At 36.0% G+C, this 83,491-nt stretch carries 60 protein-coding genes and 5 tRNA genes; 25 read left to right on the top strand and 40 right to left on the bottom strand.

What is annotated here, in order from left to right; translation table 11 throughout:
* Positions 1–14: 14 nt before the first annotated feature.
* From B3P23_RS09810 to bshA, 4 genes are all read right to left on the bottom strand, one after another.
* Complete coding sequence (locus tag B3P23_RS09810) at positions 15–995, bottom strand: sugar phosphate isomerase/epimerase family protein (RefSeq protein WP_045753623.1); 981 nt, start codon at positions 993–995, stop codon at positions 15–17.
* Between the two features lie 132 nt (positions 996–1,127).
* Complete coding sequence (gene frr / locus B3P23_RS09805; protein ID WP_045753624.1) at positions 1,128–1,691, bottom strand: ribosome recycling factor; 564 nt, start codon at positions 1,689–1,691, stop codon at positions 1,128–1,130.
* A 30-nt stretch (positions 1,692–1,721) separates the two neighbouring features.
* Complete coding sequence (gene pyrH, locus B3P23_RS09800; RefSeq protein ID WP_021189335.1) at positions 1,722–2,426, bottom strand: UMP kinase; 705 nt, start codon at positions 2,424–2,426, stop codon at positions 1,722–1,724.
* 77 nt (positions 2,427–2,503) lie between these two features.
* Positions 2,504–3,640 carry an N-acetyl-alpha-D-glucosaminyl L-malate synthase BshA gene (gene bshA / locus B3P23_RS09795; protein ID WP_045755097.1) on the bottom strand — a complete coding sequence of 379 codons (1,137 nt, stop codon included), beginning with the start codon at positions 3,638–3,640 and terminating at the stop codon, positions 2,504–2,506.
* Between the two features lie 157 nt (positions 3,641–3,797).
* Here bshA and B3P23_RS09790 point away from each other — a divergent pair, with 157 nt between their 5' ends.
* From B3P23_RS09790 to B3P23_RS09770, 5 genes are all read left to right on the top strand, one after another.
* Complete coding sequence (locus B3P23_RS09790; RefSeq protein WP_045755098.1) at positions 3,798–4,514, top strand: DUF1003 domain-containing protein; 717 nt, start codon at positions 3,798–3,800, stop codon at positions 4,512–4,514.
* Positions 4,504–4,908 (top strand): alternative ribosome rescue aminoacyl-tRNA hydrolase ArfB, encoded by a 405-nt coding sequence (gene arfB, locus B3P23_RS09785; RefSeq protein WP_052627713.1) that lies wholly within the window; start codon positions 4,504–4,506, stop codon positions 4,906–4,908. The genes B3P23_RS09790 and arfB overlap by 11 nt, the downstream gene beginning before the upstream one ends.
* 302 nt (positions 4,909–5,210) lie before the next feature.
* Positions 5,211–5,585, top strand: a complete 375-nt coding sequence (locus B3P23_RS09780; protein WP_153195015.1) for a BlaI/MecI/CopY family transcriptional regulator — start codon at positions 5,211–5,213, stop codon at positions 5,583–5,585.
* 27 nt (positions 5,586–5,612) lie between these two features.
* Positions 5,613–7,268, top strand: a complete 1,656-nt coding sequence (locus tag B3P23_RS09775; RefSeq protein ID WP_293925547.1) for a TonB family protein — start codon at positions 5,613–5,615, stop codon at positions 7,266–7,268.
* Positions 7,269–7,309: 41 nt separating this feature from the next.
* Entirely contained in the window at positions 7,310–8,200 is an 891-nt protein-coding gene (locus B3P23_RS09770; protein WP_293925545.1) for a hypothetical protein, read from the top strand.
* A 23-nt stretch (positions 8,201–8,223) separates the two neighbouring features.
* On the opposite strand, the gene B3P23_RS09765 is transcribed toward B3P23_RS09770, so the two are convergent.
* From B3P23_RS09765 to B3P23_RS09700, 14 genes are all read right to left on the bottom strand, one after another.
* On the bottom strand, positions 8,224–8,514 hold the full coding sequence (locus B3P23_RS09765; protein WP_293925543.1) for a chaperone modulator CbpM: 291 nt from the start codon (positions 8,512–8,514) through the stop codon (positions 8,224–8,226).
* A gap of 4 nt (positions 8,515–8,518) precedes the next feature.
* A complete protein-coding gene (locus tag B3P23_RS09760) occupies positions 8,519–9,415 on the bottom strand; it encodes a DnaJ C-terminal domain-containing protein (RefSeq protein WP_045755103.1) in 897 nt (298 codons plus the stop codon).
* Between the two features lie 46 nt (positions 9,416–9,461).
* A complete protein-coding gene (locus B3P23_RS09755; protein ID WP_293925541.1) occupies positions 9,462–11,015 on the bottom strand; it encodes a hypothetical protein in 1,554 nt (517 codons plus the stop codon).
* A 120-nt stretch (positions 11,016–11,135) separates the two neighbouring features.
* Positions 11,136–12,149, bottom strand: a complete 1,014-nt coding sequence (locus tag B3P23_RS09750) for a carboxypeptidase-like regulatory domain-containing protein (RefSeq protein ID WP_293925540.1) — start codon at positions 12,147–12,149, stop codon at positions 11,136–11,138.
* Between the two features lie 325 nt (positions 12,150–12,474).
* Complete coding sequence (locus tag B3P23_RS09745) at positions 12,475–14,049, bottom strand: M28 family peptidase (RefSeq protein ID WP_293925539.1); 1,575 nt, start codon at positions 14,047–14,049, stop codon at positions 12,475–12,477.
* 84 nt (positions 14,050–14,133) lie between these two features.
* Positions 14,134–14,580 (bottom strand): ribose 5-phosphate isomerase B, encoded by a 447-nt coding sequence (gene rpiB, locus B3P23_RS09740; RefSeq protein ID WP_293925538.1) that lies wholly within the window; start codon positions 14,578–14,580, stop codon positions 14,134–14,136.
* Complete coding sequence (tatC, locus tag B3P23_RS09735; RefSeq protein ID WP_045755107.1) at positions 14,580–15,449, bottom strand: twin-arginine translocase subunit TatC; 870 nt, start codon at positions 15,447–15,449, stop codon at positions 14,580–14,582. The genes rpiB and tatC overlap by 1 nt, the downstream gene beginning before the upstream one ends.
* Before the next feature lie 75 nt (positions 15,450–15,524).
* Entirely contained in the window at positions 15,525–16,874 is a 1,350-nt protein-coding gene (accC, locus tag B3P23_RS09730; RefSeq protein WP_045755108.1) for an acetyl-CoA carboxylase biotin carboxylase subunit, read from the bottom strand.
* Between the two features lie 82 nt (positions 16,875–16,956).
* Positions 16,957–17,409, bottom strand: coding sequence for an acetyl-CoA carboxylase biotin carboxyl carrier protein (gene accB, locus B3P23_RS09725; protein WP_293925537.1), 453 nt, complete (start codon positions 17,407–17,409; stop codon positions 16,957–16,959).
* An 80-nt stretch (positions 17,410–17,489) separates the two neighbouring features.
* Positions 17,490–18,479, bottom strand: a complete 990-nt coding sequence (locus tag B3P23_RS09720; RefSeq protein WP_045755110.1) for a beta-ketoacyl-ACP synthase III — start codon at positions 18,477–18,479, stop codon at positions 17,490–17,492.
* Between the two features lie 5 nt (positions 18,480–18,484).
* The gene (gene plsX, locus B3P23_RS09715) at positions 18,485–19,423 is read right to left on the bottom strand and encodes a phosphate acyltransferase PlsX (RefSeq protein WP_094772118.1); all 939 of its coding nucleotides are present in this window, start codon (positions 19,421–19,423) and stop codon (positions 18,485–18,487) included.
* A 106-nt stretch (positions 19,424–19,529) separates the two neighbouring features.
* Positions 19,530–19,721, bottom strand: coding sequence for a 50S ribosomal protein L32 (gene rpmF / locus B3P23_RS09710; protein ID WP_021192035.1), 192 nt, complete (start codon positions 19,719–19,721; stop codon positions 19,530–19,532).
* Between the two features lie 14 nt (positions 19,722–19,735).
* Entirely contained in the window at positions 19,736–20,272 is a 537-nt protein-coding gene (locus tag B3P23_RS09705; RefSeq protein WP_045755112.1) for a YceD family protein, read from the bottom strand.
* A gap of 107 nt (positions 20,273–20,379) precedes the next feature.
* On the bottom strand, positions 20,380–21,030 hold the full coding sequence (locus B3P23_RS09700) for an epoxyqueuosine reductase QueH (RefSeq protein WP_045755113.1): 651 nt from the start codon (positions 21,028–21,030) through the stop codon (positions 20,380–20,382).
* Between the two features lie 155 nt (positions 21,031–21,185).
* Here B3P23_RS09700 and B3P23_RS09695 point away from each other — a divergent pair, with 155 nt between their 5' ends.
* Positions 21,186–22,316: a hypothetical protein gene (locus tag B3P23_RS09695; RefSeq protein WP_094772117.1), complete on the top strand. Its 1,131-nt coding sequence runs from the start codon at positions 21,186–21,188 to the stop codon at positions 22,314–22,316.
* Between the two features lie 4 nt (positions 22,317–22,320).
* Here the strand turns inward: B3P23_RS09695 and B3P23_RS09690 are convergent, their stop codons facing one another.
* The 6 genes from B3P23_RS09690 to B3P23_RS09665 form a co-directional block, all read right to left on the bottom strand.
* A complete protein-coding gene (locus B3P23_RS09690) occupies positions 22,321–23,169 on the bottom strand; it encodes a transglutaminase-like domain-containing protein (protein ID WP_094772116.1) in 849 nt (282 codons plus the stop codon).
* Positions 23,170–23,248: 79 nt separating this feature from the next.
* Positions 23,249–23,908: an ABC transporter ATP-binding protein gene (locus B3P23_RS09685; protein WP_293925536.1), complete on the bottom strand. Its 660-nt coding sequence runs from the start codon at positions 23,906–23,908 to the stop codon at positions 23,249–23,251.
* A gap of 133 nt (positions 23,909–24,041) precedes the next feature.
* A complete protein-coding gene (locus B3P23_RS09680) occupies positions 24,042–26,438 on the bottom strand; it encodes an FtsX-like permease family protein (RefSeq protein WP_293925535.1) in 2,397 nt (798 codons plus the stop codon).
* Positions 26,439–26,668: 230 nt separating this feature from the next.
* Positions 26,669–29,113: an ABC transporter permease gene (locus B3P23_RS09675; RefSeq protein ID WP_293925534.1), complete on the bottom strand. Its 2,445-nt coding sequence runs from the start codon at positions 29,111–29,113 to the stop codon at positions 26,669–26,671.
* Between the two features lie 467 nt (positions 29,114–29,580).
* A complete protein-coding gene (locus tag B3P23_RS09670; RefSeq protein ID WP_293925533.1) occupies positions 29,581–32,022 on the bottom strand; it encodes an ABC transporter permease in 2,442 nt (813 codons plus the stop codon).
* Between the two features lie 255 nt (positions 32,023–32,277).
* Positions 32,278–32,499, bottom strand: coding sequence for a helix-turn-helix domain-containing protein (locus B3P23_RS09665; RefSeq protein ID WP_248754764.1), 222 nt, complete (start codon positions 32,497–32,499; stop codon positions 32,278–32,280).
* Positions 32,500–32,628: 129 nt separating this feature from the next.
* On the opposite strand from B3P23_RS09665, the gene B3P23_RS09660 reads away from it, so the two are divergent.
* Positions 32,629–33,297: a hypothetical protein gene (locus B3P23_RS09660; protein WP_293925532.1), complete on the top strand. Its 669-nt coding sequence runs from the start codon at positions 32,629–32,631 to the stop codon at positions 33,295–33,297.
* A 144-nt stretch (positions 33,298–33,441) separates the two neighbouring features.
* Here the strand turns inward: B3P23_RS09660 and B3P23_RS09655 are convergent, their stop codons facing one another.
* The 15 genes from B3P23_RS09655 to B3P23_RS09585 all read right to left on the bottom strand — a co-directional run bounded on the left by B3P23_RS09655 (position 33,442) and on the right by B3P23_RS09585 (position 62,819).
* Complete coding sequence (locus tag B3P23_RS09655) at positions 33,442–35,844, bottom strand: ABC transporter permease (RefSeq protein WP_293925531.1); 2,403 nt, start codon at positions 35,842–35,844, stop codon at positions 33,442–33,444.
* Between the two features lie 120 nt (positions 35,845–35,964).
* A complete protein-coding gene (locus B3P23_RS09650) occupies positions 35,965–38,343 on the bottom strand; it encodes an ABC transporter permease (RefSeq protein ID WP_094772109.1) in 2,379 nt (792 codons plus the stop codon).
* Between the two features lie 39 nt (positions 38,344–38,382).
* Complete coding sequence (locus B3P23_RS09645; RefSeq protein ID WP_293925530.1) at positions 38,383–40,773, bottom strand: ABC transporter permease; 2,391 nt, start codon at positions 40,771–40,773, stop codon at positions 38,383–38,385.
* 72 nt (positions 40,774–40,845) lie between these two features.
* A complete protein-coding gene (locus B3P23_RS09640) occupies positions 40,846–43,206 on the bottom strand; it encodes an ABC transporter permease (protein WP_293925529.1) in 2,361 nt (786 codons plus the stop codon).
* 164 nt (positions 43,207–43,370) lie between these two features.
* Entirely contained in the window at positions 43,371–44,474 is a 1,104-nt protein-coding gene (locus B3P23_RS09635) for an ABC transporter permease (RefSeq protein ID WP_293925528.1), read from the bottom strand.
* Between the two features lie 159 nt (positions 44,475–44,633).
* On the bottom strand, positions 44,634–45,734 hold the full coding sequence (locus tag B3P23_RS09630; RefSeq protein WP_293925527.1) for an ABC transporter permease: 1,101 nt from the start codon (positions 45,732–45,734) through the stop codon (positions 44,634–44,636).
* Positions 45,735–45,783: 49 nt separating this feature from the next.
* Entirely contained in the window at positions 45,784–48,168 is a 2,385-nt protein-coding gene (locus B3P23_RS09625; protein WP_293925526.1) for an ABC transporter permease, read from the bottom strand.
* A 31-nt stretch (positions 48,169–48,199) separates the two neighbouring features.
* On the bottom strand, positions 48,200–50,602 hold the full coding sequence (locus B3P23_RS09620) for an ABC transporter permease (RefSeq protein ID WP_293925525.1): 2,403 nt from the start codon (positions 50,600–50,602) through the stop codon (positions 48,200–48,202).
* A 122-nt stretch (positions 50,603–50,724) separates the two neighbouring features.
* The gene (locus tag B3P23_RS09615) at positions 50,725–53,097 is read right to left on the bottom strand and encodes an ABC transporter permease (RefSeq protein ID WP_293925524.1); all 2,373 of its coding nucleotides are present in this window, start codon (positions 53,095–53,097) and stop codon (positions 50,725–50,727) included.
* A gap of 177 nt (positions 53,098–53,274) precedes the next feature.
* Positions 53,275–55,680 (bottom strand): ABC transporter permease, encoded by a 2,406-nt coding sequence (locus tag B3P23_RS09610; RefSeq protein WP_293925523.1) that lies wholly within the window; start codon positions 55,678–55,680, stop codon positions 53,275–53,277.
* 54 nt (positions 55,681–55,734) lie between these two features.
* Positions 55,735–58,143: an ABC transporter permease gene (locus tag B3P23_RS09605; protein WP_293925522.1), complete on the bottom strand. Its 2,409-nt coding sequence runs from the start codon at positions 58,141–58,143 to the stop codon at positions 55,735–55,737.
* A gap of 47 nt (positions 58,144–58,190) precedes the next feature.
* The gene (locus tag B3P23_RS09600; RefSeq protein ID WP_293925521.1) at positions 58,191–59,900 is read right to left on the bottom strand and encodes an ABC transporter permease; all 1,710 of its coding nucleotides are present in this window, start codon (positions 59,898–59,900) and stop codon (positions 58,191–58,193) included.
* A gap of 93 nt (positions 59,901–59,993) precedes the next feature.
* On the bottom strand, positions 59,994–60,596 hold the full coding sequence (locus B3P23_RS09595; RefSeq protein ID WP_293925520.1) for an ABC transporter permease: 603 nt from the start codon (positions 60,594–60,596) through the stop codon (positions 59,994–59,996).
* A 194-nt stretch (positions 60,597–60,790) separates the two neighbouring features.
* On the bottom strand, positions 60,791–61,480 hold the full coding sequence (locus tag B3P23_RS09590; protein WP_045755530.1) for an ABC transporter ATP-binding protein: 690 nt from the start codon (positions 61,478–61,480) through the stop codon (positions 60,791–60,793).
* 85 nt (positions 61,481–61,565) lie between these two features.
* Entirely contained in the window at positions 61,566–62,819 is a 1,254-nt protein-coding gene (locus B3P23_RS09585) for an efflux RND transporter periplasmic adaptor subunit (protein ID WP_153195042.1), read from the bottom strand.
* 322 nt (positions 62,820–63,141) lie between these two features.
* Between B3P23_RS09585 and B3P23_RS09580 the strand changes: the two genes are divergently transcribed.
* From B3P23_RS09580 to B3P23_RS09565, 4 genes are all read left to right on the top strand, one after another.
* A complete protein-coding gene (locus B3P23_RS09580; RefSeq protein WP_293925519.1) occupies positions 63,142–64,449 on the top strand; it encodes a TolC family protein in 1,308 nt (435 codons plus the stop codon).
* A gap of 103 nt (positions 64,450–64,552) precedes the next feature.
* The gene (locus B3P23_RS09575; protein WP_293925518.1) at positions 64,553–65,914 is read left to right on the top strand and encodes a sigma-54-dependent transcriptional regulator; all 1,362 of its coding nucleotides are present in this window, start codon (positions 64,553–64,555) and stop codon (positions 65,912–65,914) included.
* Between the two features lie 3 nt (positions 65,915–65,917).
* The gene (locus B3P23_RS09570; protein ID WP_293925517.1) at positions 65,918–67,237 is read left to right on the top strand and encodes a sensor histidine kinase; all 1,320 of its coding nucleotides are present in this window, start codon (positions 65,918–65,920) and stop codon (positions 67,235–67,237) included.
* A 377-nt stretch (positions 67,238–67,614) separates the two neighbouring features.
* Positions 67,615–68,142, top strand: coding sequence for a hypothetical protein (locus tag B3P23_RS09565; protein ID WP_293925516.1), 528 nt, complete (start codon positions 67,615–67,617; stop codon positions 68,140–68,142).
* A 77-nt stretch (positions 68,143–68,219) separates the two neighbouring features.
* Here B3P23_RS09565 and B3P23_RS09560 read toward each other — a convergent pair whose 3' ends face one another.
* A complete protein-coding gene (locus B3P23_RS09560; protein ID WP_293925515.1) occupies positions 68,220–69,383 on the bottom strand; it encodes a BamA/TamA family outer membrane protein in 1,164 nt (387 codons plus the stop codon).
* Between the two features lie 452 nt (positions 69,384–69,835).
* Here B3P23_RS09560 and B3P23_RS09555 point away from each other — a divergent pair.
* The 14 genes from B3P23_RS09555 to rpoC all read left to right on the top strand — a co-directional run bounded on the left by B3P23_RS09555 (position 69,836) and on the right by rpoC (position 83,221).
* Positions 69,836–69,908 (top strand) — tRNA-Thr (locus B3P23_RS09555).
* 21 nt (positions 69,909–69,929) lie between these two features.
* A tRNA-Tyr gene (locus tag B3P23_RS09550) sits at positions 69,930–70,010 on the top strand.
* A 58-nt stretch (positions 70,011–70,068) separates the two neighbouring features.
* A tRNA-Gly gene (locus B3P23_RS09545) sits at positions 70,069–70,141 on the top strand.
* Positions 70,142–70,235: 94 nt separating this feature from the next.
* Positions 70,236–70,307 (top strand) — tRNA-Thr (locus B3P23_RS09540).
* Positions 70,308–70,363: 56 nt separating this feature from the next.
* Positions 70,364–71,548: an elongation factor Tu gene (tuf, locus tag B3P23_RS09535; protein WP_045752394.1), complete on the top strand. Its 1,185-nt coding sequence runs from the start codon at positions 70,364–70,366 to the stop codon at positions 71,546–71,548.
* 164 nt (positions 71,549–71,712) lie between these two features.
* Positions 71,713–71,783 (top strand) — tRNA-Trp (locus B3P23_RS09530).
* A 19-nt stretch (positions 71,784–71,802) separates the two neighbouring features.
* Positions 71,803–71,997, top strand: a complete 195-nt coding sequence (gene secE / locus B3P23_RS09525; protein ID WP_045752393.1) for a preprotein translocase subunit SecE — start codon at positions 71,803–71,805, stop codon at positions 71,995–71,997.
* 18 nt (positions 71,998–72,015) lie between these two features.
* Positions 72,016–72,561: a transcription termination/antitermination protein NusG gene (gene nusG / locus B3P23_RS09520; protein ID WP_045752392.1), complete on the top strand. Its 546-nt coding sequence runs from the start codon at positions 72,016–72,018 to the stop codon at positions 72,559–72,561.
* Positions 72,562–72,748: 187 nt separating this feature from the next.
* On the top strand, positions 72,749–73,192 hold the full coding sequence (rplK, locus tag B3P23_RS09515) for a 50S ribosomal protein L11 (RefSeq protein WP_045752391.1): 444 nt from the start codon (positions 72,749–72,751) through the stop codon (positions 73,190–73,192).
* 22 nt (positions 73,193–73,214) lie between these two features.
* The gene (rplA, locus tag B3P23_RS09510) at positions 73,215–73,913 is read left to right on the top strand and encodes a 50S ribosomal protein L1 (RefSeq protein ID WP_045752390.1); all 699 of its coding nucleotides are present in this window, start codon (positions 73,215–73,217) and stop codon (positions 73,911–73,913) included.
* Between the two features lie 2 nt (positions 73,914–73,915).
* On the top strand, positions 73,916–74,434 hold the full coding sequence (rplJ, locus tag B3P23_RS09505) for a 50S ribosomal protein L10 (protein WP_045752389.1): 519 nt from the start codon (positions 73,916–73,918) through the stop codon (positions 74,432–74,434).
* A gap of 80 nt (positions 74,435–74,514) precedes the next feature.
* Positions 74,515–74,889: a 50S ribosomal protein L7/L12 gene (gene rplL / locus B3P23_RS09500; RefSeq protein WP_045752388.1), complete on the top strand. Its 375-nt coding sequence runs from the start codon at positions 74,515–74,517 to the stop codon at positions 74,887–74,889.
* Positions 74,890–75,058: 169 nt separating this feature from the next.
* Entirely contained in the window at positions 75,059–78,868 is a 3,810-nt protein-coding gene (gene rpoB / locus B3P23_RS09495) for a DNA-directed RNA polymerase subunit beta (protein ID WP_045752387.1), read from the top strand.
* A 75-nt stretch (positions 78,869–78,943) separates the two neighbouring features.
* Positions 78,944–83,221 carry a DNA-directed RNA polymerase subunit beta' gene (gene rpoC, locus B3P23_RS09490; protein ID WP_045752386.1) on the top strand — a complete coding sequence of 1,426 codons (4,278 nt, stop codon included), beginning with the start codon at positions 78,944–78,946 and terminating at the stop codon, positions 83,219–83,221.
* Positions 83,222–83,491: the final 270 nt, after the last annotated feature.

Here is an 83,491-nt window from a genome sequence, read left to right as displayed (position 1 = left end):
CTTTTATTTTGTTATTATATTTTCCCTAAATGCTCCTGTACGTAGTCGTAGCTCTTTTTTAAACTCTCAAACTTGTTAGGTATATAAATGTCATCTTGTTCTACAAAAGCATATTTTAAACCTGCTTTTGCTTTCGCTTGAGCGATAGCGATGAAATCAATATGACCAGTACCCACCTCTGTATATTTCACTTCTTTCGAGATCGCACCGAAATCTAATTTATCAAATTCAGGACCGACAATTGTTTTAGTAAACCCTTTATCCATGTCTTTGATATGCCATAATTTGAATCGATTAGGGAATTTCTCAAACAAACTGACTGGATTCATTCCCGCTTTTTCAGCCCAATATAAATCAAGCTCAAAATCAACCAGATCAGGTTCAGTAAATGCTAATAGAACTTCCTCACCTCTAGTACCATTACCTAAATCCCTAAATTCCCAAAAATGATTATGGAAAGCAACTTTCAATCCATGCTTTTTAGCCTCTTCACCAGCCTTATTCAATTGTTCTGCTATGTATAGATAATCATCTTTCTTCAAAGCCGAAATGTCAAACATGGGAGATACTGGGGCTATGACATACTCTTGACCAAGTTCTTTTGCGGCATCAAAGTAGATATTCAGATCCTCTTTATCCTGATGATTACGACTAAAGTATTTTGACATGTCGTAATGACCACTGTGCGACTTTAATCCATTATCATCCAATACTTTTTTTAAGGCTTTGTAATCTAGACCCCAAAAAGATTTTGTAGCGGGATCTATTCCATATGTCTCTACGTGTTTATAGCCAATCTTTGCAACCTGCTGTAAGGAATCTGTTGGATTTGTTGCCATCAGATCACGAATAGAATAAAGCTGCACCCCTAGGTTGGTAAAGGGAGAATCAATACCCATTTTTTTATTTTCACAAGAGAGCAACTGTGGTAGGAAATATGCGGCAGAAAGTCCAAGACCAGCTTTTTTGATAAATTGACGGCGTGAATTATTCATACTGTTTAATTTGTTTGTAGTTTAGTAAGGATTAAGTTACAACTAATTTTAAAGAAAACTATTATTATAAACAAAAAATGGGAATGTATTACCTACATCCCCATTTTTTGTTTTCTTTTTTATTGAAGAAAATTATACCGTCATGATATCTTTTTCTTTTAATTCAGCTAATTTATCGACTTTTGCAATAAATAAATCAGTCAATTTTTGAACCTCAGCTTCACCAACTTTAATTTCGTCTTCAGAAGCTCCGTCATTTTTCAACTTTTTCAAAGACTCATTAGTTTCTTTACGGATATTACGAACGACAACACGGCCTTTTTCAGTTTCTTCTTTTGCCTTTCTAACAAGGTCGCGTCTTCTTTCTTCTGTCAAAGCAGGAATTACCAAACGGATGACAATACCATCGTTTTGTGGATTTACACCAAGATTAGCATCAGTAATAGCCTTTTCAATCGCATTGATCAATTGTTTTTCCCATGGTTGGATAACAATTGTACGTGCATCAGTTGTATTAATATTACTAACTTGAGACAATGGAGTTGGAGATCCATAGTAATCTACGGAAATACCATCTAACATAGCGGGCGAAGCCTTTCCGGCACGAATTTTTGTTAATTCTGATTCTGTAAAAGAAACAGCTTTGGACATACTCTCCTTACAATCGTCCAATTCAAGTGAAATCAATTCATTCATATCTTAATATCGTTTTTTTCTTTTTTATGATTAGCGTACGATAGTACCTACTGGTTCTCCATTTGCTAATTTTGACAAGTTACCAGGTTTGTTCATATCGAACACAATAATCGGTAAGTTGTTCTCTTGACACAATGTAAAAGCTGTCATGTCCATGACATTTAGACCCCTTTGATAAACTTCTGTAAACGAAATTTCATCAAAACGAGTAGCAGAAGGGTCTTTCTCAGGATCTGCCGTATAAATACCATCCACACGAGTACCTTTTAAAACGGCATCAGCGTTAATTTCAATAGCACGAAGCGAAGCTGCAGTATCTGTTGTAAAATAAGGGTTACCAGTTCCCGCTCCGAATATCACAATACGTCCCTTTTCCAAGTGACGAACAGCTCTTCTACGAATAAAAGGCTCGCAGATCTGTTCCATCTTGATTGCTGTCAACAAACGAGTTTTTAAACCTACTTTTTCAAGACCATCTTGCAGCGCCATACTATTAATGACAGTTGCTAACATGCCCATATAATCCGCTTGTACACGGTCCATACCAGACTGCTCTGCACTTAAACCTCTATAGATATTACCTCCACCAATAACAATAGCAATTTCTAAACCTTGAGTATGTAACTCTTTGATATCTTTTGCATATTGTGCAACTCTCTTGATGTCAATGCCATAGCTTTGGTCTCCCATTAAGGATTCGCCGCTAAGTTTTAATAGGATACGTTTGTATTTCATAATTGTTTTTTTGGAAATTCTCCAAAGGCCAAAGATAAAATTTTTTTTTCATCCGATAAGGACGAAAGTTATATTTATTAGGAATTTTTAACTTTTTCTATCACTTCTCTATAATATTCTTCATACTGGGGCATGATATTACTGAGCTGAAATGTTTTCGCGCGTGCTAATGCAGCATCTTTAAATTTTTCTAGACGATCATTATCCTCTAATATATAGATCGCATTTTTTGCCATCTCATCCACATCACCGATGTCACTTAAAAAACCCGTCTCACCATTTACATTCAGTTCCGGTAATCCCCCTGTATTGGTAGAAATAACGGGAACTTTACAAGCCATTGCCTCCAAAGCTGCAAGACCAAAACTTTCGGAACTTGATGGCATTAGAAAGAGATCCGATACCGATAAAATTTCTTCTACAGCATCCTGCTTTCCTAAAAATCGAACATCTTGACATACACCCAGATCACGACACAATTCTTCCGCGTTGGTTCGTTCAGGACCGTCACCGACCATCAATAGCTTACTCGGAATATGTTCATTTACTTTTTGGAAAATACGAATAACATCACCTGTATTTTTTACTTTTCTGAAGTTTGAAGTATGGATCAAAATACGCTCATTGCCGGGAGCAATTGCTCTTTTGAAATGAGAGCGATCTTTGATACTGAATCTTTCCAAGTCAATAAAGTTTGGAATAACTTGAATATCTCTTTTAATATCGAAAAATGTAAGCGTTTGATCTTTTAAACTTTGTGATACCGTCGTTACACCATCGGACTGATTGATGGAAAACGTCACAACAGGGCTAAAACTTTTATCCTTACCAACTAAAGTGATATCTGTACCGTGTAGTGTTGTTACAACAGGAATATTAATGCCATATGTTAACAAAATTTGTTTAGCCATAAAGGCCGCTGAAGCATGTGGGATGGCATAATGAACATGAATAACGTCCAATTTTTCAAAACGGACAACATCCACCAGTTTACTCGCCAATGCCGATTCGTAAGGTAAAAAATCAAAAAGTGGGTATTGTGAAACAGCGACTTCATGATAAAATAGATTTTCCGAAAAAAAGTCTAAGCGCGCAGGTTGCCGGTAAGTGATGAAATGAACCTGATGTCCATGCGTAGCCAAAGCCTTTCCAAGTTCTGTCGCTACGACGCCACTACCGCCGAATGTTGGATAACATACAATCCCAATTTTCATAATGCTTTTTTATTTACTGCAAATTAAAGATTATTTTGTAAAACAGCCTATCACACGAATGCAATAATTTTTTTAAGCATAACTCAGAGTCATGAGATGTTGTTGACACTTTATTGATTGAAAAAAATTATCTTGTACCGTATTAAGAAAACATATTATGAAGACTTTTGTAAGTAGCATATCAGGAAAAACTTTTCCGATCAGTAGTAAAGTCCTGGGATCAACATTAAGAAGCTCCATTTTTGATCTTGTTAAAGAAGACTTTCCACAATTTTCCAAAGAATCGTTGATTTCATCTAATGAATTGGACGGATATAAAGAAAAATATATTTCCACGATTTTAAAAAATGAATTGGGAGAGTTGAAACAGCTTGATAAGTTAGTGGTTGAAAGTTTAAGTAACAATCAAGTACTCAGTGCTTCAATCGACCAAGAAGAAATCAAAGAATCTTTTGGTGAGCGCATAGCAGACAAAGTCGCTAATTTTGGAGGAAGTTGGACCTTTATCTTATCTTTTCTGGCATTTTTGATGTGTTGGATCTTTTTTAACATGTATTGGTTAAATGATAAGGGATTCGATCCATATCCATTTATTTTGCTCAATTTGTTATTATCATGTATAGCAGCACTACAAGCTCCCGTCATTATGATGAGTCAAAATAGACAAGAAGATAAGGATCGAAAACGTGCTCAAAATGACTATATGATCAATCTAAAGGCCGAATTGGAGATTCGTACTTTACATGAAAAAGTTGATCATTTATTGATTCATAAAGAGCAAGAGTTAATCGAAATGCAACAGTTTCAGCTCGATATCATTAAGGATCTAATTGAAAAAATAGATAAATTAGAGAGAAATACTCATGATAAATAAGGAATTATTAATAAAAGAATTAACATTCAAATTTACGCGTTCAGGTGGCGCAGGTGGACAACATGTTAATAAAGTGTCTTCCAAAGTGCTATTACAATGGCCCGTTTTGGAAAGTATGTGCCTAAATGAAGATCAGAAAACATTGATTACGGATGTTCTAAGTAATAGAATTAATAAAGAAGCGATATTTCAGTTGGAATGTGATACTGATCGTTCCCAATTAAAAAATAAAGAAATAGCTATAGAACGTTTTTTGCATATCGTCAATACCGCTTTGACGCCTATGAAATCTCGTAAGAAGACAAAAATACCATATCGTAAAGTTTTAGATCGATTAGATCGAAAGGCTAAACAGGCCGAAAAGAAAAATAATCGTCGATGGAGTGGAGATTAAAAAAGTATCTGTGCTTCCAATCATTAATTTTAAATAGCTACTCCACAGCATTTAAAATTATTCATGATCGTTAACCCCCTTATTATTTTAACGCTTTAAATCAAAACACGGGATTTAGAGAAACTTCTTTATAAAATATATGGAAATCTTTAATACAATTATAGACCCTAATTTATTTTATATTCCTCATTATTAGTATTTTAAATACAATAACTAATCTTTTAGTTGGATAACTAAATTTTTAGTTTTATACTTGTTATATAATCGATTATCGGCAGACGTGCCTTTTTATTAAAAGAGTTATGAACGAAATTAAAGAACTTACAAAAGCTGAAGAGCAAATTATGCATGAGCTATGGGAAATGAATGGAGCCTTTGTTAAAGAAGTGATCGATCGTTTACCAGAACCAAAACCAGCATATAATACAGTTTCTACAATAGTGCGCATTTTGGAAACCAAGGGTTTTCTGGAGCACGAATCTTATGGGAAAAGCCATCGTTATATCCCAAAGATTTCAAAAGAAGAATATAAAAAACTAATAACAGGAAAACTATTGCATAATTATTTTGATAACTCAGCTACGAGTATGCTATCTTATTTTTTAGAAGAAAATAAGTTGGACCTTGGTGAAGTCAATGAGTTATTAGAGATGATTGCAAAACAAAAGAAAATGTAGTGTTTTTCAACAATTAAATCCCATATTATGATCGCTTATCTCATTTTAGCCAATTTAAGTTTAATTGCATTCTATATCATTTACCATGTGTTTTTGCGCAAACTAACTTTTTTTCAGGGAAATAGAGTTTATTTATTGAGTGCAGTAGTATTGTCTTTTACTCTACCAGCGATACGGTTTATAGATTTATCCAATCTAGCTTATAAAGCGAAGTTAATGCCTGCTATCTCTCTCGAATTGGCCGAATTGAGTATTCCTGAAATCAAAATCGTTCATCAGCATCATTTTTCGCAATTAAACTGGAATTTTGAGCTCATATATTGGCTTTCGATATCCATTGCAGTTCTGTATTTTTTGATTCGATTAATCAGACTTTATCAGCGATTTAATCAATCAGAGGGAAACACATCATTTTCTTTTCTAAGTTTTATTTATATCGGTCAGGAAGCTAAGCACAATACCATCATTTATCGTCATGAATTGGTTCATGTTCAGCAAGGTCATTCTTATGATATTTTATTAATAGAGATCGTCCGAATTTTTAACTGGTTCAATCCTGTACTTTTTTTTTATATCAAAGAATTGAAATTTCAGCATGAATGTATTGCTGATCAACTTTGTGCTGCAACAGATAAAACATCTTATGCAGAATTATTAATCGCAAATGCACTTCGCGTGCCCACTCATATCTTATCACATGAGTTTGCCAGTGAGTCCATTTTAAAAAAGAGAATTATGATGTTATTTCAAAATAGATCAAAAAAATCCAATCAATGGAAATATACTTTGATGATTCCAATTGCTGGTATCATTGGTTTTGCAGGACTTGTTTTAAATAATACAGTCGATGCTAAGACCGAACTGATTAAAGTCATAGATGTAAAATTACCAGTAGTGTCACATGCCGTAAGTTCACTGATTGAAATGCAAGAGGATAAAATTTATGCTAGACCTGAAGTCTTACCTCAGCCAGTTGGAGGTATGCAGGCTTATATGAAATACATTGGTCAGAATTTCAAGTATACAAAAGAAATGACTGACAACCATATAACAGGTACAATTTCAGTAGGATTTACTGTTGAAAAAGATGGTCGCGTAACCCATGTGAAAGCAAAAAATGATTTAGGATTTGGATCTGCTCCAGCAGCTGAAGCCGTTGTTAAAAATGGGAAAAAATGGAAAGCAGGAATTCACAAAGGAAAGCCCGTACGTGTTGCATTTACACTTCCAATTAAAATCGATCATGTCAAATTTCCTCCTCCTATAGTCACTAAAGATCAGGTATCTCATGATAGCAATCAAAAATACATTTTGCAGAGCTCATCAACAGTTCAAGAAGATAGTAATCCAGGACCAAATACCATATTTAGTGCTGTCGAAGTAAAACCTAATCCCCCTCAGGGCATGGGAGAATTCATGAAATATATTGGTGCTCATTATAGCTATCCTTCCGAAGCATTGAAAAACGGAATAAACGGTGTAGTAGAAGTTAGTTTTATTGTTGAAAAGGATGGAAGCCTTTCCAATGTAGAAATTAAAAAGGATTTAAAGTATGGAACCGGTCAGGCGGCAGTTGATGTCATTAAAAATTATCCTGAAAAATGGAGGCCTGGCATTCAAAACGGACATACTGTGCGCGTTGCTTACACATTGCCCATCCGATTAAACACAATCATTCAATAAACTTAAAGGCTCCTTCCAGGGAGCTTTATTTTTGACATATCATGAAAATTCTTGTTATATTATTTACAGTGATCGTCTTGATTTCATGCCGATCATCCTATCAGTTTACGCCCAAAGGGTTTATAGTCGAGGGGGATGAATATTTTGTTAATGTTGACCGCAATATGTCGGTATATGTGGGGAATCATTTCTTAAATTATGATAAAAAGACAAAAATTGGATTGCAGACCGGTCATCTGTCAAAAAGTGATAAGCAGCTCATCCAGAAACTCGGTTATTCCACTTCTGGCTATACTGTTTTATTTAGTGGGCAGAGTACTGGTGATAGCACATTCAGATTGATTAGTTTAATCAATAATAAAACTAGCGAACGTTTTAAAAATACAAAAAATTTAATCTCCAAAGATGGATTTTCAATTAAAAGAACTGAAGAAGGAAAATATTATTATCAAATAACTACATTTAAAAGACGTAAGATCTATCATGCTATAATTCCCTTTAAGCAGGAATTAGGAAAAGAAGAGTATGTAAGCTTGATCTATATTATTCCGGACAGATATAATGATCATTTTGATCAAATAGAAGATCTTGCCATTTCAAATGCCGCCATGTATAGTCAGCATTATATTTTTACACCTAGCCGCACGGAGATTCTTTGTCCTGATGATAGTAGTAGAGGTCATTTTGATTATAAAATCCCAACTGATTTCATTCAACGAGAAAATTACACATTGATGAAAGGTTTTTTGCAAAATGGCGATGGCGCAACGAAACTAATCATCTATAGACTTCTACAGCCAGGCCAATCATATGGATCTTTTGTTGTTTGTAAAGGAATATATCAGTTAGAATTAACAGATCTGCAGCATCGTGTTATTTGGCGAAAGGAAGTAGTTGTTAACGATGATCATTTAGACCATGATAAGCATTGACCAATACAGCTTAAATCTTGGAATTATGAGTCCCAAGATTTAAGCTGTTTTTTTAATCGGTACAATTCATGTTGAAGTGCCTCTACTTTTTGAATAAGATGATGGGCAACCTCTATACCAGCGGGATTGACATCCAAATCATAATACCAATCCGAAAATCTTTCCAAATCTTTAAGTTGATCTTCTTCGATATATTTTTCCTCTTGTTCAATGATAATGTGCAGAAGACCATATTCATTTAGCGTGTCAATAAACGTGATTTCAGCTTTCCCTGAAAGGCAGTAATCCGATAATTTTATAAGAGTCCGTTCCATGAGATTATTTTTTTAGATCAGCTAATTGTTGGAATAGTTCCTTTTCTTTATCCGTTAGATTAGTCGGGATAACAATATTTATAGTGACATATAAATCACCGTATTCACCTTCTTTTTTATAGATAGGGAAACCTTTTCCTTTTAATCTTACTTTGGCATTGTTTTGTGTTTCCGGATGAATTTTAAGTTTTACTTTACCACCATATGTCTCAAGAATACCCTCACCTCCCAAAATAGCGGTGTATAAATCAATATCTAAAGACGTATACAGATCATTTCCCTGTCTCTTGAACTTCGGGTCGGGAACAATGTGAAAAGTGATGTAAAGGTCGCCTTTGGGCCCTCCATTGAGTCCCTCACTACCAAGACCCTTTAGTTTTATTTTTTGACCATCTTCCATACCAGCTTGGATGGTGATGCGGATATTTTTTCCATTAATGGTAAAGGTCTGTGCATGCGTGGTGTACGCTTGTTGTTGTGTCAACTCTAAGTCGGCATTCAGATCCTGACCACGGAAATTATTTCTTCTTCCACCACCGGCTCTGCTACCAAACATTTGTTCAAAAAAATCAGAAAATTGTCCATCGTCAAAATTACCTGAGTAGCTTTGAGATCCACCATAGGTATTGCCTCCCGATTGACGATACTGCTGCTGTGCTTTCTCATATTCCTCACCACGTTGCCAGTTTTCTCCATATTGATCGTACTTTTTACGCTTTTCACTATCTGAAAGCACTTCGTTTGCCTCATTGATTTCCTGAAATTTTTGTTTCGCAGCCTCATCGTTAGGATTAAGATCAGGATGATATTTTCGCGCTAATTTGCGATACGCCTTTTTCACATCATCAGTAGATGCGGTTTTTTCAATACCTAGTACTTTATAGTAATCTACAAATGCCATATTTAATATATTTGCTATAGTTTCAACAAATCAAAACCATGTTTGTTTAATTTTTCAATTTCGTTACTTTAAATTTATAAATATATCCCAATAAAAAGTATTGTCTCAAAGTAATAGTATTTTGGAAATAAGTTGTATTTCCGCTGTTGCCCCAATAGTTTTGTCTATTTTGATTTAATATATCAAAACCTGTTAACTTAATTTGAGAATTATTTTTCAGGGTATAATAAAAAGATGAATTTAAGATATGATAATTTTCTCTTTCATTTAAACCACTTGCTCTATTTTCCAAAGAATAAGAAGTTTCCAAAGAAAATCCTTTTAAAGGATTTATATTTAGTCCCGCTCCGATTTTGTGAGTTTCATAAGCATTCTCTAGAAAGTCAGGATTGTTTTTAACAGAGTTCATGGATTTATTCCAGCTATACGTGTATTTCGGTGTAAAACCAATTAGATTTTTCCAAGTAATAGAAAATTCTTGCGTCAGATTTATACCTAGGTTTGTTAATTTATTATCCACATTATTGATAGACGCATATTGCTGATAAGTGTATAAACTAGTATTTTGAGAAATATAAAAAGTCCAATCTTTTCCTGATTTAAAATTGTATCTTCCATAGAGATAAAAGCTTTGGTTACTTGTAGATCTAGCTTGAAATGATTGGACCGTATAGTGACCATTAGATACATCTCTCCAACTTTTGTAGCCTTCACTTTTATCTTTATAATTTATATTGATATGAATACCGACCTGGTATTTTTGTTTGTATTTATTAAAGGAGAATCTAGCATTTTGCCGAAGAATATTTTCGTAAAAAAAAGATGGTAATCGGGTTATCAGCGGATTCAAAGTATCTGTCACAACCTGAGTTCTATATGTCGCTGGTGACTCCAGATCTTTTGACCAAGAGACATCAAAATCATGAAATCGGATATTAATATTAGGAAGCCAATATCCATTGGATGTCGATTTTCGCTCATTAATCTTCAATAAATTAAAGTGATTATCTTTAATTGCATAGGCAGTGCCAAAATTTACGAATAATTTTTTGACGGGTTTCCAAAAGAATTTAATTCCAGATATATATTCTTCCGATTTAAACCGATAGCTATTCTCAAATTGTTCACCATGTACGATGCCTGTACTATCCCGATCATAGTATATACTTTCTTGTGGGCCTTGCTCAATTGTGTTAAAAGAAATGTAAAAGTCAAAATTTAATTTTTCAATACTTTTATTATTATATCCTAGAAAAGTATTGGTACTATTTGATTTTTCGTTTTTCCTTTTGTTTTCAAATAAACTAGAACTTGGAACTGGGTTTTGAAAAATTTGAGTCCATTGATTTCCGTTTTCTTCTTCTTTATCATTTCTAATATTGATGTTATTTCTTAATGAGATAATATGGTTTTTATGTAATAGTTTTTCAATATAAAACCCATGATCATAGTTGAAATTAGACCTCTCGGTCTTGTTGTTATTGATACTATAGTTTAACGAGTTCTCTTTTGTATACGTCCTCATCCAACTATCACTATGTCCATCATTATTGGTGATCGAAATCTTAGGGATAAACTCAAAATAGGCGGTAGTATCCATCCTATATCTAAAAAGAGAATTGACATTATGTGATAATGAATTGTTGTACGTATTATATTCATTTTCATTAAATTGTTCGACATTGTCAAAAAGAGCAGTTTGATTTCCGGTATTTTGTCCTTATTCTTTCTTGTATTTTAACATATACATGATATTTAGCTTACTTTTTTTCCCCCAGTCATTATTGAGGTTAAATCCTGCTGCTATATCATTTGCTTTTCCATTATAATTTCGTCCGCCAAAATCGTTAAACCCATAATTTTCGGATCTTCCCAGTCCACCATGTTGATTAAGTTCATTATAGTCGAAACTTTCCCGATTGATATTATTACCAAAACCGATAAAACTCACTTGTAGTGTATCTCGAAAAGTATTGAATAGTCCCCCAGCTTCATAGCGATCTCTAGTACCCGCACTCCCATATAATTTGCCAAAACTAGCTTTGAGAAAATCTTTTTTGAATTTTAGATTGATGGTGATTGGCAATTTTTCTTCATCTTCCACTATCTTTTTGGATTCACCTTTATCACGATATACTTGTACCGTTTTAATAAGAGAAGCATCTAGGTTTCGAGTTGCTATGCGTAGGTCGGTTGCAAAAAAATCTTTTCCATTTACTTTTACTTGCGACACCTCTTTACCTTGATAATAAATAGTACCATCCATATTGATTTGTAGTCCAGGTAGCTGCTTTAAAAGTTCTTCGGCGTTAGCATTTGGTCTTGTTTTAAAAAAATCAGTATTGTATTCAAGAGTATCTTTATTCATCCGAACAGGGGGAGCTACTGATATGACTACTTCATCTAAAAGCTTACCTCCAAGTTTGATTGTATCTAATTGTTTTTTTTCTTCAACAGCCAATACAATATCTTGATGATGGTTATTGCTGTTGATATGAGAAATGTATAAGATCAATTTTTTATTCGCAGGAAGCTTAACAAAGTTGAATTCCCCCTTCCCATTGCTTAAAGAATAAGAGAGTACAGCTGAATCTTGTTGCATCAGAATAGAAACGGTAGCCTTTTCAAGAGGTTTATTGTCTTGATCAACGACAGTACCACTCAAACTTCCAGAATTTTGGGAAAAGGCATAATTAAAAAATAAGCATAGCAATACGATTAGATATAGCTTCATAATTGATCTTAGGGTAAAGGTTGGTTTATTGCTCTCTAAGATAATTGATTTTTTATGTAAAGGTTATTAATTAACTTATTTTTAACAACTCGTCGGTATTTTGCTCGTGGTTGACCAAACAGCTATGCATAAGAGGTACTATTAAAGAGGTGATTTACAGATGATATCTTCAATATACAATTAAATGATTAGTTCAGGAGGCTGTCAACTGGTAGTCAAGATCGATACGTGCACGCTAAAGCCATAGTACATCAAATAAATAATATTAGCCATAAAAAAAGTGGCCTCCTTCGGAGCCACTTTCAAATGTTATCGTATTTTAAGACTATTCTTTTTGACTATCTACCGCAGGTTTTTTATCACGATTTGCAACATCCCATGCAGTTTGAAAAATAAACTTCTCTCTTTTAACCATAATAGGGAAATTAATTTTATCCACAGTATCATCCGGTGTGTGATAATGAGGGTGTAAGCCAGAGAAGTAAAAAATAGAAGGTATACCTTTCTTTGCAAAATTATAATGGTCCGAACGATAATATAATCGCATAGGATCTTGAGGATCATCATACATAAAATCCAGTTCCAACTGGCTAGACTTAGCATTCGCTTCTTTATTGATGGTAGCCAATTCTGAGCTTAATTTATCTGCTCCAATAGCATGTATATAGTTATGATTACCATTTAAATGTTTATTATCAATACGGCCGATCATATCAATATTAATACAGGTAACCGTATTGCTCAGTGGAAAAATTGGATTTTCAGTATAATACTTAGAACCTAATAATCCTTTTTCTTCGGCAGCATAAGTGATGAATAATATACTTCTTCGAGGACCATTACCTTCAGCTTTCGCTTGGCTAAAAGCTCTCGCCAGTTCCAACACTGCAGTAGTACCAGACGCATTGTCATCGGCTCCTGGGAAGATTGTACCATTGGCACTCTTACCATCGTGATCATAATGTCCACCAATCACAATGATTTCATCTTTTAGATCAGATCCTTCAAGCAGACCCAATACATTTGGATCTGTGAATTGTTCTGTTACTATACCCAATTGCGTATTAATAACTGTCTTGATCGCAAAAGATTGTGGTTTTTGATTGCGATTTATTTTAGCCGTGATATTTGCAAGACTAGTTTTTCCTTGATTCAGAATATAATTTGCTAAATGGTCTGTAATATTGACTACGATTGGCATTGGATTGGTTTCAGGAGCGGCTTGATCCTGAGCTAAATTGAAGCGACCTTCAGTAGCACGATCACCAGCATTTTCTAACCATGTGCCAAGATCCTCTGTATACGCTAATACTAATTTAGGCTTATGTTTCAAAATCTCTCTGATTTTCTTATTGCGGACGGTGGACCATTCTGATAGTTTAGATGTTCCAGTAATGACAGATTTCCCCTTTTCATCAACAGGTTCTTTGTCATTAAGTAGCAGTACGACCTTATCTTTCAGATCAAGGCCTTTAATATCCGAATATTTAGGGTCATCGATGCCATAACCAATGAAAATAATTTCATTATCATTGATGGATTTTAGTTCATTATTACCCAATGCCAGTAGATCTTGTCCATTAACAAAAGGGCGTCCATCAATTTTGAAATTTTTAACTTGATAACTATTTTTCAATAAACTCACAGGTTGAAAATATTTACCATCAACCGGTGCACTTAATCCCAATTTTTTAAATTCATTTGCAATGTATTCAGTAGCCAGCCTGCCACCTTTTTGACCCGTGCCACGTCCCTCAAAATCTACCGATGCTAGAATGGTAAGATGTTTTTTTGACGATTCTTCAGTAATCAAGTTAGCATACTTGGCCGCTGGGTTTTGGGCTACGGCACAGCTATAGATAGAAGAAATAAGACAAATTAAACTAAATAATTTTTTCATTGTTTTTTCATTTAGAACAAATAGAACAAAAAAAACGGAGAAAAAGTATATGTACCTCTTCCCCGCTTATTAAATTATGTTAAATTAACAACCACAGGCCATTTTATTAACTCGAGTTGCATGTCTGCCACCTTCAAAATCAGTTGTCACAAATGTTTTTACGATTGATTTAGCAAGATCTAGGTCGATAAATCGAGCGGGTATACATATTACATTTGCATCGTTATGTTGACGTGCTAAAGCTGCAATTTCTTCCAACCAAGCGATTGCAGCACGTATCCCCTGATGTTTGTTTGCTGTAATAGCTACGCCATTGGCGCTGCCACAAATCAATACACCTAATTCTGCTTTTTTATCCTCAACTTCACTTGCGACAGGATGAGCGTAATCTGGATAATCAACCGAGTCGCTGTTGTATGGTCCAAAATCATTTACTTCGTAACCTAATTCTTTTAATAAAGCTACGATAGCTGTTTTGTATTCAAAACCTGCATGATCACTTCCTATTGCAATTGTTTTTAACGTACTCATTATATATTGTTTTTTTCTTGTGCTAATTTTTGTTTTTTCACCTTAGCCGATACTAAGATACTAATTTCGTATAGAAGGAACATCGGAGTAGCCACGGTCAACATCGTGATGACATCAGCAGTAGGAGTGATAATCGCTGCAACAACCAAAATAATTACAGTTGCATATCTTCTACTAGCGCGCATAAACTCTGGAGTCATAATACCTAATTTTGAAAGAATAAAGATCAATATTGGTAGTAAGAATACAATACCACAACCTAATGATAAAGTCGCTATTGTTGATAGATAAGAGTCTATAGTAATCTGATTGGTGATTTCAATACTTAAAGAAATATTAGCTAAGAAATTGACCGATAAAGGCACCACGACGTAATATCCAAATAAAACTCCTAATACAAACAATAAGGTTGCATAAAAGACAAATCCGCGAGCCGATCTTCGTTCGATATCTGTTAGTGCAGGTTTAATAAAAAGCCAAATTTCAAATAAAATATAAGGAAATCCCATTAATAAAGACATGAGCAAACAAGAGTTGATTTGCAACATAAACTGTCCCGCTAATTCGGTATTGATAATATTGAACGGAATATGTTCCACACAGAACCCATCAATATTAAACTTGTTCCCAACGATACACATCATTCTGTATGTCCAGAAATTCAAATTTTTGGGTCCCATGATGATCTCGTTGAAAACGAAATCATAGAAAGTAAATGATAAACCTGCAAAAATACAAATCGCAATCACCGAACGCACCAAATGCCATCTCAGTACTTCGAGATGATCAAAGAATGACATTTCTGCTTCTAAATTTTTTCCTTTATCTTTTATAGATTCGACTAGGCTTTTCCGTTCTGTAGTACTCATAAAAATTGTTTGTAAACAAAAATACCATTCTTATTGAAAAGAATGGTATTTTTTATCTATGTAAAGATAATTTTATTATATATGATCTTCTGAAAGGTCAAAACTTTCCATAAACTTAGTTGTAAAGTTACCTGCTCTGAAGTTTGGATCACGCATTAATCGCAAATGAAGAGGGATTGTAGTTTTAATACCTTCGATAACGAATTCGCTTAAAGCTCTTTCCATTGTCGAGATAGCTTCTTCACGTGTTTGCGCCACACAGATTACCTTAGCAATCATCGAGTCATAATATGGAGGAATCGTGTAACCAGCATATACGTGCGTATCGATACGTACCCCATGCCCCCCAGGTGAATGAAAATTAGTTATCTTTCCTGGTGACGGGCGGAAGTTGTTAAATGGATCTTCAGCATTGATACGACATTCGATCGCATGCATCGTAGGTTCGTAGTTTTTACCAGAAATAGGAATGCCGGCAGCGACTTTGATCTGTTCTTTGATCAGATCAAAATTAATGACTTCTTCCGTTACCGGGTGCTCCACCTGAATACGTGTATTCATTTCCATGAAGTAGAAGTTACGATTTTTATCAACTAAAAACTCCACCGTACCTGCACCTTCATAGTTAACAGCCTTAGCGCCTTTGATTGCAGCTTCGCCCATTTTCTGACGTAGCTCAGGTGTTATGAAAGGAGAAGGAGCCTCTTCCAATAATTTTTGGTGACGACGTTGAATAGAACAATCTCTTTCCGATAAATGGCACACAGTACCATATTGATCACCTACTACTTGAATTTCAATATGTCTTGGCTCTTCTACATATTTCTCTAAATACATACCGTCGTTACCGAAAGCAGCAGCCGATTCCTGACGAGCAGAATCCCAAGCATGTTCAAATTCTTCTTCTTTCCATATAATACGCATACCCTTACCGCCACCACCAGCCGTAGCTTTAATGATAATAGGGTAACCGATTTCTTTAGCAAGTTTAATACCTTCTTGCAATGAGCTTAAAAGACCATCTGAACCAGGCACCGTAGGTACACCAGCTTCCTTCATGGTTGCTTTTGCTTGTGATTTATCGCCCATTTTCTCAATTTGTTCCGAAGTTGGACCAATAAATTTGATACCATACTGTGCACATATCGCTGAAAAACGCGCATTTTCTGCTAAGAAACCATATCCAGGGTGTATCGCATCTGCATTTGTTAATTCTGCAGCCGAGATAATATTGGGGATGTTTAAGTAAGAATCTTTACTGGCAGGAGGACCGATACAAACAGCTTCATCCGCAAAACGAACGTGTAAACTATCTTTATCAGCTGTTGAATAAACAGCTACACTTTTAATACCCATTTCGCGGCAAGTGCGAATAATGCGTAAAGCGATTTCTCCTCTATTAGCTATTAATATTTTTTTAAACATTGTATTTTCTGTAAGTTTTGAGGTATGAGTGCACAGTTAATGTGTGCTCATGTGGATCGACAATAAAAATATTGACGACTGTTTATCTAGGATCTACCAAGAATAATGGTTGATCGAACTCAACTGGTTGAGCATCTTCTACCAATATTTTAACAATTTTACCTGAAACTTCAGATTCAATTTCATTGAATAATTTCATTGCTTCAATAATACACAATACATTACCAGTATTGATTTCATCACCAGCATTTACAAATGATGGCTTACCTGGTCCCGCCGAACGGTAAAAAGTTCCGATCATTGGAGATTTGATAGTGATAAAATTAGATTCCTCAGAAACTGCGACAGGAACAACGGCTGCAGGTTGAGGAGCCACTGGTGCTGCTGCAACTGGAACCGAAGCTGTTACATATGTAGGCTCCTGATTCGTTTTTATCGTAATTTTGAAATCTTTTTCTTCGATTGCTACTTCATTCACACCTGATTTTGAAACGAATTTAATCAAGTCTTGAATTTGTTTAATGTCCATACCCATAGTTATGCAGGTTAAATATTTTAGTGTTAATTTTTAAAATTCTTAAAACAGCCTTCAAAGCTACAAAATAATATTTGTAGTTAGTAAGCCCATTTTAAGTATATTGATCCCCAAGTAAATCCACCACCGAAAGCCGCTAAAATCAGGTTATCACCTTTTTTCAATTTACTTTCCCATTCCCATAAGCATAAAGGAATTGTAGCACTTGTTGTATTACCGTATTTCTGGATGTTAATCATGACCTTTTCTTCGGGTAGACCAGCACGTTCAGCAGTCGCATCGATAATACGCTTGTTTGCTTGATGGGGTACTAAATAAGCAATATCTGAAGCCTTAAGATTATTTTTTTCCATAACCTCAGCAGCCACATTCGCCATATTCGTAACAGCAAATTTAAATACTGTTTTTCCCTCTTGATAAGCGTAGTGCAAACCAGCGTCTACAGTAGCATGCGATGCAGGGTTTAATGAACCACCACCTTTGATATTTAAATATTGGCCACCAGAGCCATCAGTTTTCAAGATACTATCCTGAATACCCATTCCTTCTGTATTAGGTTCCAATAATACCACACCGCAACCATCGCCAAATAAAATACAAGTATTACGATCTTCGTAATTTACCACCGAAGACATTTTATCAGCACCGACTACCAATACTTTTTTGTGTTTTCCAGATTCAATAAATTGAACACCTGTTGTCAATCCAAAAAGAAATCCAGAGCAAGCAGCCTGTAGGTCATATCCCCAAGCATTTTTAGCCCCAATTTTATCTGCTAAGATATTGGCTGTAGCTGGAAAAAGCATATCAGGAGTACTCGTACAGAAGATGATTAAATCAATATCTGTGGCAGCTATTCCTCTTTTTTCCAATAATTGTTGTACCGCAGGTACAGCAAGGTCTGAAGTCGCTTTACCTTCTCCTTTTAAGATTCTACGTTCTTTGATACCTGTACGAGATACAATCCACTCGTCATTGGTTTCAACCATAGTTTCCAGCTCTTTATTTGTGAGGATATAATCAGGTACATATCCCCCCACTGCTGTAATTGCAGCATGAATTTTTGACATAAAATTTAATTAAAAGCAGATCTGATTTTGTCAATAAAATCTGACTGGATCATATCTCTAGATTGTAAAACCATATTTTTAATAGCCTGAGGAGTCGAAATTCCATGGCCTATTATAACAGGAGCATTTACTCCCAAAACAGGACTGCCTCCATATTGCTCGTAGTTGAATCGATCGAAGAATTCGTCCTTGAATCCTTTTTTCAAAGTTACTACGTAAAATGATTCTGCTAGCTTTAACACAACATTCCCTGTGAAACCATCACAAACATATACGTCAGCAATATCTGAAAACAGATCTCGACCTTCAGCATTTCCGATGAAGTTAATGCGATCATTACTTTTTAAAAGGGGATAGGTGGTTGTGGTTAGGATATTTCCTTTTTCTTCTTCTTCACCGATGTTTAATAAACCCACTTTTGGCGAAGGGATGCCAAACATGTGCTGCGAATACAAACTTCCCAAAATGGCAAATTGATTAAGCATTTCGGGTTTACAATCTGCATTAGCACCGACATCAAGCAGTAATCCAAAACCAGATTTTAATTTGGGTACAATTGTCGTGATAGCAGGTCTTAGTACGCCGGGTACTGTTTTTACACTAAAAATTGATCCGACAAGCATCGCACCAGTATTGCCGGCAGATGCAAAAGAGTCAATTTCCCCATTTTTTAGCAATTCAAAGCCTTTGGCTATACTAGAATTGGGTTTTTGTGTAATCGCTTTAGTAGGGTGTTCACCCATACTGATATTCTCGGGTGCATGTATATATTCAAAGTCTGAAGGATTACCCCCCGCTTTCTCAATAAGTATCTTCGTCTCTTCCTCATCACCAAAAAGAACAAGTTTTTGATCCTCTGATAAGAGTTGTTGAGCTTCTATAGCACCTAATATTGTTGCTTTAGGGGCATAATCGCCACCTAAAATATCTAAACCAATCTTCATTCGTGATTATTTTTCAAGTCAATAATACGCAAAAAACATCCCAAATTAAAGTATAATTTGAAAATTATACTCATTTTGGGATGTTTTATGTTCTGAAAGATCTAAGTTAGACAACAGCTGTATTTTCAATGATTAATTTACCGTTGTAGTACAAATTACCATCTACAGTGTATGCACGATGTGGTAAATGAACTGCACCAGTTTCTTTACAAATGCTTAAGCTAGGTCTGTCTGCTTTATAATGTGTTCTTCTTTTGTCTCTTCTTGATTTAGAAGTCTTACGCTTTGGATGTGCCATCTCGTATTTCTGTTTTAGTTATTTTTAATATTTCTTAATGCGGCCCAACGTGGGTCAATGTTTTCTTCTTCTGCTTGATCTTCCTTTGGTTGCTCAATAGATATATGTGCTAACATTTCAGGATCACAAGTAATATTTCTTCCTTGATCACTACATTTCGTAAACAAAGGGACAGCTAAATTGATATATTCATATAACAATTCAGTCAGGTCTAGCTCATGATCGCTTTTAGATAATACCAATACTTCTTCTGTATTATCAGTCCAGTCTTCAGCTGTGAATTTGACTAATATCCGTTCTTTTACTGTTATTGGCGATGGAAACTCGCTTAAACAAATATCGCATGTCAATTGGATATCGCCAACAATTGTGAAATTCAGAATAAGCAGATTCTCTTGCTTCTGTAATTCGACATTTGCTGTTAGATGACCATCTTTAACAATGGAATGCTCAAAACAATCAAAGAACTTTTTATTTATTTCAAACTCAAAATTGTGCTTCCCTGCATTTAGCCCCGAAAACGGTATTCTGTATTGTTTTAGATGTTTCACAATCTTGCATTTGAGCCTGCAAAGGTATATATAAATAAGTTAGAATTGAAACTTTTTTTAAAAATATATTTCAATTTGGATTCATTTATATGCTTTTCAGCAAGCAGTTATTCATAATAATTTTTACCTAGTTCTATTTTTTCTCTACCAGTCTCCATTCTCCATCGATTGGTATCTCGTAACGAGTAGGCACAGCCACAGTATTCTTGCATATAGAAACGTTCTTTTTTAGAAATTTCTAACATTCGAATGGCACCACCTTTCTTTCTCCAGTTGAATGTCCAATAATCCATACCCTCGTAACGGGATGCAGCACGAACACCACAATCGTTGATTTGATCCATGTTTTTCCAACGGGAGATTCCAAGTGAACTTGAAATCACATCAAATCCATTTGCAGCAGCATATTCTGCTGTTTTCTCAAAGCGCATATCAAAACACATCGTACAACGAATACCCTTCTCAGGTTCGTTTTCCATTCCTTTTGCCAAATCAAACCAGTGATCAACATCGTAGTCGGCATCGATAAAAGGAATATGATGTTTTTCTGCAAAACGAATATTTTCCTCTTTCCGCAAATCATATTCTTTACGAGGATGAATATTGGGATTGTAGAAATAGATCGTGAATTTGATATCCGAGCTGATTAAAGCCTCCATTACTTCACCAGCACAGGGTGCACAGCATGAGTGTAAAAGCAAATTCTTGCCCTCATTAGGTAATGTTAACTTTTCTCTGATGAACTCCTTCTCTTCCATTGCTATTTTACTGATAAAAGTTTGGCAATTTTACTCAAAAAGTACTGAACTAACAAATATTTGAGAAATAGAATTTATTGCCACACACTGAATCTCTCTTTTTTTATCTTTATATTCGAGCATATTTGTAGATTTGTACCTATATCAGATTAAAAATGAAATCACTATCAGTATATATAACGCTTCTTTTTTTTGCGATTGTAACATGTTTAACTTCTTGTGTTCGAGAAGATGATGAACCAGCATTGGCAAAGATTTCCGTTTCCAGACTTTATATCTCTTTTTCCGAATTTCAATTGGACGAATCTCGGCCTCCCTACAATAATATTGATATCATCGATCGTGCCGATACTTTAACTTTTGAACCCGCTTTATCCTATAATTCAGGAATAAAAGGCGGAGCTGCAATATCCTTTAGTCCAATTGCAAAGTTTATTTTTCAAAGCAGTGCTAATGGTGCTGGCTCGGTAAATGATACAAGTATTCAAGTCATGTCTGTAAATGCAAAGACCGGAGCTCCTGCTTATAAAGGCTTAATTTCAAATGGTTTATTGAGAAATGTGACGGGCTTAGCCTATCATTATAATAAGGGTTCTGAAAATCTGTACGTGTCTAATCTTGGTGCTGGATCCAATCCTTCACATATTTACTTATTTCAAAAGCCTGGAAATTTCAGAGGAAAAGCTAAAAGATCTCAGGAAATAGCCTTAGGAACACTTACTCCTTGGACGATGGCTTTTAAGAACACCGAAGATAATGCCGATTTATTAATGTCAGTCACAGGGGAGAAGAGAGGAATAGCCATATTTCGAGATATATTGAGAAAAAATCTTCCTGCAGATTCAGTTTTAACAGCAACTCAATTTCCACCAAAAGCGGTTTTAACGATCGCAAATCAGGGTGAAGTGAGAGGATTTAGTTATTCGGCACGCCAAGATTTATTGGCGGTAGCCTGTTATACAGCAGGAACTGAAGGAAACGCAAAAGTTGGTCGGATCTTATTGTTTGAAAAAGCTTCTTCGTTATTATCGGCCACAGGTGATCGTGCAATTGAACCCACACGTATTATTACAGGTAGCGCAACTGGTTTAGTAAAACCATTGGATGTTGCGATAGACAATCGCGATGGAGCAAAATACCTTTATGTAGCCGATGGAGATACAAAAATTGTTTCCCGTTTCTTAATTAATGATACAGGTAATGTAGCTCCAAATAAGATCAAACAATATACATTGACACCCGTTGCCTTATCATTGGATGCAAGAGGACCTGAAGAAGATTTCTAATTTCCTATTCCGCTAAGAGTTTAAAGAGTATTTCGACTTCTTGTTTCTTGCTGACACTTTCATTGTGTTCGTAAGCAGTGATCAGATTTCGTAATACTCTTTTTAGTATCATTACATTATCACAAGGCATCATAAATTCTTTTGATAGTGGAAGATTAAGCTGTTTCAGAAATGAAATCACATCGGCTTTTTGCATCACTTGCCCCTTATTAAAGGCATTGATATAAAACAATAAATGATCCTCAGTTTGGTTCTCAGCTAAATAAGATAAAATAAAATGTTTAGGCAGATTAATGCCGAAAATCGGGATATCTAATTTTTGAGCAATGATGCTATAAATACAAGAAAGTGTCAAAGGATTCCCCTTTTTGGATTCCAGCACCCTTCCAATAAACGAATTTTGAGGATTATGATAGTCATTTGTATTTCCTGAAAGACCAAATTTTTCAAATAAAATATAATTTATCAAGGATACCTTTTCGTAAGGAGTCATTTCATAGCGCAGTTCCATCCATATCTCTCGTTTTAACTCCTCTATGGTAATGCGTATGAGATTATTATTATAAGATGGGTACTGGTAGCTGTTGATAATCAATAAGCCCTCTAGAAGGTTAAATGAGTTGCTCATTTTCCAAACTAAAAGTTCACTCTTTGTTTGATCAAATTGTATCGCGTGGATAATTTTTTCTAAACGCTCCTGGATATAAGGATCAAATGCAGATTCCCAATATTCTTCAAGAGATGGAATGATATCAGGACCTAAACTTAAAAGCTTATTTTCGATTTCCTCAGCAATAAGTTGATCCGGATCATCCAATAGGTGTACCAAAGCCTGTAATTCTTTTTCATCCATATACAAATTTAATAAAAATCCCTGCGATATGCCAAATGATGCATATGCAGGGATATATTTAGGTATATGGTTAAAAAAATTACTTTAATTGACCATCCAGCATGTGGATGGTTCTCTTACCATAAGTGGCATTTTTTTCAGAGTGTGTCACCTGAATGATGGTGACTCCTTCGGCATTGAGCTGCTGAAACAACTCCATGATTTCTTCCCCCTGTTTAGAGTTTAGATTACCAGTGGGTTCATCAGCCAATAGGAGAGAAGGAGAACCTGCCAAAGCTCTAGCAATACCTACAATTTGTTGCTGTCCACCAGATAATTGTGAAGGAAATAAATCTTTTTTTCCTACGATGTTAAAACGATCTAATAAATCGCTGACGATAGATTTACGTTCAGACGAAGATTTGTTTTTATAGATCAATGGTGTTTCAATATTTTCATATACGGTCATCTCATCGAGTAAATGATAAGATTGAAAGACATATCCCATGTGCGATTGAAAAAGTTGTGTTCTTTTCTTTTGTTTTAGATCCAAAACATTTTCACCCTGAAAGAAGTACTCACCTTCATCTGGAGCATCCAGCATACCGATGATGTTCAACAACGTTGATTTTCCAGAACCTGATGGTCCCATGATCGAAATAAATTCTCCCTCTTCAATAGTTAGACTCACATCTTTAAGTACAAATGAGCGAGTACTTCCAACATTATACCATTTAAATAAGTGCTTTAGCTGTATCATTTTATCTATCTTTTTGTTGGTTATTTTTAATTGTTAACAATGCCAAAAACATTTTTTATATACTTACTAATGAGTTCTTGTTTTATCGCGATTTCAGTCGGTACTTAGGTCAATACCTGACATCATGTATACCCTATTCATTTCTTAGACTATCTATCGGGTTTGCTTTTGCTGCTCTTAGAGTTTGGTAGCCGATGGAAATACAAATGATGATGAAAATAATTGCCAGGGCAATCGTGAAGTACCACCATTGCAGTTCAATTCGGTAAGCGAAATTTTCCAACCATTTATTAAGGATCAAATAAGTCAGTGGAATAGAGACTAATCCACCAATAACAAAAAGTTGAAAAAAGGGCTTATTCAGCTGTATGAAAATCGTCTTGACAGAAGCACCTAAAACTTTGCGTACACTCATTTCCTTTTTACGTACGGTTACTTGATAAGCAGCCATACTAAAAAGACCAAGAGCGGCAATGATAACCGCCAAAAAAGTAAAGCTATTAAAAGCAGTCTGCATTTCTTCTTGCTTTTTGTGCAACAAAGCATATTGTTGATCCATAAAAGCATATTCAAGAGGCAGTGACTTTGTCGATGGATTTTGTTGCCATTCTTTTTTTACGATCTCAATAGCCTGATCAACTTTTCCTTTGACCGCTTTTACCATTAATGTGCCCTGAGGTCTGACTGTTCCACATTCATTTTTATAAGAGTAGACAGTCGGTTTAACATTATTCTCAAAGCCGTAGGCTTTTGTATCTTTTACTACCGCGACGATTTGAAAATTCACATCACAGCCTGCTATCTGAGCCCCGATAGGTTGATCTACATTTAAAAATGCTGCTGCAGATTCATTGATCACAGCATAGTGTGACGATGAGTCCTGAAGAAGTTGTTTGATTGAAATAGGTATATCTCCTTTTAGTATAGCTATATTCAACGTATTAAAATAATTTTTATCAATTCCGATATGTTCCAGATCAAGTTGCTTGTGATTATGTTTAAATTGTACTGTTAGTGGAAGCTCTGCCTCTCCAGGTATATTTGTAGCCGAAGCTACTGATAAGATACTGGGATCTTGCTCCAGCCTTTCCTTTAAGTTTTGGTAAGTACCATCCAATTTATTATCATAATACATCCCCAAGCCCTTAAAATTGATGACTTGCTCAGGTTCGAATCCTTTATCCGTGGTTTGCATATAGTTGATTTGACTATGTATGACAATCATCCCGCTGATAAAAAGTAATGCTACACTGATTTGAAAGACCAACAAACTGCTTTGGAGCATACTTTTGCCCTGAGTGTGATTAAGTTTACCTTTTAGCAAATGAACAGATTTGAATCCCGAAAGAACAAAGGCAGGATAAATACCGGATAAACAGGTTGTACCCACGATTCCGATGGACAGATATAATAGCGTATCCTGATTTAATATATATTGTTTCAAGTCGTCATTAAACCATTTTTGTAATATATTTCCTGTTATATTCAGGATCATAAAGCTACAGGCAGCCGCGATAAAGGTGAGTATAAACACCTCTAAAAGTAATTGACGAATGATAGCCCAACGAGAACTCCCTAAAATCTTTTTTAATGCCAGTTCTTTGATTCTTCGATCAGCCTGTGCAATGATCATATTGGCAAAATTAGCTGAAGCTAAAATCAGGATGATAATGGATATACTTCCGATTATCCAGAGCATCAGATAAGGGGTATTGCTACCCGTTTTAGGTCTTAAATGCAAATGAGATAAAGGATCTAAGTAAATTTCACCTTTCATCAAAGTCGGAGGTTGTACTTTTGAAGCGATTTTGTCTTGGTAGAGGGCATCGATTTTTTTAACCAATTCAGGAATATTTGTTCCATCTTTTACCTGAATATATGTTTGGTATGAAAAAGGGTTTTCGCCAGCAAACACATCCTCAGGTTCCTTTATAACAAGTAGATCATGATCAATCAAAGAAAGACCATTATCTTTACTTATTCCATAAATAAATTCATGTTGATCCAGCTGTAAACTTAAAACAGGAATGGATTTGGGAGTATCAAAATTTAGATCACCTTTTTTGAATATTTTTTGTGCAACAGTCTCCTTTACTAAGGTAGCTTCATTTTGTATTTTACTTCTGTATAAGCTGCCCGTCTTATTTTCTACTTGAAAAATATGTGCAGCTGCCGAATCTATCACTGCAGCATTTTTAACCAATACCGTATTTTCACCAAATAGCGGATAAGTCCCAAAATTATAATTGATTTTTCGACCAGCGGTTACGATTTCTGGTAGACTTTCTTTTAGTAAAGGAGCAAGCACGACGTTTGTTTCATCCGAAAAAACACCTTTATCCGCTAGTCCAACCAAATAGATTTGATCATAATTCGGATTCCATTTATCATAATTTGTTTCTCTATTAATATATTGATAGGATAAGAGAAAACCAGTAAAGCCTAACATCAATCCAAATATATTTAACAAGGAAAAAGCCTTGTTCTTATAAAGGCTCCGCCATGCAATTTTGATTTCATTTAAGATCATATGTCGCTTATTTTTTTATAATTAAAAATGAAATTTGTGTCTTTATTCTATAAATAAAAGAATACAATTGCTTTGCCATTTTAATTACAATCTAATTATCAGTATGTTATTGTTTCTATACCTGTTATTACTGTTCAATATTGAACAGTAAACGTTCAGTTATGGACAACATGTTTTTACGAATTGAAAACATCTCTCCGTCCAACAGAAGATCCATTAGTTGCGCTTAACTATTCATTTCTTAAGCTATCCACTGGGTTAGTACGGATCACTTTTATTGTTTGGAAACTAATGGTCAATAAGGCGATCAAAATGGCAGATCCTCCAGCAACAATAAAATATACCCAATTGATATTAATTCTGTAATTAAAATCAGCAAGCCATTGGTTCATTGCCCACCAAGCGATTGGTATGGCAATGACAATGGCGACAAACACCAGTTTTATGAAATCCTCTGACAGTAATTTTAACAAGCTCATATGGCTCGCTCCAAGCACTTTTCTAATACCTATTTCTTTAGTCCGCTGTTGAGTAATATAGGTTACCAAACCAAATAAACCCAGTGAAGCGATAAAAATAGCAACTACAGCAAAGCAGGTGAACATATTTTTTGTCCGTTTTACATCTTGATATAAAGCTTCAAAACCTTCATCCATAAAACTGTAATTGATCTTTTGGTTTGGACTAAACTGATTCCAAACCTTGGTGATCGAAGCCAATGTTTCGTCCATGTGTTGAGGCTGTACTTTAATGGACAACAGAGAAGGGCTATCGCGCAATACCAAACCGATAGGAGCAATGCCCTCACCTTTTAAAGATTCAAAAATAAAATCATCGACCACACCTAAAATCGTCCAGGTCTCCCCATTTGTGATTTTTGAGCCAATCGGATTTTTTATGCCCAGTTCTGCTATCATTTGTTTATTGACAATGATGCCCATACTATCCGAAGCCATTTCCGGATTAAAATTACGCCCTTCAATCAATTTAATTCCATAAGTGTCAAGATACTCTTCATCTATTCTCCAGAATTGCCCCTGTGTTGCCAAGTCTTGTTCTCGCTTCCCATCCAACCAAAAGGCATTACCATTTCTCTTCGCTCCATCGATCGGAACAGGCAAATAGTCGCCAATAGAAACATGGCTGACAGTAGGAAGGGCGTAAAGTTCACGTTTAAGTGGGCTTAATTTATCGTCGACAGCATTCAATCCACGAAGGACGATCACCTGATCTTTGCTAAACCCCAGATCTTTTTGAAGGATATATTGTATTTGTTGATTACTGATGAGTGCTCCAATAATTAAAATAATGGAGGTCGCAAATTGAAAAATGACCAAACCATTTCTCAGCGAGGGTTTGCGTACGTTACCGACTAATTTATTTTTTAATGCCGCGATAGGTCTAAAACCAGAAAGGTAGAGCGCAGGATAAATACCGGCTACAACACCGATGATAACAGTAGCAAGTACCAATGAAAGAATGAAATACCAGTTGAACCATGGCATCTGAATTGATTTATTAGCGATGTTATTGAAAAGTGGCAATAGCAGATTTGCTAAAAGAACACCTAAGAGTAAAGATAGAAAGCTATAGCTTAATGCTTCGATCATAAATTGACTGATCAAACTATTCCTGCTCGAACCAATAGTCTTACGAATACCTATTTCCTTTGCTCTATTTGTTGCATTAGCAGTTGATAAGTTGACAAAATTAATACCTGCAATCAACAAAATAAAAAAAGCTACCGCAGCAAAAGTCCATACCATACGAATATCACCACGATTCAATGTTGATACGCGATCATCTTCGATGTCTGCTGAATATAGGTGGATATCCAGCGCATTTTGAAGCTTGATTTTAATTTGATTCACGATAGGACCAACTTTTCTTCCAGCTTTGATCAGTTCAGGAATATAATGTCCGGAGATGTAAGTTTTGAAAATTTCTTGCTCTGCGAGGCTGACATTTGTTTCAGGCTTCAATTTGATATAGATCGTATAATTATTGCTCGTCCATTTCTGCTGTTCACCTGGATAAAATGGTTCACCAGCCAGTGACATGAAAAAACCATAACCAGATAATGTAGAATGGCTAGGGATATCATCGATAACCCCTGTGATGGTGTAACTCTTGGATTTGTCATTGTTTAAATAGATCTGTTGTCCAATAGGATTTCCTTTAAAATATTTAATTGCCTTACTTTTTGTCAGAACCACGGTATTCGGTTTATCTAACGCATGTTGCAATTGACCGTATTGCATAGGAGAGGGAAACATGTCCAATATGGATTGATCGATATAAACAAATCCATCATCATAATGACTTTCAGGCAAACTATTAATAGTCAATTGATTGCTACCTGCACCGAATTGAGGATTAGGAAGCATACGTCCCGAACTTTCTATAGCAGGAATTTCATCTTTTAATGTGGCCGCACCAGGAGCAGAAAGAGATACCCATCGATTGATTTTATTACCTTCTGGTGCCTGAACAACAAGACGATAAACCCTCTCCATAGCAGGGTACAACTTATTGTAACTAGTTTCATGTTTAATATAGAGAACAATCAATAAACAGATAGCAATACCAAAAGCAAATCCACCAATTTTGATACTGGAGTACAGTTTATTCTTTGTGATATTCCGCCAAGCGATTTTAAGATTATTTGCGAGCATAACAATAACATTTATTTATTAAGAGCATCATATCAAGATAATAATGCCTCATGCCTATGAAGACAATCGTATTGCCAAAGTGTTATATGGTTGTTTGTTAAACAGTTATGTGTTTTATTAGCAATTGGTATTGTACGATTGCGAACAGTTTTCGTTCAGTATCGTACAACTGTTTAAAGTCAGCATATGGTCTACCATAGACTAAATGAATAGAGCTTTCCTACTCCTTAAAGTTCACGTCAATCCATTTAATAGTATATCACTTTGCTTATTATCCATCCAATATGGTCATGAATATGATAGAAGCCAATCGTAATTGGTCTCAATTTTACATTCTAATACCGATCACTGTCTTATAAAAAATGCCGACTATTCATGATCGAATAGCCGGCATAACATAAACATATTAGTCTCTTTTTACAAGAGATTTGAAACAAACATTAAACTCTTTTTTATTTTAGACACCCTTATTCATCACGCAGGCTATCTACAGGATTGGTACGAATAACCTTTAAAGTCTGGAAGCTGATGGTACCGATAGCAATAAGAATAGCTGACAAACCCGCTAATATAAAATATAACCAATTGATCTCTATTCGATAGTTAAAGTCTTGTAACCAAGTATTCATAGACCACCAAGAAATAGGAACTGCAATTACGATAGCAATAAATACTAATTTTATGAAGTTGCTGGAAAGCAGTTTCAAAAGACTCATACTACTTGCTCCAAGCACTTTGCGGATTCCGATCTCTTTTGTACGCTGTTGAGTGATATAAGTAGCGAGTCCAAATAACCCGAGTGATGCTATGAAAATAGCAATAAAGGCAAAGCTGGTGAAAATATTTTTTGTCCGTTCAACATCCTGATATAAACTTTCAAAACCTTCATCTAAAAAACTATAATTGATTTTTTGATTGGGAGAAAATTTATCCCATACTTTGGTGATCTGAGCAAGAGATTGATCCATGTGGCCAGCTTTAACTTTTATGGATAACAAAGAAGGGCTATTTCCAAGAGCTAAAGCGACTGGTCCAGATTCCTCCTTTAATGATTCAAATATAAAGTCGTCCACTACACCTATGATCGTCAAAACCTGACCATTATTGATTTTTGTTCCAATAGGATGAGCAATTCCCAATTGTTTCACAAGTGTTTTGTTCACAATAGTCGCAGAACTATCAGAAGCTAATGTGGGATTGAAATTGCGTCCTTCAGACAACCGCAATTCAAATGTGGATAAATAACTATCGTCAACAAGCCAGAATTGTGCACCTCTAGGAAGTTGTACATCTTTTTTATCATCAAGTGAAAAGGAGTTCCCATTTCGTTTCACACCATCGATAGGTACAGGCGAGTAATCTCCTATAGAAACATCAGCAACGGAAGGAAGAGATTTTAGTTCATTTTTTAAACTTCCCAAATCCTGGGATAACGTGCTGATTCCTCGTAATACGATGACCTGATCTTTGCTGAATCCTAGATCTTTATTCAAAATAAAATTGACCTGTTGATTGGCAACAAGTGCACTCACGATAAGAATAATAGAGGTCGCAAACTGAAAAGTGACAAGACCATTGCGTAACATAGAACTTCTTGGACTCGATTGCTGTTTGTTTTTTAATGCTGAAATGGGTTTGAAGCCAGATAGATAAAGAGCAGGATAAATACCCGCCAAGCTTCCAATAAATATGAAAGCAATGATCAGTGTTGGTATAAAATACCAGCTTAATAGTGGAATATCCAAACTTTTGTTCGCAAGGTTGTTAAATAAAGGTAATAATATCCAAGCTAATAAAAGTCCTATGATCAAGGAGATCAAGCTATAGCATAGTGCTTCTACCATAAACTGGCGAATGAGGGATTTTCGGTCAGAACCTATGGTTTTACGAATTCCAATTTCTTTCGCCCTAGTCGCCGCATTTGCAGTGGAAAGGTTGACAAAATTGATGCAAGCGATCAGTAAGATAAAACCAGCAATAGATGCAAATGCCCATATCATTTTAATGTCTCCTCGATTGAGAGTAGACACTTTATCGTCACGAATACCTGAAGAATACAGATGGATATCAGATGCATGCTGTAAAGTCATTTTTAACTGATAAATGAAAGGTTTAATTGTACCACCTGCTTTCAATGTTTCTGGTATGAGATGGCCTTCTATGTACACCTTTTGAATGATATCTTGCGTATGTACTGGATCGCTATTTTTTTTCAGTTTCACATACACCGTATAGTTTGTGGCCATCCAATTATTTTGTTCGCCAGGATAAAAAGGCTCACCGGCTAAAGACATAAAAAATGTATAGCCATACAGCGTTGAATTCCTTGGAATATCATCTATGATAGCCGTTATCGTGTCGGGTTTCGATTTATCATTGTTGAGGTATATTTGTTGACCAACTGGATTATCCTTGAAATATTTGGCCGCTTTACTTTTTGTAATGACAATGGTATTGGGATTATCCAAGGCATGCGCCAGTTGTCCATAGATAATTGGTGAAGGAAACATCTCTAAAATGGACTGGTCAATATAAACAAATCCATCGTCATAATAATTGTCAGGTTTAGAACCTAGGGTCAATTGATTCCCGCCCGCGCCAAAAAGTGGATTAGGCAATATACGACCAGTTTGTTCTACTGCTGGAACTTCATCTTTTATGGCTTGAGCAGAAGGAGCTGTCAAAGATAATCCTCTCATCACATCGTCCCCATTTGGAATTTGTGATACAATGCGATAGATCCGATCTACATTTGGATAAAATTTGTTATAGCTCGTTTCATGTTTAATATATAAAACAATGAGAATACAGATCGATACGCTAAACGCAAATCCACCAATTTTGATGATGGAATAGAGTTTATTCTTTGTAATATTCCGCCAAGCGATTTTAAGATTATTTCTGAACATAACAATTGTATTTTTCTAGGTAGCCCATTATATCATGATAATAAGGAGTCTATTATCATGAAAACAATTGTATTGCCAAATGTGCAAATATTTGTATATTAAGTTTTTATGTTTTTTTAACTGCTAAATCTTGTACGATAACGAACAGTTTACGTCCAATATCGTACAAATGTTTTAGTCCGCTATATGATTTAAGCTCAAAAATCATGTAGGACTTAAATGTGTCTTTAGGTACTGGCCATCGCTTCGATACGGTTAAATTGAATCTTTTAGACGTAGGTCTTCACATAATTTAAGCATCATTTCATTCGGATCACTATCAATTGCTAGCGCAATGAGATACATTTCATCTAATCTTAATTTTGCCGTATCATTCATGGTGAGTTCGTTGATTCGTGCTTTACTTAATCCTGTCTTGCGCGCTACCATTGATTTATTGACAGATTTTTTTGCTAGAATTTCTCCAAGTTTTGTCATACAGTATATTTATTTTTCTATTCATGTGTATAGCTAAATATATTAAATGTTGTTATTATATATACAAAAATTTTGAATATTGCTAGTTATTCCTTTTTTTTGTATAGAATATCTATATAAATTGTAATTATGAAAAAGAAGCAATCTCCCCCAACAATTCAAGAGTACAAAATTCGGTGTAGTGAAATTGAAATCATCATTCTATACCGCATGATGCTACTCCGGACAGCAAAAAATCTATCTACAGAAGAAGTTTCATTTTTAATGGGAAAAGAAGATGACTTTATTGAAAAAATAGAAAGTTTCAAGATAAAGAGTATTTATGCCCATGATCTCTTCGTGTTTACACAGGTGTTAGATTATAATGCTGGCGTAGTTTATCCTAATTCTGTTGATATTGATCATCAAAAGTTTAATTATAAGATGTTTAAAACTATTTGTAGTGATCGTGTGATTTATGAGCTCAAACAGCTGGATGAAAACAAAGAAGCTTTTAAAATCATTTTTTTGTTAATGGACTCCAGACATGATATTGATAGCTTTAGCAATTCAACCGCTAATGAAATAGAACAATTAAAGAATTTAATGGATAAGCTATTTGAGAAAGGATATTTTACACAAGAAAGACTCGCATATGAAATATTATATAAATGTCAAGATGCAATTGATAGCTCTATAGCTCCTAAAAATCTGAAAGTTGTTTTACAAAATTATGTAGATAATAAGGAAAAATATCATTTGGAACAAAGGATTTCAAGTAAAAAGAATTTTTCTGGCGTTGCTTATTTACAGGTATAACAGTTCACGAAAAGATAGAGAATCGAGCACTGTTTTTAAATTAGGCTCGAAGTCATCTCAAAATCTTAAGCCTTACAAGCACCATATTTATACACCGACTGATAATTGATCGGTGTATACTTTAGTTAGCATCTTATGTTTTTTTTATTCATCTCTCAATTTTTCAATCGGATTAAATCGTGTAGCACGATATATTATACCTATGATCAATGTGCCCAATAATAAAGTTAAAAAACCCAGTGGAAGCAAATACGTGAGTAAGTCAATCTCGATTCGACTGCTATAATTTTGTAACCAGATATGCATAAGTATATAACTAATAGGTATCGTCACTAATAAAGCCAAAACAAAAATCATGTAAAATTCTTTTGAGAAAAGTAAAATTAAATGTGATAGTGAAGCTCCCAGAACTTTGCGTACACCTACTTCTTTATTACGCAAATTTATGGACAATGTAATCAAACCAATTATTCCCAACGATACAATTAAAAGAGCAGCGATGGAAGCGACTTGTGAGGCACGCTGTAACTGGAGTTCTGTCTTGTACAATTTCTGAATACGTTCATCCGTAAATTGATATTGAAACGGAGCATCCGGAAGTAACTCTTTCCATTTTTGTTCTAATGCTGACATAGAAGAACTCAAATTTCCAGCCTTCAACCGGATACTAAAATAACGAAACTGCAATGATTTGTTTATATCTATCCATACAACAGGAGCGGTTTCTTCCAGCATAGAGTTGGGAATAAAATCTGCAGTTACACCCGAAATCGTGACATATTGATGTTCATCATCCAATCCAATCGTTTGTCCGACAGCTTCGTCAGGTTGTTTAAATCCCAACGCAAGCATCGCCTTTCTATTGATCACAATATAAGAAGTCTGATGATCAGCTGTGTTTTTAGATAAAAATGTTCCAGCTAATATTGGAATTTGATACGTTTTTGCAAAATGGTCATCAGACATGATCACTTTCGTATTGACTTCTTTTTCTGTTTTATTGTTTATTAATGTACTGTTATTCCCTCCAATGAATCCAGGGATTTCATAAGAAAGGCTTAGCGATTCGATTTGCGGAAGCCTCTCAAACTCATTTCGAGTAGTCTCCATTTTCTTTAATCCTACTTCACTCCAATCACGAGGTACCTGTACCGTCAATACCGATTCCTTATTATACCCAGAGTTGCCATGTAAAAATAAATCGATCTGTTTGGATATAATAATAGTAGCCATTAAGATAATAATAGCCACAGCAAATTGTATAAAGATTAATACCCGACGAATAACCTGTTTATTGTTATTTTGAGTGAATTTATTTTTTATAGACTCCAATATACCATTGCTTGATAGTTTTATTGCAGGATAGATCCCAGCAAAAAAGCCGACCATACAAGCAAATAGAAATAATAAAATAAAAAATGCAGCAGGAAGAGCTGTCAATGTCGGTAGTTCACGCATAAAGATACCTTCAAACACGGGAGTTAACAATACATACAAAGGAAGGCTCAATATAACAGCAATAATTAGCGTAATCACATATTCAGTAAGTAATTGAGCTATAATCTGTGTACGAGATGAACCCATTACTTTGCGCACCCCCATCTCTTTAAGGCGTGAGAAGTTTTGACTGATCGTGATATTGATGAAATTGATGACAGCCATTAGTAAAACGAAACCTGCAATCCAAAGTAAGGTAGAAATCATTTTACGAATAGCCCCGTTGTTGTCATCTAAAAAGTAGCTTTTTAAAGGTTTTAGATCTGGGGTATAGTTTAAAGAAAAATCCGCATCCATATTCCGCTTTATGAGATCCTGAATAGGAGCATGTAATTGATCGGGAGTAATTCCTTTTTGAAGCTCGATAAAAGAAACGATATAAGGATTGTGCCAGTTGTGGATAGACCTTCCAAAATAAGATTCACTTGCTATAGGTAGAAAGATATCGGATTTCATGGCATCATTTAAGTGCATTACGGAATTCTGTGTATTTTCTATGATTACACCTGTGATCGTGAAAGGCTGCTTATCGCCATTGAAGTTTTTGATTTCCAACGTTTGACCTAAAACATTTAGTTTTCCAAAATATTTTTTAGCGGCTTTTTCGGTGATGACTACAGTGAATGGTTTTGTTAATGCAGTTGTTGAATTTCCTTCAAACAATTGGAAGCCGAACATGTCCAATAAGGTAGGATCTCCAACAACTGTACCTTCTTCGAATATCTGCTGACCATGGGAAACAATACAGGTCAATCCATCGATTCGATAGTAATTTGCCACCAATTGAGGATATTCTTCTTTTAAAGCCTTTGGCAAAGCACCAATACTTGTTAATGGTATACCAAAACCTTCTTTTTTATAATTACTTTGTAGTAGGTACTGCTGTTCTTTATGGCGTAGTTGGCTGTTAACTTGATGTACTTCCCAGACATAAGCCCCTACAAGTATGACAAAAGTAATACTACAAATCAAACCCACAAGATTGATTAAACTTTCGTATTTACGCTTTATAATATTACGCCAAGCGATTTTTATATTGTTTTTTAGCATTATCCTGTTTTTTGCCTTCGATATTAGTTGATCTCATTAAAATAGTAACCGCGTCCATCAGATTGGGTTTACGTAGAACATATTTTTCTTACCGCGGATCGTTTTATTCTCATAACACACTTACTCATCCCGCAAACTATCAACAGGATTTGAAAGAGCAGCTTTAATCGTTTGGAAGCTAATGGTGGCTAAACTGATCAAAATAGCCATCAATCCAGCAGCAGCAAAATACTGCCATTGAATTTCTATGCGATAATTATAATCCTGTAACCAATTATCCATCACCCACCATGCTATTGGCGATGCAATAAGGATGGCCATAAGCACTAATTTAATAAAATCAACAGAAAGCAAAGATGTTAATTGTCCAATAGATGCACCCAAGACTTTCCTGACAGCAATTTCTTTCATACGCGTTTCTGCCATATAAGCAATCAAAGCAAATAAACCCAAGCAAGAAATAAAGATGGTCAATACCGCAAAAAGCATAGAAAGAGTACCAATAGATTGCGTCTCTTTAAATTTAGCTTCAAAATTTTTATCAATAAACTTATACTCAAAAGGGTAATCCGGATTGAATTTTTTGAAGATATCCGCTACCGTTTTTAAATTATTAACAGTACTATTGTTTGGGTTCAATCGGTAGTGGATATTTGTAAACCAAGATTTAGGACCAAAAATAATCATCGGTAAAGTTTCACCATATGGTGAATCAACGATGAAATCTTTGATTACACCTACTACAGTCCAGTCCTCTCTATCTCCATGGATAACCTGACCAATCGGATTTTGTAATCGCATGCTTTTAACAGCAGTTTCTGTCAATAACATTGCATTACTATCAGTTTTATATTTATAAATATCAATATCTCTACCTGATAAAAGTGTAAATCCTAAATTTTCAACCGCATCAGCATCCGTACTGAAACGATTGAACGATACTTTTTTATCGCTTTCGCTACTTCCAGGCCAGGAAAACCCCATGCCATTGCTATATCGATCAGTCACTGGCGACATATTTTTAGAAACAGAAACAACAGCATTGCTAGCCAGCAATTCGTTACGAAGATTTAAATAATTCTTTTCAAGTTCTCCAGAAATACTGCTCACTAATAACCCATTGTCATCATAACCCCGATCCCGATCTTTAGTATGCTGAATCTGTTGGAATATAATAATCGTTGCTATTGTCAGAATAATAGCAATTGAAAATTGCAAGATAACCAGAATAGAGCGTACGCTTAAGCCCCTTTTATAAGAGTTTAATTTTCCCTTTAACGTTTTTAGCGGTTTAAAAGAGGACAGGAAAAATGCAGGGTAGCTACCTGCCAAAACTCCTGTAATAATCGTGAAAATAATTAAAAATAACCAATTGCTGCCAGAAAGTAGGGAAATATGAAGATTTTTCTCAACTAAATTATTAAATGCCGGAAGAATTAAGATGATACAGCCTACTGCTAGTATCATGGCGGCAAAACTGATTAAAACACTTTCTACAATAAACTGTGCAATCAGACTTTTACGATCAGCACCTACCACCTTTCGAACGCCTACCTCTTTAGCCCTTCGCTCAGAACGAGCAGTACTCAAGTTCATGAAATTGATACAAGCCACCAACAAGATAAATGAGCCAATCCAAGTAAATAAATGCACCAATTGAATGCGACCAGCAGTATAAGCGCCATTAACACTTTTGTTGTACAAATAGGCATCTTGATAAGGGAATGCAAAGATTTCATTTGTCGACCTGATTTCATTATTGCCCACATTAATATGATTTTGACTAACAAGCCTTATTTTGTTGTTAAAGGCTTCTAATGGTGTTGTCTCCCGTAGCAGAACATATGTTTCGATGGAGTTGTTCTGCCAGTTTTCATCCGTATAGCCAATTTTTTTAGCATATTCCCATGACAGCAAATAGTCAAATTGCATACTGGTGTTATTGGGTAGATCTTGTAATACAGCATCCACTGTCACTAAGTTTACAGAATCTATTTTGATGGTTTTGCCCACAGGATCAGAGTTTCCAAATAAAGTCTCAGCAAACTTTTGTGTCAAAACAACGGAATTTGCATTTTGAAGCAATTTATTTTTATTACCCTTGACTATAGGAAAGCTAAACATATCAAAAAAACCAGGATCAACAAATGCGACTTGAGATACGATTTTTTTATTGTTATAGGTCGTTAGAAAATTATTAAATTGATCATAACGCGTGAATTTTTCAATATCTGGAAAATCTTTTTTCAACGTAGGCCCCATAATTTTTGGTGTATTCACCCAAGCCCACATCTGTCCCTGATTCATATCCCGATTACTGATCACGTACAGTCTATCACCCTTCATATGAAAGCGATCCATACTCAGCATATTTTGTAACCAAAGTGCGATCAGTAAAGCCCCTGCCATACCAATGGCCAATCCAATGATATTGATGCTTGAAAAAGCTTTATTTTTTAGCAAATTACGCCAAGCGATTTTAATATAGTTATTGATCATTGTTATTTTATCAAGAGGTGTCTATTCAAAATGACTATTTTATTCATCTCGTAAGCATTCAACAGGATTGATAATTGCTGCACGTATAGTTTGGTAGCTTATCGTTAAAAAAGCAATTGTTAACGCGACACATCCAGCAAATACAAATACCCACCAATCCAGTTCAATATGATATGCAAAATTATCCATCCATTTGTACATCGCCAACCAACCAAAAGGAACACTGATCAGTAAAGCAAATACGACTAATTTTAGAAAATCAAAACTTAATAACTTAACGATTTTTAATACAGACGCACCCAATACTTTACGGATACCGATCTCTTTGATCCGTTGTTGAACCGTATAAGTCGAAAGAGCAAATAAGCCCATACACGCAATGGTAATGGTAATAAATGAAAACAGTTGCATCGCTTTGGTAGTCTGTTGATCTTGGAGGTAAAGTTGATTATAGTCATCATTAAGAAAGTGATATTCATAGGTGTCTTTCGGATCAATTTCTTTCACGATCGTTTTTACTTGATTGATAGCATCCTGCATCGGAACTTGTGCATTAAGCTTGATGAATATATTTCCAAAATAATCATACTCGGGGAAGAGGACAACAGGGCTAATCTCATTATGCAGTGAGGTGAAATTGAAGCTTTGAACAACTTGTTTAATAGAACCTTTACGACCATTTAAATTTATTCTCTTACCGACAGCCTCTTTAGGGCTCCAGCCCAGCGCTGATGCCGTTAACGTATTGATAATAAAACTATTTTCAGGAGATACGGTATCTCTTGCTCTTAATATGTCCGTATCCGAAAGAGGCGAGCCAGCAACTGATTTAATATTAAATAACGATACAAAGTCTTTTTCAATCGGGATAGCCGTTACATTAATAGAAAAATCCGTCGGTTGCCCTTCCACATCACTGATGCTGTAACCCCCTTGAATATTTACAGGACTGTCGTAGGAAGCAGTCATTCCTTTCACACTATTTAATTGGCTCAACTTATCCTTCAATAATTGACGTTCTTTGTCCATCCAGCCCCGTCCATCAATCACCAATATATCAGAGCGATCCAATCCAGTATTTTTAGATTGAATAAATTCCATTTGTCTACTTGCAAATAGAGTACAAATGATAAAAAATATAGAAATACAAAATTGGAAAGCAATCAGTATTTTACTCAGCGATATTCCAGTTCGCTTTTCACTCAGTTTACTCTTAAAGATTGAAATCGGTTTTAAGCTAGAAATTGAGTAAGCTGGCCATCCGCCAGCAAGTATTGATAAGGCAATAAAGAATGTCGATAAGGATAGATAAACAGCAGGTTTGTCCCATATATTAATGCTGATATCTACCCCCATAAAATGACTAAAAACCGGCAAAAGAAGAAAAGTTGCCAATATACTCAGCAATAAGGAAATTAAAATCATCACACTGCATTCCAATAAAAATTGGAAAAAAATGTTTTGACGGCCGGCTCCCAACACTTTCTTTACGCCGATCTCTTTTTTGCGCTCTATAGCATGTGCAAGGATTAAATTTGTAAAATTAATGCAGGTCAAGACAATTAGCGCAATACCTAAGGCTCCTAGTATGTAGACATAGAGTATATTTCCAGTACCTGATGTTTTTGAGTGCAGATGAATGTCGGTTAATTTTTCTATTTGGAAACCAAATTGATAACCTTGTTTAATAGCATCATTAAACTTATTCTTGACCAGATTATCCAGCTTAAGTTGAACTGATGGGAAGCTCATCTTATTGGCCAATAAGGCTATGGTGATATCATTAGCAGAAGTCCAGGATGATTCTTTGTAACGAGCTAAACCCTGATTAGATAAGATTGCAGAAAATTGCAACTGCGTATTGCTCGGTAGATCCTGTATAACTCCAGTCACTTTCCAATTCACCTTATCAATGACCAAAGTTTTGTTCGTGGCAGGTTCATTCGGAAAATATTTTTTAGCCAAACTCTCCGTAAGCACAATTTGATTCGGACCTTCGAGTACATGTTTTTTACTTCCTTCGATAAATTGGTAATCCAATATTTCAAACAAATTATGGTCTGCATAGTAAAGCTTATTTTCTTTCAAAGATTGGTCATCAATATCAATTAATCCCGCTTGAGTGTAAGCATATAAGCGGCTCGCTTGCTCTACCTCAGGAAACTCTGATTGTAGGACCTGTTGTAATCCAGTGGGCGTTGTGCCCGATGAGACCAATTCAGAACTATTTGGAGATTTGTAAGATAAACTAAAATAAGCAAGCCGATCAGCATGAGAGAAAAATCGTTCATAACTGGATTCGTGATAGATATAAGTAGCTAATAGAAGAAAGCAGGTTATTCCCATTGTTAACCCAGACATATTGAGTAATGAAAAGCCCTTATTCTTCCGAATATTACGCCATGCTATTTTGATATGATTCTTGATCATTATTTTATGCTTTTAAATTCTTGTATTTTGTAAACTAGCCCATGCAGATTTGTTGATAAATTTTCGATTAGATTACTCATCTCTCAATGTTTTTACAGGATTAGTATTCGCAGCTCTAATCGCTTGTGTACTGACCGTTAATATCGCAATCGTTAATGCCGCAATACCAGCGACTGCAAAGATCCACCACTGAATTTCGATGCGGTAAGAAAAATCTTCTAACCATTTATTCATGGTCCACCAAGCAATAGGTGAAGCAAGCAGAATCGCTATAAGTACCAGTTTTACAAAATCTCGCGACAGCATAGCTGTTATACCTGTTACAGAAGCACCCAATACTTTACGAATACCGATCTCTTTTGTTCTTAATTCAGCAATATACGACGCTAGTCCAAGTAAGCCTAGACAAGATATAAAAATGGCCAATCCAGAGAAAATAAGTGCCAACTGAGCAGTTTGCTGCTGTTCTTTAAACTTGGTCGCAAATTGCTGATCAACAAATTTATATTCAAAAGGATAAGCTGGATTAAATTTTTTGAGTATCTCCTCCATTTGTTTCAAGTTATGGTCTATTGGCAAAGATGGGTTAGTACGAACGACCATATTTAACATCCACTCTTTAGCAGGGTAAATGAGAAGAGGGGTAACAGGACTGTAGGGAGAATCATTAATGTAATCATTAATGACCCCTACTATCGTAAATGTGTTGCTTCCCCATTTCAGGATGCTACCAATAGGATTTTTCAATTTCATTTCTTTGATAGCAGCCTCGTTCACCAGCACCGATAGACTATCGGAAGCCAACCGTTCAAAGTCGATGTCACGACCTTCCAGTACCTTTAAGCCAAGAGTTTTAACAAAATCACTTTCTGCCTTACCAATATTGAATACGATTTTCTTTCCTTGTTCAGGAGTTGCCCCTTCCCATGAAAAATTACCACTTGAGTTTGACGCATTTCGGGTTATCGACCACCCCGTACGGGTTACAGCATGCGCAATATTTTTATTGATCAATTCAGATTTAATGACTTTATAATTTTTTGTCATATCACCTTCCATAGGAATTTCGATCAGTTGCGAAGGAGAATAGCCGATATCACGTTTTCCAGCGTATTCAATTTGGCTACGGACAATCAAGGTTGCAATAATTAAGATAAGCGCAATTCCAAATTGGAATACGACTAATACTTCCCGAAAATTTAAAGCTAGTTTTTTAGATTTTCCAAATACTTTGAGAGATCTTATAGGCTTAAATGAGGATAGTACAAATGCAGGGTATAAGCCTGCAAACACTCCAGTTAACAGGATAAATCCAACTAATGAGACCCAGATTATTGGATCTGTAATGGAGAAAACTAACGGTTTATCTAGGATTTTATTAAAAAAAGGAAGTGCCAAGAAAGTTAATCCGATCGACAGAATTCCCGCAATGAATGAAAGCAATACCGATTCCGTCAAAAATTGGGCAATTAAACTACTGCGTTGCGCACCCACCACTTTTCGTACCGCTACTTCTTTGGCTCGTTTTTGGCTACGAGCAGTGCTGAGATTAACGAAATTGATGCAAGCGATCAATAGAATCAAAAATCCCAAACCAGCCACCAATTTAACTTGATCAATTTTACCACCAACTGGTACACCCTGTTCAAATTTTGAATACAAGTGCATTTTAGATAGCGGATATAAAAATAGGGAACCTTTTAACTCGTTATTTGTCTTTTTTGCAATGATATTTTTTAGTTTTTTATTAAAGGCCTCCACATCTGTACCATCTTTAAGTTGGATGTAGGTCATGAATGTACTTTTATTCCAGTTTGGAGAGTAATTATCCGCCTTAGTTAGGGGAATCAAATAGTTAAAATCAAAATCGGTATTGCTTGGCAAATCGGCAATAATTCCAGATACTTGATAAGGTTCCTTATTGTCCAGTATAAGGGTTTTATTTAAAGGATCCGTATCGCCAAATATTTTCTTGGAGAGGCTTTCTGTTAAGATGATGTTTTGTGGACCAGAGAGAACTTGACTGCGATTACCCTTTAAAAGTTTAAAATCAAACATCTCCATAAAAGAAGGATCAACCTCCGTGCCTTTAGACTTAATTTTATTCTCATCAAAAGATAATAATCTATCCACATTCCAATACACACGTGCCGCATGCTCTACCTCAGGGTATTCAGCTTTTAAAGTAACCGATGCCGGGCCTGAAGTGATATTACTCATGCCGATTTGACCTACATCTTCATATTTATTCCAAACACGATATAAGTTGTCTTTGTTACTATAGAAATTGTCAAATTGTGATTGATTCTGTACCCAAATAGCAATCATCAAAACAGCCGCCATTCCAATAGCTAATCCGATAATGTTAATGGTTGCATATCCCTTACTTTTCAGTAGATTTCTCCAAGCGATTTTGAAATTGTTCCGTATCATGGTATTGTACTTTAGGCTGTTGTCTTATTTTTGTTTTTAAAGTTCAATACCTAAGCCATTGTTTTAAATTGCTGTTTTTCAGCGTCTTAATCTATGTATTGGTCTTCTGTAAGTGTACGCTTTCGAACACTTAGCGTTCGTAAGCGTACATGTGAAGCATATTCTTATTCATTCCTTAGTGTATCTATAGGATTGGACAAAGCAGCTTTGATTGCTTGAAAACTTACGGTTACTAGCGTTATCAATAAAGCGATGCTCCCAGTGACGATAAAAATAGACCAGTTTATAGAGATACGATAAACATAATTTTCCAACCACTTCTCCATAAATAAGTATGCTAATGGTGCAGCTATGAGAAAACCAATTAATGTAAGCCAGATATATTCGGTAGATAAGAGTCTCCACAGACCAATTTCTGAAGCACCCAATACTTTGCGAATTCCGATTTCTTTTTCACGCTGTTCGGTCAGAAAGGAAACAAGAGCATAGAGCCCAAGGCATGAGATCAAGATTGCAAGACACGTAAATAGACTGGTTAGACTTCGAATCATTTCCATCTGCGTAAATTCTTTGGCATACGCTTGATCTGTAAAAGTATATTCAAATATAAGGTTCGGATCCGTTGCCATGAATTTTTCTCCAATAGCTTTAAGTGTTTGACTTTGATGCTCATAATCTTTCAAGCGAATGGTAATTTTGTTTTTCGGAAGAAAATCCAAGAAATACGCTGTAGGCGTGATCGACTTAAACGGAGATTCCGAAATGGTGTTTTCAATAACACCCAATATCTCATAAGTCTTTCCGCGTTTACTTAATGTGTTGCTATTCAACGATGTCAAACCCATAAATTTTGCAGCGGCTTCATTAATAATAACCCCAGACGAATCTGTTTTGAAATCTTTAGAAAAGTTTCGCCCTTTTAAGAAATTCCAGCCTACCGTATTGCCAAAGCTTTCATCAACTGTGCATATTCCCAATATAGAGCCCTCAATAGGATCATTACCTTCCCATGTAAACCCACCACCAGATAGTCCAAGTCTATTCACAAAACTCGAAGAAAGGGTTGCATCTTCAATAAGTCCTTTATTTTGTAAGTCTCTTTTGAGAACTTCAAAATTTTTCCTGATTTCTGGACTGCTGCTGATCACATTGATTAGGTTTTGGTTATTATAGCCGATCAGGCGTTCTTTGACATGGTACAATTGCTGTATAACCAAATAAGTGGCAATCATCATAAAAATGGAGATCGCAAATTGAATTACCACCATGACTTTACGTGGTTGAAATCTACCTTTGCTAAGTTGTAGTTTTCCTTTAAGAGCAAGAGTCGGGTTGAAGGAGGATAAAAATATAGAAGGGTAGATGCCTGCTAATAATCCGATTACAAAGATTGCCGCAAACGAAATAGCATAAAATAAAGGCGAACTTTATCGAAGTTCGAGCTGTGCATGTGTAAGTTTATTAATCCATGGTAATAGGAGGAGTGTGAATAGCATTGAAAATACAAACGAAATACCAACAGACCAAACGGATTCTACTAGAAAGCCTTGAATTAATTGTTTTCGATTGACGCCAAATGATTTGAGTACTCCGACTTCTTTACCTCTTTTTAGACTTCTGGCAGTGCTCAGGTTGATAAAATTGATACACGCCAATGAAAGGATCAAACAGCTGATTAATGCAATCATCCAAACGTATTGAATCTGTCCACCATTATTTTTACCATTTTTAAAAGACTCGTACAAATGCCATTTCTCCATAGGATGCAATAGTATTTCAGGATTGATATCGGTGAGTTTTGTTTTGAAAACCGCAGTCAATTTTGATTCAATAGTAGGAATCAGCTTACTATTGGTAACCTGCACATAAGTATTAAAGTAGCAATTGTTCCATCCATCAGCAATCCCTTCGTTTTTTGCTAAATAATCTGCAATCGGTAAAATATAGTCCAATTGGTAAAAAGTACTATTCTGAGGAAGATCTGCATATACCCCTTTAACGAGATATTGATCCTTTCCATTGAGCTGAACGATTTTTCCAATCGCACTTTGGCTTCCAAATAAGCGAGAAGCTAATGATTGCGATATGATGAATGTATTAGCGTCAGTAGGAGTGGAGACCTCACCCTCAATAGTTTGAAAACTAAAGATCTCCGAAAATTTACCTAAAGCATAGCAGCCACTGGCACTTAGTTTTTTATCCCCTGCTTTGAAAATGGTACTTTCCAATCCTGTTGATAAAGTGACTTGTTCCATTTCATCTTTAAAATCAGATTCGATCCATTTTGCCAATGGAATTGAGGTCGATGGATCGGTAGACATTTCGTCATTGAAAGTACCTGTGACCATGACTTGATAAATGGTATCGTAGTTTTGAAAGTTTTTATCAAAAGAAAACTGTTTCAATATCCAGAGGGTACTGATTAAAGCAACGGTAAAACCGAGAGCAAGACCGATGATATTGATCGTTGCGTTCCATGGATTACGTTTTATATGGCGTAGAGAAGTTTTAAAAAATAGCTTTATCATAATTCTTAATCAATTGTCTTATTGTAGGAATCTTTTTGATACTTGATAATTATTCGTCTCTTAAACTATTTGCAGGATTGATAATAGCAGCTTTAATAGATTGAAAGCTCACAGTAAGTGCCGTGATGAGCAATGTCAGAATTCCTGAAAATAAAAATATCGATATTGGTAGAGTTGTTCTAAAAGCAAACCCTTGGAGCCAGTCGGTAGCACAATATAAAGCAAGAGGAACTGCAATAATATTCGCTATAATTACTAAGATGAAAAACTCCTTATTAAGCATCCGTATAATCTGGAAAACAGTCGCGCCGAGCACCTTTCTAATACCAATTTCTTTTGTTTTTACCTGCGCCGTGTACGTACATAAACCTAAAAGACCTAAGCAAGAGATTAATATGGTTATGGCAGCAAAAAAATTAAATATGGTACCCTGCTTTTGTTCACTTGTGTATAGTTTTTGATAACTATCATCTAGAAAATTGTAAGTGAAAGGCATATCATTATAGTATTGCTTCCAAATTTTTTCCATAGCATTTATAGCAGCAACAGTTTCATTCTCTTTCGTTTTTATATAAAGCTGCCGAGAATTCTTGGGATTAAACTTAAAGACGATAGGTTCAATCTTCTGACGTACACTAGCATAATTAAAATCATTCACGACACCAATAATAGTTCCAGGCACAGTTCTGATTCTCAAACGAGTGCCAATAGGATTTTTTAAACCCATCTCTCTGACAGCTGTTTCATTGATGATAAAATGGGTAGAGTCTGCTAATGAACCCGTGAAATTTCGTCCCTCTACTAGTTTTATCTTAAAGAAATCGAGTGTATGTTGGTCTGAATGGGTGATACTAAACCATAAGTTTGACTTTGCAGGTTTTCCTTCCCAATCGTTATCTCCAGTAGCATCACCGCCGTGGATCATATCACGACCAAGTCGGATCACATCATTTATGCCTCCATTTTTTAACAATTCATTTCGGATAGCATCAAAATGTTCGCCCATTTTTGATCCCATAGGAACCGTGAAGATATGTTTTTTTTCGTAACCGAGATTTTTGTTTCGTATAAACTCTAGTTGACGCCCAATCACAATTGTCATGGTTATCAAAACAATAGAAACTGTAAACTGTAATACAACCAATACTTTTCTTGAACTTGATTTTTTCATGCCCAGGTTACCTTTTAAGACTTTGATCGGATCAAAAGTTGATAGTAGCATGGCTGGATAGATGCTAACTAAGATTAATGTTCCAACAAGCAAGATAAAAATGTACATCCATAAATGAATATTAGATAGATCCAGAGATATTTGTTTACCAGAGAAGGTATTAAAAATGGGCAAGAACATGAAAACAACAGCTATTGCAATGGTTACTGCAAAAAGAAATAATAACGTAGTTTCTATGATAAATTGAAAGAAAAGTTCTTTTTTGCCAGCTCCAATAATTTTTCGAATCCCAACCTCTTTGGCCCTATTTAAAGAACGTGCAGTTGAAAGATTAATGTAATTAATACTCGCTATTGTTATAATCATCAGCGCGACACCCATAAAAATATGTACAGCACCGATACCCCCATCAGTACCATCCATACGGTACAAATGAACTTTAGACAATGGTTGTGCGACATAAGGTACAGGAGTATCTTCTGGTTTATTGCGTTCATGTATCTGCTGCAACTTTTTGGTTAAAGCAGTGAGGTTCGCGTGAGGAGTTAACAGCAGATAAGTTTCAAAGGAAAAACTAGACCAATCCATATCCATAGATGACAAATATGTTTTGTTGTCATAAGTGGTTTTGTTTTTTACATAGGCCTGCTCATTAAACCTCGAAAGGGGAAGAAGTACCTGTATTTGTAAACTTGAATTCTCAGGATAGTCTGCGATAACACCAGATACCATACAAAGTTCATCTAGACCTATCGTCAAAGTTTTACCTATGGGGTTTTCATTACCAAAATAACGACGGGCAGTACTTGCTGTGATGACAATTGAATTGTTGTCCGGAAAAGGCAACTTTTGATTGCCTTTTATTAAAGGAAAGCTAAACACAGAAAAATAACTTGGGTCTACAAAAGCAAAGCTTTTTTCGATAAATGTCTTTTCTTTATACTTGATGGGGCCGTCACCGATTTTGAATATACGTACAGCATCTTTTACTTCTGGAATCTCTTTTTTCGCAAAAGTACCAACAGGAGCAATGATACTCTCAAATATTTTTTTAGTTATTCCAGTTCCACCCTCAATACCAATTTTATAAATCATGCGCTCATTTTTATGAAATCGGTCAAAGGATAGTTCATCTTGTATCCAGAGCATCAGAAATATGCCTACGACTAATCCCGCAGACAATCCTAAAATATTAATGCACGTATAAAATTTGTTAGAGAAAATACTCCGCCATGCGATTTTGATATAATTCTTTATCATCATTTTTTTGATTGTAACAGGTTAGTCAATATGATTACTCATCTCTTAGACTTTTAATGGGGTTTCCAAAAGCAGCTTTTAATGTTTGATAGCCAATGGTCATCAGTGCCATGATTATAACCGTAAATAAAGCGGTTACAAATGCCCATATGGGCATTTCAATACGATAGATGAAATCATTAAGCCAATTATTAAAAAGATAATAAGCAATAGGACTAGCAATTAAAAATGCCAATAAAATGATTTTTAGATAGCTTGATGAAAGCAAGTTTAAAATTCCTATCGTACTTGCACCTAGTACTTTCCGTATTCCGATTTCCTTACTCCGGAGTTCTGCAGTATATGCCGCTAAACCTAAAAGACCAAGACAAGCAATAAACAATGTCAACATGGAAAATACGGTCATAACTTTAGAAGAACGTGTTTCATGCTCATATTGACTTTGGATATATTGATCTAAGAAAGTGAAATCGAATGCAGCTTCTGGAGCAATAGAAGAATACGCTTTTTTGAGTTCCAACAAATACGCCTGCAGATCTCCTGCTTGATATCGAATGAGTAAATTTCTCGGAGATTCAGGTGATTTATTCATCGTGTAATAGGTGTAGCCACCTATTGATGATTTTAAATTTGAATAATTGAAATCTCTTACAACTCCTCTGATAATGGAATTTGTAGCACTCATTTCTGTGATGATGGGTTTCCCAATAGCTTCTTCAGGTGTTCGATATCCTAAAAAATGAAGAATTACTTCATTTATCAACACGTAACAAGTCGAATCTGGTTTACCGATAATACTCGGTAAATCTGAACCAGCTAATAACTGCAAGCCTAGTGTTTCAATAATTGGTCCGAATGTAACGGCTGTTTGTGTAGGTAAGCCCTGTTTGTCCGTTAGAAATTTATATACGGTCTTACCACTTTCATTATAACCTGGAATGGATTGTGCGTAAGTGGAAGATTTAGTAGCAGGAATATTTCCTATCGCATGGCTAAGTGCATTGATTTTATCCAAACCTTTTATGGATCGAATAGGGATCGATAACACACTTTGAGGCTGATAACCCAAATCTTTATTTTTGACAAAGTTCATTTGCAAAAGCATAATGATGATGCCAATGATGAGGGTAATAGATGTCGCAAATTGAAACAGAACCAATAGCTGTCTTGTTAATACTTTTTTTGTTCCATTATTATCACCTTTTTTCATTAAAGTAATGGATTTAATTTGGGACAGATAGAGAGCAGGATAACTTCCAGCTATCAAGGTAATACTTAACCAAGCTATAAACACAGGGCTTACATTTTGCCAATTGAGTATTTGAGAAATAGCAATATCGTTTTGACTGATGGCATTGAATAGTGGTAATAATAAAATGGCTAAAAATATTCCGATCGCCATTGCAATTAGGCTGATGGTTGCGGTTTCAATATAAAATCGAATGATGATTTGTTTTCGACTAGCCCCTAAAACCTTATTGATGCCCACTTCCTTACTGTTTTTTTGAGATTTAGCAGTTGCTAAATTCATATAATTCACACAGGCAATTATAATAATCAAGAAAGCGAGGACAGAGAGGGTTCTGATCGTTTGAATATCTCCAGTACGCGTAGTTGGTCCAGTTTTTAGATCTGATGAATATAGATGCACTTTTGATAAGGGCTGTAAAAAAAATGCTGTAAAAAAACGGTTATCTTTTTCACCATACTTATCGATCAACTTCGTAGCCTGTTGGGCAATATTACGAGGATCTGTACCATCTTTCAAGTGAATATAGGTTTCATAACTCGCGTTACTCCAATATACATTTTTACCCATCCAAGAGTCCATGATATTAGAAATCATCTCACAATCAATTGTGCTATTTTTTGGCAAGTCTAGATATACAGCACTCACTTGAAATGTATCTCTTTGATTTACACAAATCATTTGATTTAAAGCAGATTGGCTTCCAAACATTTTTTCCTTGGTAGATTGAGATATCGCAATACTTTTAGGTTGATGAAATACCGTCTCTTGATTTCCCTCAATAAACTGAAAATCAAACATGGAGAAAAGAGAAGAATCTGCTAGGTATAAATTTTTCTCAATAAAATTATGATCTCCTGCGCGGATAGAAGCAGGGGCGCCAAAATCATTTTTCACCAAACGTGTCATTTGTTGTACGCCCGATAAATCCTCTTTTACAGCAGGACCTACGGCATTTGGTAAAGCAATCCATTTTTCCTGATTATATTCTGGAGAAGTCTGCATATACACACGGTAAATGTTTTTGCCCTTCTTGAACATAGAATCATAGCTCAATTCTTGTTGAACATAAGCAAATAATAAAACGGCAGTGCAGATACCAATTGCTAATCCAATGATATTGAGAATGCTGAAAAATTGATGATTCTTAATACTTCGCCAAGCTGTTTTGATATAATTCTTTATCATAATTTTTTCGATTGTCAATCATTGTACAATATTCTTTTTACTTAACAGACAAAGCCGTCGACTTCTGAAATCGACGACCTTGATCTTTACTTAACACCTAAACACCACTAATTAAACGATGATCACTCATCACGTAAACTATCGATCACATTTACCTTCGCAGCACGGATAGCCTGATAGCCAATTGTCATTCCTGCGATTAATAAAGCGATACTTGCTCCAACTAAAAAGATCCAGAGACTCAATTCTGTTTTGAAACTGAAATTAGCCAACCATTCGTTTGAGAAATACCATGCGAGTGGCCCAGCTATGAGAATGGCAATACCTAATAATCCCACAAATTCTCTACCCAATAGCTTAACGATTTGTGCAATACTTGCTCCTAGAACTTTTCGGATACCAATTTCTTTGACTTTAGTTTGTGCTGAATTGGTCGCTAAAGCGAGGAGTCCAAGAGAAGAAACAAAAATAGCGATCGAAGCAAATATGTTAAAAAGAAGACCGGTACGTAAATCAGACTTATATAACTGATCAAATTTGCTATCTAAAAATGTGTATTCGAACGGTTTTTCCGAAGGATAACTATCATAGATCGCTTTAACTTTCTCAATTGCTTTTTGTGCATTTAAGGCTGTCGTCTTCACATATAGAGTACCCGCAAACCGGTGTGTCCAAAACACCATTGGACCTATCGGGTTTTTTAGATTATTGAAATTGAAATCCTTGACCACACCTACGACTGTTCCAGGAACCTCATGTAACGACATTTGAGCGCCCAGATAGGGCTTTTTCAAACCCATTTGTTTCGCCATAGTTTCATTGATGATATAACTTGAAGAGTCCGAAGGAGTACCCTTGATATTACCCCCCTCCACGAATTTCATACCCATTAAAGGAATAAAATTTTTGTCGATAGTAGCACGTCCAACAATAAGAGAATAATCTTTTGGACGGCTCGGCCAATCGATATCCCCAGTAGCATTACCATAACTCATCGGATCATATAAACCGTTGATGGAGTAAGAAACAATAGCAGGATCGGCAGCAAGTTTGGTTTCCACTGTAGATTTATTTTCTACAGAACCTTCATTAAGCTGAACCGTGAAAATATATGACGTATCATATCCTAAATCATAATTACGGATGTATTTCATCTGTTTTTGAATGACCAAGGTGCAGATAATCAGTATGATGGATATGGTGTATTGAAATACAACCAGACCTTTTCTAAAAATACTATTTTTTGGTTTGGACGATTTGCCTTTCAATGCCGCTATGGGTTTAAAAGATGACAGTTGTATGGAAGGATATATGCTCGACAATAATACCGTCAACAGCAGGGCAGATCCAATTAAAATCCACAATGCTGGATTATGGATATCAAATACCATTGATTTACCAGAAATACTGTTATATGCCGAAAATGATAATCCTACCCAGATCGCCGCCACAAAAGTGGCTAAGGTAAATGTCAGAAAAGTTTCTGCCATAAATTGAAAGAACAGCTGTTGACGGCTTGCGCCCACAATCTTTCGGATACTGACTTCTTTAGCACGATCCATCGCTCTTGCAGTGGAAAGATTCACATAGTTGATGGCGCCAATAAAAAGTAAGAGCAAAGCTACTACAGCAAATATCTGCACCATGCGTAAAGCCGATTTGTTCCCGTCAGGAGCAATTAAATGTTTATCAGCAAATGATCCAAGTTTAAAAGTTGTGTTGGTATTGCCTTCACGTGCCTGAATAAATCTATTATTGATTTGTGTAATTGCTTGCTCCGGATCTGTTTCAGGACGTAACTTTAAATAAGTATCAAAGTAGTAATTTCCAAGATCCTCATCAATCGTCTTCCACACCCCATTACCTCCATTTTCTGTAAATGATTTAGCCAAATAAGCCATAGGAAAGATAGCATCGTATCTTAAAGATGAGTTTTGTGGTATATCCTGAAATACGCCTGTCACCAAGAAAGGAGTTTTCGCTAAGAGAAGCGTCTTACCGATTGCATCCTGTCCATTAAAAAGTTTTTTCTGAAGTGTTTCGCTAATCGCCACTTCATCTAGAGAAGTCAATATATTAGGCTTGCTGGATTGAATTAGTGGAAAGGAAAAAAAACTAAAAAATGAACTGTCAGCATAGGCTATAGAAAGGCCACTATAAACATCTTTTTGATCCTTTAAGCTAATAATACCGGAATATTCTGGTGCTATTCTCACTGAGGATGCTACAGAAGGAACGTCCTGAGCGTAAAATCCAACGGGTCCCGGAGTGTTATTGGATATCTGCTCCTTATCACCACCTTTCCAAATATTATGAACATTGTAAATTTGTTTATAATCTTTGTGAAATTTGTCAAAACTAATTTCGTCCTGTACCCATAGCAAAATCAGGATTGCAGTTGCAATACTGATCGAAAGTCCTAAGATATTGATAACAGTATAAAACTTGCTTTTTTTCAAATTACGCCATCCAGCTTTGATATATTTAAAAATCATAATAATGGTTTTCGACAGTTTGCATTTTAGGTTTTTTGTTTTCGAAATTTATAATGCCAATCCTTAAGCCATAATTTTAATAAACTTATTTATAGGTTTTTATGTTATTGCTAGCATCTATGTAAGTGTACGCATCCGAACACTTAGCGTTCACATGCGTACATATTAAGCTGTATACTACTGATCCCTCAAACTTTTTACAGGATTAGCTCTTGCCGCTTTTAAAGCTTGGTAACTGACGGTCACAAAAGCAATGACCAAGGCACTCACACCCGCTATGGCAAACATCCACCATTGCATATCAATATGGTATGCAAAGTTGTTCAACCACTTGTTCATCGCCCAATAGGCGACAGGTATTGCAATACATATGGCTATAATAACCAGTTTAATAAAATCGATGGATAATAATTGTATAATGCCAAAAACACTAGATCCTAAAACTTTACGGATGCCAATTTCTTTAGTTCGTTGTTGTGCGGTATACGTTACCAATCCCAATAGGCCCAAACATGCTATAAAAAGAGCAAATCCTGAAAAGGTGGTGAAAATTCTTTGGAATCGATAATCCGCTTCATATTGACGTCTAAAACTCTGATCCAAAAATGTATAATTGAATGGAATTTGAGGAGCGACACCAGTCCAGATTTTCTCGATACGGGCAATAGTTTCCGGAAGATTTCCTTGTTGCAATTTGATCGTTATAAATTTGCTGCTCCAAGGTTCTAAGCGTAAAGCAAGAGCTTCAACTTTGTTGTGTAGCGAGAGGTAGTTAAAGTCTTTTACAACTCCAATCACTTGTCCCTCTTTGCCCCATTGCGCAAAACGTTTTCCGATGATCTCTTGTGGATTACTATAACCCCATAACTTAGCAGCAGCCTCATTAATAATTAAGGAGTGTGCACTGTCAGCAGGAAAATCTCGGGAATATGCTCTTCCTGCAACCATTTCAATACCCATATTTGGGATAAAATCGATATCTACTTCAAAGAGAGCTGGACTCAATATCGTCATTTTTCCTTCAGTAGATTCTATTTCTGTACCTGCATTAGGAAAAAATGCACCTGGAACACTACGTGATGATGATACCGCAATGACGTCCTTATCTCTTTTAAACTTATTTTTAATCGCTTCTAAATTTTTGTTGACATCATTGTCAAAATTGTAATCAATGACAAGCATCTGATCTTGTTGAAACCCCAGATTGGTATGCTGTAGATGATGCAATTGCGAAAAGACAATACAGGTTCCGGCAATAAGCACAATGGACAAGCCGAATTGGAAAACCACTAATCCTTTTCTTAAAAATTGTCCTCCAGCAGCAGTTTTAAATGTACCCTTTAATACTTCAACAGGTTTAAAACGTGCTAAAATAAATGCAGGATAACTTGCTGCAATAATACCAGTAATCGTTACAATGGCAAGGAAAATACTAAGTGTAGTCATATTGAATAGACTGCTCCATGCAAAATTTTTACCTGCAAAGGCTTCCATGGACGGAAGAAGTATAATAACCAATAGCAGTGCTAGCAGTGCAGCGATAAAAACTAAAGCTAAAGATTCACACATAAATTGTAGGATCAAATTGCGATGGTTAGCACCAATTGCTTTGCGGACACCAACCTCTTTTGCTCTTTCCATGGATCGGGACGTAGCCAAATTCATGAAATTGACACAGGCGATGAAAAGTATAAATAGACCTATGATAGCAAATATATACAGATTCTGTACACTGCCCGTTACACCTGGCTGTCTGCCTGCTGCCGAATGCATATAGGCATCTAGCATGGGTTCGAGATAGAAGTTAAACTTATCCTCCTTAGAGGCACCATGCTTTTTAAGAAATTGAGGAATTTTTTTATTGAAATTGGGCAGATTAAATTGATCAGAGACCAGCACATACGTATAAAAATCTACATACCCCCAAGAGTCAAAAATATCTGAACGTGCTTGTTTAAAGGTACTCATGGATAATAAAGCATCAAAAGTAAAATGAGAATTGGAAGGTACATCTTCAATAACCGCAGTGACCTTATATAGACCTGGGTTAGCACGACCTGCTGCAAGTCCCCCTTCCAATGTTTTGCCAATCGGGTTTTCATTGCCAAAGTATTTTTTAGCCATACTTGCTGTTAGAACAGCAGTATAAGGAGCGGTCAAGGCTGTTTTTGGATTACCAGCCAATACTTTCCAGCTAAAAACGTCAAATGCCGTTGAGTCCATAAAAAAAACACGCTCTTCCTGAAACACCTTCTCTTTATTCTTTAAAGAAATGGATGTTACTCCAGAAAATTGAACCACATTTTTCACTTCAGGGAAATCTGCTTTTAAAGCAGGTCCTATTGGCGCAACTCCCCAGACATCATTGCGTGTGGTTTGCTCTTTTTCCTCCCAGGAATTGATCACACGGTAAATCCGGTCTTTGTTTACATGGTATTTATCATAAGATAACTCATCATGAATATATAATACAATTAATAAGCAGCATGCTAACCCTATGGCTAGGCCAATGATGTTGATGGAAGAATAACCTTTGTTTTTCCAAAGATTTCTCCAAGCGATCTTTATATAGTTCTTGATCATTTTTAATAATTTAGAGTCGTGGTTTATTTCAGACTACATATACTTTGAATGGTTTTACTCATCTTTTAAACTATGGACAGGGTTGACTAATGCCGCACGTATAGCCTGTGAACTGACTGTCAATAGCGCAATCACAATAGCCAGAATTCCGGCAATCGCAAACATCCACCATTTGATATCAATGCGATAGGCAAAATCCTGTAACCACAAATTCATCATCCACCAGGCAATAGGAGAGGCAATGATGATCGAGATGACTACCAGTCGGATAAATTCAAAAGATAGCATGCGTGCAATGTCAGGAACACTGGCACCAATTACTTTTCTAATACCAATTTCCTTTTTACGTTGGTTTGTCGTGAATATAGCTAAACCCAATAATCCAAGACAAGCCACAAAAATGGTCAGGGCTGCAAAAATGGTTAAGAGCTGACCCGTTTTAAGTTCCGATTGATACGTCTGATTATATCGCTCATCAAGAAAAGAATAATCGAAAGGAAGATCTGAAGGAAATGCTTGGTAATGTTTTTTTACTGTTGCCAATAATTTTTCCATGTTTGTCGCTTTTGTTTTGATAATCAAATTTCCCGCTTGGTCACTCAATACCATCACCAGAGGCGCTATAGTTTCATGTAACGGTTTGAAATGAAAATCCTCAACCACACCAATAACCTGCAGCACCTTATTATCTTTATTGGTCAGTGTCCTTCCTATAATGTTGTCTTTCCAACCCAGATTTTTAGCTGCTGTCTCATTAATCACTACCGAAAGACTGTCGTTGCCATATGCCTTTGAAAAATTACGTCCCTCTTTGATCTTCATGCCCATTGCAGGAATGTATTGTTCATCGACGTCATAGCGAAGTGTTTTCACCCACTGATTTGGATTTTCTTTCGGATAGATAAAGAAATTGTTATTGTAGCTATCACCTGCCGGTAAGTAGGAGGAATGAGAGATGTGCATGATGCGACTATCTTGAGCGAGCCGCTCAGCAAATGCTTTTTCATTTGCCCCCAAAGGCCAGCTTTGTACGATAATTACATTTTCTTTATCATATCCCAATTTGATATGGCGCATATAATCCAACTGACGGCTCACGACCACTGTACAGAAAATCAATCCAACAGAAATCATAAATTGAAAGACAACCAAGCCACTTCTTAAGCTCAATCCTTTTTCAGAAAGGTTCAGCCTGTTCCTTAATATCGATAAGGGGTTGTAAGATGATAAGTATAATGCAGGGTAACTGCTGGAAAATAATCCGATCAGTAGGCCAAAACCAATTAAAAACGGAATGGTGGTGAAAGGGGAAAGCTGTGTTATTCCTAAAGATTTACCCGAAAAGTGATTGAATAAAGGAAGGGCAACAACAACAATACAGACAGCTAAAAGTAAAGCAATATACGTGATTAAAATACCTTCCGTGAAGAACTGGATTAACAGTTTTTGTTTTCCAGCTCCCAATACTTTTCTTACCCCAACCTCCTTAAATCTTCTGGATCCGTTAGCAGTAGATAGATTCATAAAATTGATCGTAGCGATCAATAACATAAAGAGTCCAATAACACCAAAAATATAAAGATATTTGATATTTCCGGAGGGACTTAAATCATAGACGAAATCTGAATGTAAATGAATGTCAGTTAAAGGTTGTAAGTAAAGTCCGATTTTATTTCCAGTCTTTTTATACTCTTCGTAACTCATTCCGAAACCCGCCATAAACTGTGGCCCGACATGCTTATCAAATAGAGTAGCAAGTTTAGTTTCTACCTGTCTGATCGCAGCATCTTTTTTCAATAAGGCATATGTATAATATTCAGAAGTCATCCACGAGTTGGATTTTGCATCTTCGAGCGCTTCGATAGAAGTGAAAATATCAAAATTGAAATGAGAATTTTTGGGTATATCTTGCATGACACCCGTTATTTTTAGAATAGATTCATTTCCTTTGATCGGCAGTTCTTTGCCGATCACATCAATGGTATTGAAATATTTTCTAGCCATCGTTTCACTTATGATGGCGGTATTTGGTTGTGTTAGAGCCGTTAAATGATCGCCCCTTAAAAGCGGTAATGTAAATATGCGAAAGAAAGCAGCATCGACGTAGGCCAAATGTTCGTCGTGGAACACTTGATCTCCCACCATAAAGAGTGGAGCGCCTCCGATTCGCAGACGAGCAGTTTCTTCTATATCTGATGATAATTCAGCCTTCATCGTAGATGCTACAGGAGGCATAACATGTGCTTCTTTGAGATCACCGCCCTTTACTTTACCCTTAAATACCACACGCACGATACGGTCGGCATGGTTATTAAAACGGTCATAACTGAGCTCATCGGTAATATACAGACTGATCAGCAAGCAGGTGGCGATACCTAGAGCCAATCCACAGATATTAATTAAGGAAATAGTAATATTCCGCTTTAGGTTTCGCACTGCTATTTTAATGTAGCTCTTGATCATGGCTGCTATATAGTTAAAATGTTAATTTTAATCGCTTACTTTTGCCTTTATTCATCTCTTAAGCTTTCTACAGGATTAGCTCTTGCTGCTTTGATGGAATGGTAACTCATGGTGATAAATGCAATAATCAACGTAATGACCGCTGGGATGGCAAACATCCACCAGCTCAGATTAATTTTGTAGGCAAAATCATTCAACCAATGGTGCATCGCCCACCACGCAATCGGTGAAGCTATCAGAATAGAGAGGAAAATTAATTTGAGATATTCCTTAGATAGTAATTGGACAATTCCCGAAATTTTGCTACCCAATACTTTCCGGATTCCGATTTCCTTTGTGCGCTGGGATGTCGTTATCGTCACTAGTCCAATAAGGCCTAAGCAACTTAGTAGGATGGTGATCGAAGTAGAAAGATTGATTATTTTTGAAAACTTTGTGTCATTTTCGTATTGATTTTTGATCTGCTGGTCATAAAATTCATATTTAAAAGGAGCATTCGGATAGTATTTTTTCCATTCCTTTTCAATCTGTTGCAAAGCAGATGACCATTTTTCTTGATGGTCTGGCAATTGGACACTAATCGTTTTTAATTGGCCTTTTTTGTTTGAAGGTCTCAGTTCTAAAGGACCAATTTTACTGTGCATATTCTTGCTATGAAAATTATCGATCACCGTAACGATTTGCCTATCCTTGTCATCGAGCTTAACGAAAGAACCAATAGCCTCCGAGGCAGACTTGAATCCTAGTTTTTCAACAGCAACTAGATTTAGAGCTATACCTGAAGTACTATCCGCTAGTTTGATCTCTCGACCAGCTAGAATCCGTATATCATATAATTTAAAATAATCTTCATCGATAAACTTAAACTGATGGTTAATCCGTATTTCTCCGGTATCACTTTTTGCAACGATTGAATTGCCCCAATGATCAGAACTCATCGGAAGGTGACCTAATGAAACACGTTTGATAGCCGAAAGCCCAGTCAATGCATGTTTATAAGTAAAAGGATCCGTGTCCGCATTTTGATAACTTTTGTAGGGCAGCTGCATGGTAATAATTGCGTCCTTATTAAACCCAAGTTTACTATTTAACGAATGTTTAAGTTGCATTCCGATAATAAATGTGGAGACAACAAATACCTGAGCAATCACAAATTGAAATACGATCAGCGCTTTTCTTAAGGACAAGCCACCCATATTTACTTTACTACCCCCCGTAATTTTAATAACTTCTGATATTCTAACTTTATTAATGAGGAGGGCAGGATACCAACTTGATAGGAGAGTGATCAAAATTGTTGTTCCAGCTATAAATAAGAGTACCGTTAAGTTGTCAGCAAAATTGTACATTTCTTTAGGAATGTAAGAACTTAAAATGGTTTGGATAAATTGGACTAATGGCCACGATAATAAGAGAGCCAAGATAGCGATGATAAATGTCTCCAGAAAAAAAATGAAGGTTATTCTTTTTTGACTTTCACCTAACGTTTTTCTGATACCTATTTCTTTTGCTCTATGAGGGACTTGTGCTGTTGTTAGATTGATATAGTTGATACAGGCAAGGACCAATAAAAAGATTCCGATACCAATAATACCATACATTGTTTTTTTGTCAGTACTTTCTTGTGCGAATGATGTAAAATGTAATTCGGATAACGGAATTACATTTGCAGACATGCTGAAACCATACTTTTTAAATTCCTCATGGGTCATTTCATGAGCTTTAGCATTAATCGGCTTTAATAGCGGTGTGATCACCTGGTTCGATTTGATTTTAATAAACAATTGCCAATCCGAATTTGAATTTGTCCAAGTGGTACTGTTCCAATCTTTCGATGGAATTTGAATAAATTATTTTCCAATAAAACTACTTGGGTAAGTTAAGTCTTCCACGATTCCAGTAACAGTAAATAAGGTACTATCGTAGGATAAGGTTTTACCCATAATATTTGCTAATTCCTGCTTAGGAAAGTATAATTTTGCTCTTGATTCAGTCAACACCACCTCATTAGGTTGCTTAAACACATGGTCTTTATTTCCCTGTAGCCACCTGTAATCAGTTAACTTGAAATAATCTGAAGTAGTACCAAAAATATTTTTTTGATCTTCAAATATTAATGGATTATTAGCTTGATTTGGTCGGCTAACTCGTTCAAAATATTGGTTGAAAATAGGAACAGATAGGGCCATATCAGATAAATTATCCTTTACAAATGCGGGTAATGGAGCTGGAATTCCATCAAAATTATCCGTTTTGTTGTTTTCAAGATAGCTCGTATGGACTTTGTAAATTAATTCTTTATCAGGTTGTTTTTGATCAAAACTAAATTCATAATTGACAATACGGAATATCACCCAGCATGCACTGATACCGATAGATAATCCGACGATATTAAGTAAGGTAAAGAGGCGGTTACGCCATAATTGTCTGAAAATTAATTTAAAATTGTTCATTACATTTAGGTTTACTTTGTCCAGAGCATAGCACTCTAGGCAGTTTTATTTGTTGGTTTTTAAATCAAATTATCCTATACGGTTAGTGATTGTAATTTATCCTGCCATCAGTTCATGCAGATTACACAGTAGCAACGGCTTTATCTATAGATCCGTAAAACATATTTTTCCCTTTTGATTAACCGATTTCAACTTTATCCATTTTGTTTTAGTGCAGATGTCTCCATGATCACCTGACCATCGAGCATACGGATTACGCGGTCAGAAAATTTGGCATCATGCTCACTATGGGTTACCATAACGATGGTTGTTCCTGCTTCATTTAGTTCTGTTAATAACTGCATGACCTCGTTACCATTGTTGGAATCTAAGTTACCTGTAGGCTCATCGGCAAGTATCAGTTTTGGGTTATTAACTACAGCTCGGGCTACGGCTACACGTTGCTGCTGACCTCCAGAGAGTTGTTGCGGAAAGTGGTTGCGTCGGTGCATGATCTGTACTTTCTCCAGTACCTCTTCAACACGGCGTTTACGCTCTGCTGCAGGCACATTGGTATATACTAAAGGCAGTTCTACGTTTTCAAATACGGTCAATTCATCAATAAGGTTAAAACTTTGGAATACAAAACCAATATTATGCTTGCGTAAATCTGAACGGCCACGTTCTTTGAACTTAGCCACTTCGATGTCATTAAACAGGTAGCTTCCTTCATCCAAATCATCCAGAAGCCCGATAATATTGAGCAGCGTAGATTTGCCACATCCAGAAGGTCCCATGACAGCAACAAATTCACCTTCCTTAACGTGGATATTCAAATTGTTGAGTGCCACTGTTTCAACTTCTTCTGTACGGTAGTACTTTTGGAGATTGCTAATTTTGATCATATTTTTTGTGCTCATATCTTAGTTTATGTTTTAAATTTTAATCATTGATTTATGGGATTTTAAATGTTCCCTGGATCTAATGTCCCTATTTTTTTATATTCAATTCCTGTACCTTATCATAAGTCTCATAGCTAGATACGATTACTTTATCGCCGGGTTGTAAGCCTTTGATGACTTCATAATACTCAGGATTCTGTCTTCCCAATTGAATGTCAACACGGTAAGCGGTAGTTCCATTTTTATCCAATTTGAAGATCCAGTTACCACCAGTCTGCTGATAAAAACCTCCTTTTGCAAGCAATACCGCTTTCGTTTCGTCGCTCAAAGCTAATCTGATCTGTAAAGTCTGCCCTCTACGAATACCTTTAGGTACTTCATTGACAAATTCCATATCGACTTGAAAACGACCATTAGTTACTTGCGTATATACTTTTTTGATTTTTAATTTATATGCTTTATCACCAATGGTGAACTCGCCTTGCAGATCCGGAAATATGCGATTGATGTAATGTTCGTCAATATCAGCACGAACTTTAAATCCTGTCAGTACGTCAATCTGTCCCAGACGTTCACCTGCATTTTTATTCTGTCCAATTTCTGCATCAAATGATGTTAATTGACCATCTACTGGGGAACGTACAATCAAATCCCCAATTTTTCGCTTCATTAATTCCAAAGCACTTTGTGTACGTTGATAAGTCTCTTTATCTTGATGTGCCTTTTGATTGGTCGATACCTCATCCTGTCTAAGGATTTGTTTCGTTAAATTAACACGTTCTTTTTGGTAGTTATATTCATTTTTGGATTTTTCAAATTCTTGTGAACCAATTGCTTTTTCATTTAATAGCTTTTGATTTAATTGATATACACGCTCAGCTTCTTTATAAGCTTGTTCCACATCAGCCATTTGATTGCGGTTATTGATCGAAACCTGTTGTGCATTGGTTTGAGCAATTTGTGATTGTGTTAATAAATTTAAAACCTGAGTTTCTTGTTGAATCAGATTAAGTTCCTGATCGGTATTGGATAGACGCATAATGGGATCGCCCTTTTTTAAAATTGCACCATCTTCTACATATTTTTCTTCCATACGTCCCCCTACAGATGCATCTAAATAAATACTGCTGATGGGCAGAACAGTTCCATTAATTGGAATGAATTCCTGAAAGTTGTCTTTTTTAATCTCAACGATGGATATACGGTCTGCTTCTACATTAAGCTTACTTTTGCCACTTGTAAAATAAAAGCTTGCAGCGATAAGGCCGACCAAACCTGTAATTCCAACTAAGGTTAATATACGTTTGTTATTCCATTTCTTCTTTTCTAAAGCTCTATCCATAATGCTTTTCAATTTTCTTATTATCTATGAAAGATGTGCCATAAATGTAATGTGTTGATATTCATTTTGTTATTTGGTTTTGTCGGTTTATCTACTGTTCGTAATCGAACAGTAATTGTTCGTCAACGTACAACTTGTAAATTATGCTGTTGAAAATAATTTTTTAATAAAGAGATTGACATCCGTATTCAGGTGTTCGAAAGCGAACACCTGAATGTACGAAGATGAACATATATACTTCATGTTTATTGTTATTTGATTGATAATTAATGTGTTATTGGTTTGGCATGGGCTGTGGGTAAAGATTTGGAAAATATGATATATGAAACAAATCTTGATATACAGTTTGTGTCTTCTTTGTAGCTTGACTTTTCTGCATGCACAAGTTCAACAACGGTCGTTGAACGAGTGCATACAATTAGCTGTAAAAGCAAATCCTACTTTAATGCAAAATGAATTAGATGTAAAACGGGCGGATATTAATTTAAAGCAGGCAAAAGCTAATCGATTGCCAGATGTCAACGCAAATTTAAATCATGCCTTTAGTACTGGACGTATTCTGGATAAGGCTGTTAATCAATACACAACAACAAATAATTCATCCGGAGGTTCATCTCTTGGAGTTAGTATTCCCGTATTTAATGGATTTCGAATTTTGCATGATGTTCGGATGAAAGCCGACGCCAAAGTAGCGAGTAAATTGGAATTCGATTCGCAGATCAATACTCTTAAATTGGACGTAATCGAAGCATTTATCCAAATATTAACCGCACAAGATGTGCTGAAACAATCAGAACTGCAAACTGATGTAACGAGGGAGCAAGTGCGGAGAGCAGAGGTTTTACATAAAGAAGGAGCAATTAATCCTGGAGACTATTTTGATTTGAAGGGTCAATTGGCAAATGATATTAACGCCATTGACAATAATAAACAGGTCTTATATCTCAACAGGCTAAAGTTGGCAAATCTGCTAAATTTGGATGAAACAAGTTTGGGTGAGTTGAGACCATTAGAATTTAAACAGGATGCCGAACTACGAACAGCTGCTCAATTATTTAATACTGCAAGTGAAAATTTGCCTAACATTCCAGCATTGGATTGGCGTATCAAAGCTGCTGAGCGTAATATCAAAGTAGTGAAAGCAAGTTATTGGCCTTCACTGTCATTAAATGCAGGTTTATCAACGAATTATTCGAATGCAGCCGATTTTGGATATTTGAAACAATTTAATAATAACCTTGGAAAATCAATTTCTTTAAATCTAAACATCCCAATTTTTAATCATTTGGCAGTTTATAATCAGGTTAAATTGGCTAGGCTTGATTTGGAAACGGCCAAATTTCAAAAAGATATAGCTTTAAATGACTTGCGTCAGGAAACAGCTAAAGCAGTTTTTAATTTAAAAAACGTCAGCAATAATATTGTGCAGCTGCAAGAACAACAGCAGAGTTATTCCGAATCATTTCGTATCGCACAAGTACACTTTGAAGCAGGGAATAGTAATTCGGTATTATTTTTAACCGCAAAAAACAAACTGGATAGCAGTCAGATCCAACTCCTGGTCAAACAGTATGAATGGCTGTTGCAAAAATATATCAATGATTATTATGTAGGTGCGTTAAATTTATAGTTACCTTAGTGTCTAAATGAAACCTGTATGGGCATTCCTCATAAAAGTATGATCATAATTTGCTCATGATAGTCTCATTGCCCATAAAGAACAAATTATTTTAATGAAAAAAGCAGCAGTTTTAGTCGTCGATGATGACCATGATTTATTAACAGCCGCACGGATTTTACTCAAACCTAAGGTGAGCCATGTGCAGGTAGAATCCAATCCAGAAAATCTGATGAGTCATTTAGATAAAATGTCTTATGATGTGGTTTTGTTGGACATGAATTTTAAGAGTACCATTAATACTGGTAATGAGGGTTTATTTTGGTTGTCCAAGATCAAGGAAAAATATCCAGCAATTCGAGTCATCATGATCACCGCTTACGGAGCCGTTGATTTAGCAGTCAAATCACTTAAGCAGGGCGCCTCAGATTTTGTCGTAAAGCCCTGGATCAATGAACAATTATTGGCAACCATAGAAAATACACTCACAGAAAATAAAAATCGAGATAAAAAGGTTAAAAATTCCCTACTCACCAACGATGGTACTCCAGACTTGATCGGAAGGTCGGTCGTCATGGACGAGTTGCAATATAAGCTAGAGAAAATTGCACCAACTGACGCTAATATTCTTATTTTAGGAGAAAATGGTACTGGAAAGGATCTGATAGCGCAAGCCATCCAAAAGCGTTCCCTCCGTTGCAATGATGTGTATGTAAAGGTTGATGTAGGCTCATTGACAGAAAGCCTATTTGAAAGTGAATTGTTCGGATATAAAAAAGGAGCTTTTACTGATGCACGAGAAGATCGTCAAGGCAGGTTTGAAACAGCTAATGGCGGAACCTTATTTTTGGACGAAATCGGTAATATTTCTTTGCATCAACAATCCAAGTTATTGACTGTACTCCAGAATCGTTATGTGACACCGCTAGGATCACATCAGATGATACCTGTTGATATCCGTCTGATCACAGCTACAAATGTAGCTTTGAAAGTGCTTGCCGATGAAAATAGATTTAGAAAAGATTTGATTTACCGTATCAATACGGTGGAAATTCAGGTTCCTCCTTTAAGACAAAGGGGAGATGATATTCAACTCTTGGCAGAGCATTTTTTAGCCGTTTATGCTAAAAAATATAATAAACGTATCGACGGATTTGAGTCTGATGCCTTAAAAAAATTATTCTCTTATCATTTTCCTGGTAACGTTCGTGAATTGCAATATAGTATCGAACGAGCGGTAATTATGGCTGATCAGTCGAGCATCAGAAGTAATGATATCTTTTTTTCTCCTATAGAGCAACAAGTCGTAGAAAGTCCTTTTGAAACAAATATTGCAGGGACAAATTTAGAAGAATTAGAACGAAAAGCCATCAAATCAGCTATTGAACGATTTAATGGAAATATAAGTAAGGCAGCAAAAGAACTGGGACTGACTCGGGCAGCTCTTTATAGAAGATTGGAGAAATATGATATCTAACCTATGAAAGGTAATCGATTTATTAATGTAATTAAACTTCTTTTTTTATTAGTCGGATGTACTGTAGCGTCCTACTTCGTATTTAAGGGATGGTATACGTACGCTGTATTCCTTTTTTTGTTCATTTCTGGTTTCGCCTATCGCTTTTATCAACAGATACATTATCTATCAAAGCAACTCGTCGAGTTTTCTGAAGCGGTAAAATACCACGACTTTACCCGCAGATTTGTCATTAAAAATCCAAAATCAACAGAAGGAAAGCTTTTTACTGCTTTTAATCAGATCAATGATACATATAAAGAGATTAGTATAGATAAGGAGATCCAGCATCAATATCTGGATCGGGTGATCAATATGCTGAATTCTGCTATTATCTTTTATCAATTGGATACGGGTAAAGTAATGTGGGTAAATGATGCTTTTAAGCAATTGTTTCATATGCCGCATTTAGGTAATATCTCTGCCCTTAAAAAAAAGCATGAAGAACTTTATGAAAAAACGATGCGCTTGGATGTTGGGCAGCAACAGATGGAATCTGTTCAGTCGAATAAAGGAAAAATAAAGTTGCTTATTCAAAGTTCTAGCTTCGAAACACAAGATGCGGTATTTCGAATTGTCGTTTATCAAAATATCAATGAAGCAATGGATGAAACTGAAACAAAAGCATGGCAAAAGCTTTTAAGGGTATTGACACATGAAATCATGAACTCGATTGCTCCCATAAGTTCACTCGCTGAAACGCTAAATGGAAGACTAAATCACTTCAGAGGTGTGGAAGATATTGAAGATTTGAAAGTCGGTATTTCTACAATTCAAAGAAGAAGTCAAGGGCTGTTACATTTTGCGAAAAGCTATCGGATGATCAATAAGGTAGATGAGCCTTTGCTTACACCTATTGCTGTTGCTCAGCTTTTTGAACATATCTATCAATTATTGGAACCGACCATCATTCAGAAGAATGTAGATGTTGATATTATACTTAAGAATACCAGATTAGTGTTGCACGCAGATGTTAATTTGATCGAACAGGTTATCATCAATTTGATGCTTAATGCGATCGATGCTGTGAAATCAAAAGATGATGCCTATATCAGTCTTTCTGCCATAGAGATGGATGGTAAAATACAGATACGGATAGAGGATAATGGTATTGGTATAGCTGCGGATTTACAAGAACAGATTTTCACACCTTTCTTTACAACAAAAAAAACTGGAACAGGAGTTGGATTAACATTAAGTAAGCAAATTATGCTTTTGCATAAAGGGACGATCTTTGTAAATAGTGAAGAAGGAAAAGGAAGTGTCTTTATTTTGCAATTTTAGATCATCCTTACAATATATTATCTTAATCGCTAACAGTTCTCCACTGGTTAGCCTTTGTGCTTCTGCATTTTCTAATCGGCCATCCTAAAATGTTCCATGTGAAATAGGAATACATGAGTATCTTATATTTTACCTGCTTAAGCAAAAAATTTCATTAGTTATTTTCTTGATCAACATCCTACTAACTTTGTATCAAATTCTACTTTAACAGAGATATAATAGGGGGTTAATAGGGGGATAGTAGGGGGTTAATAGGGGTAAAACCCTATTAACCCCCTATTATCCCTAAACAATGGGGTATTTAAATCTATGTTAATACCAAATTTGGTATTCATTTAATAGGAATTTGTATTACTCTATGTAAATTTGTCCTCTACATGCAGTATTATCTAAAATCTTTACGTCATTATTTAGTTTCTCATAGTCGCCATGGAACTCATTCACCTTTTGTATATCAATTGGTCGATCAAGTTCTTTATCAAAAGCCTACGGTTGATGAGGTGAATGCTGTGCCGTTATGCTATAAAAGGGCAGGGAAGAGGGAAGAGAAGAACTATTTATTTGTAGAGCGTTTGCTAAGAACGTTTCCATTTGGCACCTATAAAATATCCGATAAATCAAATGATCCCGATCTGGTCAAGTTATTTGAACGTAACTGTACGATCTTGGCCCAGCGAGCAATTTATTATATCAATACGGTCGATGATTATCAAAAAATACTATTTGAGATGCAAGAAGATGATATAATCATTGTTGATAGCCCTCATCTTTCAAAAGATCAAGAAAAGTCTTGGAGATTTTTAAAGCAGCATTCAAAGGTTGTCGTGACTATCGATCTTTTCCATCTTGGATTGGTTTTTTTTAGAAAAGGGCAAAGGAAAGAAGACTTTATCATTCGTTTTTAAAAGGAAAGGCAGTTGTGAAATTAAGATTGATCACCTTTTATTTATAAAAGGTGATCAAAGTATCATTAAATATACCTTTAAAATGCTTCACTCAGGGAGAGATAAAATCCAGACTGTCGTTTTTCACCAGGCCGCTGTTCACCATAAGCATAATCAAGACGGATATTGCTATTATGCTCTAGACTGAAGAAGTAGCGTAGCCCACCTCCATAGGAAGGAACAAAACGCGCCTGATATTCTTTAGAAAAGACGGAACCTATTCCTGTAAATCCTGCAACAGCAAATCTAGGATGAAAACGGTAACGTAATTCGGCTTGCGAGGCGAGATAATTTTTATCCTTATAACGACCGATATAATAACCACGCATCATCATGTCACCACCGAGATCTCGATATGCATAGTAAGGAATCGTTTTCCCAAATGTTGTTCTATAAATAGCCTGTGCCGCTAGTGTTACTTTTTTGTGTAAAGGAAAAAAACCGCGAAGGTCGACATCAACATTAGCTCCTTCAAAATCTTCTTTCGTCCATAATTTGGGCGCATAGGCTAATTTTGCTCTAGCATAATAACCATGAGTTGTATAAGATACATGGTTTCGGTTGTCATACAATTGAGAAATTCCCAAAAGTAATTGCTGACCTCCATTTTTCCCAATGATAGCAGTTTGATCAAATATACCACCGGGTTCTCGATCATGAAACTGGACATAATCATATTGTATATTTACTCCCGCATAGTAATTAGAAGCCATTCTTTTTTCTACTTCTAATTTTGCTCGGAATAATTTTTGACTGATTAAGTCTTCATCTACCTTTTTAGTATCCATGCCTATACCATAAAAATTAGATGGCCAATTGCGATAACGGAGTTCTGAAATAATATGGTAATCGTTGTTGTCCGTCCAAATGTCGGCTTGTAATTTGATATTTGACTGTTTTTTGGTTGTATATGTACCCATCAATAGAATGTTTGATGATCTGATACTGCTATCTTTTTTATTCAAATAGAAGTTGTAATTGCTGGCAATTCCATATTCGGCACCTGTCTCTTGTGCATAACCTAATGCTGGCAAAATCATAAAAACTCCAGATCTGGTCGAATCTTTGGAGGTGGAAAAGACTTTTTTAGTTACTTTTTCTAGTAGATTTTGAGCTTTTAAAGTGTTCGTAATGGTGATAAAAACAATGAATAGTATCGATACTAATATTTTGATCACTTTATTTTGATCTGGATTTTGCATGGCCAAACTTAGATAATTTTTTTTATTTACAATTTTAATTGCGTCATATAGGAAACAAATTTATTCATTGGTATCGATTTTTTAGACTTATGATGGTGATACCATTATGGGTATGGTGCCTGTCAATAATCCTAATTTTATAATGGATCTATGAAATTTTGAGCCAACATTCTAAAATGTCATATTTTCATTGAAATTTATTTATCTGCGTATCAGTAGTGTTGTGAAAAAGACGTGTTTTTTTTAAAAAAATATTTTTGTAATGTGGGTTTAGTGTATATCTTTGCATCAGCAAACGGGGAAATAGCGATGCTACTTCAGAAAGTTTGATAGTTCTTTTAAGAGTGAAAAAAAATAAAAAAAAGCTTGCACATGTCGAAATTAAAATAGATATTTGCACTCGCTAAACAAAAGAAATAAAGTTTAGAGATTAAATGCTTTTAAATAGAAACGCCTCTTTAGCTCAGCTGGTAGAGCAACTGACTTGTAATCAGTAGGTCATTGGTTCGATTCCGATAAGAGGCTCAAACATAACTTTATAGTTATGGGGGGGTTCCAGAGCGGTCAAATGGGACGGACTGTAAATCCGTTACTTCGGTTTCGAAGGTTCGAATCCTTCTCCCCCCACACCAAACAGTTTGCGAGCTGTTAGTAGATGAAAGTCTAAAGTAAAATCGCAAACAAAGCGGAAGTAGCTCAGTTGGTAGAGCGATAGCCTTCCAAGCTATAGGTCGCGAGTTCGAACCTCGTCTTCCGCTCAAATTTTTAAGTATTGATTTTTAGTCTCTGTCTTCTTTGATAATATTATATCTAAAGGTGGAGGCATTAATCTGTAGAAGGAATTTTCGAAAAGCCGAAGTAGCTCAGGGGTAGAGCACTTCCTTGGTAAGGAAGAGGTCGTGGGTTCAAATCCCATCTTTGGCTCGTACAACATTGTATAACAAATAGAGAAATATTTATAATTACTAATTCGCATAAACATGGCAAAAGAGAAATTTGACCGTAGTAAACCACACTTAAACATTGGTACAATCGGTCACGTTGACCACGGTAAAACTACTACAACTGCAGCTATTACTAAAGTATTAGCAGACGCAGGTTTATCAGAAGCTCGTTCATTTGATTCAATTGACTCTGCTCCTGAAGAAAAAGAGCGTGGTATCACTATTAATACTGCACACGTTGAGTACTCAACAGCTAACCGTCACTATGCGCACGTTGACTGTCCAGGTCACGCCGATTACGTGAAAAACATGGTTACTGGTGCTGCTCAAATGGATGGCGCTATCATCGTAGTTGCTGCTACTGATGGTCCTATGCCTCAAACGCGTGAGCACATCTTATTAGGTCGTCAAGTAGGTATCCCTGCTTTAGTTGTTTTCTTAAACAAAACTGACTTAGTAGATGATGAAGAATTATTAGACTTAGTTGAAATGGAAGTTCGTGAATTATTATCATTCTACGATTATCCAGGAGATGATGTTCCAGTAATTAAAGGTTCTGCTTTAGGAGCTCTTAACGGTGAGCCTGAGTGGGTTGCTAAAATTATGGAATTAATGGATGCTGTTGATAACTACATTCCAATCCCTCCACGTTTAACTGAATTACCTTTCTTAATGCCAGTAGAGGATGTATTCTCGATCACAGGTCGTGGTACTGTTGCTACAGGTCGTATTGAAAGAGGTGTAATCAACTCTGGAGATCCAGTTGAAATCTTAGGTATGGGTGCTGAGAACTTAAAATCTACAGTAACTGGTGTTGAGATGTTCCGTAAAATTTTAGATTACGGTGAAGCTGGTGATAACGTAGGTTTATTGTTACGTGGTATTGAGAAAACTGATATCAAACGTGGTATGGTTATCTGTAAACCAGGATCAGTAACTCCTCACGATTATTTCAAAGCTGAGGTTTACGTTTTATCAAAAGCTGAAGGTGGTCGTCACACACCATTCTTTAACAAATACCGTCCTCAATTCTATTTCCGTACAACAGATGTAACTGGTGAGATTTCATTAGCTGAAGGTACTGAAATGGTTATGCCAGGTGATAACGTTACGATCACTGTTAAATTGATCTCTCCTATCGCTATGGAAAAAGGTCTACGTTTCGCTATCCGTGAAGGTGGTAGAACTGTAGGTGCTGGTCAGGTAACTGAAATTTTATAATCTGAAAAGATTCTAAAATCACCATATAGTAAGCTAATCAGTTCATACTGATTAGCTTATTTTTTCAATCTGAAATATTGATTAAAAAACAATAAAAAAAGATTAAAAATATTTGCAGGAGATAGTTTAAAACACTATATTTGCATCATCAAAATAAGAAATACACGGGAATAGTTCAACGGTAGAATAGAGGTCTCCAAAACCTTTGATCAGGGTTCGAATCCTTGTTCCCGTGCTTAATAAATAAACTGAAAATGGCAAAAGTACTTGATTTTTTTAAAGACTCTTATGTCGAGATTACAGAGAAGGTCACTTGGCCTACTTGGGGTCAGTTACAAAACTCCGCTGTGATCGTACTTGTTGCTTCTGTTATCATAGCATTATTGGTTTTTATAATGGATAAAGCTTCAAGCAACGTGTTGGAGTTGTTGTACGGTATTGCTTCTTAATTTCATCAAACATTATTTATGGCAGATCAAAGTTTAAAATGGTACGTAGTTCGTGCAGTGAGTGGTAAGGAGAAGAAGGTAAAGCAATATATTGATGCCGAAGTGAGCCGTTTAGGGATTGAGCATTTGGTTACTCAGGTGTTGATTCCTATGGAGAAGTACTATTTGATGCGTGATGGAAAAAAAGTGGCTAAGGAGCGTAACTATTATCCTGGATACGTTTTGTTAGAGGCTGCTTTGGATGGTGAGTTAGAGCATATCATTAAAGGAGTTAATAGTGTTATTGGATTTTTAGGAGATAAAGCAGGTAATGCTATTCCTTTACGCCAAGCGGAAGTTAATCGTATCTTAGGTAAAGTAGATGAGATGGCTGAGCAAGGTGAGACCATTAATGTACCATACTACGTTGGTGAAACAGTGAAAGTGAATGATGGTCCATTTAACGGTTTTACTGGTGAGATCGAAGAAGTTCACGAAGACAAGAAGAAATTAATCGTGATGGTGAAAGTTTTTGGAAGAAAAACACCATTGGAATTAAACTACATGCAAGTAGAAAAAGAATAATAAAAAGAGCAAAGTTTAACCTTTGCTCTTTTTATGTTGAAAAATATTTGTATTTAGTTTTTATTATACATATCTTTGCACCTCATTTGGTGGTTAAACGCAAGTTAATAGCCAAGTGAAATAATAAATGTTACGTTATTTGCTTCCAACTTACTAACAAACATTTAATAATTTAATTCAAAACAAGATGGCAAAAGAAGTCAGTGCGTTAGTAAAATTACAAGTTAAGGGCGGAGCTGCGAATCCATCTCCACCAGTAGGACCTGCTTTAGGTGCTAAGGGTGTGAACATTATGGATTTCTGTAAACAGTTCAATGCTCGTACGCAAGACAAACCAGGAAAAGTATTGCCTGTTGTCATTACAGTTTACGCCGATAAATCTTTTGATTTTATCATTAAAACTCCACCAGTTGCTATTCAATTGAAAGAAACTGCTGGTTTAAAAAGCGGTTCAGGTGAGCCTAACCGTAAAAAAGTAGCTTCAGTTACTTGGGAACAAGTAGAAGTTATTGCTAAAGATAAAATGGTAGATTTAAACGCGTTTACTTTAGATGCTGCTATGAGAATGGTAGCTGGGACAGCACGTAGTATGGGTATTACTGTATCAGGTAATGCTCCTTGGAACAATTAATTAAGAAATCAATTTAAGAAAAGTGGCTAGATTAACAAAAAATCAAAAAGCGGCACTATCCAAAATTGAAGCTGGTAAAGCATACTCTTTAAAAGAAGCTTCGGCTTTAGTTAAAGAAATTTCATTGACCAAATTCGATGCTTCTGTGGATATCGACGTTCGTTTAGGCGTAGATCCTCGTAAAGCAAATCAAATGGTTCGTGGTATTGCAACTTTACCTCACGGAACTGGTAAAACTGTACGTGTTTTAGTTTTATGTACTCCTGATAAGGAAGAAGAAGCTAAAGCAGCAGGTGCTGATTTCGTAGGTTTAGATGAGTATATCAGTAAAATTGAAGGCGGTTGGACTGACGTTGATATCATTATTACAATGCCTAGTGTGATGGCTAAAGTAGGTAAATTGGGTCGTATTTTAGGTCCAAGAAACTTAATGCCAAATCCTAAAACTGGTACTGTAACTACAGAAGTAGGTAAAGCAGTAACAGATGTAAAAGGCGGTAAGATTGATTTCAAAGTTGATAAAACTGGTATCATCCATACTTCAGTTGGTAAAGCGTCGTTCGATGCAGACAAAATTTATGAAAACGCATTAGAGGTATTACAAACTATCTCTCGTTTGAAACCGTCTGCAGCTAAAGGAACATACTTTAAAAGCATTCACATTTCATCAACTATGAGTCCTGGTATTCATATTGAAACTAAATCAGTAGCGGGTATTTAATCATGAGAAAAGAAGAAAAACAAGAAATTGTTCAAGCTTTGGCCGAGCAGATTAAATCTTACGGTAATTTCTATATTACTGACACTTCTAATTTATCGGTAGAAAAAGTGAATGGCATTCGTCGCAAATGTTTCGAAAGTGATATTGAAATTAAAGCTGTTAAAAACACTTTAATCAAAAAAGCATTAATCGAAGCTGGTATCGATTCAGATGAGATCGTAGGTACATTGAAAGGTGCGTCTACAATGATGTTTTCTGAAATCGCAAATGCTCCAGCGAAATTAATTCAAGCTTTACGTAAAGAAGGTGACAAACCTTTGTTAAAAGCTGCTTATATCCAAGAAACTGCATTTGTAGGTGACAATCAGTTGAAAGCATTAGTGAGTCTTAAATCTAAAAATGAACTCATCGCTGACGTTATCGCTGCATTGGAATCTCCTGCTAAGAATGTTATTTCAGCTCTTCAATCGGGTGGAAATACAATTTCAGGTTTAGTAAAAGCTTTAGAACAAAGAGGTTAACGAATACTCTTTTTAAATAAAACATTCGTTCTATTATTAATAACAATTTTTCATAACGACATTCAAAAATTCAAAATAAAATGGCAGATTTAAAACAACTTGCTGAACAGTTAGTAAACTTAACAGTAAAAGAAGTTAAAGAATTAGCTGATATCTTAAAAGACGAGTATGGTATCGAGCCTGCTGCTGCTGCTGTTGCAGTTGCTGCTGCTCCAGCTGAAGGTGCTGCTGCTGCTGAAGAGAAAACATCTTTCGATGTTATCTTGAAAGAAGCTGGTGGTGCTAAATTAGCTGTAGTTAAATTAGTAAAAGATTTAGCTGGATTAGGCTTGAAAGAAGCTAAAGATTTAGTTGATGGCGCTCCTAAAGAAATCAAAACTGGTGTTTCTAAAGATGAAGCAGAAGCTTTGAAACAACAATTAGAAGAAGCTGGAGCTGTTGTTGAGATTAAATAATCTTACATAACAAGCCCTCAAAAGGTTTAGACTCTGACGTATTTTCGTTAGAGTCTATTCCTATTTATGATATTTCACTACTAGTCTATGTGTGTGCTGAACATAGTCCAAATGTAGTAATAACAGCATAGTTAAGCTCAGTTTTTTTAAAACTAAAATTCATATCCCCTTGGCAAACAATAATATTCAACAAGAAAGAGTAAATTTTGCGACAAGCAGGAAAGTTCTGGAATATCCAGATTTCTTAGATGTGCAATTGCAATCTTTCAAGGAGTTTTTTCAACTAGAAACTACTTCTGACAACCGCCATCAGGAAGGGCTGTTCAAGGTATTCTCGGAAAACTTCCCTATTTCTGATTCTAGAAACATTTTTGTTCTCGAGTTTTTGGATTATTTCATTGATCCTCCTCGCTATGATATACAAGAATGTATCGAACGTGGGTTAACTTATAGCGTTCCTTTAAAGGCAAAGTTAAAGTTATCATGTAATGATGAAGAACACGAAGATTTCGAGACTATTGTGCAGGACGTATATTTGGGAACTATCCCATATATGACACCGAAAGGTACTTTCGTGATCAATGGTGCGGAGCGCGTAATCGTATCTCAATTACACCGTTCACCTGGCGTTTTCTTTGGTCAAAGTAGACACACAAATGGTACTAAACTTTATTCTGCAAGGGTAATTCCTTTTAAAGGATCTTGGATTGAATTTGCAACTGATGTAAACAACGTCATGTATGCTTATATCGACCGTAAGAAAAAATTCCCAGTTACTACTTTATTACGTGCTATCGGTTATGATTCTGATAAGGATATCTTAGAATTATTTGATCTTGCCGATGAAATTAAAGTAAGTAAGTCTGGTCTAAAAAAATACGTGGGTCGTCGTTTGGCGGCAAGGGTATTGAAAAAGTGGATTGAAGATTTCGTTGATGAGGATACTGGTGAAGTGGTATCAATCGATCGTAATGAAATTATCCTTGAACGTGAGACTGTTTTAGAAGAAGATCACATTGATTTGATCATCGATGCTGGAGTAAAATCAATTATTTTAGCAAAAGAAGATGCTTCAAACAATGCTGACTATTCAATTATATATAACACATTACAAAAAGATACGTCTAACTCTGAGAAAGAGGCAGTAGAGCATATCTACCGTCAATTGCGTAACGCTGAACCACCTGATGAGGAAACTGCTCGTGGTATCATCGATCGTTTATTCTTCTCGGACAAACGTTATGATTTGGGTGATGTAGGTCGCTACCGCATTAACCGTAAATTGAAATTAAATACTCCTGATGAAACGAAGGTACTGACTCGTGAGGATATCATCGCAATCGTGAAGTATTTGATTAACTTAATCAACTCTAAAGCTGAGGTGGATGATATTGACCACTTATCTAACCGTCGTGTACGTACAGTAGGTGAGCAGTTGTACGCACAGTTTGGAGTAGGTCTTTCTCGTATGGCTCGTACCATTCGTGAGCGTATGAATATTCGTGATAATGAGGTTTTCACACCTACTGACTTAATTAATGCACGTACGTTATCGTCTGTGATTAATTCATTCTTTGGTACTAACCAGTTATCACAGTTCATGGATCAAACCAACCCTCTTGCGGAGATCACGCACAAGCGTCGTCTTTCAGCTTTAGGTCCAGGTGGTCTTTCTCGTGAGCGTGCAGGTTTCGAGGTTCGTGACGTTCACTATACGCACTACGGTCGTTTGTGTACAATCGAGACTCCTGAGGGACCAAATATTGGTTTGATTTCTTCATTAGCAGTTCACGCTAAGATTAATAATTTAGGTTTTATCGAAACTCCTTACCGTCGTGTTGAAGATGGTCGTGTTGTGGTAGAAGAGCCTGTTCATTATTTATCTGCTGAGGACGAAGATGAGAAAACAATCGGTCAAGCAAATGCGCAGTATGATGATAATGGTAATTTTATCGATGCTAAAGTAAAAGCAAGATATTTTGGTGACTTCCCGGTAATCGAACCTACACGTTTGGATTATATGGACGTTGCTCCGAACCAGATTACATCTATTGCGGCTTCATTGATTCCTTTCTTGGAACATGATGATGCCAACCGTGCATTGATGGGATCAAACATGCAGCGTCAAGCTGTTCCAATTTTACGTCCACAAGCTCCTATCGTTGGTACTGGTCTAGAAGCCCGTGTTGCGAAAGATTCCCGTACATTAATTAATGCAGAGGGTAATGGTGTGGTTGAGTATGTAGATGCAGATGAAATTAAAATTCGTTATGACCGCACTGATGATGACCGTTTAGTGTCATTTGATGATGATGTCAAAACATATAGATTGATCAAATTCAAGAAAACCAATCAGAATACGTGTATGAACTTAAAACCTATTGTAGGTAAAGGTCAACGTGTGACTAAGGGTCAGGTATTATGTGAAGGTTATGCAACTGAAAATGGTGAATTAGCATTAGGTCGTAACTTAAAAGTTGCATTCATGCCTTGGCAAGGATATAACTTTGAGGATGCGATCGTTATTTCTGAGCGTGTAGCAAAAGAAGACTGGTTTACTTCTCTTCATATTGAAGAGTTTGAATTGGAAGTTCGTGATACAAAACGTGGTGAAGAAGAATTAACGGCAGATATTCCTAACGTTTCGGAAGAAGCGACCAAAGACTTAGATGAAAACGGTATTATCCGTATCGGTGCTGAAGTTAATGGTGGTGATATCTTGATCGGAAAAATCACTCCTAAAGGTGAGTCAGATCCTTCTCCAGAAGAGAAATTATTACGTGCAATCTTTGGTGACAAAGCTGGTGACGTTAAAGATGCTTCATTAAAAGCTTCTCCTTCATTGAAAGGTGTTGTAATTGATACGAAGTTATTTGCACGCGCTAAGAAAATGTCTAAAGAAGTTGAGCGTAAAACATTAGAGAAATTGGAAACAGCACATGAAAGAGCTGTTAAGATTTTGAAAGAACGTTTGGTAGAGAAATTATTTACAATTGTGAATGGTAAAACTGCTCAAGGGATCTATAATGTTTATAAAGAATTGTTAGTAGCTAAAGGGGCTAAGTTTACTCAAAAAATCTTAGCAGAATTAGACTATAATAATATCAACCCTACAGGTTGGACAACTGACGAAGATAAGAATGAAATGATTAAAGCTTCTTTACACTTCTATAACATCAAGTTAAATGAAGAGTTAGGTGCTTTCAAACGTGATAAATTCGCAGTTTCTGTCGGTGATGAGTTACCATCAGGTATTGTTCAAATGGCTAAAGTTTATGTTGCTAAAAAACGTAAATTGAAAGTAGGGGATAAGATGGCAGGTCGTCACGGTAATAAAGGTATTGTTGCACGTATTGTACGTGATGAAGATATGCCTTTCTTAGATGATGGAACACCAGTAGATATCGTGTTAAACCCACTGGGTGTACCTTCTCGTATGAACTTAGGACAGATTTACGAAACTGTTTTAGGTTGGGCTGGTCAAAAATTAGGTGTTAAATTTGCAACTCCTATTTTCGATGGTGCCGAAAAAGAAGAGGTAGAGGACTGGGTTGCTAAAGCTGGTTTACCTGCTTCAGGTAGAACTTACCTTTACAACGGTTTAACAGGTGAGCGTTTTGACCAACCAACTACAGTTGGTGTGATCTATATGTTGAAATTAGGTCACATGGTTGATGATAAGATGCACGCTCGTTCTATCGGACCATACTCATTGATTACACAACAACCATTGGGTGGTAAAGCTCAATTCGGTGGTCAGCGTTTTGGTGAGATGGAGGTTTGGGCATTAGAGGCATTCGGTGCATCTAATATCTTACAAGAAATCTTGACTGTGAAATCGGATGATGTTGTTGGTCGTGCGAAAACTTACGAGGCTATCGTAAAAGGAAACAATTTACCAACTCCATCGGTACCAGAATCGTTTAACGTATTGGTACATGAGTTACGTGGTTTAGGTTTAGATATCACATTGGATTAATTAAGCAAAAAGGAAGTTTTAGTGATCGCTATGATCACTAAAACTTTTTCATAAAGCTTTAACTTTTGAATAAGTATGTCTTACAAAAAAGATAATAAAATTAAAAGCAACTTTACATCAATTACTGTAAGCTTGGCGTCTCCAGAAACAATCTTAGAGCGTTCAAGTGGTGAAGTTGTAAAACCGGAAACGATTAACTATCGTACCTACAAACCAGAACGTGATGGTTTATTCTGTGAGCGTATCTTTGGTCCTGTAAAGGATTATGAATGTCACTGTGGTAAATACAAACGTATCCGTTATAAAGGTATTGTATGTGACCGTTGTGGTGTTGAAGTTACGGAGAAAAAAGTACGTCGTGAGCGTATGGGACACATTTCCTTAGTGGTTCCTGTTGCACACATCTGGTATTTCCGCTCTCTTCCAAATAAAATTGGTTATTTATTAGGTCTTCCTACTAAAAAACTGGACATGATTATCTACTACGAAAGATATGTAGTTATTCAAGCTGGTATTAAAGAGGATGATGGTATCAACTATATGGACTTCTTGACTGAAGAGGAATATTTAGATATTTTAGATACATTACCTAAAGAAAACCAATATTTAGATGACAACGATCCTCAAAAGTTCGTTGCTAAAATGGGTGCTGAGGCATTAGAAGAATTATTGAAACGTATTGATTTAGATAAATTATCTTATGATTTACGTCACCAAGCGGCTAACGAAACTTCTCAGCAACGTAAAAATGAGGCTTTAAAACGTCTTCATGTTGTAGAAGCATTCCGTGGTTCAAGAGATCGTATTGAAAATCGTCCTGAATGGATGATCGTAAAAATCGTTCCTATTATTCCACCAGAATTACGTCCATTAGTTCCTTTAGATGGTGGTCGTTTTGCGACTTCAGATTTAAATGATTTATATCGTCGTGTTATTATTCGTAATAACCGTTTGAAACGTTTAATTGAAATTAAAGCTCCAGAAGTAATTTTACGTAATGAAAAACGTATGTTACAAGAGGCTGTCGATTCATTATTCGATAACTCACGTAAAGTTAATGCAGTGAAAACTGAAGGTAACCGTGCGTTGAAATCATTATCTGATATCTTAAAAGGTAAACAAGGTCGTTTCCGTCAAAACTTATTAGGTAAGCGTGTGGATTATTCGGCTCGTTCGGTAATCGTCGTTGGACCTCACTTGAAATTACATGAGTGTGGTTTACCTAAGGATATGGCAGCAGAACTTTACAAACCGTTTATCATTCGTAAGATGATCGAGCGTGGTATCGTCAAAACTGTAAAATCAGCTAAGAAAATTGTAGATCGTAAAGATCCAGTTGTTTGGGATATATTAGAAAACGTGTTGAAAGGTCATCCGGTATTATTAAACCGTGCACCTACGTTACACAGATTGGGTATTCAGGCTTTCCAACCTACTTTAGTAGAGGGTAAAGCTATTCAATTACACCCATTAGTGTGTACCGCATTCAACGCCGATTTTGATGGTGACCAGATGGCAGTCCACTTACCTTTAGGTAATGCTGCAGTTTTGGAAGCTCAAGTTTTAATGTTGGCAGCGCACAATATTTTAAACCCTGCAAATGGTTCTCCTGTAACAGTACCTTCTCAGGATATGGTTTTGGGTCTTTATTATATCACAAAAGGCCGAAAAAGTACTCCAGAACAAATCGTTCATGGTGAAGATATGATTTTCTATTCTGCAGAAGAGGTTATTATCGCTTTGAATGAGAAGAAAATTGATTTGCATGCTTTTATTAAGGTAAAAACTAAAATCAGAACTAAAGATGGTAGTATCGTTGATACTTTATTAGATACAACAGTTGGTCGTGTTATATTCAACCAAGTTGTTCCTCATGAAGTGGGATTTATCAACGAATTATTAACGAAAAAATCTTTACGTAATATCATTGGAGAAATTGTGAAAACTACGGGTATGGCTCGTGCTGCACAGTTTTTGGATGATATGAAAGAATTAGGTTTCCAGACAGCTTTTAAAGGTGGTCTATCGTTCAACTTGCAAGATTTGAACATTCCTGATGCTAAAGCTGATTTAATTCAACAAGCGACAAACGAAGTTGAAGAAGTAATGAATAACTATAACATGGGTTTCATTACCAACAACGAACGTTATAATCAAATCATCGATATTTGGACACGTATCAACAATAAGTTGACATCACACGTAATGGATATCTTATCGAATGACAACCAAGGATTCAACTCTGTATATATGATGCTTGATTCTGGTGCACGTGGTTCGAAAGAGCAAATTCGTCAGTTGTGTGGTATGCGTGGTTTGATGGCTAAACCTCAAAAATCAGGTTCAGCAGGTGGTGAAATTATTGAAAACCCGATTTTATCAAACTTTAAAGAAGGTCTTTCAGTATTAGAATACTTTATCTCTACCCACGGTGCACGTAAAGGTCTTGCCGATACAGCATTAAAAACGGCGGATGCGGGTTACTTAACTCGTCGTTTACATGACGTTGCACAAGATATGATCGTTATTGATCAAGACTGTGGAGGTTTAAGAGGTATTTATACAACGGCATTAAAAGATAATGATGATGTTGTAGAACCATTATACGATCGTATTTTAGGTCGTGTATCGTTGTACAATGTATATGATCCAGAAACAGGTGAGTTGTTAGTAGAGGCTAATCAAGACATCGAAGAAGATATTGCTGAACGCATTGAATCTTCTGGTATTGAAGGTGTTGAGATTCGTACCGTGTTAACATGTGAATGTAAACGTGGTGTATGTGCTAGCTGTTACGGTCGTAACTTGGCGTCTGGTAAACGTGTTCAATTGGGTGAAGCTGTAGGTGTAATTGCAGCACAATCAATTGGTGAGCCAGGTACACAGTTGACACTTCGTACGTTCCACGTCGGTGGTACGGCTTCTAACATTGCTGCTGAGTCCCAGATTTCTTCTAAATATGCCGGTACAGTTGAGTTTGAAAACTTACGTACGGTATCTCAAGAAGGTGAAGATGGTACGCATCAAGTAGTATTGGGTCGTTCTGGTGAGATCAAAATTTTGGATGAAACTAGAAAAGTATTATTCCAACAAAATATCCCTTACGGTTCTCAATTGTTCGTTGAAGAAGGAAATAAGGTTGCTAAAGGTGATAAGTTAGTATCATGGGATCCATATAATGCTGTTATTATCTCGGAGTTTGCTGGTAAAGTGGAGTTTGATGCGATTGTAGAAGGTGTAACTTTCCGCGAAGAGTCAGATGAGCAAACTGGTCACAAAGAGAAAGTAATCATTGAAACTCGTGATAAAACGAAAAACCCTGCGATCAAGATCTTAGACAAAAAAGGTGAAGTAATTCGTACGTACAACATTCCAGTAGGAGCTCACGTTTCTGTAGCGGATGGTGTAACTGTAAAAGAAGGTGGTATCTTAGTTAAGATTCCTCGTTCTACAGGTAAAACTCGCGATATTACGGGGGGTCTACCTCGTGTAACGGAATTATTCGAAGCACGTAACCCTTCTAATCCAGCTGTAGTAACTGAAATTGATGGTGTTGTAACTTTAGGTGGTGTTAAACGTGGTAACCGTGAGATTTCTATCGAATCACGCGATGGCCAAATTAAAAAGTACCTTGTTCCACTTTCGAAACATATCTTAGTACAGGACAATGACTTTATTAAAGCTGGTATGCCTTTATCAGATGGTTCGATCTCTCCAGCAGATATCTTATCAATCAAAGGTCCATCAGCAGTACAGCATTATATCGTAAATGGTATTCAAGAGGTTTACCGTCTTCAAGGTGTAAAAATCAATGATAAACATTTTGAAACAATTGTTCACCAAATGATGCAAAAAGTGAATATTGAAGATCCAGGAGATACACGTTTCTTAGAGAAAGAGGCTGTTAACAAATGGGACTTCATGGAAGAAAATGATTCGCTTTACGACAAAAAAGTTGTGGTAGAGGCTGGTGATTCTAATGATTTACGTCCAGGTCAAATTGTTTCTTTACGTAAGTTGCGTGAAGAAAACTCAAGCTTGAGACGTCGTGATTTAAAATTAGTAGAGGTCCGTGACGCAATTCCTGCGACTTCAAGTCCTTTATTACAAGGTATCACTAGAGCTTCATTAGGTACGAAATCATTTATCTCTGCAGCATCTTTCCAAGAGACTACAAAAGTCTTGAACGAAGCAGCTATAGCAGGTAAACGTGATAATTTATTAGGTTTGAAAGAGAATGTAATTGTGGGTCACTTAATTCCTTCAGGTACAGGTCTTCGTCAATATGGTAACATTATCGTAGGTTCACGTGAAGAATACGATCAATTATTAGCTTCGAAAGAAGAAGATTAATAATTTTTTAATCATACTTGAAAGGGTTGCAGATTTTGTCTGCAACCCTTTTTTTATGATGTAGGATGTTATCAATTGCTGCTCTATTGCCGTGTATAGGTATCTATGTGGTATCAGATCTTATTGTTGGTTTTTGTTGCAAAATGATTCTTTACGTAACACTCTAAGACCAATATCAGCAGTATTTGCTCAACCTGTCTATGGACATCTGTTTAATAAGAGTAGATTCCTTCTGCTGCTATTCCCAATCATGATGGTATATCGTTGAAA

The sequence above is a fragment of the Sphingobacterium sp. UBA6320 genome (assembly GCF_002440335.1).
Classification (GTDB): Bacteria; Bacteroidota; Bacteroidia; order Sphingobacteriales; family Sphingobacteriaceae; genus Sphingobacterium.
This window is presented reverse-complemented; position numbering and strand designations above follow the sequence as displayed.

Excerpts from the sequence above, each read along its gene's own strand:
- B3P23_RS09810 (WP_045753623.1), bottom strand. The coding sequence starts at position 995 with ATGAATAATTCACGCCGTCAATTTATCAAAAAAGCTGGTCTTGGACTT.
- frr (WP_045753624.1), bottom strand. The coding sequence starts at position 1,691 with ATGAATGAATTGATTTCACTTGAATTGGACGATTGTAAGGAGAGTATG.
- pyrH (WP_021189335.1), bottom strand. The coding sequence starts at position 2,426 with ATGAAATACAAACGTATCCTATTAAAACTTAGCGGCGAATCCTTAATG.
- bshA (WP_045755097.1), bottom strand. The coding sequence starts at position 3,640 with ATGAAAATTGGGATTGTATGTTATCCAACATTCGGCGGTAGTGGCGTC.
- B3P23_RS09790 (WP_045755098.1), top strand. The coding sequence starts at position 3,798 with ATGAAGACTTTTGTAAGTAGCATATCAGGAAAAACTTTTCCGATCAGT.
- arfB (WP_052627713.1), top strand. The coding sequence starts at position 4,504 with ATGATAAATAAGGAATTATTAATAAAAGAATTAACATTCAAATTTACG.
- B3P23_RS09780 (WP_153195015.1), top strand. The coding sequence starts at position 5,211 with ATGAACGAAATTAAAGAACTTACAAAAGCTGAAGAGCAAATTATGCAT.
- B3P23_RS09775 (WP_293925547.1), top strand. The coding sequence starts at position 5,613 with ATGATCGCTTATCTCATTTTAGCCAATTTAAGTTTAATTGCATTCTAT.
- B3P23_RS09770 (WP_293925545.1), top strand. The coding sequence starts at position 7,310 with ATGAAAATTCTTGTTATATTATTTACAGTGATCGTCTTGATTTCATGC.
- B3P23_RS09765 (WP_293925543.1), bottom strand. The coding sequence starts at position 8,514 with ATGGAACGGACTCTTATAAAATTATCGGATTACTGCCTTTCAGGGAAA.
- B3P23_RS09760 (WP_045755103.1), bottom strand. The coding sequence starts at position 9,415 with ATGGCATTTGTAGATTACTATAAAGTACTAGGTATTGAAAAAACCGCA.
- B3P23_RS09755 (WP_293925541.1), bottom strand. The coding sequence starts at position 11,015 with ATGGATACTACCGCCTATTTTGAGTTTATCCCTAAGATTTCGATCACC.
- B3P23_RS09750 (WP_293925540.1), bottom strand. The coding sequence starts at position 12,149 with ATGAAGCTATATCTAATCGTATTGCTATGCTTATTTTTTAATTATGCC.
- B3P23_RS09745 (WP_293925539.1), bottom strand. The coding sequence starts at position 14,049 with ATGAAAAAATTATTTAGTTTAATTTGTCTTATTTCTTCTATCTATAGC.
- rpiB (WP_293925538.1), bottom strand. The coding sequence starts at position 14,580 with ATGAGTACGTTAAAAACAATTGCAATAGGAAGTGATCATGCAGGTTTT.
- tatC (WP_045755107.1), bottom strand. The coding sequence starts at position 15,449 with ATGAGTACTACAGAACGGAAAAGCCTAGTCGAATCTATAAAAGATAAA.
- accC (WP_045755108.1), bottom strand. The coding sequence starts at position 16,874 with ATGTTTAAAAAAATATTAATAGCTAATAGAGGAGAAATCGCTTTACGC.
- accB (WP_293925537.1), bottom strand. The coding sequence starts at position 17,409 with ATGGGTATGGACATTAAACAAATTCAAGACTTGATTAAATTCGTTTCA.
- B3P23_RS09720 (WP_045755110.1), bottom strand. The coding sequence starts at position 18,479 with ATGTCAAAAATTCATGCTGCAATTACAGCAGTGGGGGGATATGTACCT.
- plsX (WP_094772118.1), bottom strand. The coding sequence starts at position 19,423 with ATGAAGATTGGTTTAGATATTTTAGGTGGCGATTATGCCCCTAAAGCA.
- rpmF (WP_021192035.1), bottom strand. The coding sequence starts at position 19,721 with ATGGCACATCCAAAGCGTAAGACTTCTAAATCAAGAAGAGACAAAAGA.
- B3P23_RS09700 (WP_045755113.1), bottom strand. The coding sequence starts at position 21,030 with ATGGAAGAGAAGGAGTTCATCAGAGAAAAGTTAACATTACCTAATGAG.
- B3P23_RS09695 (WP_094772117.1), top strand. The coding sequence starts at position 21,186 with ATGAAATCACTATCAGTATATATAACGCTTCTTTTTTTTGCGATTGTA.
- B3P23_RS09690 (WP_094772116.1), bottom strand. The coding sequence starts at position 23,169 with ATGGATGAAAAAGAATTACAGGCTTTGGTACACCTATTGGATGATCCG.
- B3P23_RS09685 (WP_293925536.1), bottom strand. The coding sequence starts at position 23,908 with ATGATACAGCTAAAGCACTTATTTAAATGGTATAATGTTGGAAGTACT.
- B3P23_RS09680 (WP_293925535.1), bottom strand. The coding sequence starts at position 26,438 with ATGATCTTAAATGAAATCAAAATTGCATGGCGGAGCCTTTATAAGAAC.
- B3P23_RS09675 (WP_293925534.1), bottom strand. The coding sequence starts at position 29,113 with ATGCTCGCAAATAATCTTAAAATCGCTTGGCGGAATATCACAAAGAAT.
- B3P23_RS09670 (WP_293925533.1), bottom strand. The coding sequence starts at position 32,022 with ATGTTCAGAAATAATCTTAAAATCGCTTGGCGGAATATTACAAAGAAT.
- B3P23_RS09665 (WP_248754764.1), bottom strand. The coding sequence starts at position 32,499 with ATGACAAAACTTGGAGAAATTCTAGCAAAAAAATCTGTCAATAAATCA.
- B3P23_RS09660 (WP_293925532.1), top strand. The coding sequence starts at position 32,629 with ATGAAAAAGAAGCAATCTCCCCCAACAATTCAAGAGTACAAAATTCGG.
- B3P23_RS09655 (WP_293925531.1), bottom strand. The coding sequence starts at position 35,844 with ATGCTAAAAAACAATATAAAAATCGCTTGGCGTAATATTATAAAGCGT.
- B3P23_RS09650 (WP_094772109.1), bottom strand. The coding sequence starts at position 38,343 with ATGATCAATAACTATATTAAAATCGCTTGGCGTAATTTGCTAAAAAAT.
- B3P23_RS09645 (WP_293925530.1), bottom strand. The coding sequence starts at position 40,773 with ATGATCAAGAATCATATCAAAATAGCATGGCGTAATATTCGGAAGAAT.
- B3P23_RS09640 (WP_293925529.1), bottom strand. The coding sequence starts at position 43,206 with ATGATACGGAACAATTTCAAAATCGCTTGGAGAAATCTACTGAAAAGT.
- B3P23_RS09635 (WP_293925528.1), bottom strand. The coding sequence starts at position 44,474 with ATGGTGGTAATTCAATTTGCGATCTCCATTTTTATGATGATTGCCACT.
- B3P23_RS09630 (WP_293925527.1), bottom strand. The coding sequence starts at position 45,734 with ATGATAAAGCTATTTTTTAAAACTTCTCTACGCCATATAAAACGTAAT.
- B3P23_RS09625 (WP_293925526.1), bottom strand. The coding sequence starts at position 48,168 with ATGATGATAAAGAATTATATCAAAATCGCATGGCGGAGTATTTTCTCT.
- B3P23_RS09620 (WP_293925525.1), bottom strand. The coding sequence starts at position 50,602 with ATGATAAAGAATTATATCAAAACAGCTTGGCGAAGTATTAAGAATCAT.
- B3P23_RS09615 (WP_293925524.1), bottom strand. The coding sequence starts at position 53,097 with ATGATTTTTAAATATATCAAAGCTGGATGGCGTAATTTGAAAAAAAGC.
- B3P23_RS09610 (WP_293925523.1), bottom strand. The coding sequence starts at position 55,680 with ATGATCAAGAACTATATAAAGATCGCTTGGAGAAATCTTTGGAAAAAC.
- B3P23_RS09605 (WP_293925522.1), bottom strand. The coding sequence starts at position 58,143 with ATGATCAAGAGCTACATTAAAATAGCAGTGCGAAACCTAAAGCGGAAT.
- B3P23_RS09595 (WP_293925520.1), bottom strand. The coding sequence starts at position 60,596 with ATGAACAATTTTAAATTAATTTTCAGACAATTATGGCGTAACCGCCTC.
- B3P23_RS09590 (WP_045755530.1), bottom strand. The coding sequence starts at position 61,480 with ATGATCAAAATTAGCAATCTCCAAAAGTACTACCGTACAGAAGAAGTT.
- B3P23_RS09585 (WP_153195042.1), bottom strand. The coding sequence starts at position 62,819 with ATGGATAGAGCTTTAGAAAAGAAGAAATGGAATAACAAACGTATATTA.
- B3P23_RS09580 (WP_293925519.1), top strand. The coding sequence starts at position 63,142 with ATGAAACAAATCTTGATATACAGTTTGTGTCTTCTTTGTAGCTTGACT.
- B3P23_RS09575 (WP_293925518.1), top strand. The coding sequence starts at position 64,553 with ATGAAAAAAGCAGCAGTTTTAGTCGTCGATGATGACCATGATTTATTA.
- B3P23_RS09570 (WP_293925517.1), top strand. The coding sequence starts at position 65,918 with ATGAAAGGTAATCGATTTATTAATGTAATTAAACTTCTTTTTTTATTA.
- B3P23_RS09565 (WP_293925516.1), top strand. The coding sequence starts at position 67,615 with ATGCAGTATTATCTAAAATCTTTACGTCATTATTTAGTTTCTCATAGT.
- B3P23_RS09560 (WP_293925515.1), bottom strand. The coding sequence starts at position 69,383 with ATGCAAAATCCAGATCAAAATAAAGTGATCAAAATATTAGTATCGATA.
- tuf (WP_045752394.1), top strand. The coding sequence starts at position 70,364 with ATGGCAAAAGAGAAATTTGACCGTAGTAAACCACACTTAAACATTGGT.
- secE (WP_045752393.1), top strand. The coding sequence starts at position 71,803 with ATGGCAAAAGTACTTGATTTTTTTAAAGACTCTTATGTCGAGATTACA.
- nusG (WP_045752392.1), top strand. The coding sequence starts at position 72,016 with ATGGCAGATCAAAGTTTAAAATGGTACGTAGTTCGTGCAGTGAGTGGT.
- rplK (WP_045752391.1), top strand. The coding sequence starts at position 72,749 with ATGGCAAAAGAAGTCAGTGCGTTAGTAAAATTACAAGTTAAGGGCGGA.
- rplJ (WP_045752389.1), top strand. The coding sequence starts at position 73,916 with ATGAGAAAAGAAGAAAAACAAGAAATTGTTCAAGCTTTGGCCGAGCAG.
- rplL (WP_045752388.1), top strand. The coding sequence starts at position 74,515 with ATGGCAGATTTAAAACAACTTGCTGAACAGTTAGTAAACTTAACAGTA.
- rpoC (WP_045752386.1), top strand. The coding sequence starts at position 78,944 with ATGTCTTACAAAAAAGATAATAAAATTAAAAGCAACTTTACATCAATT.